At 68.0% G+C, this 110,406-nt stretch carries 117 protein-coding genes (1 of these 117 running past the window's edge); 87 read left to right on the top strand and 30 right to left on the bottom strand.

What is annotated here, in order from left to right:
- The first annotated feature begins 352 nt into the window (after positions 1-352).
- The 8 genes from rpmH to ACYVGI_RS13935 all read left to right on the top strand — a co-directional run bounded on the left by rpmH (position 353) and on the right by ACYVGI_RS13935 (position 6,511).
- Positions 353-490 carry a 50S ribosomal protein L34 gene (gene rpmH / locus ACYVGI_RS13900; protein WP_055897189.1) on the top strand — a complete coding sequence of 46 codons (138 nt, stop codon included), beginning with the start codon at positions 353-355 and terminating at the stop codon, positions 488-490.
- A 9-nt stretch (positions 491-499) separates the two neighbouring features.
- Positions 500-853 (top strand): ribonuclease P protein component, encoded by a 354-nt coding sequence (gene rnpA / locus ACYVGI_RS13905; RefSeq protein WP_460633199.1) that lies wholly within the window; start codon positions 500-502, stop codon positions 851-853.
- Positions 850-1,161, top strand: a complete 312-nt coding sequence (gene yidD, locus ACYVGI_RS13910; RefSeq protein WP_460633200.1) for a membrane protein insertion efficiency factor YidD — start codon at positions 850-852, stop codon at positions 1,159-1,161. The genes rnpA and yidD overlap by 4 nt, the downstream gene beginning before the upstream one ends.
- A 7-nt stretch (positions 1,162-1,168) precedes the next feature.
- Positions 1,169-2,131 (top strand): membrane protein insertase YidC, encoded by a 963-nt coding sequence (gene yidC, locus ACYVGI_RS13915; protein WP_460633201.1) that lies wholly within the window; start codon positions 1,169-1,171, stop codon positions 2,129-2,131.
- Positions 2,132-2,144: 13 nt separating this feature from the next.
- On the top strand, positions 2,145-2,762 hold the full coding sequence (locus tag ACYVGI_RS13920) for a Jag family protein (RefSeq protein ID WP_460633202.1): 618 nt from the start codon (positions 2,145-2,147) through the stop codon (positions 2,760-2,762).
- 27 nt (positions 2,763-2,789) lie between these two features.
- Positions 2,790-3,419 carry a 16S rRNA (guanine(527)-N(7))-methyltransferase RsmG gene (gene rsmG, locus ACYVGI_RS13925; RefSeq protein WP_460633203.1) on the top strand — a complete coding sequence of 210 codons (630 nt, stop codon included), beginning with the start codon at positions 2,790-2,792 and terminating at the stop codon, positions 3,417-3,419.
- A gap of 1,224 nt (positions 3,420-4,643) precedes the next feature.
- The gene (locus ACYVGI_RS13930; RefSeq protein ID WP_460633204.1) at positions 4,644-5,561 is read left to right on the top strand and encodes a ParA family protein; all 918 of its coding nucleotides are present in this window, start codon (positions 4,644-4,646) and stop codon (positions 5,559-5,561) included.
- A complete protein-coding gene (locus tag ACYVGI_RS13935; protein ID WP_460633205.1) occupies positions 5,561-6,511 on the top strand; it encodes a ParB/RepB/Spo0J family partition protein in 951 nt (316 codons plus the stop codon). The genes ACYVGI_RS13930 and ACYVGI_RS13935 overlap by 1 nt, the downstream gene beginning before the upstream one ends.
- Positions 6,512-6,625: 114 nt before the next feature.
- Here ACYVGI_RS13935 and ACYVGI_RS13940 read toward each other — a convergent pair whose 3' ends face one another.
- From ACYVGI_RS13940 to ACYVGI_RS13965, 6 genes are all read right to left on the bottom strand, one after another.
- Positions 6,626-7,582 carry a D-alanine--D-alanine ligase family protein gene (locus tag ACYVGI_RS13940; RefSeq protein ID WP_460633206.1) on the bottom strand — a complete coding sequence of 319 codons (957 nt, stop codon included), beginning with the start codon at positions 7,580-7,582 and terminating at the stop codon, positions 6,626-6,628.
- A 65-nt stretch (positions 7,583-7,647) separates the two neighbouring features.
- Entirely contained in the window at positions 7,648-8,970 is a 1,323-nt protein-coding gene (locus tag ACYVGI_RS13945; RefSeq protein WP_460633207.1) for an aminotransferase-like domain-containing protein, read from the bottom strand.
- Positions 8,971-9,117: 147 nt separating this feature from the next.
- On the bottom strand, positions 9,118-9,444 hold the full coding sequence (gene trxA, locus ACYVGI_RS13950; protein ID WP_055897216.1) for a thioredoxin: 327 nt from the start codon (positions 9,442-9,444) through the stop codon (positions 9,118-9,120).
- 14 nt (positions 9,445-9,458) lie between these two features.
- Positions 9,459-10,445 (bottom strand): thioredoxin-disulfide reductase, encoded by a 987-nt coding sequence (gene trxB / locus ACYVGI_RS13955; RefSeq protein ID WP_460633208.1) that lies wholly within the window; start codon positions 10,443-10,445, stop codon positions 9,459-9,461.
- A 75-nt stretch (positions 10,446-10,520) separates the two neighbouring features.
- Positions 10,521-12,137 carry a murein biosynthesis integral membrane protein MurJ gene (gene murJ / locus ACYVGI_RS13960; RefSeq protein ID WP_460633209.1) on the bottom strand — a complete coding sequence of 539 codons (1,617 nt, stop codon included), beginning with the start codon at positions 12,135-12,137 and terminating at the stop codon, positions 10,521-10,523.
- Positions 12,130-14,454, bottom strand: a complete 2,325-nt coding sequence (locus ACYVGI_RS13965; protein ID WP_460633210.1) for a DUF6049 family protein — start codon at positions 14,452-14,454, stop codon at positions 12,130-12,132. The genes murJ and ACYVGI_RS13965 overlap by 8 nt, the downstream gene beginning before the upstream one ends.
- A 143-nt stretch (positions 14,455-14,597) precedes the next feature.
- Between ACYVGI_RS13965 and ACYVGI_RS13970 the strand changes: the two genes are divergently transcribed.
- From ACYVGI_RS13970 to dnaB, 6 genes are all read left to right on the top strand, one after another.
- The gene (locus tag ACYVGI_RS13970; RefSeq protein ID WP_460633211.1) at positions 14,598-16,025 is read left to right on the top strand and encodes a CCA tRNA nucleotidyltransferase; all 1,428 of its coding nucleotides are present in this window, start codon (positions 14,598-14,600) and stop codon (positions 16,023-16,025) included.
- Positions 16,026-16,327: 302 nt separating this feature from the next.
- Positions 16,328-16,717 carry a 30S ribosomal protein S6 gene (gene rpsF / locus ACYVGI_RS13975; protein WP_055897225.1) on the top strand — a complete coding sequence of 130 codons (390 nt, stop codon included), beginning with the start codon at positions 16,328-16,330 and terminating at the stop codon, positions 16,715-16,717.
- Positions 16,718-16,721: 4 nt separating this feature from the next.
- Positions 16,722-17,231: a single-stranded DNA-binding protein gene (locus ACYVGI_RS13980; RefSeq protein WP_055897229.1), complete on the top strand. Its 510-nt coding sequence runs from the start codon at positions 16,722-16,724 to the stop codon at positions 17,229-17,231.
- A 60-nt stretch (positions 17,232-17,291) separates the two neighbouring features.
- Entirely contained in the window at positions 17,292-17,555 is a 264-nt protein-coding gene (gene rpsR / locus ACYVGI_RS13985) for a 30S ribosomal protein S18 (RefSeq protein WP_055897232.1), read from the top strand.
- A gap of 11 nt (positions 17,556-17,566) precedes the next feature.
- On the top strand, positions 17,567-18,019 hold the full coding sequence (rplI, locus tag ACYVGI_RS13990; protein WP_055897235.1) for a 50S ribosomal protein L9: 453 nt from the start codon (positions 17,567-17,569) through the stop codon (positions 18,017-18,019).
- Between the two features lie 502 nt (positions 18,020-18,521).
- Entirely contained in the window at positions 18,522-19,895 is a 1,374-nt protein-coding gene (gene dnaB, locus ACYVGI_RS13995) for a replicative DNA helicase (RefSeq protein WP_460633212.1), read from the top strand.
- Positions 19,896-19,983: 88 nt separating this feature from the next.
- On the opposite strand, the gene ACYVGI_RS14000 is transcribed toward dnaB, so the two are convergent.
- Positions 19,984-21,201 carry an STAS-like domain-containing protein gene (locus ACYVGI_RS14000; protein WP_460633213.1) on the bottom strand — a complete coding sequence of 406 codons (1,218 nt, stop codon included), beginning with the start codon at positions 21,199-21,201 and terminating at the stop codon, positions 19,984-19,986.
- A 565-nt stretch (positions 21,202-21,766) separates the two neighbouring features.
- Here ACYVGI_RS14000 and ACYVGI_RS14005 point away from each other — a divergent pair.
- Positions 21,767-22,063, top strand: a complete 297-nt coding sequence (locus ACYVGI_RS14005) for a hypothetical protein (RefSeq protein ID WP_460633214.1) — start codon at positions 21,767-21,769, stop codon at positions 22,061-22,063.
- Between the two features lie 112 nt (positions 22,064-22,175).
- Positions 22,176-22,646, top strand: a complete 471-nt coding sequence (locus tag ACYVGI_RS14010; RefSeq protein WP_460633215.1) for a 2'-5' RNA ligase family protein — start codon at positions 22,176-22,178, stop codon at positions 22,644-22,646.
- Positions 22,647-22,672: 26 nt separating this feature from the next.
- On the opposite strand, the gene ACYVGI_RS14015 is transcribed toward ACYVGI_RS14010, so the two are convergent.
- The 3 genes from ACYVGI_RS14015 to ACYVGI_RS14025 form a co-directional block, all read right to left on the bottom strand.
- Positions 22,673-23,221, bottom strand: a complete 549-nt coding sequence (locus tag ACYVGI_RS14015) for an adenylyl-sulfate kinase (RefSeq protein ID WP_460633216.1) — start codon at positions 23,219-23,221, stop codon at positions 22,673-22,675.
- A 146-nt stretch (positions 23,222-23,367) separates the two neighbouring features.
- Positions 23,368-23,805, bottom strand: a complete 438-nt coding sequence (arfB, locus tag ACYVGI_RS14020) for an alternative ribosome rescue aminoacyl-tRNA hydrolase ArfB (RefSeq protein ID WP_460633217.1) — start codon at positions 23,803-23,805, stop codon at positions 23,368-23,370.
- Between the two features lie 120 nt (positions 23,806-23,925).
- The gene (locus ACYVGI_RS14025; protein ID WP_460633218.1) at positions 23,926-25,551 is read right to left on the bottom strand and encodes a PucR family transcriptional regulator; all 1,626 of its coding nucleotides are present in this window, start codon (positions 25,549-25,551) and stop codon (positions 23,926-23,928) included.
- Positions 25,552-25,659: 108 nt separating this feature from the next.
- On the opposite strand from ACYVGI_RS14025, the gene ACYVGI_RS14030 reads away from it, so the two are divergent.
- The 5 genes from ACYVGI_RS14030 to ACYVGI_RS14050 are packed head-to-tail and all read left to right on the top strand — an operon-like array spanning position 25,660 to position 29,920.
- Positions 25,660-26,922 carry an alpha-hydroxy acid oxidase gene (locus tag ACYVGI_RS14030; protein ID WP_460633219.1) on the top strand — a complete coding sequence of 421 codons (1,263 nt, stop codon included), beginning with the start codon at positions 25,660-25,662 and terminating at the stop codon, positions 26,920-26,922.
- Positions 26,919-27,851: an ABC transporter substrate-binding protein gene (locus ACYVGI_RS14035; protein ID WP_460633220.1), complete on the top strand. Its 933-nt coding sequence runs from the start codon at positions 26,919-26,921 to the stop codon at positions 27,849-27,851. Before ACYVGI_RS14030 ends, ACYVGI_RS14035 begins: the two co-directional genes overlap by 4 nt.
- 1 nt (position 27,852) lies before the next feature.
- Complete coding sequence (locus ACYVGI_RS14040; RefSeq protein WP_460633221.1) at positions 27,853-28,785, top strand: amino acid ABC transporter permease; 933 nt, start codon at positions 27,853-27,855, stop codon at positions 28,783-28,785.
- A 14-nt stretch (positions 28,786-28,799) separates the two neighbouring features.
- On the top strand, positions 28,800-29,564 hold the full coding sequence (locus ACYVGI_RS14045; protein ID WP_460633410.1) for an amino acid ABC transporter ATP-binding protein: 765 nt from the start codon (positions 28,800-28,802) through the stop codon (positions 29,562-29,564).
- A complete protein-coding gene (locus ACYVGI_RS14050; RefSeq protein ID WP_460633222.1) occupies positions 29,564-29,920 on the top strand; it encodes a RidA family protein in 357 nt (118 codons plus the stop codon). The genes ACYVGI_RS14045 and ACYVGI_RS14050 overlap by 1 nt, the downstream gene beginning before the upstream one ends.
- On the opposite strand, the gene ACYVGI_RS14055 is transcribed toward ACYVGI_RS14050, so the two are convergent.
- Together ACYVGI_RS14055 and ACYVGI_RS14060 are read right to left on the bottom strand one after the other, a co-directional pair.
- The gene (locus ACYVGI_RS14055) at positions 29,896-30,438 is read right to left on the bottom strand and encodes a putative immunity protein (RefSeq protein WP_460633223.1); all 543 of its coding nucleotides are present in this window, start codon (positions 30,436-30,438) and stop codon (positions 29,896-29,898) included. The two genes, ACYVGI_RS14050 and ACYVGI_RS14055, sit on opposite strands and share 25 nt — an antisense overlap.
- Before the next feature lie 4 nt (positions 30,439-30,442).
- Positions 30,443-30,892: a DUF6194 family protein gene (locus ACYVGI_RS14060; protein ID WP_460633224.1), complete on the bottom strand. Its 450-nt coding sequence runs from the start codon at positions 30,890-30,892 to the stop codon at positions 30,443-30,445.
- Positions 30,893-30,929: 37 nt separating this feature from the next.
- Here ACYVGI_RS14060 and ACYVGI_RS14065 point away from each other — a divergent pair, with 37 nt between their 5' ends.
- A complete protein-coding gene (locus ACYVGI_RS14065; protein WP_460633225.1) occupies positions 30,930-31,724 on the top strand; it encodes a MerR family transcriptional regulator in 795 nt (264 codons plus the stop codon).
- Between the two features lie 16 nt (positions 31,725-31,740).
- A complete protein-coding gene (locus ACYVGI_RS14070) occupies positions 31,741-32,460 on the top strand; it encodes a GntR family transcriptional regulator (protein WP_460633226.1) in 720 nt (239 codons plus the stop codon).
- Positions 32,461-32,535: 75 nt separating this feature from the next.
- On the opposite strand, the gene ACYVGI_RS14075 is transcribed toward ACYVGI_RS14070, so the two are convergent.
- Together ACYVGI_RS14075 and ACYVGI_RS14080 are read right to left on the bottom strand one after the other, a co-directional pair.
- On the bottom strand, positions 32,536-33,888 hold the full coding sequence (locus tag ACYVGI_RS14075; RefSeq protein ID WP_460633227.1) for a family 4 glycosyl hydrolase: 1,353 nt from the start codon (positions 33,886-33,888) through the stop codon (positions 32,536-32,538).
- A 3-nt stretch (positions 33,889-33,891) separates the two neighbouring features.
- Positions 33,892-34,839: an N-acetylglucosamine kinase gene (locus ACYVGI_RS14080; RefSeq protein ID WP_460633228.1), complete on the bottom strand. Its 948-nt coding sequence runs from the start codon at positions 34,837-34,839 to the stop codon at positions 33,892-33,894.
- Positions 34,840-35,189: 350 nt separating this feature from the next.
- Between ACYVGI_RS14080 and ACYVGI_RS14085 the strand changes: the two genes are divergently transcribed.
- From ACYVGI_RS14085 to ACYVGI_RS14110, 6 genes are all read left to right on the top strand, one after another.
- Positions 35,190-36,542: an ABC transporter substrate-binding protein gene (locus tag ACYVGI_RS14085; RefSeq protein ID WP_460633229.1), complete on the top strand. Its 1,353-nt coding sequence runs from the start codon at positions 35,190-35,192 to the stop codon at positions 36,540-36,542.
- Between the two features lie 4 nt (positions 36,543-36,546).
- Positions 36,547-37,521 (top strand): carbohydrate ABC transporter permease, encoded by a 975-nt coding sequence (locus ACYVGI_RS14090; protein ID WP_460633230.1) that lies wholly within the window; start codon positions 36,547-36,549, stop codon positions 37,519-37,521.
- On the top strand, positions 37,518-38,330 hold the full coding sequence (locus ACYVGI_RS14095; protein ID WP_402853041.1) for a carbohydrate ABC transporter permease: 813 nt from the start codon (positions 37,518-37,520) through the stop codon (positions 38,328-38,330). The genes ACYVGI_RS14090 and ACYVGI_RS14095 overlap by 4 nt, the downstream gene beginning before the upstream one ends.
- Before the next feature lie 46 nt (positions 38,331-38,376).
- A complete protein-coding gene (locus ACYVGI_RS14100) occupies positions 38,377-39,204 on the top strand; it encodes a 6-phosphogluconolactonase (protein ID WP_460633231.1) in 828 nt (275 codons plus the stop codon).
- A 72-nt stretch (positions 39,205-39,276) separates the two neighbouring features.
- Entirely contained in the window at positions 39,277-41,637 is a 2,361-nt protein-coding gene (locus ACYVGI_RS14105; RefSeq protein WP_460633232.1) for a beta-glucosidase family protein, read from the top strand.
- Positions 41,638-41,708: 71 nt separating this feature from the next.
- Positions 41,709-42,209, top strand: a complete 501-nt coding sequence (locus tag ACYVGI_RS14110) for a hypothetical protein (protein ID WP_460633233.1) — start codon at positions 41,709-41,711, stop codon at positions 42,207-42,209.
- 3 nt (positions 42,210-42,212) lie between these two features.
- Here ACYVGI_RS14110 and ACYVGI_RS14115 read toward each other — a convergent pair whose 3' ends face one another.
- The gene (locus tag ACYVGI_RS14115; protein WP_460633234.1) at positions 42,213-42,905 is read right to left on the bottom strand and encodes a Pr6Pr family membrane protein; all 693 of its coding nucleotides are present in this window, start codon (positions 42,903-42,905) and stop codon (positions 42,213-42,215) included.
- A 134-nt stretch (positions 42,906-43,039) separates the two neighbouring features.
- Here ACYVGI_RS14115 and ACYVGI_RS14120 point away from each other — a divergent pair, with 134 nt between their 5' ends.
- Complete coding sequence (locus tag ACYVGI_RS14120; protein WP_460633235.1) at positions 43,040-43,627, top strand: HdeD family acid-resistance protein; 588 nt, start codon at positions 43,040-43,042, stop codon at positions 43,625-43,627.
- Positions 43,624-43,935: a hypothetical protein gene (locus tag ACYVGI_RS14125; protein ID WP_460633236.1), complete on the top strand. Its 312-nt coding sequence runs from the start codon at positions 43,624-43,626 to the stop codon at positions 43,933-43,935. Before ACYVGI_RS14120 ends, ACYVGI_RS14125 begins: the two co-directional genes overlap by 4 nt.
- Before the next feature lie 84 nt (positions 43,936-44,019).
- On the opposite strand, the gene purB is transcribed toward ACYVGI_RS14125, so the two are convergent.
- Positions 44,020-45,399: an adenylosuccinate lyase gene (gene purB / locus ACYVGI_RS14130; protein ID WP_460633237.1), complete on the bottom strand. Its 1,380-nt coding sequence runs from the start codon at positions 45,397-45,399 to the stop codon at positions 44,020-44,022.
- A 49-nt stretch (positions 45,400-45,448) separates the two neighbouring features.
- A complete protein-coding gene (locus ACYVGI_RS14135) occupies positions 45,449-45,835 on the bottom strand; it encodes a phage holin family protein (protein WP_055897295.1) in 387 nt (128 codons plus the stop codon).
- An 88-nt stretch (positions 45,836-45,923) separates the two neighbouring features.
- On the opposite strand from ACYVGI_RS14135, the gene ACYVGI_RS14140 reads away from it, so the two are divergent.
- The 14 genes from ACYVGI_RS14140 to ACYVGI_RS14205 all read left to right on the top strand — a co-directional run bounded on the left by ACYVGI_RS14140 (position 45,924) and on the right by ACYVGI_RS14205 (position 58,610).
- Positions 45,924-47,033, top strand: a complete 1,110-nt coding sequence (locus ACYVGI_RS14140) for a histidinol-phosphate transaminase (protein ID WP_460633238.1) — start codon at positions 45,924-45,926, stop codon at positions 47,031-47,033.
- A 4-nt stretch (positions 47,034-47,037) separates the two neighbouring features.
- Positions 47,038-48,177, top strand: coding sequence for a pyruvate dehydrogenase (acetyl-transferring) E1 component subunit alpha (gene pdhA, locus ACYVGI_RS14145; protein WP_460633239.1), 1,140 nt, complete (start codon positions 47,038-47,040; stop codon positions 48,175-48,177).
- A 437-nt stretch (positions 48,178-48,614) separates the two neighbouring features.
- A complete protein-coding gene (locus ACYVGI_RS14150) occupies positions 48,615-49,574 on the top strand; it encodes an alpha-ketoacid dehydrogenase subunit beta (protein WP_460633411.1) in 960 nt (319 codons plus the stop codon).
- Positions 49,575-49,632: 58 nt separating this feature from the next.
- The gene (locus tag ACYVGI_RS14155) at positions 49,633-51,129 is read left to right on the top strand and encodes a dihydrolipoamide acetyltransferase family protein (RefSeq protein ID WP_460633240.1); all 1,497 of its coding nucleotides are present in this window, start codon (positions 49,633-49,635) and stop codon (positions 51,127-51,129) included.
- Positions 51,130-51,193: 64 nt separating this feature from the next.
- Positions 51,194-51,736, top strand: a complete 543-nt coding sequence (locus ACYVGI_RS14160; protein WP_460633241.1) for a VOC family protein — start codon at positions 51,194-51,196, stop codon at positions 51,734-51,736.
- A gap of 161 nt (positions 51,737-51,897) precedes the next feature.
- Positions 51,898-52,812: a metal ABC transporter solute-binding protein, Zn/Mn family gene (locus ACYVGI_RS14165; protein ID WP_460633242.1), complete on the top strand. Its 915-nt coding sequence runs from the start codon at positions 51,898-51,900 to the stop codon at positions 52,810-52,812.
- Complete coding sequence (locus ACYVGI_RS14170; protein ID WP_460633243.1) at positions 52,809-53,681, top strand: metal ABC transporter ATP-binding protein; 873 nt, start codon at positions 52,809-52,811, stop codon at positions 53,679-53,681. The genes ACYVGI_RS14165 and ACYVGI_RS14170 overlap by 4 nt, the downstream gene beginning before the upstream one ends.
- Positions 53,678-54,559, top strand: a complete 882-nt coding sequence (locus tag ACYVGI_RS14175) for a metal ABC transporter permease (protein ID WP_460633244.1) — start codon at positions 53,678-53,680, stop codon at positions 54,557-54,559. Before ACYVGI_RS14170 ends, ACYVGI_RS14175 begins: the two co-directional genes overlap by 4 nt.
- Before the next feature lie 9 nt (positions 54,560-54,568).
- Positions 54,569-54,955, top strand: coding sequence for a Fur family transcriptional regulator (locus ACYVGI_RS14180; protein ID WP_055897318.1), 387 nt, complete (start codon positions 54,569-54,571; stop codon positions 54,953-54,955).
- A 240-nt stretch (positions 54,956-55,195) separates the two neighbouring features.
- Complete coding sequence (rpmB, locus tag ACYVGI_RS14185) at positions 55,196-55,432, top strand: 50S ribosomal protein L28 (RefSeq protein WP_018188988.1); 237 nt, start codon at positions 55,196-55,198, stop codon at positions 55,430-55,432.
- Positions 55,432-55,599 (top strand): 50S ribosomal protein L33, encoded by a 168-nt coding sequence (gene rpmG / locus ACYVGI_RS14190; protein WP_027692168.1) that lies wholly within the window; start codon positions 55,432-55,434, stop codon positions 55,597-55,599. Before rpmB ends, rpmG begins: the two co-directional genes overlap by 1 nt.
- A 4-nt stretch (positions 55,600-55,603) precedes the next feature.
- Positions 55,604-55,909 carry a 30S ribosomal protein S14 gene (gene rpsN / locus ACYVGI_RS14195; protein WP_055897321.1) on the top strand — a complete coding sequence of 102 codons (306 nt, stop codon included), beginning with the start codon at positions 55,604-55,606 and terminating at the stop codon, positions 55,907-55,909.
- Between the two features lie 255 nt (positions 55,910-56,164).
- On the top strand, positions 56,165-56,452 hold the full coding sequence (locus tag ACYVGI_RS14200) for an HU family DNA-binding protein (RefSeq protein WP_055897324.1): 288 nt from the start codon (positions 56,165-56,167) through the stop codon (positions 56,450-56,452).
- Positions 56,453-56,699: 247 nt separating this feature from the next.
- Positions 56,700-58,610, top strand: a complete 1,911-nt coding sequence (locus ACYVGI_RS14205) for a cytochrome c oxidase assembly protein (protein WP_460633412.1) — start codon at positions 56,700-56,702, stop codon at positions 58,608-58,610.
- A 60-nt stretch (positions 58,611-58,670) separates the two neighbouring features.
- On the opposite strand, the gene ACYVGI_RS14210 is transcribed toward ACYVGI_RS14205, so the two are convergent.
- Entirely contained in the window at positions 58,671-59,741 is a 1,071-nt protein-coding gene (locus ACYVGI_RS14210) for a hypothetical protein (RefSeq protein WP_460633245.1), read from the bottom strand.
- 91 nt (positions 59,742-59,832) lie between these two features.
- On the opposite strand from ACYVGI_RS14210, the gene ACYVGI_RS14215 reads away from it, so the two are divergent.
- Both ACYVGI_RS14215 and ACYVGI_RS14220 read left to right on the top strand, forming a co-directional pair.
- The gene (locus ACYVGI_RS14215; protein ID WP_460633246.1) at positions 59,833-61,122 is read left to right on the top strand and encodes an ATP-dependent DNA helicase; all 1,290 of its coding nucleotides are present in this window, start codon (positions 59,833-59,835) and stop codon (positions 61,120-61,122) included.
- A 39-nt stretch (positions 61,123-61,161) separates the two neighbouring features.
- A complete protein-coding gene (locus tag ACYVGI_RS14220; RefSeq protein ID WP_460633247.1) occupies positions 61,162-61,515 on the top strand; it encodes an FHA domain-containing protein in 354 nt (117 codons plus the stop codon).
- A gap of 226 nt (positions 61,516-61,741) precedes the next feature.
- Here the strand turns inward: ACYVGI_RS14220 and ACYVGI_RS14225 are convergent, their stop codons facing one another.
- The 4 genes from ACYVGI_RS14225 to ACYVGI_RS14240 all read right to left on the bottom strand — a co-directional run bounded on the left by ACYVGI_RS14225 (position 61,742) and on the right by ACYVGI_RS14240 (position 63,849).
- Complete coding sequence (locus ACYVGI_RS14225) at positions 61,742-62,389, bottom strand: biliverdin-producing heme oxygenase (protein ID WP_055897342.1); 648 nt, start codon at positions 62,387-62,389, stop codon at positions 61,742-61,744.
- A 96-nt stretch (positions 62,390-62,485) separates the two neighbouring features.
- Positions 62,486-63,028 (bottom strand): hypothetical protein, encoded by a 543-nt coding sequence (locus ACYVGI_RS14230; protein ID WP_460633248.1) that lies wholly within the window; start codon positions 63,026-63,028, stop codon positions 62,486-62,488.
- A gap of 22 nt (positions 63,029-63,050) precedes the next feature.
- Positions 63,051-63,464, bottom strand: a complete 414-nt coding sequence (locus ACYVGI_RS14235; protein ID WP_055897345.1) for a DUF4383 domain-containing protein — start codon at positions 63,462-63,464, stop codon at positions 63,051-63,053.
- Positions 63,465-63,546: 82 nt separating this feature from the next.
- Positions 63,547-63,849, bottom strand: coding sequence for a DUF2470 domain-containing protein (locus ACYVGI_RS14240; RefSeq protein WP_460633249.1), 303 nt, complete (start codon positions 63,847-63,849; stop codon positions 63,547-63,549).
- A gap of 85 nt (positions 63,850-63,934) precedes the next feature.
- Between ACYVGI_RS14240 and ACYVGI_RS14245 the strand changes: the two genes are divergently transcribed.
- Entirely contained in the window at positions 63,935-65,206 is a 1,272-nt protein-coding gene (locus ACYVGI_RS14245) for a serine hydrolase domain-containing protein (RefSeq protein ID WP_460633250.1), read from the top strand.
- 22 nt (positions 65,207-65,228) lie between these two features.
- Here the strand turns inward: ACYVGI_RS14245 and fliW are convergent, their stop codons facing one another.
- The 4 genes from fliW to flgN are packed head-to-tail and all read right to left on the bottom strand — an operon-like array spanning position 65,229 to position 68,427.
- Positions 65,229-65,612 (bottom strand): flagellar assembly protein FliW, encoded by a 384-nt coding sequence (fliW, locus tag ACYVGI_RS14250; RefSeq protein ID WP_460633251.1) that lies wholly within the window; start codon positions 65,610-65,612, stop codon positions 65,229-65,231.
- The gene (gene flgL, locus ACYVGI_RS14255; RefSeq protein ID WP_460633252.1) at positions 65,609-66,493 is read right to left on the bottom strand and encodes a flagellar hook-associated protein FlgL; all 885 of its coding nucleotides are present in this window, start codon (positions 66,491-66,493) and stop codon (positions 65,609-65,611) included. Before flgL ends, fliW begins: the two co-directional genes overlap by 4 nt.
- A 2-nt stretch (positions 66,494-66,495) precedes the next feature.
- Positions 66,496-67,920 (bottom strand): flagellar hook-associated protein FlgK, encoded by a 1,425-nt coding sequence (gene flgK / locus ACYVGI_RS14260; RefSeq protein WP_460633253.1) that lies wholly within the window; start codon positions 67,918-67,920, stop codon positions 66,496-66,498.
- Between the two features lie 12 nt (positions 67,921-67,932).
- On the bottom strand, positions 67,933-68,427 hold the full coding sequence (flgN, locus tag ACYVGI_RS14265; protein WP_460633254.1) for a flagellar export chaperone FlgN: 495 nt from the start codon (positions 68,425-68,427) through the stop codon (positions 67,933-67,935).
- A 385-nt stretch (positions 68,428-68,812) separates the two neighbouring features.
- Here flgN and ACYVGI_RS14270 point away from each other — a divergent pair, with 385 nt between their 5' ends.
- The 17 genes from ACYVGI_RS14270 to ACYVGI_RS14350 all read left to right on the top strand — a co-directional run bounded on the left by ACYVGI_RS14270 (position 68,813) and on the right by ACYVGI_RS14350 (position 83,736).
- A complete protein-coding gene (locus ACYVGI_RS14270) occupies positions 68,813-69,628 on the top strand; it encodes a sigma-70 family RNA polymerase sigma factor (RefSeq protein WP_460633255.1) in 816 nt (271 codons plus the stop codon).
- Positions 69,629-69,790: 162 nt separating this feature from the next.
- Positions 69,791-70,624, top strand: coding sequence for a flagellin N-terminal helical domain-containing protein (locus tag ACYVGI_RS14275; protein WP_460633256.1), 834 nt, complete (start codon positions 69,791-69,793; stop codon positions 70,622-70,624).
- A gap of 111 nt (positions 70,625-70,735) precedes the next feature.
- Entirely contained in the window at positions 70,736-72,121 is a 1,386-nt protein-coding gene (gene fliD, locus ACYVGI_RS14280) for a flagellar filament capping protein FliD (protein WP_460633257.1), read from the top strand.
- Positions 72,076-72,534 carry a flagellar export chaperone FliS gene (locus ACYVGI_RS14285; protein ID WP_460633258.1) on the top strand — a complete coding sequence of 153 codons (459 nt, stop codon included), beginning with the start codon at positions 72,076-72,078 and terminating at the stop codon, positions 72,532-72,534. Before fliD ends, ACYVGI_RS14285 begins: the two co-directional genes overlap by 46 nt.
- Positions 72,521-72,880, top strand: coding sequence for a hypothetical protein (locus ACYVGI_RS14290; RefSeq protein WP_460633259.1), 360 nt, complete (start codon positions 72,521-72,523; stop codon positions 72,878-72,880). Before ACYVGI_RS14285 ends, ACYVGI_RS14290 begins: the two co-directional genes overlap by 14 nt.
- Positions 72,881-73,334: 454 nt before the next feature.
- Positions 73,335-73,676, top strand: a complete 342-nt coding sequence (locus ACYVGI_RS14295; RefSeq protein WP_460633260.1) for a flagellar basal body rod protein FlgB — start codon at positions 73,335-73,337, stop codon at positions 73,674-73,676.
- Complete coding sequence (locus ACYVGI_RS14300) at positions 73,676-74,068, top strand: flagellar basal body rod protein FlgC (RefSeq protein WP_460633261.1); 393 nt, start codon at positions 73,676-73,678, stop codon at positions 74,066-74,068. The genes ACYVGI_RS14295 and ACYVGI_RS14300 overlap by 1 nt, the downstream gene beginning before the upstream one ends.
- Complete coding sequence (fliE, locus tag ACYVGI_RS14305) at positions 74,068-74,382, top strand: flagellar hook-basal body complex protein FliE (protein ID WP_055897384.1); 315 nt, start codon at positions 74,068-74,070, stop codon at positions 74,380-74,382. The genes ACYVGI_RS14300 and fliE overlap by 1 nt, the downstream gene beginning before the upstream one ends.
- Positions 74,382-75,977 (top strand): flagellar basal-body MS-ring/collar protein FliF, encoded by a 1,596-nt coding sequence (gene fliF / locus ACYVGI_RS14310; protein ID WP_460633262.1) that lies wholly within the window; start codon positions 74,382-74,384, stop codon positions 75,975-75,977. Before fliE ends, fliF begins: the two co-directional genes overlap by 1 nt.
- Positions 75,974-76,993 carry a flagellar motor switch protein FliG gene (gene fliG / locus ACYVGI_RS14315; RefSeq protein ID WP_460633263.1) on the top strand — a complete coding sequence of 340 codons (1,020 nt, stop codon included), beginning with the start codon at positions 75,974-75,976 and terminating at the stop codon, positions 76,991-76,993. Before fliF ends, fliG begins: the two co-directional genes overlap by 4 nt.
- Positions 76,983-77,579, top strand: coding sequence for a FliH/SctL family protein (locus tag ACYVGI_RS14320; RefSeq protein WP_460633264.1), 597 nt, complete (start codon positions 76,983-76,985; stop codon positions 77,577-77,579). The genes fliG and ACYVGI_RS14320 overlap by 11 nt, the downstream gene beginning before the upstream one ends.
- Positions 77,576-78,976, top strand: a complete 1,401-nt coding sequence (locus ACYVGI_RS14325) for a FliI/YscN family ATPase (protein ID WP_460633265.1) — start codon at positions 77,576-77,578, stop codon at positions 78,974-78,976. Before ACYVGI_RS14320 ends, ACYVGI_RS14325 begins: the two co-directional genes overlap by 4 nt.
- A complete protein-coding gene (locus ACYVGI_RS14330; RefSeq protein ID WP_055897399.1) occupies positions 78,976-79,410 on the top strand; it encodes a hypothetical protein in 435 nt (144 codons plus the stop codon). Before ACYVGI_RS14325 ends, ACYVGI_RS14330 begins: the two co-directional genes overlap by 1 nt.
- The gene (locus ACYVGI_RS14335) at positions 79,407-80,345 is read left to right on the top strand and encodes a C40 family peptidase (RefSeq protein ID WP_460633266.1); all 939 of its coding nucleotides are present in this window, start codon (positions 79,407-79,409) and stop codon (positions 80,343-80,345) included. The genes ACYVGI_RS14330 and ACYVGI_RS14335 overlap by 4 nt, the downstream gene beginning before the upstream one ends.
- Entirely contained in the window at positions 80,342-82,003 is a 1,662-nt protein-coding gene (locus ACYVGI_RS14340) for a flagellar hook-length control protein FliK (protein ID WP_460633267.1), read from the top strand. Before ACYVGI_RS14335 ends, ACYVGI_RS14340 begins: the two co-directional genes overlap by 4 nt.
- Positions 82,004-82,083: 80 nt before the next feature.
- Positions 82,084-82,536, top strand: coding sequence for a flagellar hook assembly protein FlgD (locus ACYVGI_RS14345; RefSeq protein ID WP_460633268.1), 453 nt, complete (start codon positions 82,084-82,086; stop codon positions 82,534-82,536).
- A 30-nt stretch (positions 82,537-82,566) separates the two neighbouring features.
- Positions 82,567-83,736: a flagellar hook protein FlgE gene (locus ACYVGI_RS14350; RefSeq protein ID WP_460633269.1), complete on the top strand. Its 1,170-nt coding sequence runs from the start codon at positions 82,567-82,569 to the stop codon at positions 83,734-83,736.
- Positions 83,737-83,841: 105 nt separating this feature from the next.
- On the opposite strand, the gene ACYVGI_RS14355 is transcribed toward ACYVGI_RS14350, so the two are convergent.
- Complete coding sequence (locus ACYVGI_RS14355) at positions 83,842-84,273, bottom strand: VOC family protein (RefSeq protein WP_460633270.1); 432 nt, start codon at positions 84,271-84,273, stop codon at positions 83,842-83,844.
- Positions 84,274-84,349: 76 nt separating this feature from the next.
- On the opposite strand from ACYVGI_RS14355, the gene ACYVGI_RS14360 reads away from it, so the two are divergent.
- On the top strand, positions 84,350-85,099 hold the full coding sequence (locus tag ACYVGI_RS14360) for an ABC transporter permease (RefSeq protein ID WP_460633271.1): 750 nt from the start codon (positions 84,350-84,352) through the stop codon (positions 85,097-85,099).
- 9 nt (positions 85,100-85,108) lie between these two features.
- Here ACYVGI_RS14360 and ACYVGI_RS14365 read toward each other — a convergent pair whose 3' ends face one another.
- Genes ACYVGI_RS14365 through ACYVGI_RS14375 form a run of 3 tightly spaced genes read right to left on the bottom strand, consistent with a single transcriptional unit; the run spans position 85,109 to position 87,110 of the window.
- Positions 85,109-85,921: a flagellar motor protein MotB gene (locus ACYVGI_RS14365; RefSeq protein WP_460633272.1), complete on the bottom strand. Its 813-nt coding sequence runs from the start codon at positions 85,919-85,921 to the stop codon at positions 85,109-85,111.
- 2 nt (positions 85,922-85,923) lie between these two features.
- Entirely contained in the window at positions 85,924-86,727 is an 804-nt protein-coding gene (locus ACYVGI_RS14370; protein WP_460633273.1) for a motility protein A, read from the bottom strand.
- The gene (locus ACYVGI_RS14375) at positions 86,727-87,110 is read right to left on the bottom strand and encodes a flagellar FlbD family protein (RefSeq protein ID WP_460633274.1); all 384 of its coding nucleotides are present in this window, start codon (positions 87,108-87,110) and stop codon (positions 86,727-86,729) included. The genes ACYVGI_RS14370 and ACYVGI_RS14375 overlap by 1 nt, the downstream gene beginning before the upstream one ends.
- Positions 87,111-87,301: 191 nt before the next feature.
- Between ACYVGI_RS14375 and ACYVGI_RS14380 the strand changes: the two genes are divergently transcribed.
- The 21 genes from ACYVGI_RS14380 to ACYVGI_RS14480 all read left to right on the top strand — a co-directional run.
- The gene (locus ACYVGI_RS14380; RefSeq protein ID WP_460633275.1) at positions 87,302-88,057 is read left to right on the top strand and encodes a hypothetical protein; all 756 of its coding nucleotides are present in this window, start codon (positions 87,302-87,304) and stop codon (positions 88,055-88,057) included.
- Complete coding sequence (locus ACYVGI_RS14385) at positions 88,057-94,245, top strand: RHS repeat-associated core domain-containing protein (protein ID WP_460633276.1); 6,189 nt, start codon at positions 88,057-88,059, stop codon at positions 94,243-94,245. Before ACYVGI_RS14380 ends, ACYVGI_RS14385 begins: the two co-directional genes overlap by 1 nt.
- A gap of 505 nt (positions 94,246-94,750) precedes the next feature.
- Positions 94,751-95,305, top strand: coding sequence for a hypothetical protein (locus ACYVGI_RS14390; protein ID WP_460633277.1), 555 nt, complete (start codon positions 94,751-94,753; stop codon positions 95,303-95,305).
- A gap of 5 nt (positions 95,306-95,310) precedes the next feature.
- Positions 95,311-95,760, top strand: a complete 450-nt coding sequence (locus ACYVGI_RS14395) for a LapA family protein (protein WP_460633278.1) — start codon at positions 95,311-95,313, stop codon at positions 95,758-95,760.
- Positions 95,757-96,428, top strand: a complete 672-nt coding sequence (locus ACYVGI_RS14400) for a hypothetical protein (RefSeq protein ID WP_460633279.1) — start codon at positions 95,757-95,759, stop codon at positions 96,426-96,428. The genes ACYVGI_RS14395 and ACYVGI_RS14400 overlap by 4 nt, the downstream gene beginning before the upstream one ends.
- A 732-nt stretch (positions 96,429-97,160) precedes the next feature.
- Positions 97,161-97,673, top strand: coding sequence for a hypothetical protein (locus ACYVGI_RS14405; protein WP_460633280.1), 513 nt, complete (start codon positions 97,161-97,163; stop codon positions 97,671-97,673).
- Between the two features lie 99 nt (positions 97,674-97,772).
- Positions 97,773-98,234, top strand: a complete 462-nt coding sequence (locus tag ACYVGI_RS14410; protein ID WP_460633281.1) for a hypothetical protein — start codon at positions 97,773-97,775, stop codon at positions 98,232-98,234.
- 32 nt (positions 98,235-98,266) lie between these two features.
- The gene (locus ACYVGI_RS14415; protein WP_460633282.1) at positions 98,267-99,148 is read left to right on the top strand and encodes a flagellar motor switch protein FliM; all 882 of its coding nucleotides are present in this window, start codon (positions 98,267-98,269) and stop codon (positions 99,146-99,148) included.
- Between the two features lie 12 nt (positions 99,149-99,160).
- Positions 99,161-99,877, top strand: coding sequence for a flagellar motor switch protein FliN (fliN, locus tag ACYVGI_RS14420; protein WP_460633283.1), 717 nt, complete (start codon positions 99,161-99,163; stop codon positions 99,875-99,877).
- A 6-nt stretch (positions 99,878-99,883) separates the two neighbouring features.
- Positions 99,884-100,516 carry a FliO/MopB family protein gene (locus tag ACYVGI_RS14425; protein WP_460633284.1) on the top strand — a complete coding sequence of 211 codons (633 nt, stop codon included), beginning with the start codon at positions 99,884-99,886 and terminating at the stop codon, positions 100,514-100,516.
- A gap of 77 nt (positions 100,517-100,593) precedes the next feature.
- Positions 100,594-101,370, top strand: coding sequence for a flagellar type III secretion system pore protein FliP (gene fliP, locus ACYVGI_RS14430; RefSeq protein ID WP_460633413.1), 777 nt, complete (start codon positions 100,594-100,596; stop codon positions 101,368-101,370).
- A complete protein-coding gene (locus tag ACYVGI_RS14435; RefSeq protein ID WP_460633285.1) occupies positions 101,367-101,642 on the top strand; it encodes a flagellar biosynthetic protein FliQ in 276 nt (91 codons plus the stop codon). The genes fliP and ACYVGI_RS14435 overlap by 4 nt, the downstream gene beginning before the upstream one ends.
- Complete coding sequence (locus ACYVGI_RS14440; RefSeq protein ID WP_460633286.1) at positions 101,642-102,403, top strand: flagellar biosynthetic protein FliR; 762 nt, start codon at positions 101,642-101,644, stop codon at positions 102,401-102,403. Before ACYVGI_RS14435 ends, ACYVGI_RS14440 begins: the two co-directional genes overlap by 1 nt.
- Positions 102,400-103,491, top strand: coding sequence for an EscU/YscU/HrcU family type III secretion system export apparatus switch protein (locus ACYVGI_RS14445; protein WP_460633287.1), 1,092 nt, complete (start codon positions 102,400-102,402; stop codon positions 103,489-103,491). Before ACYVGI_RS14440 ends, ACYVGI_RS14445 begins: the two co-directional genes overlap by 4 nt.
- A complete protein-coding gene (locus ACYVGI_RS14450) occupies positions 103,488-105,536 on the top strand; it encodes a flagellar biosynthesis protein FlhA (RefSeq protein WP_460633288.1) in 2,049 nt (682 codons plus the stop codon). Before ACYVGI_RS14445 ends, ACYVGI_RS14450 begins: the two co-directional genes overlap by 4 nt.
- A complete protein-coding gene (locus tag ACYVGI_RS14455; RefSeq protein WP_460633289.1) occupies positions 105,514-106,344 on the top strand; it encodes a hypothetical protein in 831 nt (276 codons plus the stop codon). The genes ACYVGI_RS14450 and ACYVGI_RS14455 overlap by 23 nt, the downstream gene beginning before the upstream one ends.
- A 9-nt stretch (positions 106,345-106,353) precedes the next feature.
- Positions 106,354-106,593 carry a carbon storage regulator CsrA gene (gene csrA / locus ACYVGI_RS14460; protein ID WP_055897444.1) on the top strand — a complete coding sequence of 80 codons (240 nt, stop codon included), beginning with the start codon at positions 106,354-106,356 and terminating at the stop codon, positions 106,591-106,593.
- Positions 106,594-106,686: 93 nt separating this feature from the next.
- Positions 106,687-108,276 carry an MFS transporter gene (locus ACYVGI_RS14465; protein WP_460633290.1) on the top strand — a complete coding sequence of 530 codons (1,590 nt, stop codon included), beginning with the start codon at positions 106,687-106,689 and terminating at the stop codon, positions 108,274-108,276.
- A gap of 2 nt (positions 108,277-108,278) precedes the next feature.
- Complete coding sequence (locus tag ACYVGI_RS14470) at positions 108,279-109,496, top strand: sensor histidine kinase (RefSeq protein WP_460633291.1); 1,218 nt, start codon at positions 108,279-108,281, stop codon at positions 109,494-109,496.
- On the top strand, positions 109,493-110,119 hold the full coding sequence (locus ACYVGI_RS14475) for a response regulator transcription factor (RefSeq protein WP_460633292.1): 627 nt from the start codon (positions 109,493-109,495) through the stop codon (positions 110,117-110,119). The genes ACYVGI_RS14470 and ACYVGI_RS14475 overlap by 4 nt, the downstream gene beginning before the upstream one ends.
- Before the next feature lie 16 nt (positions 110,120-110,135).
- Positions 110,136-110,406 carry the beginning of a TMEM175 family protein gene (locus ACYVGI_RS14480; RefSeq protein WP_460633293.1) on the top strand. It continues 362 nt past the right edge of the window, so 271 of the gene's 633 nt are visible here — the first part of the coding sequence; its start codon is at positions 110,136-110,138; the stop codon falls past the right edge of the window.

Here is a 110,406-nt window from a genome sequence, read left to right on the forward strand (position 1 = left end):
CTGCCGGAAAGGTATTCACAGGGTTATCCACCGCTGTGTGTCCAATACCGTAGCGATCTCCGGCCGATTTTGGGATGGGCTGGGGATAACTTTGGTCCTCACGGTAACTTGTCCACAGGTTGTGGATCAAATTCGTTTGCGGGCATACGGCGGCGCGTCGCTCCTCAGGTTCCTCCCATTCCTGTGCATAATCATTGGATTTGTCTCGTCTGGTTTGACCTCGTCCGCCTCAGGTCGTAGTTTTAATCAGTTGACTTCAGCCGTTTTGGCTGCCCAAAAACTTTTCACGGCCTCCCCGTGCTGGATCTTGCATCAGCACCGGCCTGTTAAGAGACCACACGGAGATAGAGATATGAGCAAGAGAACCTTCCAGCCGAACAACCGCAAGCGTGCGAAGACCCACGGCTTCCGTCTGCGTATGCGCACCCGTGCGGGTCGCGCGATCCTCGCTGCTCGCCGCAGCAAGGGCCGCACGAAGCTCTCGGCCTAGCCCTCACCGGTGCTCGCCAAAGCCAATCGCATCACGCGGGGGGCGGACTACAAGGCGACTGTGCGTCGCGGAGCTCGTTTCACTGGAGCGAACACCGTGACGTACATCCGTCGCAGTCCGAACCCGGATGTGGTGCGATTCGGCTTTATCGTGGGCAAAACCGTCGGGATCGCCGTGAGGCGCAATCTCGTGCGCAGAAGGCTCAAAGCCGTGGCTCACGAGGTACTCCCCCGGCTCCAGCCGGGGACCGACATCGTGGTCAGGGCTTTGCCAGCGTCCACTCAAGCGGAGTGGGCTACCCTGCACGAAGAGATCTCCGCCGCAATCAGCCGATTCACCAGTAGAGGCAACGTCCGTCGATGAACACCGCATTCACTGCAGTGCTCCTTCTTCCGCGGAACTGTGCCGTTTTACTGCTTCGGGCGTATCGGGCGGTCATCTCACCTCTGTACGGAGACGTCTGCCGGTATTACCCGTCCTGTTCCGCGTATGCGTTGCAGGCCATCCAGGAGCACGGAGTCGCGATCGGCACCGTGCTCGGTGTTCGCCGAATCGCCCGCTGCCATCCGTGGGCTGCTGGCGGGGTCGATGATGTCCCCCTCAAGAAGAAGCGTCGCTATCGGGTGACTCCGTTCGGATTCGTCGTCGCCACAAGCCAGGGAAAGGCCTAGTAACAACATGGACATCATCGGCACGATTCTGTGGCCCATCAAGTGGGTCGTGGAGCTCATCCTCGTTGCCTTCCACTGGCTTTTCACGCAGATCGGCCTCGACCCCGCTGCGGGTATCACCTGGGTCCTCTCGATCGTCGGACTGACGGTCGTCGTTCGCGCCGCGCTCATCCCGATCTTCGTCCGCCAGATCAAGAACCAGCGGCGGATGCTCGAGATCGCGCCGCAGTTGAAGAAGATCCAGGAGAAGTACAAGGGCAAGAAGGACCAGTTCTCGCGTGAGGCCATGTCCCGCGAGACCATGGACCTCTACAAGAAGACCGGCACCAACCCGCTGAGCTCCTGCCTTCCTCTCCTTCTCCAGATGCCCGTGTTCTTCAGCCTCTTCCAGGTGCTGAACGGGGCGCAGGGCGGCCACGCGGGTGTCGGCCCGCTGAACGCGGTGCTCGCCAAGCAGTTCGGTGGTGCGACGCTGTTCGGTGTCGCTCCCCTGCACCAGAGCTTCCAGGGCGCGATGAACGCGCACCCGCAGCAGGTGGCGGTCATGATCATCGCCGCGGTGATGGTCGTCCTGATGACCGGTTCGCAGTTCCTCACGCAGTTGCAGATCGTCTCCAAGAACATGTCGCCGGAGACTAAGGCGAGCCCCCAGTTCAAGCAGCAGCGCATCCTGCTGTACTTGCTCCCCTTCGTGTTCCTCTTCTCCGGCTTCGCCTTCCCGCTCGGCGTGATGTTCTACTGGCTGACCTCGAACCTGTGGACCATGGGCCAGCAGTTCCTCGTCATCCGCAACATGCCGACGCCCGGTTCCGACGCGGCTAAGGCTCGCGAGGCGCGCCTCGCCCGAAAGGGCAAGCTCGTGCAGGAGGACGGTGCCGTCGTCCTGACCGTTGAAGAGGCCCCCAAAAAGACCACGCAGCGAGTTCAGCCAGTGGGCAAGAACCGCGCTAAGAAGCAGGCCGGAAACTAGTAGGGATCCCAGAATGACCGATGTGCAGCAGACCGAGTCCGTCGTCGAGCCGGTGGTGATCGAGGATTCGGCTCCGGAGGCTTCGTTCACCGACGCGACCGAAGATTCGTCAGAAGCTCAGGCGCTCGAAGGCGGCGCATCCGAGGGCCGGGGCGAGTACGCTGAGCCGACGGCCGCGCAACTCGACCAGGAAGGCGACATCGCCGCCGACTACATCGAGGAACTGCTCGACATCGCCGACATCGACGGCGACATCGACATTGACGCCCGGAACGGCCGCTCGTACATCTCGGTGAACGCTGACGAGAACGCCAACCTCCGCCTCCTCTCGAAGCCGGACACGGTGACCGCCCTGCAGGAGCTCACGCGCCTCGCTGTGCAGAACAAGACGGGCTCGTTCTCGCGCCTGATCCTGGACATCGCCGGCTCGCGTGACGCTCGCCAAGCAGAGCTGGCAACACTTGTCGACCACGCTATTTCGCGCATCGAAGAGGGCGCCGCTCAGGCCGCCCTCCCGGCGATGTCTTCGTACGAGCGCAAGCTGGTCCACGACATCGTGTCGGAGCGCGGCTTTGTCTCGAACTCGCAGGGCGAGGGTCGCGACCGCCACACGGTCATCACCAAGGCTTAGGTTTCACGTGGAACGGTGGGGTTTTCGGTGACTGACGACCTCGAGGCCGAGCCGGGTGCTGCTGCCGCTCTTTTCACTGAGCAGATTGAGGTGGCTCGTCGGTTCACGGCGAACCTTGCCTCCCAGGGTGAAGAGCGTGGCCTCATCGGGCCGCTCGAACTCCCCCGCTTGTGGTCCCGCCACATCCTGAACAGTGCGATCGTCGCGCCCCTACTGCGCCCGGGACGTGTCGGCGATATCGGGAGTGGTGCCGGCCTTCCTGGCCTTGTCCTGGCGATTGCCCGCCCGGACGTCTCATTCGTGCTGATCGAGCCCATGGAGCGACGGGTCGCCTGGCTCAACGAACAGGTCGCCGAGCTGGGGTTGTCGAATGTCGAAGTAGTCAGAGCGCGAGCAGAGGACGTCCACTTGGATGTCCCACTCGACCAGGTGACCGCTCGCGCAGTGAGTGCCTTCCGAAAGCTTCTCCCCCTCACCGCTCCCCTGCTTCGTGACGGCGGTGAACTCGTTCTGATGAAGGGCGCCGCCGCGCAGGCCGAAGTGGATGCGGCTACGAAAGAGATTCGCAAGTACAAAGTCCATGAAATCGAGGTTTTGACCCTTGGTCAGGACGTCCTGGACGAGGTTACAAGGGTGATTCGCGCGACCGTGCGGTAACGGGGCGGGCTTAGGATCGTTCCTGTGGCGTTGAAGCAGGTGCATTTCGGGCGTATATGCCCTGAGTATGTGTTGCTTCTGTGGGGGCGAAGGCCGATGATCGATGCAGGCCGGGCGTTGGTGTGTTTCACGTGAAACGGGTTAGGTGGAGTAGTTCGAGCTTCCCCGACGGCCCTCGCACCTTGAGTACTCCTCGATGCCAGGCGGTCTACTCCGCACATCCCCCGGTCATGTATACCTCGGTAGGCGCGACCGTATCCGGTGCGTAGTCGTCGCACTTGGACGCCGATCGCGGCTAGGGTCGGCCACTGCGGGGTAAGTTGGCGCGAGTCTCCGCGCGTGCTTGCTGGTTGTTTGGGTATCAACGGCGCAACGGGGCTCCCCCAATTGGGCCAGCCAGCTGCCGCTTCGAAGACAATTCGATGGAGGGCTTGCGCGGGGCTGGTTTCCTGACGGTTGTGGTGTGCGCGACAGTGCCGCGGATCATTCGTGTGGTAGCAGTGGGCGGGCAATCAGGACACAGCGCATCGTGTGCGTTCGCGCTGGTTTCACGTGAAACGATCATTGGATGCGTGGTTTACACGCGCAGGGTCCCGCCCACCGGGCCGCATCCAACTAGCCCCCGGCTTGAAACGGTGAGCTGACGTCACCGCCGACCGCTGCGGGTCTGCGGAGGTGGATGCGGGCCCCGCCCGACATGCGCGCGACCATTCGCTGCTCGGCCTAGGGATGCTGTGATCACCTGTTTCGGAGCCTCGCGGGTTGGATGCACGCATCTACTCCGAGCTGCAATCGAGTTGCTGAATGGGAGCCGATATACACGTAGGTTGGTATCCGCATCGGCACAGTCGACCGATATTCACTGGGTAGAGCACAAGTCGGCGAATTGGCGGATGAGGGGGCTGGGTCATCGGCTAGCCGAGCGTGGGAGGGCCCCCGCCTCGTTTCACGTGAAACGTCGCTGGCGATCCGCGAACGATGGATGAACTTCCCTGCAAGATGGCGCTGGAACAGACGCCAGCCCGATCGCTGATCCCGACTCGCCTGGCGCCGGAAACTCCACAGTGCGTCGGCGGACGGAGATATCCACAGCGCGCCACGAAGCGGACCGAAGCGCGACGCATCCGAGATAGAGTTGAATGACGGCCGCGGAGCGCGCGGTCTCCCCCGCACTTACTCCAGACACCCGGTGCCGTGCACCATGATCGAGCGACAAGGTTTCACGTGAAACAACCGGACCAGGATGCCCAGGTCGGAACGAGTCCTGCGAGCTTCGACGCATCCACGCCGTTGGCGCAGGAGATTCATGAACTGACGAGGCGTCGTGAGGCTATTGCTTCCGAGACACTCCCCCTTCCGTCGCGGACGCGCATCTTCACGATCTCGAACCAGAAGGGCGGCGTCGGAAAGACGACGACCGTCGTGAATCTGTCGGCCGCGCTCGCAAAGTCGGGGGCGCGCGTCCTGGTGATCGACCTTGATCCGCAGGGGAACGCATCCACTGCCCTCAGCGTGGAGCACCGCGAGGGCACGCCGAGCGTGTACGACGTGATCGTGAACGACAAAGAGCTGGATGAGGTCATCCAGAAGTGCCCCGAGTTCGATGGTCTCTTCGTGGTGCCCGCCACGATCGACCTCGCGGGGGCTGAAATCGAGCTCGTCTCGATGGTGGCGCGCGAGCAGCGGCTCGGTCGGGCGCTGACCCGGTTCCTGGATGAGTACGACTTCGACTATGTCCTGATCGACTGCCCCCCTTCCCTTGGGCTGCTGACGATCAATGCCTTCGTTGCTGCCACCGAGGTTTTGATTCCCATTCAGTGCGAGTACTACGCACTTGAGGGACTGAGTCAGCTACTCAAGAACATTCAGCTCATCGAGCGACACCTCAATCCGAAGCTGCAGGTTTCGACGATTCTGCTCACGATGTACGACTCGCGCACCAACCTGGCCCACCAGGTAGCCGAGGATGTGCGGGATCACTTCCCCAAGGAAGTTCTCAAGACGATCATTCCGCGCTCCGTCCGTATTTCGGAGGCCCCCAGCTACGGGCAGAGCGTTATCAGTTACGACACGAACTCATCGGGCTCGCTCTCCTACCTGGAGGCGGCCGCCGAGATTGCACGCAGAGGAGCACCCCGCTAATGGCAGCGAAGCGCACAGGATTGGGCCGAGGAATCGGCGCGCTCATCCCCACCACCGACCAGTCGGCGCGCCCGGTCGACGTGTTCTTCCCCGAATCCTCCGGCACGGCGGTGAAGGAAGACCTCGTCGCGGTGCCGGGAGCGCGTCTCGCAAACCTCTCCCCCGCGGACATCGTGCCCAACGCCGTGCAGCCGCGCACCGAATTCGACCGCGAGGCGCTCGATGAGCTGGTGGCGAGCATCCGCGAGGTCGGTGTCCTGCAGCCGGTAGTGGTGCGGCCCATACCGGGCCAGCCGGACAAGTACGAGCTGATCATGGGTGAGCGCCGACTGCGCGCCACCAAAGAAATCGGGCTCGACACCATTCCGGCCGTCGTCAAGGACACTGCCGATGAGGACATGCTCCGGGATGCGCTTCTCGAGAACCTGCACCGGTCTCAGCTCAATCCTCTCGAAGAAGCATCCGCGTACCAGCAGTTGCTCGCGGACTTCGGCATCACGCAGGAAGAGCTCGCGTTCCGCATCGGGCGGTCGCGTCCCCAGATCACCAACACGCTGCGTCTCCTGAAACTGCCATCGGCCGTTCAGAGCAGGGTTGCGGCGGGCGTTCTGAGCGCTGGACACGCGCGAGCGATCCTGTCGGTCGGCGATGAGGAGGCGATGGCGCGGCTCGCGGACAAGATCGTCAACGAAGACCTGTCAGTGCGCGCAGCAGAGGCCGCGGCGAGCAAGAGCCCGAAGCCGGTGCGCACGAAAGCCACTGCAGGTAAGCACCGGGGACACCTGGACGAGATCGCCGAAAAGCTCGGCGACCGCCTGAATACGCGGGTGAAGATCTCGCTCGGGGCAAGAAAAGGCCAGATCGTGGTCGATTTTGCGACAATCCAGGATCTCAACCGCATCCTGGACGAAATCGGCCAGGAAAGCTTCAGCCGGCCGACCTTCCGCTAGCGAAAGCGGCGCGCATCAACGCCGCGCGCCAGCGTCAGCTAGCCGCCCCCGCTGTAGCCGACCCGCCCCTGGTCCCGTGCGCGTCCCCTACGCGCCCTGCGCGCCCTGCGCGCCCTACGCGCCCGCGATTGCCGCCAGCGCCAACGCCGCGTACACATCCCCGAGATCGCGGCCCGATGCAGCGATCGCCTGCGGCATGATCGACGTCTCGGTCAGCCCGGGGAGCACGTTGGCCTCCAGGAACCACGGCACTCCGTCCGCATCCACGATCAGGTCGATGCGCGACAGGTGGCGCAGACCGAGTGCGACGTGTGCCGTGGTCGCAGCGGCGGCGACCGCCGCGGCGGCGGCCTCGTCCAGGCGTGCGGGCGTGTAGAACCGCGTCTCGCCGGCGTTGTAGCGGGCATCGAACGTGTACGCGCCCGCCACAGGCTCGATCTCGACCGCGGGAAGCGCCTCAGGGCCCTCCCCCGCGTCCACGACCGCCACCGAGACTTCGGTGCCCGAGACCTTGCGCTCGATGAGGGCGACGTCGGCGTACGTGTACGCATCCACCATCGCGCGCGGCAGCTCGTCCGCCCGCTCGACGATCGTCACGCCCTGGGCAGAACCGCCCTGGGCGGGCTTCACCACCAGTGGGACGCCGAGGCCGTCGAGCACCGTCGCCAGCACACTGTTCGCGCCAAGCTCCCGGAACGTCTCCTTCGGCAGTACGACGGATGCCGGTGTCGCCACCCCCGCTCGAGCCACGACCGTCTTGGCGGCGGGCTTCGACCAGGCGAGACGCGAAGCATCCGTGCGGGAGCCGACGAACGGGATGCCCGTCAGTTCCAGCAGGGCACGCAGCGCGCCATCCTCACCGCTGGCACCGTGCAGAGCGGGCCACACCACATCCGGTCGGTTCTCGCTGAGGAAGCCCAGCAGTGACGCATCAGGGTCGCGGAAGGTCACGTGATGCCCCAGCGAGTTGAGCGCGTCGGCGACGCGGCGGCCGCTGCGCAGCGAGATGTCGCGTTCGTGCGAGATCCCACCGGCCAGCACAACGATGTCGAGAGCGGCTTTTTCTGCCATGATCAGCTCTTTTCTTGAGAACAAAGCGGGTACGACGTCAGCGGGCGGGTGCGCGCGGGCGGCGATCAGCGCAGGTCGGTGGGCGGGTTCGGGCTGTTCGTCTCACGACGGGAGGAGAACAGCGGGCCGGTTCCTGCGAAGGTGTCCAGCAGGTCCTGCTCGCCGTTGATCACGTTCGCCAGCCTGCGCACCCCGACCCGGATGCTCTCCGGCGTCGGATAGCAGAACGACAAACGGATGTTCTGGGCGCCGGAGCCGTCCGCGAAGAACGCCGTACCGGGTGTGTATGCGACCAGCTCTGTCACAGCGCGGGGCAGCATCGCCTTCGAGTTCAAGTGCGACGGGAGGGTCAGCCACACGTAGAAGCCGCCGTTCGGGTTCGTCCAGGTCAGCTCGGGCAGGTACTCCTCCAGCGCGGAGATCATCGTCTCCTTGCGCTCCCGGTAGACGCCGCGGAAGGTGTCGATCTGCCCCTTCCAGTCGGCGTCGCGCAGATACTCCGAGATCACGAGCTGACTGAACGAGCTCGGGCTCAGCACGGCCGCCTCGTTCGCCAGGATCAGCTTCTCGCGGATCGCGTGCGGCGCCAGCGCCCACCCGACCCGGAAACCGGGAGCGAGCGTCTTCGAAAACGTGCCCAGATACACGACGCCGTCCTGCTCGACGGAGCGCATCGCCTCCGGCGGACGCGAACCGAAGTAGAGCAGGCCGTACGGATTGTCCTCAAGCACGAGGATGTCGTTGGCCTTCGCGATCTCCAGGATCTCCAGGCGGCGCTCCCAGCTCAGCGTCACACCGGCCGGATTGTGGAACGTCGGCACCGTATACAAGAACTTCACCTTGCGGCCAGCGGTCTTCAAGCGCGCGATGTGCTCGCGCAGCGCCTCGGGGATGAGGCCGTGCTCGTCCATCGGCACGTGGTCGACCTCGGCCTGATACGAGCGGAAGATCACCATCGCGGTGACGTAGCTCGGGCCCTCGGCGAGCACCACATCCCCCGGATCGATGAAGAGCTTGCTGAACAGCTCCAGCGCGTGCTGCGACCCTGTGGTGACCACCACGTCGTCAGCGCTCGCCTTGATGCCCTCGAGCGCCATCACATCCAGAATCTGCTCGCGCAGCGCGGGAACGCCCTGGCCGGAGCCGTACTGCAGCGCCACGGGCCCCTGCTCTCGCATCACCCGGTCCATCGCTCCGACGACCAGATCCTCGGGGAGCGCCGCGACATAGGGCATACCGCCGGCCAGGGAGACCACCTCTGGCCTGCTGGCGACGGCGAACAGGGCTCGGACCTCACTGGCGGCCAGGCCGCTGGTGCGCTGCGCGTAGTGGTTGTACCACGGGTCCAGATTGTTGCCGCGTGAAAGCGGGCTGCCCTGTTCAGTCACTTGTCTTCCGTTTCTTACGCCGTTTGCCAATGCTATTTGGGTGGTGCGCCGAGCCCGAAATCGGGGGATGCGCGATGGGGCACGACCGAGTACAAAAAAAGACCCGCCCGGCGTGTGTGCCGGACGGGTCTGTGAAGAGCTGGTCGGCTACGCGAGGTAGGCGGCCAGGTCGGCTTCGAGGGCAGGCTTCGGCTTGGCGCCGATGACGGTCTTGACGACCTCTCCGCCCTGGTACACCTTCATCGCGGGGATGGAGGTGATCTGGTACTTCGCCGCGGTCTGCGGGTTCTCGTCGACGTTGAGCTTCACGATCTCGATCTTGTCGGAGTGCTCGGCGGCGATCTGGTCGAGGATCGGGCCCACGGCGCGACACGGGCCGCACCACTCTGCCCAGAAGTCGACGAGGATCGTCTTCTCGCTGTTGAGGACGTCGCTCTCGAAAGAGGCGTCCGTGACCGAACGTGCTGCAGACATTTCTTGGTTCTCCTTTATGCGGTGGTGGTGAGTTCGAGGTCGCCGGATTCGACCTCAGCGGTCTGGTCCAGCAGGTCTTTGGGGAGGGTTGCGAGGTACTGCTCGGCGTCGAGAGCGGCGACAGTTCCGGATGCGGCTGCCGTCACGGCCTGACGGTAGTGCGGGTCGATCACGTCACCGGCGGCGAACACACCGGCCACCTTGGTCTTCGACGAGCGGCCGGCGACAGCGATGGTCCCCTCCGGCGTCAGGTCGAGCTGACCGTGAACCAGGTGGACGCGCGGGTCGTTTCCGATCGCGATGAACAGGCCCTGAAGCTCAAGCGTGCTCTCCTCGCCGGACTGCACATCGCGAAGTGTGACGCTCTGCACAGTCTCCTCGCCGTTGATGGCGACGACCTCGGAGTTCCACACGAACTCGATCTTCTCGTTCGCGAAAGCGCGGTCCTGCATGATCTTGGATGCACGCAGCTCGCCCTTGCGGTGGATCACGTAGACCTTGTCGGCGAAACGGGTGAGGAAGTTGGCCTCCTCCATCGCAGAGTCACCGCCGCCGACGACCGCGATCGTGCGCTCCCGGAAGAAGAAGCCGTCGCAGGTGGCGCACCAGGACACACCGTGTCCGGACAGGCGCTCCTCGTCGTGAAGACCGAGCTTGCGGTACGCGGAACCCGTGGCGAAGATCACCGAGAGGGCCTCGTGCTTGACACCGGAACCCAGGGTGACGCTCTTCACGTCGCCGGTGAGGTCGACGGACACGACGTCGTCGAGGACGACCTCCGTGCCGAAACGCTCGGCCTGCGCCTGCATCTTGAACATGAGGTCGGGGCCCATGATGCCCTCGGGGAAACCAGGGAAGTTCTCGACCTCGGTGGTGTTCATGAGTTCGCCGCCGGCTTCGACGGAGGAAGCGATCAGCAGCGGCCGGAGGTTGGCACGTGCGGCGTAGATGGCCGCGGTGTAACCGGCTGGGCCGGAACCGATGATGATGATCTGCCGCACGGCGGGAGCTCCTTGCACTATCTGTGACGGTCCAGAACCGGGCCGCTGAGGTGTAGAACACATCCTAGGCGGATGCTATTCCGTTTCACGTGTGAGTTCGGAGCGGACACCCAAACGGTTCAGAACCGGCGCAAGACCGGCCTGCAGGTCGCGCGAACGCAGCAGGGTCAGGATGCCGATGTACACCACGAGCATCACCACTCCGACGACCGCGGAGGACACGACGGCGCCGACGATCCCGCTCACGGGGAAGGCGCCCGCATCCACCCCGCCCATGATCACGAGGAAGCCTCCGCCTGCGACCATCGCGGCCAGAGCGGCCACCAGGAAGCGCCACAGCCCGCTCAGGATGCGCCGGCCATCCACTCCCCCTGTGCGGCGGCGCAGCAGGGCGAACGCCAGGACGGCCTGCGCCACGCTCGCCAGTGACACCACCAGCGCGACGGATGCGGCGCGCACCTCGGCGGGCACGGAGAGGCACACGAGGACGCCGATCACGATCACGATCACCTGCGCCAGCGTGAAGAAGAACGGTGTGCGCGTGTTGCCGAGCGAATAGAAGGCACGCTGGGCCATGAACACGAGCGAGAACGGCACCAGGCCGACCAGGTAGGCGATCAGCACCCACCCGAACGCCTGGTAGTCGACCGTGAACACCCGCGCCACGGGGAAGGCGACCACGATCAGCGCGGCGGCGGAGAACGTGATCAGCAGCATGATCGAGCGGGTGGCGGAGGAGAAGTCGCTGCGGAAGGACGCGACGTCCCTCAGATGAGCGTGCTCGGCCATCCTGGTGTAGAAACTGGTCACGATCGAGACGGCGATGATGCCGTGCGGGAGCATGAAGATGAGCCACGCGTTGTTCATCACGAACGGTCCGGCGTTTCCCGTGCCGGCCGAGTTGGCGACGTTGGTCTCCACCAGACCGGCCACCTGCGTGGCGATCAGCATCGCGAACGTCCAGCCGGCCGCCTTGCCTGCGTGGCCGAGGTTCACACCGCGCCAGCCGAAGTCGAAGCGGAAACGCAGGCCGATGCGCCGCCAGAAGAAGAACAGGATGAGGGCTTGCACGGCCACGCCGAGCGTCGCGCCACCGGCGAGGAGCGCGATCATCCCCGCGGTCCAGTCGTGGCTTCTGGTGCCCCCAGGGTCCGCGCCGAACGTCACGATGAAGACGATGAGCATCCCGATCGCGATGATGTTGTTGACGACGGGCGCCCAGGTGAACGGACCGAACGACTTGCGGGCGTTGAGCACTTCGCCGAGCAGCGTGTACAGCCCGAGGAAGAAGATCTGCGGGAGCGACCAGTACGCGAACGCGGTCGCCAGGTCGGCTTTCGCGCCACGCAGACCGAACAGCGCGATCAGCACGGGCGACAGCAGGGTCGCGACGAGCGCGACGACGGCGAAGACGACGATGCCCAGCGTGACCAGCTTGTTGATGTAGGCCTTGCCGCCGTCCGCGTTGACCGATGCGCGCACGATCTGCGGCACGAGGATCGCGTTCAGGATGCCCTGAGCGATGATCGCGTAGATGCTGTTCGGGACGATGGTCGCGGTGGCGTACGCGTTGGAAGCGAACGCCACGGCCCCGATCGCCTGCAGCAGCAGCCACGCCTTCGCGAAGCCCAGGATGCGCGAGACGAGCGTCCCAGAGGCGAGCACGGCGCTGGCGCGGCCGATGCTAGCCACGGGCGCCTCCGTCCGGCGGGGTCGTGGGGTCGGCGGGTGGCTCGGCGGCGGCGTCCTCTGCGTCATCGGCGGCTGCGTCCTCTGCGTCCTCGGCGACGGCGTCCTCCGCGGCAGCCTCCTCCGTGTCCTCCGCGTCCTCGCCCGCGGCCGCATCCCCTGCCTGCTCCTTGCGGCGCTGGTCGCGGCGGCGCAGGATGTTGCGCACGATGCCGAACCCGAACAGCAGCACGAGGAGGATGCCGAAGATCAGCGCCCCGATGCCCTCCCAGTCGGCGTGCACATCCACGGTCACAGCGCTCGGGTCGCCGATCGGAACGCCGGTGGGGCTGTAGAGGCGCAGGGACAGCACCACCTGGCCGTTGCCGAGCTTGGCCTTGACCGGCACCAGCATGGTCGCGCGGGAGTCCTGCGGGATGCGCTTGGTCGCGTTCTGGTCGATCTCCAGCCTGCTGTTGGAGGGCGACGCGGTGAGCACCAGGTTCGCCGCCTCGTCCTTCAGCTCGTTGCTGACCGTGAACGGGATGGAGCCCTGCGCGCTCACGAGGTTGACGTTCTCGGTGGGCAGGATCTTGATCGAGTGCAGGGTGTCGACCGTCGACTTCCGTGAGGCCGCCACCGCGGCCGTCCAGTCGGTGCGCGGATTCTGCCAGGACACGGCGAGCAGGGTGAGCAACTGGGCGCGGGTGCGTCCGGTCATCGTCTCCGGCTTGTCGAGGACCGTGGCGAAGGCGTTGAGCGACTGCTCGTCTTGCACCAGAGCCTTGATGTTGTCGGTGCGGGTCTGCGGTTCGGGTGCGTCCGCCAGCGCCAGCCCGGAAGAAGAGGGCGCAGCCGAGGTGGACGGCAACGTGGATGGGGTCGACCACGGCGACGCGAACAACGACTCCAGGGTGCGGCGCAACTGGGTGCCGCTCGACGGCCAGGAACGGTCGAACGAGATGAGGAGCTGCTTGGACTGCGAGCCCTCCGCGCTGATCAGTTCGAGCTGGGCGTTGACCTTCGACATCGCCGTGTTCCAGGCGACGTCGCTCGGCGCGGACTCGGCCTGACGGATGGCGGTCGACAGGGCCTCGTCGGAGACCAGCATCTTGCCGCCGTCGAACGACAGCGGCGCGTTGGGGGTGCTCTCCAGGGTCTTCTGGTTGGTGTTCGAGCCGGAGACGATCACGCTGCGCAGGCCGGCGGCGGCGAGCGGGGCGAGATCCGCCGCGCGCACCGTGTTGTCGCCCGGCCAGCCGATGCCGGTGAGCGAGTACTTCCAGGCCACCAACTCGTCCAGCGTCGGCAGGGTGACATCGGTGCCGGAGGTGGGAGTGGGCGTCGGCGTCTCGGCCGGAGGGGTCGGCGTCGCGGTGGACGGCTCGCCGACCGGAGTGGGCGACGGGGTGAAGTTCTTCGGGTCGAGCGCGTAGGAGAGCGAGGTCGGCGCGAGCGGGGCGGGGATGCCCGCCTGGAGCTGGCCGGTGACATCGGCGTCGCCGAAGCCGAGGGAGAAGGTGTCGTTGGGGAGGCCGGCGAGGCGGTTCAGCCAGTCGCTCGCGCTCGGCGGCGCCGCGTTGCCGAGCGCTCGGATGGACGCGACGATCATCGGGTCGATGCCGACCGTGACCGTGCTGTGGCCGATCAGGCCGTCCAGGTCGCGGGTCAGGACGCCGTTCGGGGCAGTGTACGTGGTGAGGTCGGCGGCCGAGATGAGCCCATCGGACGTGGAAGGGCTGACGATCGGCATCACGACGCTGAGCTCGGAGCGGGTGCCTGCGACGCCGGGGTTCCAGGTGACGCTGCCCCGCGCATCCACTGTCTTGCCGCCGGCGGAGACCGTGGCGCCGATGCCGTAGACGGCGGAGGCCGGGTTGGTGCCGAACGGGACGGTCGCGGCGGGAACGGTGACCCGGACGACGGTGCTGGTGCCGGGCTCGAGGACCGTGAGGGGCGCCTCGCCGAGCGTCGTCGTGCTGGACACGGCCGTGGTGGAGGTGAGCCAGGAGTCGAGGGAGGCGCGCGACTTCTGAGCGGCGGGGTCGAGCCAGAGGGTGACGGAGCCCGCGGGATACGAGCTGTCGGTGGGGTTGGTGACGGTGACGGAGACGACGAGGTCTTGCGTCGGGGAGAGCACTCCGCCGTTGTCGGCGGCGAGGGAAGCGGAGATGTCGTCGGTCGTCGCGGCGGCGACAGTGGATGCGACGCCAGTGATGGCGCTGCTGCTCGCGGTGGCGCTGCTGCCCGCTCTCGCATCCCGCACGGCGGCGCTGGATGCACCGGCCGGTACAAGCGCGACGGCCACAGCCGCGCAGACGAGCGCGGCGAGGCCTCTCACCCCATGCAGTCGGGTGAATCGGGGTGCGCTCATGCGACGATGCACGATCCCGACTCGGCCTCCATGTCGACGATTCTAGAGGCCGCCCGCTGTGAGACCCCGACGAGCGCGCCAGGGGGGCACCCCTATTAAACTGGTGCACCATGCACAGCGTCGCCGATTCCCTCGCTCGCCTCGGCGACCTCGCCCGTTCGGCGACTGTCTCGACGCTGGCCTCCGCGTTCGCCGGAGCGGGGTACGAGCTCGCCCTGGTCGGCGGCCCCGTGCGGGATGCGCTGCTCGATCGGCCGGTGCACGATCTCGACTTCACGACCGATGCTCGGCCGGACGACATCCTCCGCGTCGTCGCCCCTCTGGCGGATGCGGTGTGGGACATCGGACGGCAGTTCGGCACGATCGGCGCCCGGTTCGGCGAGGACACGGTCGAGATCACGACCTACCGCACCGACAGCTACGACGGCACGACGAGGAAGCCGGACGTCGAGTTCGGCGACACGCTCGAAGGCGACCTCCTGCGCCGCGACTTCACCGTGAACGCCCTGGCCCTGCGCATCCCCGAGGTGAAGCTGGTCGACCCGTCCGGCGGGGTGGAGCATCTGCTGAGCCGCACGCTCACCACGCCGAGCACGCCGGCCATTTCGTTCGGCGACGACCCGCTGCGGATGATGCGGGCGGCGCGATTCACCTCGCAGCTCGGCTTCACCGTCGACGAGGAGACCAGGGATGCGATGGCCGAGCTGGCCGACCGCATCGAGATCGTCAGCGCTGAGCGCGTGCGCGACGAGCTCAGCAAACTGCTGTGCACCGACGACCCGCGGCCGGGCATCGAACTGCTGGTCTCCACGGGGCTCGCCGCGCTGGTCATCCCCGAGATCCCCGCGCTGCGGCTGGAGATCGACGAGCACCACCACCACAAAGACGTGTACCAGCACAGCCTCACGGTGCTCGATCAGGCGATCGGCTACGAGAAGGAGCGGCACCCGGGGGAGGCGCCCGACCTGGTGCTGCGGCTCGCCGCGATCCTGCACGACATCGGCAAGCCGGCCACGCGCAAACTGGAGCCGGGCGGCGTGGTCAGTTTCTACCATCACGACGTGGTCGGCGCGAAGCTCGCGAAGAAGCGACTGACGGCACTGCGGTTCGACAAGGCGACCATCGACTCGGTGTCCAGGCTGATCGAACTGCACCTGCGGTTCTTCGGCTACGCGGACGCCCACTGGACCGACTCTGCCGTGCGCCGCTACATCCGGGATGCGGGGCCGGAGCTCGAGCGGCTGCACATGCTCACGCGCGCCGACGTCACCACCCGCAACCGGCGCAAGGCCGACAGGCTCGGGTTCGCGTACGACGACCTCGAGGCGCGCATCAGCGAGCTGAAGGAGAAAGAGGAGCTGGATGCGGTGCGTCCCGACCTCGACGGCGAGCAGGTCATGCGCATCCTGGGCCTCACGCCGAGCAGGGAGGTGGGTCAGGCGATGAAATTCCTGCTGGAGTTGCGGCTCGACGACGGCCCGCTCGGCGAGGAGGAGGCGACCAGGCGGCTGCTGGCGTGGTGGGACGAGCAACACTGACGCTCGGTTCTCCACAGGGCGGCTCAGCGGTCTGGTTATCCACCGATCCCTGACCGACCGTGTCTGGATGCGCCATCCCCCGCGAGGGTGGATGCATGACCAACGCTCTCGTCGAAGCCCCGCCCATCGCCCCGCCCATCCCTGTGTCCACTACCGTGTCCGCCGCCGCCGACTGGCGCGACACGCCCGCGTCCGCTACGCTGGACAGGTTGTCTGGGCAGACGTATGCCCGCACGACAGATGTAGAACCCTCCTGCTACAGACCGTCTGTAGCCGCCAAGTCCAAAGGAGGTGGGTTAGTCATGCATCAGTACGAGTTGATGGTCATCCTCGATCCAGAGATCGACGAGCGCACCGTTGCTCCCAGCCTTGACAAGTTCCTCAACGTCGTTCGCGACGCGGGTGGATCCGTCGACAACGTCGACATCTGGGGCCGCCGCCGTCTCGCCTACGAGATCAACAAGAAGACCGAGGGCATCTACGCCGTCGTTCAGCTGACCTCGAACGGTGAGACCACCAAGGAGCTCGACCGCCAGCTCAAGCTGAGCGAGGCCGTCATGCGCACCAAGGTCCTCCGTGCAGAAGAGGCGATCGCTCAGGTCGCCGCCGCTGCGAAGCTCGCCGACGAGAAGGCCGCCCGCAAGGCTGCCGCTCCCGCCAAGGCTGCCGCCGCCGACAAGGCTGGCGCCTAGTCCCATGGCTGGCGAGACCGTCATCACCGTGGTGGGCAACCTCACCAGCGACCCGGAGCTGCGCTACACGCAGAACGGGCTCGCGGTTGCCAACTTCACCATCGCATCCACACCCCGCACGTTCGACCGTCAGGCGAACGAGTGGAAGGACGGTGAGGCTCTCTTCCTGCGCGCGAGCGTCTGGCGTGAATTCGCCGAGCACGTCGCCGGATCGCTGACGAAGGGCTCGCGCGTCATCGCGCAGGGCCGTCTGAAGCAGCGTTCCTACGAGACGAAGGAAGGTGAGAAGCGCACCTCGATCGAGCTCGAGATCGATGAGATCGGCCCGTCGCTGCGCTACGCCACCGCTTCGATCACGCGCGCGCAGTCGTCTGGCCGTGGCCCCGGAGGTTTCTCCTCCGGTGGCGGCGCCGTCGAAGAGCCGTGGGCGGCATCGGCGCCTGCAGACGCCTCCTCCTCAGGAGCAGACGTCTGGAACACGCCGGGCAGCTACAGCGACGAGACTCCCTTCTAAGGGTCACCAACATTCACCAGCTCCATCGGGCCTCGATGAGAGCGGAAAGCAAAGGAAATCATGGCTGGAAAGTCGAGCGGCGACCGCCGCAAGCCGATCCGCAAGGGCAAGGACGGCAAGAACGCCGCTCCCGCGAAGTCGATTCGCGTCGGCGTCATTGACTACAAAGACGTCGCGACCCTGCGGAAGTTCATCTCGGAGCGTGGAAAGATCCGCGCCCGCCGCATCACCGGTGTCTCCGTCCAGGAGCAGCGCCTCATCGCCCGTGCCGTCAAGAACGCACGCGAGATGGCACTCCTCCCCTACGCCGGCTCGGGCCGTTAGGAGATACGGATATGTCGAAACTCATTCTGACGCACGAGGTCACCGGCCTCGGCTCGGCCGGAGACGTCGTCGACGTCAAGAACGGCTATGCACGCAACTACCTCATCCCGCAGGGCTTCGCTATCGCGTGGACCCGCGGTGGTGAGAAGCAGGTGGAGCAGATCAAGGCGGCTCGCGTCGCTCGTGAACTCCACACCGTCGAGCAGGCGCAGGACCTCAAGGCGAAGCTCCAGGCCACCAAGGTCAAGCTGACCGTGAAGGCCGGCCGCGAAGGTCGCCTCTTCGGTTCCGTCAAGACGTCCGACATCGCGGAGGCCGTCAAGGCAGCCGGGATCGGCGAGCTGGACAAGCGCAAGATCGAGATCACGTCGCCCATCAAGGTCGTCGGTGACCACGAGGCCACGGTTCGTCTTCACGACGACCTGTCCGCCGTGATCACCCTCCAGGTGGTCGCTGCCAAGTAGGCACGATAAGCAGAAAGTGTAGCGGCGGGCGGATGCCCGCCGCTACGCCTGTTAACGGGCAATTTCCGCAGCTTTGTACACAGGGCGAAACGCCCGGGAAACCCGTTTTCCCACACAAATGGAACTGTTTTCTACACACAGGGTGTGGAGAGAAAAAGACCCGGTCAAGCGGCATATAGTCGCGAAGATTGATTTTTAGTCCACACCTTTCCGCACAGGTTGTGCACAAGCAGCGCGGCGTTTCGCGCAGATTCTCCCCAACGTTATCCACAGGCGGAGTTGTGGCCTGAGTTCGCGCTCCTTAGGGTGGAGCGAGGTCGGCGGAAGCCGGCCGTGGGGAACCCGGCGATGTCGGTGGTCACCCCCAAGATCCTGATAGCAGCGAGCCGTGCCACGCAGTGTGGCGTGAGCGAGGTTCACTGGAATCGGGCCGCTCGGGATGCGCGGGGCCGTGCGCCCCGTGTCCTCCGGGCACCGCGAGGAAACAAGAAGAGGAGAAATCGTGTCGATCGCCCATCTGGGTCTCGCTGACCAACGCGAACCGGGCGAAGCACGCACGTCGGAACGAACGCCTCCGCACGACCTCCTGGCGGAGCAGAGCGCACTCGGCGGAATGCTCCTCAGCAAGGATGCGGTCGCCGACGTGGTCGAGGTCGTCCGCGGCCCCGACTTCTACATCCCCAAGCACGAGATCATCTACGACGCGATCCTCTCCCTCTACTCGCACGGAGAGCCCACCGACGTCATCACCGTCACCGACGAGCTCACCAAGGTCGGCGAACTGTCGCGTGCAGGCGGCGCGGAATACCTGCACACGCTCACCAGCCTGGTTCCGACCGCAGCGAACGCCGGTTACTACGCCAACATCGTCGCCGAGAAGGCACTGCTGCGCCGTCTGGTCGAGGCGGGCACCCGCATCACGCAGATGGGCTACAAGGCGGAGGGCGAGGTGCTCGACCTCGTCAACAACGCCCAGGCCGAGATCTACTCCGTCACCGGCTCGCAGGAGACAGAGGACTACGTCCCCCTCACCGACGCGGTCACCGTCGCCATCGACGAGATCGAGGCGGCGAAGCACAAGGACGGCTCGATGACGGGTGTCCCCACCGGCTTCGCCGAGTTGGACGAGCTCACCAATGGTCTCCACCCCGGCCAGATGATCATCGTCGCGGCGCGACCCGCCCTCGGAAAGTCGACCCTCGCGCTCGACTTCGCCCGCGCGGCCGCCATCAAGCACGACATGGCCACGATCTTCTTCTCCCTCGAGATGGGTCGAAGCGAGATCGCGATGCGCCTCCTCTCCGCCGAGGCCTCCGTTCCCCTGCAGAGTATGCGTAAGGGAACGGTGGACAACCGCGACTGGACGACCATCGCATCCACTCGCGGCCGCATCAACGACGCTCCGCTGTACATCGACGACAGCCCCAACATGACCCTCGTCGAGATCCGCGCCAAGTGCCGCCGCCTCAAGCAGCGTGTCGGCCTCAAAATGGTCATCATCGACTACCTGCAGCTCATGACGAGCGGCAAGCGCGTCGAGAGCCGCCAGCAGGAGGTCAGCGAGTTCTCGCGAGCCCTCAAGCTCCTCGCGAAGGAGCTCCAGGTCCCCGTGATCGCCCTCTCCCAGCTCAACCGTGGCCCAGAGCAGCGCGCCGACAAGCTCCCAGCCCTGAGCGACCTCCGCGAGTCCGGCTCGATCGAGCAGGACGCCGACATGGTCATCCTCCTCCACCGCGAATCCGCCTACGAGAAGGACAACCCCCGCGCCGGCGAGGCCGACCTGATCGTGGCCAAGCACCGCAACGGCCCGACGCGCACCGTGACGGTCGCGTTCCAGGGCCACTTCTCGCGGTTCACGGATATGGCTCCGGTGTAGTCAATCCGCTGACATCGTCGCCCTTGCTTCGCGGCGCTGGTGTTTCGCTGAGCGACCGGCTTACGGGCAGTCGGAAGGCACGCGCCGATCATTCTCCGGACTTCAGACGGAGTTCAATCGCGCGCTCGATCAGGCCTCGATTAACGGGCGATGCGCCGTCGACGAATACCGTCCGTCGAAACTCCAATTCTCCCATCTCAAGTGCTAACTTGCCAAGTACCTCATCTGCAAAGCTGGACGATACAAGAGGTATCCCGCGAAGATCCAAGACGACCTGGCTCGCTCCAGCACTCACGTAGTTCCGAATACGCGTCCGCACTTCAGTGCCATGGTGACGAGATCCCACCATGGACTCGAGTTCGGAAGCATCCAAGCGGTAGTAGCCGTCTTCGGTAGCAATGGTGTTGAGAACGGAGCTCTCTTGCTCCGGTCGGCCGAGGGCCTCGTTGATGCTCACCGATCGGGCGCAATTTAGGCGCCAATCGACGGTGGTCGAATGTGAGGTATCTGCATCAAGAAGAGGACGGTTCTTATCCAAGCTTGAAATCACGTTGCCCTCGCGGTACTCCCATGATCCTCGACCAGATCGAACCGTCAATTGGCCACCATTAATTTCGACTGCCCGCCGAAGCCCGTGCAGGCCATTACCTTGATTGTTCTTACCCTTACTGGTCACGCCTTGTTCGAGAGCGTGGCTAATTGCGCTGTCCGCGGTTCGCACTCGCGCAGGATCCACTGAGCTACCTTGAGCCGCGTCGACCATTGCTCTGTGGATGCCGCGTCCAGCATCGGTTACACCGAGCACGCAGGTTCGGTTTCCCGTGTGCACCTGCATCATGACAAATCCGCGTTCCGCGTGTGAGTGTTGAAAGACGTTGTCGAGTACCTCGTAGATGCACCAATTTAGAGTGTCGATGACTCCCGATTCGCACACAACCAGGTCCGTCAGGCTCGCCATAAAGGCGTCAGCAAGTAGTTGAGCATCGTTTTCACTGTCGTACCTCCAGACGACGTTGGTTGGATACTCATCCTTCGACAGGTCGGTAATTGATCGGGGCGACTGGAGCCATGTCTTCGCCTGATTGGCGTGCAGGTGCTCGGCGTGAAACCTTAGGCGCCGAACGCGTTGCAAGTAGTCAAGTACGGCAGCAAAGCTCACTGTCGTATCTGGCCAGGTCGTCCATAGAGCCTGATAGTCGAGAATGACAGTGTCACCGTCCGCCCAACTCTTCGATGCGGCGATGATGCCGTCAACGGCGTCCATCGTGCTGAGGTTTTGAACCTTGTGGCGGACGATCCCCTTCATGGTCCGAGACTAGCGGGCACCACTGACCCGGCAGGACTTCTCCACCAACGGAATACCTGAATTGCCCGCCGGATGATCGACTAATGCGCGGCTCAGCGAGTGACGCTGTGGTCCTTTCGTGATGCTAGTGGGATGACGAATGAACCGGGCTCGCTGCACTACGTTGAACTTCAGGTATTGGATCTGCAACACGCGATCGGCAACTTCGGGCGGTTACTTCCGGCGCTGGGATACGCGACTTAGCAGCACTGGGACGGCGGACCAAGCTGGATTCATGGGGCGACCTACGTCGTCATCACACAGGGGTCGCTGCCCATCCACCACGAATCGAAGCGGTGCCGGGCTCCTTCCACGCTGGATCAGTAGAGGCCGCCGACCGTCTCTGGGCTGAGCGACTCACCACGGGTGGATGCAGCTGTGCTCGGATCGACACACATGGGCAGGCGGGGCCGGGCACGACGCAGCGTTCGTAGAGAATGGCGAACGGTTCAACGTCGAACTCGTTTCATCAATGGACGGTCAGGGAACTGCATACGAGCCGCCACTCGCATGCGATGATCTGCAGATGGAAGCGCCGAGCCTGAGCAATGTACAGGAGACGATCGCACGGGTTCTCGCGATCGAGCGCGGCACTCTCACTGAGGTGGAGCAGTCGCAGATCAAGGATCTTCGCGCGTTCGGCGGGCCGATCACGACGCTTGAACTCGATATCCCATCGGACTCGCCTGCCCTGCACGTGTCAGACGGCCTCGACCCAGAGCAGCGCAGCGGCGTCGACGTGGTCGACGGTGGCGGCAGCATCGTCGGAGGAATGATGCTGTGTGTCGCAGGCGGCCGGCTCTCAGATCTCGAGTACTACTAGCTCTCCGAACAGCCTCCAACTGAGCTACCTCCGATCGATCGGATTCAGCCGTCGCGCGCTGTTCGGTGATGGGTCTGCATTCGAGACGCGTCCCGTGCCATAGGGTCAGCTCATGGGGAGCTATGCCGTTGTCGCATTGTTCGATCCGCTCAAAATCGGCACCACCATCAGCCGCCGCGAATGGCCGGCACACGTCACCCTCGCCTCAAACTTCACCACTGCCGCGGCCCCCGATCGGCTCGTCGAGCTCGTCACAGAATCAGTCCCGGCTGAACCGCTGAAAGTTCGCATCGGTGAACAGGCGCTGTTCGGACCGAACCACGATGTGCGAGTCCGGCTCGTGCATTCGGAACAGGCGGCCAGCGTGCACATACGCCTCGCTGATCAGCTTCGATCCCTCCTCGGTTTCGCCGCGGAAGAACCGGCGTACTGGCGCGAGGGGTACCGGCCGCACGTGACCCTGGGCCCATCGGCAACTGCGACGGAGGGGGACCGCGAAACTGCGAACTCCGTTGCGGTCGTGGAGATTCTCGATAGCGACGCCAAGGTCCTGGCTCCGTTGCATCTGCGAGGCGCCCGCTGACCGTTCCCCCCCGCGTGCACTCGCCTTCAGTCAGCGCGACCTTGCGTATCAAGCCACCGAGTGAGTGAGACGAGATCGCGGGCAACCTCGTGCACCGTCCTGTCGTCGACGTTCACACGATGAACGGCGGGGCCGACGTCGGCCGCGAGTTTCCGGGCAGCAGCGGAGCTGCGCCGCAGGTGTTCCTCCAGCAGCGAACCGATTTCCCGCCGTGCAAGGTGGGACCGCGCCGTTTCGTCGCTCGCCGTCAGCAGGACACCCACGCTGCGAACCGTGCCGCCGATTGCGGCGATCAGCGGTCTCATGTGAAGGACGCTGACCGTGTTCGTGTAGATAAGCCGCCGATATCCCGCGTTGCGGTAGTTCCTCCACATCGCTGCCAGGTTCTGCTCGGCCAGATCCACCCCGTGGCGCCACGGCTCCGGGTACGCCTGATCGAGGTTGTCGCCCTCGATCAGCGCATGCTGAACCGTAGAGGATGCAAGCAGATGGGATACCTCTGCGGCCACCGTCGACTTCCCGACACCGGATCTGCCACCAATGAACAGTACTTCGGTCGGCATGTCGGCATCCATACCTCAAGCGTGACACGGTTCCAACGGCATCTGCGTGCCAACCGACTTCGACGCGGGACAGAAGCGCAAGAATTGGTCCGCTCTGCGCGCACCTTCCCAGCAGACTGTCCAAGTCCAGATCGACCTCACGAATAGCGATCGGCTGGTCAGTCGTGCGGAGGTCGTCGCAGGCGCTTGACGTCGGTGCGCCGCTTCTTCGCTTCCAAGCGTCGTTGCTTGGCACCGCGACTGGGCCTGGTCGGCCTTCGCGGGGCCGCCGGCGGCAGGAGTGCGTCGGCCAGGATGTCGGCCAGCCTGGCGCGCGCAGCTTCCCTGTTGCGCAGTTGCGCGCGATGCTCGGATGCCACGATTGTCAGTCTTCCGTCGACGACACGACCGCTCAGACGTTCGAGAAGCCGCTCCCGCTGCTCGGGCGAGAGCACGGCGGACCCTGCCACATCCCACACGAGTTCCGCGCGAGAGTCGGCCGTGTTCACACCCTGTCCTCCTGGACCGGATGAGCGCGAGAACCGCCAGGACAGCTCAGACTCGGGGATCGTGAGTCCGGAGTCGACCCGAAGGCCGGGACGGTGGGAAGCGGGCATGGGTCCATCATGCTCCGTCAGCCTGGCGGCTCTCGGCATCGTCGCTGGGATGCCCTTCGCTCGGGGACTTTCTGAAGGCGTGACGGCGAAGCTCGCGGTGAAGGCTTTCGCGTTCAATCCCTACCCGGCGGCCGCGAGGCGCAGCCACAGCCAGAGCCGCTCATCCGGATCGTCGAGTCTCAGGCCGAACTCGGTGCTGAGGCGACCGATCCGGTAGCGCGCCGTGTTGTTGTGGATGTGGAGCGCATCCGCGCTCGCCGCGACGTTGCCGTTCGCGCGGAGGTACGCGAGCAGCGTGCCGACGTACTCGGTCCCGGTGGTGCGATCGTGTTCGCGCAGACGATTCAGATCGCTATCGTCGTGCGATGGTGAGTCGGCGAGGAAGTCCCCGACCGCTTGAAGGCCGAGGCGCGCCTGATAGTCCTCGAAGAGCGCGACCACGGGGCGCTCGGCCGGGGAGAGGCCGGCCGTGAGGGTGAGCGTTCTGACGGCTGCGATCTTCGACGACGGCAGTTCACCGACCGTGCGCGCGGAGGGCCCGGCGGCGGACAGCACCGGATGGGCGCTGATCGCGCGCGCGGACCCGCAGATGTCTGCTGCGATACGGCTGAGAGCGCTCCGCGGGTCCGCCCCGGCCGCCGGGAACAGGGCGTACACGCGCGAGTCGACCAGGGCGCAGTTGGCGACCGCGAAGTGCAGGTTGCACGTGATGATGACCAGGTTGAGCAGGCGATGGAGCTCACGGACCGCATCCAGGCTGCCTCGGTCGGGTCGCACCAGATCGAACACGACGACGGCGAGTCCGGGGGCGGGGTCGATGCCGAGCTGCGCCCCGGCGAAGGCCGCGTGCGGTCCGCCATCGAGGACGGTGCGCATCAGGTCGCCGTTCCTGCCTTCGCCGAAGTCCGCGCCGGAACGGGCGTGGAGCAGGTGCAGTCCGGCGAGCGGCGCCAGCCGGTCGAGGGCTGAAAGCACGTCGGTATGCCGGTCCCCGCCCGGGTCGATGGTCCAGATCGTCGCCAGCAGCTCGTCCCCCGCCCGGACAGCGATCGCCAGCCGGCCCATTCCACCGACCGTGTCCGCCACCCGGATGGCGCGCTGGGCGGCGTAGACGGTGCCGAAATCGGGGTCGTACGCGGGCGGCGTGAGCTCCTGCAGAGCCAGCGTGGTCGCGCGACGGAGGTCGTCGATCGGCTGGCCGGACAGGGTGGAATAGCCCAGGATGCGTCCGACAGGGTCGACGATGCTCGTCGCCCCTCCGGTGATCGACGCGATCGCGTTCGCGAGCGCGTAGATGTCGCCGAGGCGGACGCCGGAGACGGAGTCGGTGCTCGTCCCCAGCGCGGATGAGCGCACGAGGGTCGCCAGGCGACCCCAATCGCTGTCGTCCCGGACGATGAGGACGGCGATGTGGAACGCCGAGACCGCCGCAGCGATCTCGGCGATGGTCGTTCCGCGCGTCTTCACGGCGACGCCCGCAGCGCCCGCATCCTGAGCGCGCCTGGCGAGCGCCGTGAGCTCCGGACCGCTCGGCGAGACGCCGACGGCGAGCACGATCTGATTGTGCCAGCCGTCGGAGGAGTCGAGACGGTCGTAAAGGGTGGCGCCGGTGACCGGGTGAGCGGTGTTCTCCCGCGTCGGGTTGAGCTGGACCAGCTCGGTCACCAGACGGAGGGTGTCGGAGAGGCGCGCGAGCGTCGGCCCGCCGTCGTAGGCCTCGGCACCCTCGTCCTCGACGGAGTTCATGGTTGGACATTATCACCAGCCAGCGCCTGCAGATTCGTGAACCTTCACATATCGATGCGATTTCTGTCTGGGGAAGATGGCCTCTACCCACTCCGATGGAGGACAGCAATGAGGCTTCGAGACATTCGCTCCCTGGCGACGATTCCGCGACCGGCACGGTCGGCGCGCGAACGTCTCGCCAGGTCGCTGCACAGCGTCGAGGACGTGCGGCTTCGCGCACGGCGACGCCTTCCGCGCAGCATCTTCGATTACATCGAGGGCGGCAGCGAAGACGAGACCTCGCTGCGTCGCAACCGTGCGTCGTTCGACGACTGGTCGTTCGTGCCGACTTGGGGGCCGATCGAGAACTTCTCCCTGAGAACCACCTTGCTGGGCGGACCGCTGTCGATGCCCCTGACGCTCTCCCCCACCGGCGGCACCCGGCTGTTCCACCCGGACGGCGAGATCGCCGCCGCGAGGGCCGCACTCGACGCCGGGGTCCCGTACGGGCTCGCGCACCTCAGTACGACGACGATGGAGAAGGTGACTGCCGCGACTCCCGGACTGCGTCGCTGGTTCAACCTGGAGCCGATCGCCGACAAGCGGGAGCTGCAGGCGGTGCTCGATCGCGTCTCGCGCGCCGGCTACGAGGCCATCATGGTCAACGTCGACGTGCGGGCCATCGGTCACCGTGAACGCGACTACCGCAACGGCTTCACCGCACCGCCGTCGATCAAGCCACGCACCGTGGTCGAGGGCGCCCTGCATCCGCGCTGGGCGCTCGGCTTCCTCGCGAACGAGGCCATCGCCTTCCCCAATCTCGACGCCATCGAGCCGACCGGCCCGCTCGCCAGCTCGCCGGACATGTGGCGCACTCTGCTCGAAGGCTCGTACGAGCCCACGGGATGGGACGACCTCGCCGACCTCCGCGCCCGCTGGCACGGGCCCATCGTCATCAAAGGCTGCGTGAGCGCCGCCGACGTCGTGACGGCCGCCGACCTCGGCATCGACGCGGTGCAGGTCAGCAACCACGGCGGACGCCAGCTCGACCACATGGCGTCTCCGATGGATGTCCTTCCGGAGATCGTCGCTGCCGCCGCCGGCCGCATCCAGATCATCGTCGACGGCGGCATCCGGCGCGGATCGGATGTGGTCAAGGCGCTCGCGCTCGGCGCGGACGCCTGCGCCATCGGTCGCCCGTACCTCTACGGACTCGCCGCTGCACGCCAGGCGGGCGTGAGGCACGTCCTGTCGCTGTTCGAGGCGGAGATGACCCGCACCATGATGCTGCTCGGCGTCTCGTCCGTCGAGCAGCTCCGCGCGGAGGGACCCTCCCTTCTCCGCCATCGCACGAACCTGTCCACCCACCACGAGAAGAGTCCTCAACGATGATTGCTCCCACCCGCATCGCACGGCCGGCCCGCAAACGGCGCGCCGCCCCCGCTGTTGTCGCAGCCGCCGCAGCCGTCCTCCTGGTCGCCACCGGGTGCTCGGCCCAGACGGCCTCGCCGGTCACGACCTCCACCGCCGATGTCCCGACCGTTCCCGTCGATTCCGCCGCCGCCAAGCTCCTTCCCGCGAGTGTCGCCTCCAGCGGAGTGCTCCGCGTCGCCATCCCGACCAACGAGCCGCCGACGCAGTACTACCAGGCAGGAACGCAGCACCTGACCGGCATCAATCCGGATATCGCTCGCCTCATCGGCGCCACCCTCGGTCTGAAGGTCGAGATCAGCGTCGCGAACTTCGACTCGATCATCCCGGGCATGGCCGCGAACCGTTACGACATGACCGTCTCCTCGATGACGCCGACGACCGAGCGCATGAAGGTCCTCGACTTCGTCGACTACATGCAGATCGGCAGCGCCATCGCCGCCCCGAAGGGCAACGCGCTGAAGCTCTCGCAGAAGACACTCTGCGGCCACAAGGTGGGCCTGCTGACCGGGTCGTACCAGCTCTCGGTCAACATTCCGGACTACGACAAGGCGTGCCTCGCCGCTGGGAAGCAGAAGATCGAGACCAACGAGTTCCAGGACACGCGCCAGGCCATCTCCGCACTGACCAGCGGACGGGTGGATGCGGTCTTCGCCGACTCCCCGATCGTCGCCTATGCCGCCAAGCAGAACCCGGGCATCGAGGTGGTCGACACGTTCGACGTCACCCCGGTCTCCGCCGGAGTGACCAAGGACCCGAAGCTGGTGACCGCCGTCGGCGCCGCCCTCGCGTCTCTCGTCACCACCGACGCGTACACGAAGACCCTCGAGAAGTACGGCCTGGGCAGCGGTGCCATCACCGATGCCCGCGTCAACGTCGCGCAGGATTGAGGTGAGCACTGTGACTTCCGCCCCTGCCATCGCCGATACCCCGGCGGCCGCGTCCCACGAGTCGGAGCCGGTGGTGCCCCTGCGGCATCCTGTCCGCTGGACCATCGCGATCTTGATCGTGATCGCCGCAGCGGGCGCCGCCTGGGACATGGCGATGAACCAGCGCTACCACTGGGAGGTCGTCTTCCAGTACCTGTTCGCCCCGCAAATCATCAACGGCGCACTGCTCACACTGGGCCTGACCGTGGTCGCTATGGCCATCGGTATCGTGTTCGGCACGGTGCTCGCCATCATGCGGCTGTCGGCGAACCCCATCCTGAGTGTCATCGCCCGCGCGTACATCTGGTTCTTCCGCGGGACCCCCGTGCTGGTGCAGTTGATCTTCTGGTACAACATCGCAGCGCTCTACCCGGTGATCGTCCTTGGCCTCCCCTTCGGCGGACCTGGCATCGTGATCGGGTCGGCGAACGTGTTGATCGCGCCGCTCACCGCGGCCTTGCTCGGGCTGTCGCTCAACGAGGCGGCGTACATGGCGGAGATCATCCGCAGCGGGATCGGCGCCGTCGACCGCGGGCAGTACGACGCGGCCAGGGCGCTCGGGATGAACGGCAGGCTCCTGATGAGCCGCATCGTTCTCCCGCAGGCGATGCGGGTGGTCGTGCCGCCGACAGGCAACGAGATCATCTCGATGCTCAAGGGCACATCACTGGTGAGTGTGCTCGCCATCTCCGACCTGCTCTACTCGGCGCAGATCATCTACGCCGCCAACTACCAGATCATCCCGCTGCTGATCGTGGCGAGCCTGTGGTATCTCGCGATGACCAGCGTGCTGACGTACTTCCAGGGCAAGCTCGAGCGCCGCTACGGGCGCGGATTCGACGCCGCGCGGGTGCGCAGCTTCCCGTGGCTGAGACGAGAGAGGAACGCAGCATGAACCAGACGGTCGAAGTGAACGTCTCGATGGTCGAAGCGATCGGCGTCCGCAAGACGTTCGGGTCGACCGAGATCCTCAAGGGGGTCGACCTTAAGGTGCGGCGCGGCTCGGTGACCTGCCTGATCGGGCCCTCCGGCTCGGGGAAGACGACCTTCCTGCGCTGCATCAATCACCTGGAGAAGGTCAGCGCCGGCAAGCTCTACGTCGACGGCAGCCTGGTCGGCTATGAGGAACGCAACGGCCGCCTGTTCGAGAAGAAGGAGTCGGAGACGGCCAGGGACCGGATGAAGGCCGGGATGGTCTTCCAGCGGTTCAACCTGTTCCCACACCTGACCGTGCTCGAGAACATCGTCGAGGCGCCGATCCGGGTCGCGGGACGGTCGAAGGCTGAGGTGATCCCGGAGGCGCAGGCGCTGCTCGACCCGGTCGGCCTCGGCGATCGAGGCTCCGCATACCCGCAGGAGTTGTCCGGCGGCCAGCAGCAGCGCATCGCGATCGCTCGCGCACTCGCGATGAAGCCGAAGCTGATGCTCTTCGACGAGCCGACGTCTGCGCTCGACCCTGAACTCGTCGGCGAAGTCCTCGACGTGATGAAGGACCTGGCCGAGACCGGCATGACGATGGTCGTGGTCACCCACGAGCTCGGGTTCGCCCGCCAGGTCAGCGACCACGTGGTGTTCATGGATGCGGGGGTGGTGGTCGAGAGCGGGCCGCCGTCCGCCGTGCTCGACGCCCCTCAGCACGAGAGGACGACATCGTTCCTCTCCAAGGTGCTCTGATGGCGCCCGCGTACTCGCCGCTCGTCGTGGCGAATGGGTTCGCCTTCACGGCCGGGCAGACCCCGCACCACCCGGAGACGGACGAGGTCGTCGGTGCCGGGATCGAGGAGCAGACCGACGCGGCGCTGCGCACCCTCGTCGCGCTGCTCGCTGCGCACGGGATGGCCGCGAGCGACGTCGTCAAGGCCACGGTGCACCTGAACGACATCGAGCGCGACTTCGCCGGCTTCGACGCGGCTTATCGGCGTTGGTTCGCCGAGCCGTTCCCGGCGCGAACGACCGTCGGGTCGCGCCTAGACGGGTTCCTGGTCGAGATCGACGTGGTCGCGGTCTACCCGGCACCCAGCCCCGCCTGAAGGGCGCGGATCAGCTCCCCGAGCTGCCCTGACGCGAGCAGGCCGGGGCCGAGCGGACCGGACGCATCCTGGCCGAGCGGTGGCAGGCGGCGGAGGGCCGCTCTGGCGGCCGGGGTGAGGCGCGCGAGCTGCCAGCGCTGCTCGGCCTCTGCCGCGTCGGGCTGGTCGGGCGCGGCCAGACCCACCGCGCGGGCCGCGTAGGCAGCCGCTCCGAGCGCGTGCGCTCCCATGTGGGCGACGCCAGCGGCCTGCGCGCACGCCCTGGCGGCCGCTACGGCTGCCGGGGACGTGACCGCGTGTGCCGCGCGGCCGGCGACGAAGCGGCGGCGGATCTCGCCGGCGGCGTCGAGCTCGCCGCGGGAGAACGCGCGCGCCCGCTCGATGGCGTCGCGCGGGCGGTCGTCGCCGGTCGCCTCCGCCTCCGCCTCGAACAGCGGCAGCACACGCTCGGCGCAGTCGGCGGCCCACGCCGCCACGAGACGCCGGTCCTGCTCGCTCAGAGACTGCGCGGACACCATGTCGTCACCGCCCGGCCGTGCGACGGGATGCGCGTGCCGCCGCCGCGTCGTGCGCCGCTCGCAGCAGGGTGGTCACCGCATCCACTGTCCGCTCCCCCGGCCTCACGACCGAGACCCACCCGGAGGCGCCGTACAGCGGATGCGCGAAGAACGCATCCGTCTCGGCCGGGTCGACGTCGGCGGGGCCGACGAGCTGTGCCGCCTCGTCCCGACCGACGTGGATGTTCAGCCGGAAGCGGCCAGGCGCGTCCAGCCGGGAGGCGTGGTCGTCCGGATATTCCTTCGTGATGATGGTCGCGTACGGCTGGGTGCGCTCAGGGATCAGCCCGTCGGGGGCGAAATAGAAGTACGCGTCTCCCCAGGACAGCTCGGGGAAGCCGCTGCGCTCATCCGGCAGCAGCACCAGCGACCCATCGAAGGACTGGACGATGTCGACGATCCCGTGAAACTCCATTCCTCAATCGTCGGCCTGACGTGCTTATGTGGACTTCGTGCACGAGAACACGGGGAACCGAGCGGCAAACCCTCAAGAGCGTTGGCAGACCACGGCGGCGGTCGGCCGCCTCGCGGGGTACTCGACGCAGCAGGTGCGCGACCTCGAACGGCTCGGTGTCATTCCTCCCGCCCGGCGCGGAGCGAACGGCTACCGCCGATACGACGACCGTCATGTCGTCGCGCTCCGCGCATACCGCGCGCTCGCCGCCGCTGTGGGGCCGGTGCTGGCCAGGCAGCTCATGCCCGTCCTGCTCACAGGAACGGTCGACGAGGCGGCGGAGCGGATCGATGAGCTCCACGCCGCCATCGCCAGGGGGCGGTCGCAGCTTCGCGAAGCGCGCAGCGGGCTCGACGCCGTGCTCGTGGAGACGACCGACGTGTTCGAGGAACGCGACACGATGACGATCGGTGAACTCTCCCAGGCGCTCGACGTGCGGCCGTCCGCGCTGCGGCACTGGGAGCGCGAGGGGCTCGTGCGCCCCGACCGCGGCTCCGACCGCGGCTCCGGGCTCGGCCCCCGCTCGCCGGTGCGGCGTTACGGCGCCCGTGCGATCGCCGAGGCGCGGATCGTCGCCGCGCTGCGGAGCGGCGGCTATCGCATCCCGTCGATATCGCGCATCCTGGATCAGCTCCGCCGCCAGGGGCTGACAGCGGAGGCCCGTGACCTGCTGGACCAGCGGCTGGCGGAGCTGACCAGGCGCAGCATCGCCCTCCTGGATGCGGCCGGTCACCTCCATGCGTTGCTCAACCAGTTGAACCAAACAGCGACGGAGGCGCATCCAATCGCCTGATTGGTATGGTGGGGCTGTGAAAACTCCCACGATCACCACCCGCGTCTCCCGGGAGCTCGGCATGGCCATCAACCACGGGATCTACCAGCCGGGAACCCGGCTGCCGGGCGAGCGGTTGCTGGCGGAGAGCATGCACGTGAGCCGCAGCACCATCCGGATGGCGCTGGAGGATCTGGAGCGTCAGGGCCGCGTCGCGCGCTCTCCGCAGCGCGGATGGTTCGTGCCGAGCCCGACCGTCGGCGAACCGCCGAGCACGCTGGAGAGCTTCACCGAGATGGCGCGGCAGCGCGGCCACACCCCCACCGCCGAGGTGCTGGAGAAGTCGGTGCGCTCTGCGACCCTGGACGAGGCGAACCGGCTCGGGATCGCGCCGGGGACCGAAGTGCTCGAACTGGTCCGGTTGCGCGGGATGAACTCGACGCCGATCTGCGTCGACAGGAACGTTCTGCCGCTCACCATCGCTCACGCCCTGCTCGACCTCGACCTCACTGACGCGTCGCTCTACGAGACGCTGCAGGCGCACTGCTCGGTGAGCATCTTCCGCAGCGCGTACAGCGTTCAGGCAGAGACGCCGACCGCGGAGCAGGCAACGCTGCTGCGCATCCCGGCGGGCAGCCCCGTGCTCGTCGGGCGCGAGATCGCGTACGACAGGGCGGGCACGCCGGTGCTCGTCGGGCTGAACACCTACCGCGGGGATGCATACCGCTTCCACGCGGACCTCTACCGGGCGGAGTAGCGGCCCGAGCAGCAGGAGCCCACGCACAGACGAGGCCCCCGACCCTGGATGGGTCGGAGGCCTCTGTCCGTCCGTTCAGTGCAGCGGAGGAAGGATGTCCTTCTGCAGTTCCAGGAACTCGTCGAGCATCGCCACAGCGCGGTTGTGCGAATCCACCACGGGGTCGAGCAGGATCGCCTGCAGCAGTTTCGCCTTCGACTGCTCCGCGTACGCCTGCACCAGCAGCTTGTGGATGCTCCCCTGCAGCCGCACCATGGCGAGCACGCCCTCGGGGAACTCCTCCAGCGGCACCGCCACGAGCTCGCCGTCCACGACGCGGCCTGGCACCTCGACGACCATGTCGTCGGGGAGGCCGGGGATCGCGCCGCGGTTCGGCAGGTTAACGGCGGGCAGGTCGCGCTCGACACCGCAGGCCACCCACTCGATGATCGGGATGGCGAGCTCCTCCGACGACACGACGGGACGGTTCTCGAGGGTGTCCTCCAGCGTCTTCTGCGCGTGCTTCGGCGGCTGATACGGCCGGTCGGTGTCCGCGAACCGGATCTCGTAGTACCACTCGGGCGTCGCAGCGCCCTCCTGCCAGGGCGAGCCGTCGGCCGGGTCGTGGAAGTACTGGAGCTGGGCAGGCACGTAGTCCTCTGCCCAGGACAGGTACTCGCCGATGTGGTTGGCGCTCGGTGACGGCCACAGCCCGAAACGGCGGAACAGGATGCGCGAGAGCCCGACCTCGTGCCAGTCGGACACCCAGTTCGCGTCGTGCTCCAGCTCGCGCAGGCGCGGGTACAGGTCTTCGCCCGTCTTCCTGTCCCTGATGCGCTGGAACCAGGCGAAGTGGTTGATCCCGCCCGCGGCGAGGTCGAGCTGGTCGAGCGGAGTGTCGAGCAGGGCGGAGATCTGGCGGGCGCCCTGGAAGTAGCCGTGGCACAGGCCGACGACCTTGACCGAGGTGAGGCGCGAGATGGCCTCGCAGACCTTGTGCTCCGGGTTCGAGAAGTTGAGGAACAGCGCATCCGGGGCCAGTCTTTCGATCGCGCGGGCGATCTCGAGCAGCGGACCGAACTGGCGGAGGGCGTGGAACAGCCCGCCGGGGCCGCCGTTCTCGCCGTAGACCTGGCGGAACCCGTACTTCCTCGGCACGGTGAAGTCCTGCGACCAGTAGTGGTAGCGGTTCACTTCGATGGCGGTCACCACGAAGTCGGCGCCTGCGACGGCCTCGTCGAGGTCGGTCGTCGTTGTGATGGTCGCCTCGTGGGCGAGCAGCTCGGTCAGGTGCCTGGCGTAGCCCTCCATCTCGGCGAGCGGAGCCGCCGCGATGTCCATGAGCGTGAGGTCGAGGCCCTTCTCGGCGATCGGTGCGCTCAGGAGGAGGTCGCGAATGATGGTTCCGGCGAACTCCCGGCTCCCTGCTCCAATGAGTGTTACTTTCATCTGCTACTTGTCTCCGATCTGGATGGTGTTGACGTTGTGGTCCCGTGCGATCCGGCGAGCCACCGTGACGGCTCCGAGCACAGGGGGTCTGTCGAGGATGGTGAGTGCGAGGTCGGGGTGGTCTCTCTGGAGTGCCGCACCGAACGCATCCTGGAGTCGTGGCTGACGCTGGATGACCGAGCCGCCCGCCACGACGCCGTCAGCGGGGATGCCGCGTTCGAGGAGCTGATGGACCAGCCAGGCGAGCTGTTCTCCGGCCTCGTCGATGACCGCGGCGGCGATGGCCGACCCCTCGTCGGCTGCGGCGAAGACCTCGGGGGCGTGCCTGCCCCACTCCTCCGCGGACGCGGCGTTCGTCACGGCGAGGGCGAGCCCGTCGCCGTCGCTCGCGGAGAACGAGGAGAGCAGCCGCCGTCCGAGCTGGTCGAACGACCCGCCTCGATCGAGGTCTCGGAGCACGGCCCTGGTGGCGTCGCGCACGAGTCCCGCCGCGCTTCCCTCGTCGCCGAGGAGCCAGCCCCAGCCGCCGGCGCTGACCAGTTCGCCGTTCGCATCCCTGGCGGTGGCGATCGCTCCGGTGCCGACCACGACGCCGATCGCGCGTTCGTGACCCATCGCGGGCGGGATGAGCTCTGAGTCGTTCAGGACGGCGACCCGGCCGCTGAACCTGGCTCGCAGGGCGCGTTCCAGCTCGCGGCACTGGGCTGTGTTCTCGCAGCCGTGCGCGCCGACGGCGAGCGGCGAGGTCAGTGCCTCCTGGCCGACGTGCTCCACCAGGAGGTCGTGAAGCCCGATGGCGTCGCCCTCGAAATCGCCCAGGCCACCGCGCCAGGAGGCGGACGGCACCACGATGTCGCGCCGTCCGGATGCGGTGTCCGCCTGCGGGTCGGCCGGAGCGACGACGATGTGCGTCTTCGTTCCGCCGATGTCGACCCCAACCACTCGGCTCATCAGTTCTTCCCTCACAGTCGGTCTCGTGGTGTGGTCCACCAGCGTCGGCGGCGCCTCCACGCTAATCACACGCAGCCCAGTTATGCCAGTTCGCGGGCGATTAACAACCAGATCGCAGACTGGTCCGGTTCCATCGGGCCCATTCAGGGGGCTGTCAGGTGAGGTGGCGGAGTGTTGATGCCTCGATTGAGCCAGCCTGCCACGGAATTGCGGCCCTGCTTTACCGGACCAGTAGCGGGAATGGTTGTTATTTCGTCCCCAAGTGGACTAACTGAGCTGGTTACGAATAGCGTTGCTCCCGCGCTGCATATCGGCGTGAACGACAGGGCGACGAGTTAAAGGAGACTCGCATGAAGAAGCGGCACCTCGCTGGAGCGATTGCTGTAGCTGCCGGATTGGCCTTGGGCCTGGCGGGCTGCGCACCGGGCGGATCCACGGCGGCGGACTCCTCCCGTCCCGTCTCGAAAGACGTGTCGGGCAAGGACGTCACGATCAAGATCCTCGACTTCTGGCAGAACGACGAAGGCAAGTGGATGGACGCCGTCGTCAAGGACTTCGAGAAGCAGCACCCGAACATCACCATCAAGCGCACCACCCAGGACTGGGGCCAGGTGATGAACACCCTCAACCTGCGCCTCGCCGACGCGAACGGCCCGGACATCGCGCTGGTCAACAACGGCTGGCAGTCGATGGGCACGCTGGCCAAGGGCGGCCGCATCCTGAACCTCGACGCCTACTCGAAGCTGTACGGCTGGGACAAGGAGATCCCCGACACCATCTCCCGTCAGCTCGAGTTCACCCCGGACGGCAAGCAGATGGGCACGGGCTCGCTGTTCGCCACCCCCGCAGCGCGTTCCTCGCTGATCGGGCTCTACTACAACAAGACGATGCTCGACCAGCTCGGCCTGCCGGTGCCGACCACGCTCGCCGAGTTCGAGAAGGACGCCGCGGCGATCAAGACGGCAGGCAAGACGCCGATCGCGTTCGGCTCGCAGGACAAGGGGTCGGCGACATCGATCCTGTTCGCCACCCAGAACCTCTACGCCCCCGCCGACAAGATCGGCGACTTCGTCTACTCCAGCGGAAACGTCCCGATCACCGACACCGGAATCGTCGACGCCGCCACCGACGTGAAGAAATGGGCGGACGACGGCTGGTTCACGCCGAACTACCCCGGCATCCAGTACGCGGATGCGCAGAACGACTTCCTGACGGGCAAGGCTGCCTTCCGCTTCGAGTACACCGGCTCGCTGGCGTTCTCCGAAGCGCAGAAGCAGACCTTCGGCTATGTTCAGCTTCCGCAGGTCGAGGGCGACAAGGTGGTCGGCACCGGAGCGTCCGCTGCCAACCTCGCCATCTCGTCGAAGTCGAAGAACCCGGATGCTGCCGCAGCGTTCCTCGACTTCATGGCCAGCAAGACGGCCGCTCAGGAGGCGGTCGACCACGGCTTCCTGCCGCTGCTGCACTCCGACCTGAGCATCCCGAGCGGCAACCCGGAGCTCGCCAGCGAGATCAAGGCGCAGCAGGCTCTCGACAAGGGCAACGGCTACGTGCCCTACTTCGACTGGTCGACCCCGACGATGCTCGACACGATCGGCGGCCAGCTCCAGCAGCTCTTCGCGGGTCAGGTCACTCCGCAGCAGCTCGGCGAGGCAGGACAGAAGGACTACGACGCCTTCCAGGCCCAGCGGGCGAAGGGCTGAGCCGATGACCTCGTCCGATCTGGTGCAGCGGCAGGAGACCCCCGCCGCTGCACCGGCGGCGTCGCGCACAGCACGCAGCGCATCGCCCAGGAGGCGCAGGCTGTCGCCGCTCGCACGCCGACGCCGCTGGCTCGGGCTGGCGTTCGCGGCTCCTGCGCTCCTGTTCTACGGGTTCGTCGTGCTCGTCCCCATCCTGCAGAGCGTGAACTACTCGCTCTATAGCTGGGATGGGGTGAGCGCGGCCCGCTGGGTGGGCTTCAGCAACTACGTGTCGTTCTTCACCGACCCCGAGCTGCTGGAGTCGCTCGGTCACGTCCTGGTGCTCGTGGTGTTCTTCTCGCTCATCCCGATCGCGCTCGGCCTGATCTCCGCCGCCCTGCTCGGACGCGGCAAGACGACGGGCAGCGGCGTCTACCGCTGGCTGCTCTTCCTCCCGCAGGTGCTCACCAGCGTGGTCGTCGCCGTGATCTGGAAACGCATCTACGGCCCGGACGGCCCGCTCAACTCCGCCCTGCGCGCCGTGGGCCTCGGAGACCTGGCCAAGAACTGGCTGGGCGACTTCACCTGGGCGCTTCCCGCCCTCGGCGTGATCGGCACCTGGACGGCGATGGGCCTCTGCATGGTCCTGTTCGTCGCGGGTGTCGCCGCCATCCCCGGCGAGCTCTACGAACAGGCGCGGATCGACGGGGCCGGGCCGATCCGCGAGTTCTTCTCGATCACGCTTCCGAGCCTGAAGGGTCAGGTCGCCGTCGCTCTGACGCTCACGGTCACCGGGGCGCTCAGAGCGTTCGACCTGGTCTGGGTGACCACACAGGGCGGGCCGGGCACGTCGACCACGACCCCGGCGCTCCTGCTCTACCGCAAGGCCTTCCTGAACCCCGACGTCGGGATGGCCGCGGCGATCGGCATCATCATCGCCGTCGTGTGCCTCCTGGTCGCCCTCGTCATCACCCGACTCTCCGAGGAGAAGAACGCATGATCTCCCGCTCCGAGCGCGTGCTCAACCACACTGTCCTCATTGCCGTGTCGGTGTTCGTCCTCTTCCCCGTGGTCTGGTTCCTGTTCACCGCGCTCAGCCCGTCGCGCAGTGGCCAGCTCGACCTCCTGCATCCGCAGTTCGGCAACTTCGTGACCGCCTGGAACGCCGGGGGCTTCGGGTCGGCGATGCTGGCCTCCGCCGTGATCACCATCGGCGCGGTGGTCGGCCAGACCGTGCTCGCCGTGCTCTCCGGCTTCGCCTTCGGCGTGCTCGGAGTCGCAGGCCAGAAGGTGATCTTCCCGCTGGTGCTGTTCGGCCTGATGATCTCGGCCGAGGTCTTCATCATCCCGCTGTACTACACGTTCCAGTCGATGGGCCTCACCAACTCGTGGCTCGGCCTCATCATCATCCAGATCGGGATGGGCGTCCCCTTCGGCGCATTCTGGATGCGGGCGACCTTCCGTGCCGTGCCCCCGTCGCTGATCGAGGCGGCCGAGATGGACGGCGCCCGCTCGTGGCGCATCCTGTGGCAGGTGCTCATGCCGATCGCCAGGCCGGCCGTGCTGACCCTCGCGCTGCTGTCGTTCATGTGGACCTGGAACGACTTCTTCCTCTCCCTGGTCTTCATCGCCGACCCGGCCATCCAGCCGGCCACCCTGGCGCTCGGCGTCTTCCAGGGGAAGAACACGCTCGACGTGAACCTGCTGGCAGCCGGCTCGCTGATCGTCGCCGTCCCCGTGCTCATCCTCTACGTGTTCTTCCAGCGCCACTTCATCAGCGGCGTGCTCAACGGCGCGATCAAGGAGTGAGCGGTTCCCGCTCAGCCTGATCCGTTCCCCAGACAAGGAGTCCCCCATGCGCATCGCGCCCGAAATCCTCGACACCCCCGACGACGTCGGCCGTGCCGCCGCCGAGCAGATCGCCGACGCCATCGCGGCCGCGAACGCGGAGGGCCGCACGTTCGTGCTCGGCTGCCCGACAGGGCGCAGCCCGCTCACCACCTACGAGCAGCTCGCCGCCATCGTCGCCGAGCGCGACCTCGACCTCAGCACCGTGGTCATCGCCCTGATGGACGAGTACGTGGAGCAAGCGGGCGGCGAGCGTGCCGCGGAGGACCGGGAGTTCAGGGCGGTCGACCCGGCACTCGCCCACAGTTGCGTCGGCTACGGGGAGCGCGACATCCTCGCCAGGCTGAACGCGGGAGCGCTGCCGGAGCACCGCATCCCGGAGCGGAACCTCTGGCATCCAGACCCCCGCGACCCGGACGGCGCGTACGACAGGAGGCTGGCGGAGGCGGGCGGCATCGACCTCTTCCTGCTCGCCTCCGGCGCGTCGGACGGCCACGTCGCGCTCAACCCGGTCGGTGCCGGAGCGGACACGGTGACCAGGGTCGTCGCGCTCGGCGACGACACGCGCCGCGACAACCTCGACACGTTCCCCACCCTGGGCAGCCTCGATGAGGCGCCTCGCTACGGAGTCACGGTGGGGATCTCGACCATCCGCGAGCTCTCCCGCTCCGTGATCATGGTGGTCACCGGCGAGCACAAGCAGCCGACCGTGCGCAGGCTCGCCGCGGCGGACGCCTACGAGCCGGAATGGCCGGCCACCGTGCTCACCCAGTGCGCCTCCCCGCGCTTCCTCGTGGATCGCAGCGCCGCCGCGCTCCTGCAGACCGCGCTCTGACCGTCGCGCCGAATCTCACGCGCCGACCGCGCCGACCCAGCCCCGCCGCCACTCTCCCGGAAGGTCCCCCCAATGCACGTCCCCCCGTTCGACGTCGACGACGTCCTCGCCGCGCTGACTCTGGAAGAGAAGGCGTCCATGCTCTCCGGCGTCGACGACTGGTTCACGCAGACCATCGACCGGCCGGGACTGCCAGCCGCCGTGCCCGCCATCGAAGTCGGCGACGGACCGCACGGGCTCCGCAAGGAGACCGGGGTCGACATGGTCTGGGTGCCGGCGACCGGGTTCCCGACGGCCTCGGCGATGGGCGCATCCTGGGACAGGGAACTGATGCGCAGAGTGGGCGCCGCGATCGGCGAAGAGGCCGGAGCCGAGGGGGTGCAGGTCGTGCTCGGGCCCGGCGTCAACATGAAGCGCTCGCCGCTCTGCGGACGCAACTTCGAGTACTTCTCGGAGGACCCGATGCACGCGGGCGAACTGGGCGCCGCGTACGTCGACGGCGTGCAGTCGACCGGCGTCGGAACATCCCTCAAGCACTTCGCCGCGAACAATCAGGAGATCGAGCGGACCAGGATCTCGGTCGTCGCCGACGAGCGCACCCTGCGCGAGACCTACCTGTCCGCGTTCGAGCGTGTCGTCCGTCGCGCGGAGCCGTGGACGGTCATGTGCTCCTACAACAGGCTGTTCGGCGTGCACGCGTCGCAGAACCACTGGCTGCTCACCGAGGTGCTGCGCGACGACTGGGGCTACCAGGGCGCTGTCGTCTCCGACTGGAACGCCGTGCACGACCGCGTCGCCGCCGTGCGCGCCGGACTCGACCTCGAAATGCCGGGAACCGGCGGGCAGACGGATGCGGAGATCGTGGCCGCTGTCCGCGCCGGCACGCTCGACGAGTCCATCGTCGACGCCGCCGCCCGCCGCGTGCTGACACTGGTCGCCCGCGCATACCCCGGCGCCGACCGGGTCGACGGTCCCGTGATGTCGCTCGGCCACAGCGCCGGCGACCGGCTCACACCGGAGCAGCTCGCCGTCCTGCGAGCCGACGAGCATCACGTGCTCGCCAGGGAGGCCGCGGCCGGGTGCATCACACTGTTGCGCAACGAGAACGCTCCCGGCTCCGCCGCACCCGTGCTGCCGCTCGCGGAGGACGGCGGCACCATCGCGGTGATCGGGGCGTTCGCCGAGCACGCGCGCATCCAGGGCGGCGGTTCCTCCGGCGTCGACCCCACCCGCATCGACGTGCCGCTGGACGCAATCCGCGCCATCGCCGGTCAGCGCGTCGTCTCCGCGCCCGGCTACGTGTACGCGACGAAGAACGCGTATCAGGACGACAACCTCGCCATCCTCGCCGCCCACGGCATCGGCCACGACGAGGACAAGCCGAAGGTCGCCAGACGGTCCGCGACGCTCGCCAAGGAGCTGCAGCTCGCGGAGGCGGTCCAGCACGCGGGCAGGGGGCCGCTCTCCGAGACCGCCGAGCGGCTGATCGACGAGGCCGCCGCGGTCGCGCAGCAGGCGGAGTCGATCGTCGTCTTCGCCGGCCTTCCCCTCTCCTACGAGCAGGAGGCGAACGACAGGGACTCGCTCGCCCTCCCGGCGGACCAGGTCGCGCTGCTCGCCAGGCTGGCCGACGTGCGCGAGCGGACAGGCGCATCCCTCACAGTCGTGCTCTCGAACGGCTCCCCGGTGTCGATGGACCCGTGGCACGACAGGGTCGACGCCATCGTGGAGGCGTGGCTGAGCGGCCAGGGCACCGGCCACGCGGTCGCGGATGCGCTGTTCGGGCGCGCCAACCCGTCCGGCAAGCTCGCCGAGACCTTCCCGCTCGCGGTCGAGGACACCCCTGGCTTCCCGAACTGGCTCGGCGAGCGGGGAACGGTGCTCTACGGCGAGGGCGTGTTCATCGGCTACCGCTGGTACGACGCGCTCCACCGCGCCGTGCGCTACCCGTTCGGGCACGGCCTGTCGTACACGCGGTTCGCCTACCGGGACCTCGACCTCGAGGTGATCGACGCCGACGCCGGCCGGGTGCGCGTGTCCTGCACGATCGCCAACGACGGCGACCGTGCAGGCGCCGAGATCGTGCAGCTCTACGTCGGCGATCCGGATGCGGAGGTGCAGCGCCCGGTGCGCGAGCTGCGCGGCTTCGAGAAGGTGCGGCTGGAGCCTGGCGAAGCCGCGCGGGTCGACTTCGAGCTCGAGAACCGCGACTTCGCGTACTGGGACTCCGCAGCGGAGCGGCCGGATGGCAAGCGCGGCCTCTGGCGGCGCGAAGGCGGCGAGTTCCGGATCGAGTTGGGCGCGTCGTCGCAGGACATCCGGCTGGCCACCACGATCGAGCTGCCGGATGACCCGTCGATCCCCGCCCTGATCCGGGATGCGGACCTCATCGACATCGAGGCGTCGCGCTTCGTCGACGGGCACGCAGGCTGAGCCGTTCCGCATCCCGTTTGTCATTCTCCGGAATGATGCGAACGCATCCGGGAACGGCGTTGAATAGATCCATGAACGTCAACCTGCTCCCGCTCGTCCAGGGCGCCGGCGCTGTCGCGCTGGCCGTCGTGGCGTTCTCGTTCGCGCTCACCTGGCCGTCGCTCATCGCCACGATCCAGGGATTCCGGTCGGAGCGCGCGAGACTCAGCGCCTTCGCCGGCCTCGGCATCGCGATGATCGCAGCGGCGAGCCTGCTCTACGTCGTTCCCGGCCTGCTGCTGCGCGACGAGCTCGCCCTGCTGATCTCGTTCCCGCTCGGCGCGACCTGGGTGATCGCCGCCGTCGCGCTGATCGTGCGGGGGATGCTCCTCGAAGGCGCATCCCGTGTCATCTCGTACTCGTTCGCCGTCGTGTCCGTGAGCGGGCTCGCCGCGGGCATCGTCTCCGCTCTGTGCGCCCAGCACCGGATCTCCGACACGATCACCCCGACCGGCGCGTTCCTGCTCGCGCTGACCGCCGTGGCCGGAGTGGTGTTCTGGTCGAACAGCGTCGACAGGATGGCGCGGGCGTAGCGCCTAGTCCCCGTCGGCGGGCAGCGGTCGCCCGCCGCGCCAGCGCCGAGACACCCACACGACCCCGTAGCCGACGCACAGGATGACCGCGGCGATCAGCAGCACGTAGAACGCCACGGAGAGGTAGCCGTTCGGCGATGTCTGCGGATTGAGGAACGGATACGGGTACCAGGGCTGCTTGCCGGTGATCGGGTCGGATCCGAACGGGGCCCGGATCAGGGTGTAGACGGCCCAGACGATCGGGAACGCGACGACCCACCACAGCACCCGGCGGCGGAGGGGAGCACGGCCGGGGGCGAACAGCCAGTCCACCAGCAGATACGCCGGACCGACGACATGCAGCACCTCGTTGGACCATTCGACGGTGAGCCCCTGCGGCAGCGGCACGTTGCGCAGCAACAGGTTGTAGACGATGCCGGTGGTCACCATGTACGTCGTGATCACTGCCCGGAGCGCCGTGAACCACTGAGGGTCGTCACCGCTCCTGGAGAACAGGAAATACGCGCCGATCGCCAGCACCACCACGTAGCCGACGTTCGAGTCGATGGTGAAGAAGCTGAAGAAGTTCACACCGTAGCCGCCGGGATTCCCCCCTTTGTCGGCGATGAAGTTCACGCTCGTCATGAACTGGACGATCATCGCCACGAGGGTGAGAGCCGCCATCGCCGCGCGGACGATTCCGAAACCGATCCGCATCCGGACCCCTTCGTCTGGTGGTGCGAGGACAGGAGACAGAGCGAGCATACCGACCGGACAGCCGCGCACGCGGCAAACGCGCAGGCGCACCGCGACTAAACTAGCGGGGAAACCCGTACGAGAGAGGTCGCCGAGTGGCACCCGCAGTTCCTGCACCGAAGTCCAACCGGTACTGGGTCGTCCCCGCCGTCCGTGCGGTCGTCGCACTGGCAGCCACCGCCGTCATCACGTTCACGCGGGATGCGCACACCGCCGAGTTCGGACTGATCGTCTTCGGTGTGTTCGCCATCCTGGACGGCCTCGCGACGTCGGTCCTCACCGCGACCTCCGGCCTCAGCGGCACCACGCGCACCCTGTTCATCGTGCAGGGTGCCATCGGCGTCGTCGCCGGGGTGCTCGCCCTCGCACTGATGAACAGCGGACTCGGCCTCTTCCTCTACCTCGTGACCGTGTGGGCGGCACTCACCGGCTTCCTCGAGCTCTACAGCGGCATCCGCAACAGAGGGCGGGATGCGGCTGCGCGCGACTGGCTGATCACCGGCGCGCTGACCGCCCTGCTCGCCGTCGCCTTCCTCCTCATTCCGTCGGACGCCCTGCTCTCGATCGGCCTGTTCGGCGCGTGGGCCGTGATCGTGGGCGTGTTCCAGGGCATCGGCGCGGTGTCGCTGCGGAGCGCATCCCGAGCGGTGGCCGCTGAGCAGAGCACGGGGAGCGGATCGTGACCAAGCGCGACAAGAAAGACCCTGGCGTGACCACTGACTCCCGTTCCAAGCTCCAGCCGAGCCGCAAAGACCGCTTCCTGCCCACCGAGCTGCTCGGTATCTCGGCGGCGCTCGCCGTGTTCGTCGGTCTCATCGTGCTGATCGCCACTCGCGAGTTCCTACTCGCCGGGGTGAGCTTCGGCATCGCGTTCATCGTCGCCCTGGTGCTGATGGCCCTGTTCGCGCTCGCGTTCAAGCCCAACGCCGCCGAGGTCCATGACCTCGAGGAACAGAACGGCGACTCCCCCGACAAGCCCGCCGCCCACTGACACCACGCAATCGAGCCCAGGCTTTCTCACCTTAAGAACGCGTCTTGCGGTGAAAAAGCCTGGGCTCGATTGCGAGGGACGGGGCTAGAGGCGGTCGACGAGGGCGGAGGCCAGGCCGGTGTATGTGTGGGGGGTGAGCGCGAGGAGGCGGTTCTTGGCGGCCTGGCCGATGTCGAGGCCGTTCACGAACTCCGCAAGGCCCTCGTGGTCGACGCGCTTGCCGCGGGTCAGCTCCTTGAGCAGGGCGTACGGGTCGGTGATCTGCGAGCGACCGGCGGAGACCTCCGCGCGGATGACCGTCTGGATCGCCTCGCCGAGGATCTCCCAGTTGGCGTCGAGGTCGGCGGCCAGCAGGTCGCGGTCGAGCGCGATCTGACCGAGTCCGCGCTGGATGTTGTCCAGTGCGAGCAGGGAGTGGCCGAGACCGACGCCGATGTTGCGCTGCGTGGTCGAGTCGGTGAGGTCGCGCTGCAGCCGGCTGGTCACCAGCGTGGCGGCCAGCGAGTCGAGCACGGCGGAGCTCAGCTCCAGGTTCGCCTCCGCGTTCTCGAACCGGATCGGGTTGACCTTGTGCGGCATGGTCGACGAGCCGGTCGCGCCGGGCTCCGGCGTCTGCCGGAAGTAGCCGAGCGAGATGTACGTCCAGATGTCCGTAGCCAGGTTGTGCAGCACCCGGTTGGCGTGAGACACCTTGCCGTACAGCTCAGCCTGCCAGTCGTGCGACTCGATCTGCGTGGTCAGCGGGTTCCAGTCGAGCCCCAGGCTGGTGACGAACTCGCGCGAGATGCGCGGCCAGTCGGCCTCGGCGTCTGCCACGACGTGCGCGGCGAAGGTGCCGGTCGCTCCGCTGAACTTGCCGAGGTAGTCGTTGTGCTCGATCTGCTTCTGGATGCGCTCCAGGCGGTAGACGAAGACCGCGAGCTCCTTGCCCATGGTCGTTGGCGTGGCGGGCTGGCCGTGGGTGCGCGCCAGCATCGCGTCGTCGCGGTACTCGATCGCCTGCGCGCGCAGCTCGGCGATGACGGAGCGGAACTTGGGCAGCCACACCTCGTTGATCGCGGCGCTGACCGTGAGCGCATACGACAGGTTGTTGATGTCTTCGCTGGTCGCGGCGAAGTGGGTGAGCTCGGCGATGCTGTCGAGGCCGAGAGCGTGCAGCCGCTCCCGCACCAGGTACTCGACCGCCTTGACGTCGTGCTTGGTGGTGGCCTCCAGCTCGGCGAGCCTGTCGATCTCCGGCTGACCGAACTCGGCCACCAGCGCGCGCAGCGCGTGCACCTGCTGCTCGGTGAGCGGAGTGGAACCGAACATCCGGTGGCTCGTCAGATAGATGAGCCATTCGACCTCGACCTGCACGCGCGCCCGGTTCAGACCGGCCTCCGACAGGTGATCGCCGAGACCGAGCACCGCCGGGCGGTAACGGCCGTCGAGTGGGCTCAGCGGCTGGGGAGGCAGCGCGGTCATGGGTCTCCTTGCGTGGTGGGGTCTGACCTATTCTCCCGCATCCACGCTGTCAGCGTCGCGTGAGCGGACGGAGGATGAGTCCCATCAGCCAGGCGATGATCGCCAGCACGAGCGCACCGAGAACGCCCCACCAGAATCCGGCGATGTAGAGACCGAAGCCCATCAGCCCGCTGATCCACGCCACGAGCAGCAGGAGCAGCCCGTTCACGATGAACGAGATGAGTCCGAGCGTGAGGATGTAGAGGGGGAACGCGACGATCCGGATGGCCGTGCCGACGATGGCGTTGACGACGCCGAAGATCAGCGCGATCAGCAGGTAGGTGAGGATCGTCGGCAGCTCGCCCTCCGCATACGGGCGGACGGTGACGCCGGACACGATCAGTGTCGTGAGCCAGAGCGCGAGAGCGTTGATGATGAGTCGTACGAGGAATCTCATGCGTCCATGTTCCCAGGTGGGGACCCCCGCGGCGAGGGGTCGCAGGAGAATTCCCGCCGAGGTATGCGGCCGCGGGTAAGTTAGGGGCGTGAGTACCGAACACACCCGTGGCGTGAGGCTGCGCCCCGAGATCGTCGCTGTTCCCGCATACAAGCAGGGGCGGGCCGCTCCCGCAGACGGCTTCAAGCTGTCCAGCAACGAGAACCCGTTCCCTCCGCTGCCCTCGGTGGTGGATGCGGTCGGCGCGGTCCTCAGCGACCTCAACCGCTACCCGAATGCGGGCGGCGCCGACCTGCGGCAGCGTCTCGCGGACCGCCACGGCGTCGACCTCGACCAGGTGCACCTGGGCAACGGCTCCGTCTCGCTGCTCGCGCAGCTCATTTCCGCAGCGGCGGGCGTCGGCGACGAGGTCGTGTACTCGTGGCGCTCGTTCGAGGCGTACCCCGGGCTGGTGACGGTCGCCGGAGCGACCAGCGTGCAGGTCCCCAACCGCGCGGACGGCAGCCACGACCTGGATGCGCTCGCCGCGGCCATCACGGATCGCACCCGCGCCGTCATCGTCTGCACGCCGAACAACCCGACAGGCACGATCGTGACCGCCGCCGACTTCGAGCGGTTCATGGCGGCCGTTCCGTCCGACCTGCTCGTGCTGCTCGACGAGGCCTATTACGAGTTCGTCACCGACGACGCCTCCGTCGACGGCATCCCGCTGCTCGGCCGCTACCCCAACCTCGTGGTGCTGCGCACCTTCTCCAAGGCGTACGGCCTCGCCGCTCTGCGGATCGGCTACGCGGTCGGTCCCGCGCACGTTCTGGACGCCGCGCGTTCCGCGGCCATCCCGCTGTCGGTGACCGACGCGGCCCGCGTCGCGGCGCTCGCCTCGATCGACGCCGAGGACGAGCTGATGGAGCGGGTCGCCCGCATCGCCATGCGGCGCGACCAGCTCCGCGACGCCCTGATCGCACAGGGCTGGGTGGTTCCGGAGGCGCAGGGCAACTTCGTCTGGCTGGCCACGGGCGAGCAGACCGCCGACGCCAACGACGCGTTCTTCGACGCGGGCCTGACCGTGCGTGCGTTCGCGCCCGAGGGCATCCGGATCAGCGTCGGAGAGCAGGAGTCTGTGGACAAACTCCTTGAGGTGACCGCGGATATTGTGCGGAACCTACCAAATGGGCACCCCGCCAAGCGGTTAGGTTAGACAGGTGGTTGCCACGAACGATACCCCGCGCCCGGCGAACACGGTCCAACTGCTGACAGCAGACGGCCGTTTCCAGCCGAGCGAGCTCGCAGCGGAATACCTGCCGTACCTCGAACGACTCGACGAGGACGACTACAGGCGGCTGTACCGCGACATGGTGAAGGTCCGCGCCTTCGACCACGAAGCCGCGAACCTGCAGCGTCAGGGTCAGCTCGGCCTCTGGGTGCCGAGCATGGGCCAGGAGGGCGCGCAGGTGGGCTCCGCCCACGCCGCCCGGCCGCAGGACCACCTCTTCCCGTCCTACCGCGAGCACGTGGTCGGCATGGTGCGCGGGATCGACCCCGTCGGCATCATGGGACTCCTGCGCGGCACGACGCACGGCGGCTGGGACCCGACGGACCCCGCCGTGCAGAACTTCCACCTCTACACGCTGGTGATCGGCTCGCACACGCTGCACGCCACCGGCTACGCCATGGGCATCACGTTCGACGGCAAGGTGGGCACCGGCAACCCGGACACGGATGAGGCCGCCATCGTCTACTTCGGAGACGGCGCCACCAGCCAGGGCGACGTGAGCGAGGCGTTCGTCTTCGCCGCCAGCTACCAGACTCCGCAGGTCTTCTTCCTGCAGAACAACCAGTGGGCCATTTCCGTGCCCGTCACGACGCAGTCGCGCTCGCCGCTGTATCTGCGCTCCAGCGGGTTCGGCATCCCCGGCGTGCAGATCGACGGCAACGATGTTCTCGCGTCGTATGCCGTGACCGCCAAGCACCTCGACGACGCCCGCAACGGCGAAGGCCCCAGCATGATCGAAGCGCTCACCTACCGGATGGGCGCCCACACGTCCAGCGACGACCCCACCAAGTACCGCACCGACGAAGAGACGGCGTACTGGGGCGAGCGCGACCCGATCCTGCGCTTCCGCACCTTCCTGGAGCAGCAGGGCGTGGGGCAGGCGTTCTTCGACAGCGCGGACGAGGAGGGGGCCGACCTGGCCGCCGACGTCCGCAAGCGCACGCTCGAACTCGAAGTGCCGCCCATCGCGTCGATGTTCGACAACGTCTACAGTGAGCCGCATCCGCTCATGGACGAGCAGAAGCAGTGGCTCACCGATTACGAAGCATCGTTCGGAGGTGACGCATGAGCGACGTGAGAAGCGAAGCGCCCGAGACAGAGACGGACGGCGAGATCGTCGAGGCCGAACTGGTGGATGCGCCGGAGCACGAGAGCGCAGACCAAGACAACGCCGACCGATCGGTCGGCGAGGACACGCAGGCCATCGACGTCGTCGAGATCATCGAGAGCGAACCGGGCTCGATCGTGCTCGAAGAGCACGTCGCGGAGCAGGAGTGGTCGCGCGAGTTCACGATCGAGGACGCGGCCCCGACCCCGACGCGGATCGACGCGCAGGAGGCGGCGGACGTGCATCCCGAGGCTGCGGCGGATGCGGATGCGGATGCGCACGGCTCAGAGGAGCCGGAAGGCGCGCAGAACGTAGAAGCAGAGCAGGACGCAGAGACCGCGGCGCCTGCCGCCCCCGCGGCGCCCGCCGAGCCGGAGCCGCGCATCCAGTCGCTGCCGATGGTGAAGGCCCTCAACGCCGGCCTGCGCAAAGCGCTCGCCGACAACGACCGCGTGCTCATCCTCGGCGAGGACGTCGGCCCGCTCGGCGGCGTCTTCCGTGTGACGGAGGGCCTGCAGAAGGAGTTCGGCGCGCAGCGCGTCATCGACACGCCTCTGGCGGAGGCGGGGATCGTCGGCACGGCCATCGGTCTCGCAATGCGCGGATACCGGCCCGTGGTCGAGATCCAGTTCAACGGGTTCATCTTCCCCGGCTTCGACCAGATCACCACGCAGTTGGCCAAGCTCACCAACCGGCACGACGGCAAGATCTCGATGCCGATCGTCATCCGGGTGCCGCACGGCGGTCACATCGGGGCCGTCGAGCACCACCAGGAGGCGCCGGAGGCGTACTTCGCGCACACCGCCGGCCTCCGTGTCGTCGCACCATCGACTCCGCACGACGCGTACTGGATGATCCAGGAGGCCATCACGTCGAACGACCCCGTGCTGTTCTTCGAGCCGATGAGCCGCTACTGGCCCAAGGGCGAGGTCGACCTGCTGGAGAACACGACGCCGCTGCACGCCAGCCGCGTCGTGCGCACCGGCACGGACGCGACGGTCGTCGCCTGGGCGGGCATGGTCAGCGTCGCTCTCCGCGCCGCTGAGCTCGCCGCCGAGGAGGGCCGCAGCATCGAGGTCATCGACGTGCGCTCCATCTCCCCCGTCGACTACACGCCCATCGTCGAGTCCGTGCGCAAGACCGGCAGGCTCGTCGTCGCGCAGGAGGCGCCTGGCAACGTCAGCGTCGGCTCCGAGATCGCGGCGACGGTGACGGAGAAGGCGTTCTACTCGCTCGAATCCCCCGTGCTGCGCGTCGCAGGGTTCGACACCCCGTTTCCTCCCGCGAAGCTCGAAGACATCTACCTCCCCGACGCCGACCGCATCCTCGAAGCCGTCGACAGGGCTCTCGCGTACTGAGGCCGGCGCTGGCTGGCGCCGTCTCGTCCCTGATCCCGCTTACCGAAAGAAGTCGCACATGAGCGAATCGAAATTCCTTCTTCCCGATGTCGGCGAGGGTCTCACCGAGGCCGAGATCGTCGCCTGGAAGGTCGCGCCGGGCGACACGGTCGCGGTCAACCAGGTCATCGTCGAGATCGAGACGGCGAAGTCGCTCGTGGAGCTGCCGTCGCCGTTCGAGGGCGTCGTCGGCGAACTGCTCGTGTCCGAGGGTCAGACCGTGGATGTCGGAACGCCGATCATCACGGTGTCCAGCGACAGCACCGGCCAGCCGCAGACGCAGGCCGAGCCCCCGAGCGAGGTCGCGGAAGCCGAGGCGGATGCGGCCGCGAGCGTGTCCCACGAAGTGGATGCGCCCGCCGAGAAGCCGGGTGCCGTGCTGGTCGGCTACGGCGCGGCCGGTCACGGCGCCAGCCGTCGCAGGAGGGTGACCCACCCGGGGACGTCGGCGATTCCGGTGGCGGCGAGTAGTGCATCCACTGTGGCTGCTGCTGCGTCTGCCGCCGCTGCCGCGCCTGCCGCGCCGAGCGCGCCCGCCGCGCCAAGTGCCGCCGTCGCGCCTGCCGCCCAGGCGGCACCGGCCGCTTCGGCCCCTGCGGCGAGTGCCCCCGCCGCCCCGCTCGCGGTGCACAGCGAGGCGCACGTGATGCCGAACGTTCCCGTCATCGCCAAGCCGCCCATCCGGAAGCTGGCGAAAGACCTCGGCGTCGACCTCACGCTGGTCACGCCGACCGGCGCCATCGGCGAGGTCACCCGCGAGGACGTGCTGCGCGAGGCGACGCAGGCGAGCGTGTTCCGCAACATCCAGACTCCGGAGTGGCCGAACGACCGCGAGGACCGCATCCCGGTCAAGGGCGTGCGCAAGACCATCGCGAACGCCATGGTGTCGAGTGCGTTCAGCGCCCCGCACGTGAGCCTGTTCGTCGACGTGGATGCGACCCGCACCATGGAGTTCGTCAAGCGCCTCAAGAACTCCCCCGACTTCATCGGCGTGAAGGTGTCCCCGCTGCTGATCATGGCGAAGGCGATCATCTGGGCCGTGCGCCGCAACCCCACCGTGAACTCGTCGTGGACCGACGAGGAGATCATCGTGCGCCACTACGTGAACCTCGGCATCGCCGCCGCCACCCCGCGCGGCCTCATCGTGCCGAACGTCAAGGAGGCGCAGGAGATGTCGCTGCTCGAACTCGCCACGGCGCTCGAACAGCTCACCCTCACGGCACGCGACGGCAAGACCACCCCGGCGGACATGGCGGGCGGCACCATCACCATCACGAACATCGGTGTGTTCGGGATGGACACCGGCACGCCGATCCTGAATCCGGGCGAGGTGGGCATCGTCGCCCTCGGCACGATCAAGCAGAAGCCCTGGGTCGTCGACGGCGAGGTGCGTCCGCGCTTCGTCACCACGCTGGGTGCGTCGTTCGACCACCGCGTGGTCGACGGAGATGTGGCGTCGCGCTTCCTGGCGGACGTCGCCTCGATCATCGAGGAGCCGGCTCTCCTGCTCGACTGACGATTGCGGCCCGAAACTGTCCGCTATCCCGCTTAGCGTGGAATGGGACAGAAGGAGAAGCCACATGACCGAGTCGAATGGATACACGAGCGTCGCCCCCTGGATCGTCACGGACCACACCGGAGCGCTGCTCGATTTCGTGACGACGGCGTTCGGCGGGGTCGAACTCGCGCGCGTGCTCGTGGAGGACGGGAGCGTCGGCCACGCGGAGATTCGGGTGGGCGACACGGTGCTGCTCGCCTTCGACCGCCGTGCGGGCTGGCCAGCGATGCCGTCGCTGCTGCGCGTCTTCGTGCCGGATGCGGATGCCGCGTTCGGGCGGGCGGTGGCGGCGGGCGCGCGCGTCGTGACGCCGTTGTCGGACAGTGCGTGGGGCGACAGGGGTGGCCGCGTCCGCGACCCGTTCGGGAACATCTGGTGGGTGATGGCGCACGTCGAGGACGTTCCGCAGGACGAGGTCTGGACCCGCATGGCCGAGCCGCGCTTCGCGGACGCGATGCGCGTGGCGCAGGAGACCCTGGACGCGGAGCTGTCCGGTAGGGAGCGCGGCACGGCGAGCGCGCCGGTGGCGCCGGCTGGCCCGGCCGTCGCGACGAGAAGCCAGTAATTGTCGCGAAACGCCCGGGATGCGGCGCAGATACTGGCATCTCGCCGCCAGGAACATCATCGCGCGTGGGATGGTTTTGACAATCATTATCAATAAGCGTTACGGTTTTGGGGTGCCGGAAGGCGGCGCATCCATTGGACAGCGAATTAGACAGGCCCTTTATGAAGTCGCGCACCATCGCCACGCTTCTCACCATCCCCATCGTCACCGCCATCGCCCTCACCGGATGCTCGGCGGGCGCCTCGGGAGACACCGCGGACTCCAGCGGAACGGTCTCCGTCGTCGCCAGCACCAACGTCTACGGCGACATCGCCAAGACCATCGCGGGAGACGCGGTCGACGTCACCTCGCTCATGGACAACCCCGCGCAGGACCCGCACTCGTTCGAGGCCAGCGCGCAGAACCAGCTCGCCGTCTCCAAAGCCGACATCATCATCGAGAACGGCGGAGGGTACGACGACTTCATGGACACCCTGCGGAAGTCTGCGGGCGACAAGGCCACCGTGCTCAACGTCGTCGACATCTCCGGCAAGAAGGCCACCGCCGGCGACCACCTCAACGAGCACGTCTGGTACGACTTCCCGACCATCCAGAAGTTCACAGGCAAGCTGGTGGATGCGCTGTCCAAGGCCGACCCGTCGCAGGCGTCCGCGTTCACCAAGAACGCCGCGGCCTTCACGGCAGACCTGACAGGGCTCGAGCAGCGCACGGCCGACCTCAAACAGAAGTACGCGGGAGAGGGGGCCGCCATCACCGAGCCCGTTCCGCTCTACCTGCTCGACGCGATCGGCCTCATCAACAAGACGCCGGAGGCGTTCAGCTCCGCGATCGAGGAGGGCACTGACGTCTCGCCCTCCGTCCTCAACGAGATGCTGCACCTGTTCAGCGACAACGCCGTGAAGGTGTTTGCCTACAATGAGCAGACGAGCGGACCGGAGACCGAGAAGGTCCTGGCCGCAGCGAAGAGCGCAGGCGTGCCCGTCGTCCCCGTGACGGAGACCCTGCCGGCAGGCAAGGACTACATGAGCTGGATGACGAGCAACGTCGACGCCGTGGCCAAGGCCCTCGGAGAATGACCGCGGACGCGGTCGAGCCGCTGGAGCGCGTCCCCTCCCCCGACCATCGGCCTGTCGTGCTGCGGCTCCGGGATGCGAACCTCGGCTTCGGCGACCGCACCCTGTGGAGCGGGCTCGACCTCGATGTGCACGCCGGTGAGTTCGTCGCCGTGCTCGGCCCGAACGGGTCGGGGAAGACCAGTCTGTTGAAGACGATCCTCGGCCAGCAGCAGCTCGACTCCGGCTCGATCGAGTTCGACGGGCATCCCGTGCGGCGCGGCGACCGGCGCATCGGCTACATCCCGCAGCAGAAGCTCATCGCTGCCGGCACCCCGATGCGCGCCCGCGACCTCGTCGCCCTCGGCGTCAACGGGCACCGCTGGGGCCTCCCGATCCCCACCAGGGCGGACACGGCGCAGGTCGAGCGGTTGATCGACTCCGTCGGGGCGCGACGCTACGCGAACGTGCCGGTCGGCAGCCTCTCCGGCGGCGAGCAGCAGCGACTTCGCGTCGCCCAGGCGCTCGCGGGAGACCCGGCCCTTCTGCTCTGCGACGAACCGCTCCTCTCCCTCGACCTGCAGCACCAGCGCGGCGTCAGCGAACTGATCGACAGGCGCAGGCGCGACCACGACAGTGCCGTGGTGTTCGTCACCCACGACGTGAACCCGGTGCTCGGGATGGTCGACAAAGTCCTCTACCTGGCCGGCGGCCGGTTCCGCGAGGGCACACCGGACGAGGTACTGCGCAGCGACGTGCTCACCGACCTCTACGGCACCCCGATCGACGTGATCCGCAGCCGAGGGCGCATCGTCGTGGTCGGCATCCCGGACGCCGAGACCCACGACCACCACCATCACGGGCACTCCGCGCATCCGGAGCCTGCGGCATGATCGCGCACCTCGCATCCAGCACCGACCTGTGGTCGCAGCTCTTCGACTTCGCCAATTACGGCGAGCTGCTCGCCCTGGTGAAGAACTCGATCTTCGCCGGGGCCGTGCTCGGCGTCGTCGGCGGCCTGATCGGCGTGTTCGTGATGCAGCGCGACATGGCGTTCGCCGTGCACGGAATCAGCGAGCTCTCGTTCGCCGGCGCTGCCGCGGCACTCCTGTTCGGCGCGAACGTGGTAGTCGGCTCGGTGGCGGGATCGCTCATCGCGGCCGTGTTGATCGGCCTGCTCGGGGCGAAAGCCAGGGACAGGAATTCGATCATCGCCGTGCTGATGCCGTTCGGCCTCGGCCTCGGCATCCTGTTCCTCGCGCTCTACCCGGGCAGGAGTGCCAACAAGTTCGGGCTGCTCACCGGGCAGATCGTGTCGGTGGACGACCCGCAGCTCGGCTGGCTGCTCGGCATCGGAGCCGTCGTGCTGATCGGGCTGCTCCTCATCTGGCGCCCGCTGAGCTTCGACAGCCTGGATGCGGACGTCGCCGCCTCCCGCGGGGTGCCCGTGCGGTTCGTCGCCCTGGCGTTCATGGTGCTGCTCGGCCTCGCCGTCGCCGTGTCCGTGCAGATCGTGGGCGCGCTGCTCGTGCTTTCGCTGCTGGTGACCCCGGCCGCCGCCGCGATGCGCATCTCGTCGTCTCCGCTCGCCGTGCCGCTGCTGAGCGTGGGCTTCGCGCTGGTCTCCGTCGTCGGCGGCATCATGCTCGCCCTCGGCAGCGCCCTGCCGATCAGCCCGTACGTGACCACCATCTCGTTCGTCATCTACGTGGTCTGCCGCCTCGTCGGCGGTCGTCAGGGTTCACGGCGACTCGTGAGCAGGAACGGCTAGCCTGGGTTCGTGAAGCGGAACACCTGGCAGCGCGAAGCCGTCCGAGAGGCACTGACCTCGACGGAGGGCTTCATCAGCGCGCAGGGACTCCACCTCAGCCTGCACGAGACGGGCTCCCCCATCGGCCTCGCCACCGTGTACCGCGCGCTCGCCGACCTCGCCTCAGAGGGCGAAGCCGACTCGCTGCAGTCGCCGGAGGGCGAAGCGCTGTACCGCGCGTGCACCACGGGGCACCATCACCACCTGATCTGCCGCAACTGCGGCCTCACCGTGGAGATCGAGGCAGACGCCGTCGAGCAGTGGGCTCAGGCGGCCGCCGCATCCCACGGCTTCACGCAACCGCAGCACGTCGTCGACATCTTCGGCCTCTGCGCCACCTGCTCGCGCGTCGCCTGACCGGGGCACGAGTCGTGCGGAACGCGCGGTCACACGCCTCGTCACCGCGCTTCGCGCACGAGGCGTCCCGCCGCGGATTGGCGGGATCGGCCCACGTCGCGTAGTATTGATGTTTGGCTGAGTGGGCCTCTCCCGCTCAGATCGTACGTAAACCCTCACATCCCCGGATTTCGAGGGTCAACCGTGCCGACAAGTGACCTTGGGCGGAGCATTCGGCTCCGCGGTATTGGAGAAAAGACAATGGCAGCAGTGTGCCAGGTGACTGGAGCCGTTCCCGGCTTCGGACACAACATCTCGCACTCGCACCGACGCACCAAGCGTCGTTTCGACCCGAACATTCAGAAGAAGACGTACTACGTGCCGTCGCTTCGCCGTAACGTCACGCTGACCCTGAGCGCCAAGGGCATCAAGGTCATCGACGCCCGTGGCATCGAGTCCGTGGTCAAGGACCTCCTGGCCCGTGGGGAGAAGATCTAATGGCAAAGCAGCAGGACGTTCGTCCGATCATCAAGCTTCGTTCGACGGCTGGAACCGGTTACACCTACGTGACCAAGAAGAACCGCCGCAACGACCCTGACCGTCTCGTGCTCAAGAAGTACGACCCCGTAGTGCGCAAGCACGTCGACTTCCGAGAGGAGCGCTAAACACATGGCTAAGAAGTCCAAGATCGCCAAGAACGAGCAGCGCAAGGTGATCGTTGACCGCTATGCGGCACGTCGTCTCGAGCTCAAGAAGGCCCTGATCGACCCCAACGGCACCGACGAGTCGCGCGAAGCGGCCCGCCAGGGTCTGCAGAGGATCCCGCGCGACGCATCGCCGATCCGCGTTCGCAACCGCGACGCCGTCGACGGCCGTCCCCGCGGAAACCTCAGCAAGTTCGGCATCTCGCGTGTCCGCTTCCGCGACATGGCGCACCGTGGCGAGCTGCCCGGCATCACCAAGTCGAGCTGGTAACCAGCGCGAAAGCATCCTCGAAGGGGTGTCCGGCTTCGGCCGGGCACCCCTTCGTCGTCCCTCCGGCACCTGGATGCGGTCCTCTCGGCTGCTCATCTGCTCCAGAGTTTGTGAAAAACGCCGAGAATCCGCGTGTTTCCGCGGGTTTCTGATACATTCGAGGCGGTCAACCGACCAAACGTAACGGCCAGGCTTGGCCTCAACCGTTCCATAAAGAAGCTGTATATCCAGCACAAGGTCCGAGGAGGACACTCAATGGCTGACAAGTCGCTGAACAAGACCGAGCTCGTTGCCGCCGTCGCCGCATCGTCGGGTCAGAGCCAGGCTGCCGTCGGTGGCGTGCTCGACGCATTCTTCGCCACCATCGCGGAGACCGTCGCCAACGGTGGCAAGGTCACCATCCCGGGCTGGCTCGCTGCAGAGCGCACCGAGACCGCTGCTCGCACGGGCCGCAACCCGCAGACCGGCGCCGAGATCAACATCCCGGCCGGCCACCGCGTCAAGCTGACCGCTGGCTCGAAGCTCAAGGCTGCCGTCAAGTAGTCTCACCGGCTTGATCGAGGGCGGTGCCGCGTTGCGGCGCCGCCCTCGTCGCGTTAACCCTCACCGAATGGTCCCGAATTGCCGCGGCGACGGATGCGGGCACGGCACGTCGGGACCACTCGATGAGCGGGGCCGCGCATCCACTGCTGTGTGCGGCCTTTCAGCGGGCGGGACGTAGGCTTGTCCGGTGCCCCGAATCGCCCGCATCATCGGCCCCGCCGTCCTGCTGATCGCCGCGATCATCTCGATGATCGCGGCTCTCGCGTTCGGCGGAGGCGCTGCTGCGCCCCTCCTGGCCGACCCGGGCGCGCTCGTGCGCTGGGGCCTGCCGGCGTCGACCCTGATCGTGAACCTGAGCGCCGCCGGCACGATCGGCGCCCTCGTTCTCGCCTGCTTCGCGTTCAGCCCGCAGAAGGACGAGTTCGGCAAGTCCCTCGACTTCGCCGCCGGTTCGGCCGCCGTCATGACGGTGGCGAGCGCGGCCACAGGGCTGTTCACCTTCGTCAGCGTCTCGAACGTGCCGTGGTCGTTCGACGAGGCGTTCAGCAACGGGCTCAGCTCGTTCGTCACCAGCGTCTCCATCGGCCAGGCCTGGCTGGGCATCACCCTGATCGCCGCGGCCGTCACGGTGCTCTGCTTCGCCGTGCGCAACCACACGGCGCTCGTGTTCGTCACCGCGCTGGCGATCGCATCCATCATCCCGATGGCGCAGCAGGGCCACAGTGCGGATGCGGCCGGTCACGACGCTGCGGTCACCTCGTTCGGTCTGCACGTGCTGTTCGCGGCGATCTGGCTCGGCGGGCTGGTGGCCCTGATCGTCGCACGGCGCAGCCTCGAAGGCGGACGCCTCGTTCCCGTCCTCGAGCGGTACTCGTCGCTCGCGCTGATCGCGTTCATCGTCGTGGCGGCCTCCGGCTACGTGAACGCCGAGCTCCGCGTCGGCACCCTCGCGCAGCTCGCGACGCCGTACGGCATCCTCGTGCTGGTCAAGGTGGCCGCCCTCGGAGCGCTGGGCGTCTTCGGCGTGATGCAGCGGCGCATCCTGATCGGCAAGCTGAAAGCGGGAGGCAAGCGCAGCACGTTCTGGTGGATCGTGACGGCCGAGCTCGCGTTCATGGGCATCGCGTCCGGCGTCGCCGCCGCGCTCGCCCGCACCGCGACGCCCGTGGCTGAGAAGCTCGGAGCCGCGCCGACGCCCGCCCAGATCCTCACCGGGGAGAAGCTGCCGCCCGAGCTCACCTGGGGCCGCCTGTTCACGATGTGGAACTTCGACCTGCTCTGGGTGCTCGCCTGCGGCTTCGCGATCTTCTTCTACCTCGCCGGCGTGTGGCGGATGCGCAAGCGCGGCGACACGTGGCCCATCCACCGCACGGTGTTCTGGATCCTCGGCATCGCGCTGCTGTTCTACATCACCTCCGGTGGTGTGAACGTGTACGAGAAGTACCTCTTCTCCACGCACATGCTCGCCCACATGGTGCTCACGATGATGGTGCCGCTGCTGCTCGTCCCCGGCGCGCCGGTGACCCTGGCGCTGCGCTCCATCCGCAAGCGCACGGACGGCTCGCGCGGTGGCCGTGAGTGGATCCTGCTGGCGGTGCACTCCCGCTTCGCGAACGTCATCTCCAACCCGCTGGTCGCCGCCGCGCTGTTCGCCGGGTCGCTCTGGGCGTTCTACTACACGCCGCTGTTCCGCTGGGCGACCACCGACCACATCGGCCACGAGTGGATGATCATCCACTTCCTCATCACCGGCTACCTCTTCGTGCAGTCCCTCATCGGCATCGACCCGGTCAAATACCGCCTGCCGTACCCGTTCCGCCTCCTGCTGCTGCTCGGCACCATGGCCTTCCACGCCTTCTTCGGCCTCTCGATCATGCAGAGCACCGGCCTCCTCCTCGCCGACTGGTTCGGCTCGATGGGCCGCACCTGGGGCGACAGTCCCCTCGTCGACCAGCAGACGGGCGGCGGCATCGCCTGGAGCGTCGGCGAGATCCCCACCGTGATCCTGGCCATCGTGGTGGCCATCCAGTGGAGCCGCAGCGACGACCGCGAGACCAAACGCCGCGACCGCAACGCCGACCGGACGGGCGAGGCAGAGCTCAACGCATACAACGAGCGCCTGCAGAAGCTGGCGTCGCGGGACGGGGTTGCGCGGTAAGGGCGCTCAGAGTTCCTTCGCGAGCCCGCTCACGAGAGTCGGATCGCCGAGGGTGCTCTCCTACTCCGCCACCACCAGGTCGATCCCGCCGTTCTCGCGCAGGGTGATCTTAGACACCGAGAGCGCGAACGGCTCGTCCGTCTCCCTCTGGGACACCGTGCCGTCGAACAGCGACTGCACCGTCACGGAGAGGTGCGCAACGCCGGCGGCGCGCGGCACCACCCAGCCGGTCTCGCCCGCCTGGATGCTCACGTCCGGGTAGTTCGCGATCGCCCAGGCAGGCAGGCCCTGCACCCTGTCGTCGATGACCGCGCCGAACGGGCAGCCTGCCGGTTGCAGCACCTGCTGCTTGGCGCAGTCGTCGAGGAAGTCGTGGAGTTGCTTCGTCACGACGCTGACGAATGCGGCGTCGGGTTGCGCATCCACTGCCACCTGCACCCGCTGGCCGGCCGCAGCGGCGAACGTCACCGGCGTGGTCGTGAGGTAGCGCGAGCTGTGGCCGAGCGTGTAGTCGGACGGCGCGAACATCAGATAGTCGGCGGAGACGGAGAACGCGTCTGCCGGCTGCTTCTCGGCCGCCCGCGGTTCGAGGGTGTGGCCGGCGAGCGTGAACGTGTCCGCGTGCTGCACCTGGATGCGCGCGACGGTCAGGGGCGTCTTCGCGAACTCCCAGAGCGGCAGCACGCCGAGCACGGAACCGGTCTGGCGGACGGTGAACTTCGCGGTCACCGGGCGCCCGTTGGAGAGAGCGGCGACCTCGACCAGGTGGTCTCCGGACGCCAGGAGGTCGTCGCCGACGACCCGGATGCCGGTGAGGTGGGGGAGCACATCCGGTCGGAGCAGCTCGCGCGACGGATTGCCGGGCAGCCCCTGCTTCACGAGGGATGCGGGGGTCGGGTTCGCGCCCGGCATCGCCAGCGCGGCGCGCACGTCCTTGGACGCGAGCGACTGCACGTACGACGTGGCGAAACCGGCCGGGCTGTAGAAGGCGCGCTGCACAGCTCCGACCGCCGCGACGAACGCGAGCACGAGCAGAACGGCGACGCCCGACCAGAGCAGCACCACGCGCATCCGGGGGCTGAGTGCGGCGAGCGGGTGCGACGGTGCGCTGCCCGAATCATCCCCACTCATGCCGCCATCCTATGGGCCTGTGGAGAACCGTCGCCCGAGCCCACAGCCGCGTTAGAGTAGTTCGGCAGGTCGCGCGACGGAAGGGATTCGGATGGGCCGACTCTCCCTCACGCCCGAACAACAGCGAGTGTTCGAGCTGATCGAGCACACCCGCGAGCACGTCTTCGTCACCGGCCGCGCCGGCACGGGCAAGTCGACGCTGCTCAACCATCTGTCGTGGAACACCGAGAAGTCGCTGGTCATCTCCGCGCCGACCGGGGTCGCTGCACTGAACGTCGGCGGGCAGACCATCCACTCGCTGTTCCGGCTGCCGATCGGGGTCATCGCCGACCACGACATCGAGCAGAGCGCCGAACTGCGCAAGCTGCTGAACAGCATCGATACGCTCGTGATCGACGAGGTCTCGATGGTCAACGCCGACCTGATGGATGCGGTCGACCGCAGCCTGCGCCAGGCCAGGCAACGCAACAAGGAGCCGTTCGGCGGCGTTCAGGTGGTGCTGTTCGGCGACCCGTACCAGCTCGCGCCGGTGCCAGGTGACCCGGAGGAGCGCGCATACTTCGGCGACACCTACCGGTCGATGTGGTTCTTCGACGCCAAGGTGTGGGAGGAAGCAGACCTCAAGATCGTGGAGCTGGTCGAGGTTCACCGCCAGCACGAGTCCGACTTCAAATACATGCTCAACGCCGTGCGCCACGGCCAGGTGACCAAGGAGATCGCCGACCGGCTCAACGAGATGGGCGCGCGGCCCGCGCCGGATGACGGCACGATCACGCTGGCCACCCGAAACGACGCGGTCAACCGCATCAACGCGGAGGCGCTGCGCCGGCTGCCCGGCCGGGCGCTCACCGCGAAGGCGGAGGTCAGCGGCGACTTCGGCGGGCGCACATACCCGGCGGACGAGACGCTGGAACTGAAGGTCGGCGCGCAAGTGATGTTCCTCCGCAACGATGCCGGCCAGGGCGGGGAGGGCCCGCGCTGGGTCAACGGCACCATCGGCACGGTCACCCGCATCGACTCCAACGTCTACGTGGAGGTGGACGGCGAGATCCACGAGGTCGAACCGGCGATCTGGGAGAAGTTCAAGTACTCGTACTCCCCCGCCACCAAGAAGCTCACCAAAGACGTCGTGGCCGAGTTCACGCAGTTCCCGCTGCGGCTGGCGTGGGCGGTCACCATCCACAAGTCGCAGGGCAAGACGTACGACTCCGCGGTGGTCGATCTCGGGCAGCGGGCGTTCAGCCCCGGTCAGACCTACGTGGCGCTCAGCCGCATCACGTCTCTGGACGGCCTGTACCTGTCGCGACCGTTGCGGCCGAGCGACATCATGGTGGATGCGGACGTCGAACGTTTCATGCGCACGCGGCCCAGGGAGGGCTGAGGCGCGCATCCGGTGGAACTCACGCGACAGGAGACTGACATGGCGGTGACCTTCGTGCTCGACTTCAGTGACGGGCAGCATGTGGAGACGAGCGGGAACGGTGTGATCGGGCGCAACCCTGCCGCCCACACGCCGGGGACCGAACTGGACGACCCCGCGCACGCAGAGCTGATCACGGTGGAGGACGACGCCAAGTCGATCTCGCGGGCGCATCTGGCGTTCGGGCAGTACGACGGGATCTTCTGGGTGCTCGACCTCGGCTCGGCGAACGGCACCACGATCGTCTACCCCGGCGACGGGGCGTACGCCTGCGACCCGAACACGCGGCACGAGGTCGACCCCGGGTCGACGGTGCGCTTCGGCACCGGCTCGTTCAAGCTGACGCGCCGCTGACGCGCCGCTGACGCGCCGCGCATCGGCCGCACGACTCGTGCGAAACGTGCGCCTTCGTGCACGAATCCGCGCGGAAGGCACGAGTCGTCGCGCGGAGGTGGGGTAACGGTTCGTGCGAAACGCGCGCTTTCGTGCGGTTTCGCGCACGAATCGGCGCGGATGGCACGAGTCGTGCCCTGGCGACGGGTGGCGGCGACGGGGCGGAGCGGCGGGCGCGGCGCGCGGGTCAGGCGGCGAGCTTGGCGGCGGCCAGGTCCTCGAAGAGGGCCGTGTTGAAGGCGTAGGCGCGGATGACCTCGTCGATGACGCGGTCGCGTTCGGCGTCGTCCCAGTCGACAGCGTCGAGCTGGGCACGGTAGACGTCCTTGAACTCGCGCGGCTTCGCGATCTCGGCGAACAGGTAGAAGCCGACGCCGTTCGTCTCGAAGCCGAACTGGCGCTGCATCAGCGTGCGGATGATCTGCCCGCCGGACAGGTCACCGAGGTAGCGCGTGTAGTGGTGTGCGATGAAACCGCCCGGCCAGTCCTGACCGACCTCGTGGATGCGCGCAACGTACCGGATCGTCGTCGGCAGCGGGGCGATCTGGTCGCGCCAGTCGTCGCCGAGCAGGAACGCCAGGTCGGCCTCGATGGCCGGCAGGCGCGTCAGCTTCGGCGTGATGAACGCCGCGGCGACCGGATCGGCGGCCATCCGCGCCGCGACCGCCTCCAGGGCGTCGTAGATGAAGTAGTGCTGGGCGACGAGCGCGATGTAGTCGTCGCGGCTGCCCTTCCCCGACATCAGGTCCTGCATGAAGCCGGCGCCCTCGCTGGAGCCGTGATCGGTCCTGGTCCGCTCACGGAGTGCCTGGGAGAAGGGGATGATTGCTGCCACGATGCTCCAGCCGGTCGGGTGATCGTTAGGAGTTAGGGTTACCTAACGAAGGGTGCCCTAAGTGTATGGCAGCGACCAGGGGGAACGCCACCCGGATCAGTGATGGCCCGCGTGCTGGAGATGCACATCCACTGCGGCGACACCCGCATCCGTGAGCCCGAGGGCGGGAATGGTGACCGCGCAGACGGCCGCAGCGCTCAACAGCAGGGCCAGCACGAAGCGCAGCGCACCTGCGTTGGCGGCGACGGGCCTGGCGCGGCGCAGCACCACGGCGATCGTGCCGGCGACCGCCACGTCGAGCAGCGCGGCCACCCCGAGCGGCAACGGAGACAGCGCCAGGATCGTCCCGGCCTCCGAGGTCGCCCCGACGGTCGCGACGACCGCCCACGCCCCCACAGGCACGAGCGCGGCGACAAGTGCCGCGCGGAAGAAGGGCGGACGGTCGCGGAGGAAGACCGCGACCGCCCACCCGAGCTCCGCGGCCGCGAACGTCGCGAGGACGATCGCGGCCGGGAGGGGTGCACTGGCGGCCAGCGCTGCGTGCAGCAGCCCGGCCCCCAGCGCCGCCACGGCGAGCCAGGCGCGGGTGACCGCCGAAACGGGCACACCCGTGGCCTCCCCCACAGCTACCCCGGTCATGGTGCTCACCGTGACGCGTCGGTCAGGCGACGGCCGAGGATGAGCGCACGGTCTTCTCGGCGCCGAGACCGACACCGAGGAGCACGATCGCGCTCACGAGGTGGAGGAAGTGGTCCGGCGTGTTCAGAGCGAGGATGTTCGCCCCGGTGCCGACCAGGAAGAAGCCGACGATGCCGAGCAGCAGGTACACCGCGCCGACCGTCGTGTTCACAGCTTTCGCGGCCGCCACCCTGGTGAGTCCGGCGATGAGCAGTGCAGCGCCGATCAGCAGGTGGGCGATGTTGTGCAGCGGGTTGACCTCGAAGATGCCGAGGATGAGCCCGCCCTTGGTGGCGACGAAACCGACGCCTCCGGTGTAAGCGAAGCCGAGCAGGCCGACGACGAGATAGACAGCGCCGAAGATCGTCGCGACCAGGCGGTTGGGTGATGTGCGCATTTCGTTCCTCCTAGTGGGCGGCGCGGCTGTGGCTGCGCCTCATCCACGTGTTCGGAGGGTGCGGAGGAACGGATTGGTCGCCCTATTCGGAGCGCGGCTCGATGCCGAGCGCGCGACACGCCGAACGGTAGAGCAGGACGACGGCTTTCCGGATGTCCGCGCGCTCCGCCACGGGGATCGGCCACGGGATGCGCAGCTCGCTCTCCTGGGCGGAATCGGCCGTGCCGACGCTCCACACCCCGCCGTCCGCATCCAGGGTCGTCATCGTGGCGGCCGCGGCGTCCGGCGCGCCGTTGGCGCGAACGATCACGAGGTTGTCGTCCGTGTGGTCGCTGTTCATGTGGCGGAGGACGGCGTCGACGACCTCAGGCGGAAAGCTCTGCATCCCTCGATCGTATGCTGCACGGACCCTCCCCCATCAGCGGTTAGAATCCTTGGACCAGGGACAACGATCCATCGGGGGATGGCAGATGCGGCGACGAGCGAGCGGGGCGAGACGGTTCACCGTCGTCGCTGTGGCGAGCGCTCTGGCCCTCATCCTCACGGCGTGCACGCCCAACGCGGGCGCGACCTCCGACCTTCCGCAGCAGGTGTCCGGCGGCTTCTCGTCCGACGTCTCCGGCAAGCTCAAGGCGGCCCTGACGGACGCGATGAAGCAGGCGGGCGCATCCGGTGCGATGGTCGGTGTCTGGGCGCCGTGGGCGGGCAGTTGGACGGCGGGCCTGGGAACCACGACGCTGAAGGGCTCGACCCCGGTCACCGCCGACATGACGTTCCGTGTCGCGCAGAACACGATGCCGATGACGTGCAGCGTGCTGCTCTCGCTGGTCGACGCCGGCAAGGTCGAGCTGGATGACGCGCTCACCAAGTGGCTTCCTGGCATGGTCGGGGTCGACGGCGTCACTCTGCGCGAACTGTGCCAGAACACCTCCGGCATCGGCGACTACCAGGGCCAGCTCAACGCGATCTTCCTCAACAACCCCACCAGGCAGTGGCCGGCGCTCGAACTCGCCAGCGACGGCCTCGCCACCCAGCCGTTCGGCAAACCGGGCGAAAAGCTCGGGGTCTCGTCGACCAACTTCGTCCTGCTCGGCATGGCCCTCGAGAACGCCACGGGCAAGAGCTGGCAGGACCTCTACTCCAGCTACATCTTCTCCAAGCTCGGGATGCAGTCCAGCTCTTACCCCGGCCCGTCGCAGCTCACCGTGCCCGGCGCCCATCCGGCCGGCTATTCCGTGGGCATCGACGCGGCAGGGGCTGTGGTGTGCGACCCGATGCGGGATGTGACGCAGCTTTCGAACTCGATGGGCTGGACCGCATCCGGTGTGGTCTCGAACGTTCCAGACCTGAAGGCGTACGTGCAGGCGCTCGCGACGGGCTCCCTGCTGTCGGAGAAGTCGGCGAAGGCGCAGGCCGCCGCCGTCCCGAACGGCTCCGACTGGCAGAAGTACGGGCTCGGGATGCAGATCCTGGGTCCCCTGCGCGGCAGCGCGGGTGCGATGCCCGGCTACCTGTCGGCGATGTACAGCGACCCGTCGTCCGGGCTCACGATCGTCGTCGCCCTCAACAACTCGACGCCAGGGCCGGCGTTCGCGCAATATCTGGCGCAGCGGCTCGCGTCGATCGCCTCCAAGGCGCCAGCGAAGGCGAAGGGCGCGAAGGTCGTCGCAGGTCTCCCCTGGTCGGAGGCGCAGATGACAGAGGCGATGGGCAAGACCGTGCCCTGCCCACCCGCCAAGTAGCGGGGAGCGCGCTGGGGAGGGCTCAGGCGCCCGCGAGGGCCGCGAGTTCGGCCTGCACGGGGAACACATCGTCGTCGAGCACGAGCTGCAGCCCGGCGCCCGTCGCGCGGTTGACCAGCACGGGAGCCGCGAGGTTCACCGTGCTGCCGTCGCGCGACGGCGTGACGACGACGAGCGCCAGCACCTCCTCGGCCGTGGTGACGCCGAGGTCGGCCGCCCTGTCGTCCGGCAGCTCCGGCGAGTACCCGGGCAGGTGCCTGGCCGCGTCGATCGTGAACAGGCGGATCTCCGGGCGTTCCGACGCCTGAAGCGTGTACAGGCCCTCCGCGCCGGCGACGGCGGTGAGCTCGAAGTCGACGAGCGGCTCCAGACCGGGAGGCGGTGCGATGAAGCTGACGGCGCTCATCGGAGGAAGTCCATCAGCGTCGGCTGCAGCACGCGGGCCGTGACGGCGATCGCGGTCTGGTAGTTCACATCCTGCGTCTTCAGGTCGAGGAGAACCTTGCTGAGGTCGACGTCCTCGATGCTGGAGCGCTGGCTCTCAAGCGAGGTGGAGCTGAGGGCGAGCGTGTCCTTCGCCTTGTCGATGCGGGTCTGGCGCCCGCCGATCTCCGCGTGTTCTCCCACGATGGCCTTCATCCGATCGTCGATCTCCCCGAGCCGCGGTCCCGTGTTCACTCCCGTGCGCAGATCGCTCACGGTGTTGTCGATGAGTGCGAACACCGAGGATGCGCCGACGCCGAACACCGCGGACCCGTCAGAGTCGACGCGGACGGTCGTGTCCGGGCCGACTCTGCGATCGACTGTACTCCCGGCGACGCCGGTGAACGAGTAGTCGGGCTGGAAGGCGACACCGGCGTTCGAGTTGCCTGCGAACACATTCCGTCCGAGGTATGTAGTGTTCGCCAGTGACAGCAAGCTCTTCTTCAGGCCGTCGAGTTCGGTGGCGACGGACTCCTTCGCCTCGGGCGACAGCGCGCCGTCGTTGGAGCCCTGCACCGTGAGGTCGCGCACCCTGCGCATGATCGCCTCGACGGAGGTGAGGGTGGAGTCGGCCGTGCTGAGCCAGGCGTCGCCGTTGTCGGCGTTGCGGGCGTACTGCGCGTTGGCCGCCTGGTCGGAGCGCACGCTGAGAGCACTCGCCGTGGCCGTCGGGTCGTCCGACGGCTTGGTGATGAGACGCCTGCTGGTCGCCTGATCGTAGAGCGCTGCCTGCCGCTGCAGGCTCGCCTGCAGGTTGTTCTGCGCGTTGAGCGTCTGGGTCGCGTTCGTCACACGGGTGAACACGGTTACCTCCCGACCAGTCCGGTGTGGTTGATGAGCACGTCGAGCGCTTCGTCGACCGCGGTCATCACGCGGGCGGCGCCCTGATACGCATGTTGGAACGCCAACATGTTCATGTTCTCTTCGTCGAGGTCGACGGACGAGTTGGAGAGCTGCGCGTTGACGGCGCCCTTCGACGCGAGGTCGGCCAGCGAGGCCTGCTGCTGTTCCGACTTGCTCGCGACGCCGACGCGCACGACGAACGCCGACCACTGCTTGTCGACGGCGTTCGGTCCCGTTCCGAGCTGGGCGATGGCGTCGGCGAGGCTGCCGTCGCTCCCACCCGCGCCGGGCATCCCCGTGGCGATCTGGCCAACGGTGGTCGGAACGACGGAGAGTCCGAGTGCTGCAGGCTTGGTCGCGTCGATCGCGAAGAAGTCGAGGCCGGTCGCGCCGGTGGAGGTGGTGCCGGTGCGGTGCAGGTCGTTGACCCGCTGCGCCAAGGTGACCGCGAACGCGTTGTAGCTGGCGGCGGCCTCGGCGAGCACTCCCCCTGTGCCGGATGCGTCTGCCGGCGCGAGCGTGGAGATCGCGCCGGAGATCGCCCCGCCCTCCATCGCGATCGCCTGGCCAGGCCGGTGCGCCCACTCGAGGCGCACGGGGTCGGCGGTCGCGTCGCCCATGACTCTGGCACCTGCGGCCTGCACAGCGTTGAATGTGGTGCCGGAGACGATCGCGTTGCCGCCGATCAGCACATCCACTGTGCCGTCGTCGAGCGGACGGACGACGCCGCCAGCGAGGTTGGCGATCTGTGCGGTGAGCACGTCGCGGCGGTCCATCAGCTCGTTCGCCGAGCCGCCAGCGGCGAGCGTCGACCGGATGCGGCCGTTCAGGTCGGCGACCTGACTCGCTGCCTGGTTGAGGTCGGTGACCATGCCGTCGACGTTGGTGCGGAGGGCGCTCCACTGGCTGTCGACCGCGGCGTAGCCCTGCGAGATCTGCGTGACCAGGCTGCCGGCCTGGCCGAGCAGCACGCCGGCGGGCGCCTGCTCGCCCGCCTGGTTGGCCACATCGCCCCACGCCGACCAGAACTTCTGCAACTGCGTGGAGATTCCGTTCGTGCCCGGTTCGTTGAGCGAGCCTTCGAGGGTGGCCAGCGCTGACGCCCTGGTGCTCGAATATCCGGAGAGGGCCGTGGTGGTGCGGACGCGCGCATCCAGGGTCGCGTCGTCGAGGCGCTGGATGCCGTTGATGCTGACGCCCTGCCCTGGGCGGACTCCCCCGGTGAACAGTCCGGCCTGGTTGAGGGCGGGAACGCCGGAGGTCGAGATGCGCTGCCGCGTGTACCCCTGCGTGTTGGCGTTGACCAGGTTCTGGCCGACGACGTCGAGGCCCGCCTTGGCGGCGACGAGGCCGGTGTACGCGGTGTTGAGTCCGCTGAAGGTGCTCATCCTGGTGTCGTCCTACGCTTCCGTGTCGAAGAGCCTGGCAGTGGATGCACCGGGCCGGCTCTCCCCGCCCGCGCCGTACACGCCGGGGTCTCCCCCGGCGCCGGCCAGGCCGTTGATGGTCTCCTGGGTCGAGCGGGCCGCTTCGCGCAGCAGGCGCTCGTTGGTGTCGCGCACCTCGGCGATCTGACCGGTCAGTTCGGTCATCGCCGCGAGGTGCGACGAGAAGATGTCCGACCAGATCCCGTCCGGCGCGGCGACGGCGAGCTCGCGGAGGCTGGAGTCCGGGCTGATGCCCCACTCCTCGGCGAGCGTAGCGACCTCGACCGTTCGTGCGAGACCGACGGAGCGCATCCGCTCCATCACCTGCTCGACCTCCCGGGTCGCGTGCGAGATCCAGCGCGACTTGCCCGCGGTGAGCAGCAGTTGCTCTTCCTCGAGCTTGAAGAGCAGCAGCTCGAGCAGTTCGCGTTCTTTCCAGAGCTGTGCTGAGAGTTCGCTTGCCGCCATGTCGCCAACCTCCTCGTGAGTCGTCGTGCGCACATGGTCCCCTCGGGTCGTCGGCGCACGGTCTGCGCCGTCAACAGGGACCATCGGCAGGGTTGGCCTCGATGTTAGGGGCGTCGAGCAATGAGTTCGCTGTGATCCCTAGCGCTCTTCACATGAATTTCAATATTCCCCGTACTGGGGGTATGCCCTGCCCCGTAGTGGGGGCGCGACACACGCGTGCGGAGTTACTTGCAATTGTTACCGTGAACAACGAACGACCCCTAGCGCCTGTTCGGCACCCGAAGTAAGTCCGGACATCCACAGCACCGCCCGAGCACCACCCGCACCGAACCCCGACGAAACGTCGGCCGCGGGCGCTCGGCAAACCAAGACAGGGGTCGCCCGCGTGAACCGGACAGAACGCAACACGCTCGTCGTCGAGAACCTGCCGCTCGTCGGCTACCTCGTCTCCGACCTGTGTTCGCGCGCGACGCACCTGTCACGCGACGACCTGGCCTCGGCCGGCGCGCTCGCCCTCGTCCAGGCGGCGGGCGCCTTCGACCCCACGCTCGGCATCCCCTTCGGTGCATACGCCCGCACCCGCATCGTCGGTGCGTTCGCCGACGAGATGCGCGCGAGCGACTGGGCCACCCGCTCCGCGCGCAAGCGCATCAAGGAGACGATGGCAGTGCAGGAGAGCCTCACCGCGGGGCTCGGCCGCACGCCGACGGTCGAAGAGCTCGCGAACGCGCTCGGCGTCGACCGCGAGACGGTGTCCGCGGCGCTCGCAGACGCATCCCGGGTCGTCACCACCATCGACGAGACCGTCGAGACGATCCTCGTCTCCGATGCCGCCACCCCGGAGGACTCGCTGCTCGCCGGAGAGCAGACCGCATACGTGCGGGCCGCCGTCTCCGCCCTCCCCGACCGGATGCGGTACGTGGTCGAGGCCATCTACTTCGACGACCGCACGGTCACCGAGGTGGCGGAAGAGCTCGGGATCACCCACTCCGCCGTGTCCCAGCAGCGCTCGGAGGCCATCCGCCTCATGCGCGAAGGCATGGCGACGCACTACGCGGACGAGGGCGACCCGGAGGTCATCGAGGCCAAGACCTCGCAGGCCCGCCGCAGCGCGTACCTCGCCAGGCTCGCCCAGCACGCCGTGGCCAACGTCGCGCGCCTGTCGCCGCCCCCCTCGTCCACGTCCGCACGCGCATCCTGAGCCGCGTAGCCATCGAGCCCAGCCTTTGTCCCCTTAAGCGGCGCGACAAAGGTGAGAAAACCTGGGCTCGATTGCCGCTAACGGGATGCACGGAGCGGCCGATAGAAGAAGTTGCGGCCCACGGATGGGCAGCACGAACCCAGTCATGGAGGAAAAGCAATCATGGGTATGCAGATCAACACCAACATCTCGGCACTCAACGCCTACCGCAACCTGAACAACACGCAGAGCGACCTGTCGAAGTCGCTCGAGAAGCTGTCCAGCGGCCTCCGCATCAACCGTGCGGCGGACGACGCGGCCGGCCTGGCCATCTCGGAGGGCCTGAAGTCGCAGGTCGGAGGCCTCACGGTCGCCGCCCGCAACGCTCAGGACGGCATCAGCGTCGTGCAGACCGCTGAAGGCCAGCTCACCGAGGTCCACTCGATCTTGCAGCGCGTGCGCGACCTGGCTGTCCAGGCCGGTAGCGACTCGAACAACGCCGACTCGCGCGGCGCGATCAAGACCGAGGTCGACCAGCTGACCAAGGAGCTCACGCGCATCTCCGGATCCGCGAACTTCAATGGCATCAACCTGCTCGACGGCTCGAACGCAAAGCTGACCTTCCAGATCGGCGCGGGCTCTGTTGCCGCGAACGACCAGATCGACGTGGACCTCACCGGGGCCAACGTCGCGACGGTCGCGACCGCAGTGGGTGCCCTGACGTTCGACAGCGCTGCGAACGCGCTCACCTCGATCGCTGCGCTCGACACGCAGATCAAGAGCGTCTCCACCGCGCGCGCCAACCTCGGTGCGGTCCAGAACCGCTTCGAGAGCACCATCCGCAGCCTCAACGTCTCCAAGGAGAACCTGTCGGCTGCGAACTCGCGCATCACCGACACCGACATGGCGGAGGAGATGGTGAAGTACACCCGCTCCAACATCCTGTCGCAGGCCGGTACCGCGATGCTCGCGCAGGCCAACCAGTCCGGCCAGGGCGTTCTGCAGCTGCTCCGCTAGTAGGGCTGCGGCCGGGATGCGCAACCCCAAAGCGCATCCCGGCCGCACCACTGGCTGACCACCGCATCGCCGCGGAGGCCGGCCGACACGACGACAGAAAGGGAGTCCAGCATGGGCATGGCCGTCGACGGACTCATCAGTGGCCTCAACACCACCCAGCTCATCGACCAGTTGATGCAGGCGGAAGCGATCCCGCAGACCCTGCTGAAGAACAAGGTCACCGACTCCACCACGTACATCAGCGCGATGCAGGCGCTCAACACAAAGGTCGCGGCCCTCGCAGACTCGGCGACCAAGGCGTCGAAGCCGACAGGCACCGACCTGCACCTCGCCACCAGCAGTTCCACCTCGGTCACCGTCACCGCCGGAACCGGCGCCGTGGACGGCACCATCGACTTCACGGTCGACAAGGTCGCGCAGTCCCAGGTCATCGTCACCGGCCCGCTCACCGAGTGGCCTGACCAGCCGCCGGTGCTCACCTTCGTTGCGGCGGACGGCACGGCCAAGCAGGTCACGGCCGCCAGCTCTTCGCTCGCCGATGTGGCCGCCGCGATCAACAAGGCGGGCGTCGGCGTCAGTGCCACCCGCGTCGCTGCCGGACTCGACCCGGTCAGCGGCCAGCCGACCTACCGGCTGCAGCTCAGCTCGACGGCCACCGGCGCCGCAGCGTCGTTCACCGCATACCGCGGCAGCCCGGCCGATGTCACGGCCGGAACCGCCACGAACCTTCTCACCGAACCGGGCGCGGCCCAGGTGCGCGCTGCCCAGGATGCGCAGCTCACCCTGTGGAGCGGCACGGGAGCAGCGCAGTCGGTCACCTCGTCCAGCAACTCGTTCACCGACGTGCTCCCCGGTGTCTCGATCACGGTGAGCGCCGCATCCACCACTCCGGTGACGTTGACGATCGCCCGCGACGACAAGTCGATCACCGACCTCGCGAACTCCCTGGTCACCAGCCTGAACGACATCTTCTCGTACATCAGCGCCAAGCAGGCGGTGGCGACGAGCACGGACGCCGCCGGCGGAACGGTCGTCACGGCAGGATCGTTCACCGGCGACTCGACGGTGCGGGATGCGAACCAGAAACTGATCGACGCCGCATCCGCCCCCGTCAACGGTGTGTCGCCGTCCACCTACGGCATCAGCATCACCCGCGACGGCACGCTCACCTTCGACAAGGACATCTTCGGCGCAGCGCTCGCCGCCGACCCGGAGAAGGTGAAGGCGGTCGTCCAGACGATCGCCGGCCGCGTGGCGGACGCCGCGACCGCGGCCAGCGACAAGTACGACGGCACGATCACCACGAAGATCACCGGCGAGCAGGCCACAGTGAAAGGCCTCAACGATCAGATCACCGACTGGGACTCCCGGCTCGCCGACCGCCGCTCGACCCTGGAGAAGACCTACGCGAACCTCGAAGTGCAACTGCAGCAACTGCAGTCGCAGTCCTCATGGCTGACCGGCCAGCTCGCTTCGCTCTCATCGAGCTCCTCGTGAGCCTGCTGAGCGGCACGGCCGCGAAACTCAACGCATACAACAGGGATGCGATCCTCTCGGCCTCGCCGGTGCGCCTCCTGACGATGCTGTACGACAGGCTGGTCCTCGACCTGACCCGCGCCGAGACAGCGCAGAAGGACGGCAACTGGCCGGTGGCGTGGGAGAACCTGCGCCACGCCGACCAGATCGTCGCCGAGCTCGCCTCCTCCCTCCGCCTCGACGCCTGGGACGGCGCGGACGGCCTGCTGCAGCTCTACACCTACGTGGCCGACCTGATCGTCTTCGGCAACATCGAACGAGACCCGGAGAAGGTCCGCGAGGCCATCGACCTCATCGAGCCCCTCCGCCAGACCTGGCACGAGGCCGCGGCTCTGCTGCCGTCGGAGACGGGCGGAACCCTTGGCACAGCCTGACGACTTCGACCAGTGGGAGGCGGACGCGGGAGCGGTCGAGGCGCCCGCGGCTGTGGGCGAGGCCCACTCCCCCACCGGCTGGGACGACGCGCTGACGCAGATGGAGCACGACCTCCAGGGCGCGCTCGCCACCATCGACCCTGTGCCGTGGCGCCCCCCGATCGCCCTCGGCCCCATCCCGCCGGAGCTGATGGAACGCGCTGCGCGCATCCTCGAGGCCCAGATGCACACCATCCGCTACCTGGAAGACGTGCGCCAGACCACCGCGAAGCACCTCGCGGCCGTCCGCGCCGTCCCCGCGGCCGAGCCCGGCCCGCATCCCGTGTACTTCGACCTCATCGGCTGACGGCCACGAGATGCCAGTAACTGTCGCGCGCCAGCGCTGTGGCGACGCAGTTACTGGCATCTCGTCGTCGCGGGAGCACATCCAGTTCCCCACCTGTGGATAACTCTGTGCAAAACAGGTGGATGAGGGGGCAAAACGTGTGGAGGACACGCGCGAGATGTGTGGACTCTCAGATCCCTTCAAGCTTCAAAACCTGCTCTGATCAGGCTTTCTGAACGTCAGTCTCCAGTTTCGAACGCGCGTTCGAAACTACCACCGTGTAATTCCAGGGGTGTGCAGAGCTGTGGATGAAGCTGTGCACGAAGACGGTTACAGGTGAGTTCTCCACAACCGATTCGACGAACCGCTAACGTCCGGCGCGAGGCTGCCGATAGCAGAGAGTGAGCACGGATCGCTCGCAGATCAGGCCACGGATCGGCCGCCACTCCAGATGATTTTCCGATGGGATGCAGCCGTGCTCGAATCCGTGACCAGTGCCGCGCTGGCGAGCGCCCTCGACGGCCTCGCCGCCCGGCAGCGCGCAATCGCCAACAACATCGCCAACGTGAACACGCCCGGCTACACGGCGGAGCGCGTGTCGTTCGAGGATGCGCTGTCCCGCTCCGTCGCGCAGGGGGACGGCCACGCCGCATCCACTGTCGCCCGCTCGCTCGAGCCGACCAGGCTCGACGGCAACAACGTCAACCTCGACACAGAGACCCTGTCCAACGTGGACACCGTGCTGCGCTTCCAGTTCGCCTCGCAGGCGGCAGGCGGCCAGTTCTCGTCCATCCGAGCCGCCCTGAGGACGAGCTGATGACATTCGACGCGATCGGCATCGCGGGCACGGGGCTGACCCTGCACCGCAAGTGGCTCGACGCCATCTCCGACAACCTCGCCAACATCAACACGGCGAAGCCGACGGATGGAGCCGCCTTCCAGGCGCGCTACATCGTTGCGCAGGAGGGGGAGGGCACCACGGGCGTGTACGTCGCCGGCGCCGCATACGGCAGCGCCGAGGGGCGGATGGTCTACGAGCCGGACAACCCCGTCGCCGACGAGAAGGGCTACGTGCGCTACCCGGACATCGACCTGTCGTCGCAGATGGGCGCCCTGATCATGGCGCAGCGCGGCTACCAGGCCAACGCGGCGGTCGTCGACCGCGCCAAAGAGTCGTACCAGGCAGCACTCGAGATCGGACGCAACTGATGCCCATCCCCGCCATCGGCGCCGTCAGCGCTGTCGACACCACCGGCGCCACCAGCGCGCTGTCCGCCGCCTCCGGGGTCACCGGCACCGGGGGAGCGGCGTTCGGCAACTCCCTCACGGGCGCCATCGACAACCTGCAGCAACTGCAGGGCACCAGTGACAAGCTCGCGATCCAGGCCGTCACAGGCAACCTTTCCGACATCCACGACGCCACCATCGCCTCGTCGCGCGCCCAGGTCACCCTCGAACTCGTCGCCGGTGTTCGCAACAAGGCCGTGGATGCGTTCAACGAGATCATGCGGATGCAGGCCTGATGCCACAGCAGGTCACGAGCTTCTTCCGGCGGATCGGCGACACGATCCGCGGGTTCTCGATCGCGCAGCGCGTCATCGCCATCATCGGCGTCGCCGTGGTCGCCCTCGGCGTCACCGGGCTCGCGATGTGGGCGTCCCAGCCCGCGTACACGCCGCTGTTCTCCGGGCTGCAGGCGACGGATGCGTCCAGCATCGTCGACCAGCTCCGCACCGATGGCGTGCCGTACCAGCTCACCGACGGCGGCGGCACGATCCTCGTGCCGCAGCAGAAGGTCTACGACGAGCGCCTCAAAGCGGCGTCGGCAGGACTCCCGACCGCGAGCACGGGCGGATACTCCCTGCTCGACAAGATGGGCGTCACCTCGTCGGAGTTCCAGCAGTCGGTCACGTACAAGCGGGCCATGGAGGGTGAGCTCGGGTCGACGATCAGCGCCATGAAGGGCGTCAAAACCGCATCCGTTCGCCTGGCGATCCCGGAGGACACGGTGTTCGTGTCCGAGAAGAAGGACCCGACCGCGTCCGTGTTCGTGGAGACGCAGAACGGCGTGACGCTCTCCGCCGACCAGGTGCAGGCGATCGTGCACCTCACCAGCGCGGCCATCACCGGGATGCAGCCGACCGACGTCGCCGTGATCGACGCATCCGGCACCGTGCTCAGCGCGGTCGGCACCGGCGCCGTCGGGGGAGCGGACAAGCAGGCGAGCGACTACGAGACCCGCGTGAAGACGGCCGTGCAGGCGATGCTCGACAAGGTCGTCGGCCCTGGCAACGCGACCGTGGCCGTCGCCGCGGACGTGAGCACGGAGTCCGCGCAGCGCACGGAGGAGTCGTACACGACCCCGACGAACGCGCCGTCGCTCAGCGAGACGACGCAGTCGGAGACGTACACGGGCTCCGGCGGCTCTGCCGCCGGTGTGCTCGGCCCGGACAACATCGCCGTCCCGAACGGCACGAACGGCAACGGCACGTTCAACTCCCAGTCGTCGACGAAGGACAACGCGGTCGACAAGGTAACAGAGCAGCGCACCATCCCGGCCGGCGCCGTCAACAGGCAGACCGTGTCGGTCGCCCTCAACAAGGACGCGGTCGGCGGCGACGTGAGCACCAACGAGATCCGCAACCTCGTCAACGCGGCAGCCGGGATCGACGTGAAGCGCGGCGACTCGGTGAGCGTGGAGATGGTCAACTTCAGCAAGGCGAGCGCGACGGACGCGGCCAAGGCGATCCAGGAGGCCAAGGACGCCGCGGCGGCCGACCAGCTCACCGGGATCATCCGCAGCTCGATCATCGGAGCGGCCATCGTCGCCGCCGTGATCATCGTGTTCGCGCTGTACCGCCGCAGCCGCAAGCGCGCGGAGGAGGCCGCGGCCGTCGACGGCGTCGACACGGTGGAACTGGACGCAGCAGCGTTCCCGATCGCCCTCGAACAGGCTCCGCCGACCGTGCCGATGCAGCTCGATCCTCTGCCGGACCCGAGCGCGCCGGAGCTGGAGGCCGAGCGCCGCCGCGCCGAGATCGAGGCGCTCGCCGAGCGCGACCCGCAGAAGACGGCGGAGTTCCTCCGCAGCCTGATGGATGAGCGGCAGGGCGTATGAACGAGCTCAAGGCGCCGCTGACCGGCGCGCAGAAGGCCGCCATCGTGCTGATGAACATGGATCAGCAGCGCGCGGCCCAGGTGATGAAGCAGTTCTCAGAGGAAGAGGCCGACGAGATCACCGCGGAGATCCTGCGGCTGCGCAGGGTCGACCCGGCCATCGCAGAAAAGGCGATCAGCGAGTTCCACGACATCACCGTGCGCGGCGGGATGAGCACCCGCGGCGGCAGGGACATCGCCGTCGGCCTGCTCGAAGCGTCGTTCGGCGCCGAGAAGGCCACAGGCGTGCTCAACAGGGTCGCGTCCAGCATGGCGGGCAAGCAGTTCGAGTTCCTGGATGCGGTCGAGCCAGGCCAGGTGCAGATGCTGCTGACCGGCGAGCTGCCGCAGACCAGCGCACTTGTGCTCGCCCACCTGCGCCCCGACCACGCATCCCGGATCCTCGCCGGCCTCGACGAGACCGCCAGAGCAGACGTCGCACACGCCATCGCGACGATGGGCAGCGCGAGTCCGGATGCCGTTCGCGTCGTCGCCGACACGCTCAAGCAGCGCGCGAGCGCGGTCGTCGGTTCGCGCGACTCGTCCGACGTGGTCGGGGGAGTGCAGCCCCTCGTCGACATCATCAACCGCGCGGACGCGAGCACGGAGAAGGCGCTTCTCGAAGCGCTCGAACGCAGGAACCCCGAGCTGGCGGAGGAGGTCCGCTCCCGGATGCTCACCTTCGCCGACATCGTCAAGCTGGAGGACCGCGACGTGCAGCAGGTGCTGCGCGGAATCGACGCCGCCATGCTGGCCGTGGCGATGAAGGGCGCGACCGATCAGGTCATCGAGACCATCACGAGCAACCTGTCCGAGCGCAACCGGGAGATCCTCGCGGACGAGATCCGCGTGCTCGGCCCCGTGCGCCTGTCGCAGGTGGAGGACGCCCGCGCCGAGATCGTGCGCGCCATCCGCGACCTGGAGGCGACCGGCGCGATCACCGTGCAGCGGAACGACGAGGACGCGTATGTCGAGTGACGCCGTGTTCTCTCCCGTCGCGATCCCGGTGATCGCGGAGACCGCAGAGGCGGTCGCGCAGGTCGATGCCGCGCGCTCGCGCGGCTACGCGGCCGGGTATGCGGACGGGCTGCGCGCGGCAGCGGACGAGCAGCGGGCGTGGCGTGCGGCGGCGGACGCCGACCGCGAAGCGGAGGACGCGGCGGCCGCGGAACGGCTGGCCGTGCTCGCCGCGTCGCTGAGGAACGCGGCGATCGAGCTGCGCGAGGCGACGGTGCCGGTGCTGGCCGAAGCAGAGAACTCCCTGGTCGACGCGGCCTTCTCGCTGGCGCAGGCCGTGGTGGGGGATGCGCTGGCCGACCGGGTCGCCGCCGCAAACGCTGCCGTCGCCCGCGTGCTCGACGGCGACGTCGCCGGTGCAGTGAGCGTCGTCCGGCTGAACCCGGAGGACCTCGCCGCGATCGGCGCCGGTGCGGCGGGCGACGCCGTGCGTCTCGTGGCCGACCCGACGCTCGCGCCGGGGGATGCGGTCGGCGACCTTCCGGACGGCTGGCTGGATGCGCGCATCCACTCGGCTCTGGACAGGGCGAGGGAGGCGCTGGGATGAGCGGACTCGCGGAGACCGGAACAGGAACGGGCGCAGGAACAGCCACCACCACCGTGGCACCCGCCTGCGAAGCCACCGCCGCACCCACCGCCGCGCTCCCGCGCATCGCGGACGCCGTGCGCGCCGCTCGCGTGGAGAAGGTGGGCCGAGTGGTCGGCATCGTCGGGCTCGGTGCGGAGGTGGAGGGTGTGCCCGCCGCGATCGGGGACATCGTGGTCGTGGGGGAGCGGCCAGGCGTGCACGCCGAGGTCGTCGCGACCTCGGCGGAGCGCATCCGGGTCATGCCGTTCGGTCGCCTCACCGGCATCGGCGCCGGCGCGCCGGTCCGTGCGCTCGGCGCCCCCCTGCTCGTGCCGACCGGTCGCGGGATGCTCGGCCGCGTCATCGACTCCCTCGGCCGCCCGGTCGACGGCAAGGGCCCGATCGAGCCGGACGGCTTCGTGCCCATCGACAATCGTGCGCCGGAGGCGATGCGGAGGGCGCGCATCCAGAGCCCGCTCGGACTGGGGGTGCGCGTACTGGACACGCTCGTCACGGTCGGTCGGGGACAGCGGCTCGGCCTGTTCGCGGGCTCCGGTGTGGGCAAGTCGTCGCTGCTGTCGATGATCGCCCGCGGCACGGAGGCCGAGATCTCGGTGATCGCGCTGGTGGGGGAGCGCGGCCGCGAGGTGCGCGAATTCCTCGAGGACGACCTCGGGCCGGAGGGTCTCGCCCGTTCCATCGTGGTCGTCGCCACCTCGGACGAGCCCGCCGTCATGCGACTGCGCGCCGCGTTCACCGCCACCCGCATCGCCGAGTCGTTCCGCGACGCTGGGGCGCACGTCGTGCTGATGATGGACTCGCTGACCCGCGTCGCGATGGCACAGCGCGAGATCGGCCTCTCGGTGGGCGAACCGCCGGCGACCCGCGGCTACCCGCCGTCGACGTTCTCCCTGCTCGCCCAGCTCCTCGAACGCGCAGGCACAGGCGAGGTCGGCTCGATCACCGGCCTCTACACCGTGCTCGTCGACGGCGACGACCACAACGAGCCGATCGCGGACGCCGCCCGCTCGATCCTCGACGGCCACGTGGTGATGGACCGCCGCCTCGCGGTGGTCGGGCACTTCCCCTCCGTCGACGTCCTCGGCTCCATCTCCCGTCTCGCCTCCCGCGTCACCACGCCGGAGCAGCGCGCCGCCGCCGTCGCCCTGCGCAGCGTGCTCGCCGCCAAGGTCGCGGCCCAGGACCTCCTCGACGTCGGCGCATACAAGACGGGCACCAACCCCCGGGTGGATGCGGCCGTCGCGCACGAAGACGCCATCAACGCCTTCCTGCGCCAGAACCTCGGCGAGAACGCCGAACCGGCCGAAGCGTGGCAGCGCCTCGGCCACCTCGTGAACCTGCTCGGAGGTGTCTGATGGCGCGGGCGTTCCAGTTGGCCGGTCTGCTGCGGCTGCGGCAGATCGAGAAGGATCACGCCGCGAGCGACCTCGCTGCGGCGAACGCGTTCCGGCGGGATGCGGGGGAGCGGCAGGCGCGCGCCATCGCCGCCCTGCACGCGGTGCCGGTCGAGGCGACGGATGCGAGCACGCTGTTCGCGATGGCTGCGGCACGCGCATCCAGTCGCAGTATGCTCGCCGACCTCGCCGCCCTCGCTGAGCGCGCGGACGCCGACGTCGCCGAGGCGCAGACCGCATTCGGCGAGGCGAAAGCACGAGCCGTCGGGCTGGAGAAGCTCGAAGCGCGGCACAACGCCAGCGTGATCGCGGGAGAACTCAGCGCGGAGCAGGCCGCGATCGACGAAATCGCCACCGGCGCCTGGGTGCGCGAACGGGAAGGGAACGACGCATGACCGTCACCGACGCACTCACCAGGATCGCCCAGATCCAGGCCACGCTGGTGCAGATCGACAATCCGACAGCCGCGACGTCGACGGGGTCGTCGTCCGGCTCGTCCAGCACCTCCGCGACCGACTTCGCGAACGCGCTCGCCGGGGCGGTCGGAGAGACCTCCGGCGTGGGGGCGACCGCGGGAGGCGGGTCGGTGACCGGCGGGGACGTGGTCGCCGACGCGAAGAAGTACCTCGGCGTCCCGTACGTCTTCGGCGGAACCACCTCCAGCGGCCTCGACTGCTCCGGCCTGGTGCAGCGCGTCTTCAAAGACCTCGGCATCGACGTGCCCCGCCTGGTCTCCGGCCAGTCCACCCTCGGCACGGAGGTGCCGTCGCTCGCGCAGGCGAAGCCCGGCGACCTGATCGTCACCAACGGCGGCGACCACATCGTCATCTACGCGGGAGACGGCAAAGTCATCCACGCGCCGAGCGAGGGCCGCAACGTGAGCCTGGTGAACAACTGGATGGACGACTCCGACATCGTCACCATCCGCCGCGTGGTGCCGGAAGCGAGCACGGCGAGCACGGCGCTGGCGAGCGCGCCCGCGGCGTTCAACGCGGCGGGCGGGCTGTCGGCGGCGGGGCTCAGCGGGGTGTCTGGGTTGAGCGGGGTGTCTGGGTTGGCTGGGGTGTCTGGATTGGCGGGGTTGTCTGGGCTGTCTGGCTCGGCTGGGCTCTCCGGGCTCTCTGGCTTGGCTGGGCTCTCTGGGCTCTCTGGGCTCTCTGGGCTCTCTGGGCTCTCTGGGCTCTCTGGGCTCTCTGGGCTCTCTGGGCTCTCTGGGCTCTCTGGGCTCTCCGCTCTGTCCGGGCAGTCGTCGTCCGGGTCCTCTGCCGCGGCACAGGCCGTGCAACTGCAGGCCCTTCTCGCCTCGATGCTCGGCGGAGGTTCCGAATGAGCCCGACCATCGCCCCCGTGACCCAAGCCCCAGCGGTCCCCGCCCGCGCCGGCAAGCCCACCACGACGGGAGACGCGTTCCAGCAGTTCCTCACCGGCGCCTCCCCGGCAACGCCCTCGCGCTCCGATGCGCGGGATGCGCGGGATGCGCGGGATGCACGGGATGCACGCCCCGCCGCCCGCGACGAGCCTTCCTCGTCGGCCGACTCGCGCCCGCGCAAGCCAGCGAAGTCCAGTTCGCCCGACGCGGCCTCCGCCCCCGATCCCGCCAAGCCGTCGGCCCGTTCCGCCTCCGCGGAGAGTGCGGATGCTGCCACCCCCGCACCCGGCTCCGCCGCGCTCGGAGCTGGTGCCTCCACCGCCGCGGACGGCGCGACATCACAGGCCGCGCTCGCCGACGCTGCGACCACCGTGGCGGCGTCGGGATCGGCATCGGCCGCGTCGGCCGGATCGGCCACGGCCGGTCTCGCTCGCACGGCGAGTGGAGACCCTGAGGCAGGCGGGGCGAGCGTGACCGTCAGCGGGCACGGTGTCGCGGCTGGTCAGAGCGCGCTCGCCGCCGCTCCCGCAGGGAGCGACACGGGCGCGGGACGTGGCGGCTCGGCCGGTACGCCCGCGCAGGCGCAGGCGCAGGCGCAGGCCCAGGCCCCGGCCGCGTCTGCGTCCGCCGCCGATTCGGCGTCCTCGCCGATCGCGGCAGCGGGCTCAGTGACCGGCTCGGCGGCCGGGTCCGGCTCCGCGTCCGCTGGTTCGGCAGCGGCCTCAGCGGCGGCCTCGGCAGCGACGCCCGTATCCGCCGCCGCCGCGACCTCAGCGGCAGCGTCCGCAGCCGCCGGCCCTGTCGCCTCTGCTCCGCCCGGCGTGCCCGCGTCGTCCGCGACCAGGCCGTCCGCGTCGTCGTCGTCCGGGACCCCGGCCACCGCATCCGCAGCCGCTGCCGCCGCAGCCGCTGCCGCCGCAGCCGCCGCTGCCACTGCAGCCGCCGTCGCCCCATCCGCGTCCAACGCCCCCACCGCCGCCTCCGTGGCGTCCGCATCCATCGCCGCCGCATCCACCGCCGCATCCACCCCCGGCGCCCCGCACCCCGCCGACGACGCCGCCGCGTCCGCCGCGCCCGCCGCATCCACCCCCGGCGTCGTCGCAGCACCGGCTGTAGCCTCCGTCGCTTCGACCGCCCCCACCACCGCGAGCTCCGCCTCGCACGCCCCCGCCCAGACGACGCAGCCCGCCCTGCCCCAGCAGCTCGCGCGCCCGATCTTCACGCTCGCGTCCGCTGGGCGCGGCGACCACGTGATGACCGTGCACGTCACCCCGGACACACTCGGTCCCGTGACTGTCCGCGCGCACGTGGGAGCCGAGGGCGTGCGGGTCGAACTGTTCGCCCCGACAGACGGCGGCAGGGACGCGCTTCGTGCGATCCTGCCCGACCTGCGCCGCGACCTCAACGGTGCGGGGCTCTCCGGCAGCCTCGACCTGTCGAGCCAGAACCAGCCGCAGGCCGACGACCAGCGCGACGCTGGCCAGCAGGGGAGCGGCACCACCGCATCCAGAGCCGAGAAGCCGGCAGCCGACGCCCGCGCCGACCGCAGCACCGCCGATCAGCAGCGGGTCGCGGCTCGCTACGGCGGCGGCGGTCACACCATCGACCTCGTCGTCTGATCCGCCGGCCCCCACTCCTCGAACACCGTCCACCCATCCACCGACCCAACCGATCAGCCTCACCACAGAAGGGAGCCACCGTGGCCGTCGACCCCGTCACCGGAGCGAACGACACCGCCGCCACAGGCGGCATCTACTCCACCCTGCCCACCCGGCAGCCCAAGCAGTCCCTCGACAGTGAGGCGTTCATGCAGCTCCTGGTCACCCAGTTGCGCAACCAGGACCCGAGCTCGCCCATGGACACCAACCAGATGATCTCCCAGACCACGCAGCTCGCGACCATGGAGAAGCTCACCAACCTGGACACCACCAGCCAGGAGGGCTTCGCCCTGCAGATGCGCACGGCGGCGGCCGCCCTCGTCGGGCACACCGTCAGCTACATCGACAAAGACGGCGCCACGAAGACCGGCGTCGCCTCCTCCGTGTCGTACGCCGGGTCTGTCCCTGTCGTCACCGTCGGCGACCAGAAGATCAACCTCGACGCGATCTCCGGCGTGGTCACCCCCACACCGGCTCCAGCGCCGACCGCCTGACCTCACCGAACCTCACAGAAAGGCAGCATCGTGCTCCGTTCCCTCTACTCCGGAATCTCCGGCCTCCGTTCGCACCAGACCATGCTGGACGTGACGGGAAACAACATCGCCAACGTCAACACCACCGGCTTCAAATCCTCGGCCGTTCAGTTCGAGGACACCCTCTCGCAGCTCGTGCGCGGAGCGGGCGGAGGCCAGGGCGAGACCGGCGGCACCAACCCCGCCCAGATCGGCCTCGGCGTGCTCGTGGCCGGCATCAACACCAACTTCACCCAGGGCGCAGCGCAGGCGACCGGCCGCGCCACCGACATGATGATCAACGGAGACGGCTTCTTCGTCACCAAGGTCGGCGGCGAAACGCTCTACACCCGCGCCGGCTCGTTCGACCCGGATGCGCAGGGTCGCCTGGTCGGTCCGGGAGGCGCGATCCTGCAGGGCTGGAACGCGGTCAACGGCGTCATCCAGCAGGGTGGCGCGCTCGGCGACGTGACCATCCCGCTGAAGGCGGTGGCGCCCGCATCCGCCACCACCACGGGCACCGTGTCCGGCAACCTGCCGTCCGGCGCGGCGGTCGGCGACCAGCTCGTGCGCGATGTGAAGGTCTACGACTCCACCGGTGTCGCCCGCACCCTGTCGCTCACCTTCACCAAGACCGGCACGGGCTGGGATGTGGCAGGCACAGACGGCGCGGCCACCGGAAACGGGGCGCTCGCCTTCACCAACGGCGTGCTCACCTCGGGCGGCAGCATCACGGTCGGCGGGGTCGCGGTCGACCTCAGCTCGGTCACCGGGTACGCCGACCTCACCACGGTCGCTTTCAAGGAGCAGAACGGCCGCCAGGCCGGAACGCTCGAATCGTTCAGCCTCTCCCAGGACGGCACGCTCATCGGCCTGTTCTCGAACGGCGACAAGCAGGCGGTCGGCCGCATCGCGCTCGCCACGTTCGTCAACCCCGGCGGCCTCGAGAAGGCGGGCGGCTCCGGCTACCGCGCCTCCGTCAACTCCGGCAACCCGCAGCTCGGCGGCCCAGGCGACGCCGGCCTCGGCTCGATCCAGGGCGGCTCGCTCGAAATGTCCAACGTGGACCTCTCGCAGGAGTTCACCAACCTGATCGTCGCTCAGCGCGGCTTCCAGGCGAACGCCCGCATCATCACCACCTCCGACGAGGTGCTCCAGGAACTCACCAACCTGAAGCGCTAGCCGGAACCCCGCCCCGCAGCGGTTCGGCGCGGAACGCATCCCCTGTCCCAGGACGGCCCTGCGTTCCGCGCCGTTCGCGTTCCTGGGTGGGGATGCGCATCCCGCTCACTGCAGGCAGAACTCGTTGCCCTCCGGGTCGCGCATCATGATCGCGAACTCCTCGTACGGACCCCAGGCCCCGGTGAGCGTCTTCTCCTCGGTCGCACCGAGCGCGACCAGCCTGTCGCGCTCCGCCTCCAGCTCCTCCCTGGATGCGTGGCGGTCCTCGAACGGCGTGATGTCGATGTGCATCCGGTTCCGCTGCCTGCGCTCGTGCGTATAGCGGGTGAAGTAGAAGCGCTGGTGGTGCGGGTTCTCGTCCCAGGCCTCGGCGCGGGAGCTGATCGCGTCGTCGTCCAGCCCCGCCGCTTTCAGCTCGGCGATCTCGTCGTCCGCCCAGCCCGCCGGTGCCGGATAGCCCATGGCCGCGCTCCAGAAGCGGGCGAGGGCGGCCGGGTCCTCCGCGTGGATGGTCACGTTTGCGATGCGCGCTGTCATGCGTCGAGGATACGACCATCGCATCCTCCGACGGTGGATGCGCGGCGCCGCCAAGCGCCGCCCGTACACTCGTCCCGTGCCCATCATCACCGAGCTCGGACCCACGCTCCTCGGCGTCCTGCTGCTCGCGGCACTGGCCACCGTCGTGCTCACGGTCTACCGGGTGCCGCGCCGGTGGGCTCCGCTGCTCGCCATCCTCCGCGGCGCGGTGCAGCTCGCGGTCATCAGCGTGATCCTCGCCGGGGTCATCACCAACCCGGTGTGGGTGGCGCTGGCGCTGCTCGTCATGTTCTCCGTCGCCGCCGCGACCGCGACGAGGAGGGTCGGCTGGTCGGTCGAGCACGCGACCATGATGGGCGTCGCCATGGCGACGGGGATCGTCGTGACCCTCGCTGTGGTCTTCCTCACCGGCGCCATCGAGTTCTCGGCCAGGTACGCGCTGGCGATCGGCGGCATCGTCATCGGCAACGCGATGAGCATCGCCACCCTCACCGGGCGGCGCTTCACCGAGGCGACCATCGACCACTGGGATGAGGTCGAAGGCTGGCTCGCGCTCGGCGCGACCCCGAGGCGGTCGACTCTGGAGCTCGCGCGCGGCGCGGTCTACTCCGCGCTCATCCCCTCGGTCGACCAGACCAAGACGACCGGCCTCGTCACCCTGCCTGGCGCGTTCGTAGGCGCGATCTTCGGCGGCGTCTCGCCCCTGGAGGCCGGGCGGTTCCAGGTGGTGGTCCTCGCGGCGATCATGGCGGCAGGCTCGATCACGGCGGTCATCGTTTCCGCGTGGCTTGCGCCGGTGCGGACCCGCCCGGTCCCGCTGGACTGAGCGCAGCGGCTACCCGGACGCCGTCGTCGTCGGCCCGAGCGCCTGCGGGATGAGCTTGCGGATGGCGTCCGGCTGGTTCGACAGCACCACCACATCCACTCGCCGGTTGAGAGCGAGATCGGCGTCCGTCGTCCCCGTTGCGCTGGCGAGCGGACGTGCGGAGCCGTAGCTGAGCGCGACGATGCGTTCCTGCGGGAACCCGTCGGTCTCCACCAGGTGGCGCAGCACGCTGGTGGCGCGGCCGGCGGACAGCTCCCAGTTGGTCGGGTACGGAGCCCCGGGCTGGCGCATGTCGGCGTGGCCCTCGACCGACACCTGGTACGGCGTCGGCGCGAGCACCGGCCCGATGTCGTTGAGCACCTGGGTCGCCTGCACGCTCAGCTCCGCCCGGTTGGATGCGAAGAACGTCTCGTTGCCGACCAGCCCGATGGTGAGCCCGCGCTCGTCGATGCGCAACTGGACAGCATCCTGCAGCCCGTCCTTCGTCAGCGACGCCAGGATGCGCTCCTTCAGCTCTTTGAGGTTCTGCGCCTCCTGCTGGGCGAGCGCGAGGTCGGTGTTCTTGCCGTTCTGGTCGACCTGCGACGGCGGCACGATCACGCCGGTCGCCGTGTCGATCTTCTGCGATTTCACCTGGCCGAAACCGGTGGCGAGCGAGTCTTTCAGTTCCGCGAACTTCTTCTGATCCACCGTCGACATGGCGAAGAGCACGATGAACATGCACATGAGCACGGTGACCATGTCCATGTAGGAGGCCATCCAGCGCTCCTCGTTCTCGTGCTCCTCCTCTGGCTCGTGTTTGCGACGGCGGCGTGCGGACATCGCTACGCTGCTTCCTTGAGCTTCTCGGGCTTGGAGTCCTTGGCGTCCTTCTTGCTGCTGCCGGCATCCGGGACCATCGCGCGCAGGCGCTCGCCGAGGAGGCGGGGCTGGCTGCCGGACTGCACGGCGAGCACGCCCTCCATGAGCAGCGTCATGCGCTCCACATCCAGCTCGGACAGGCGGCGGAGGCGCGCGCCGAGCGGCAGCCAGAGGAAGTTGGCCGACAGCAGACCCCACAGTGTCGCCACGAACGCGCTGGCGATCATCGGCCCGAGCTCGCCGGGCTCCGCCAGGTTCTCGAGCACGTGCGTGAGCGAGACGACGGTTCCGATGATGCCGATGGTCGGCGCGTAACCGCCCATGCCGCTGAAGAACTTGGCAGCGACCCTGTCCTTCTTCGACTTGGTGGCGATCTCGTCCTCCAGCAGGATGCGCAGCTCGTCGCCGTCCGTGCCGTCCGCGATGTTCTGCAGTGCACGTTTGAGGAACGGGTCGTCGACGTTGTCCGCCTCCTGCTCCATCGCGAGCAGGCCGTTGGCGCGGGCCTTCTCAGCGAGGTCGACGACCTGGTCGATGACCTGCTGCGGCGGCTCGATCTTGCCCCGCAGCGCGCGCGGCACGGACTTCATGGCGACCATGAAGTCCTTGAGCGTTCCACTGGCGATGCCGACGGCGAACGTCGCGCCGAAGACGAGCACCATGGGCGCAGGCAGCACGAGCGCGCTGAGGTGCGCGCCCTCCATCGTCACCATGGCGACGACGGCGCCGAACGCCAGGACGATGCCGATTATGGTTGCGGGATCCATCACTTCTTCCTTGCACGGAGGGGAACGGTCCGAGCTTCGGGGTGCTCGCGCTGGTCGCGGTGGTCTGGGCGCTCGCGGCGATCGGGGTGCTCGCGGCGCGCATCCGGTGTCTCGTCGTCCCCGTCGGAGTCGGCAGGGGGCACGAGGCCGAGCTGCGGGACGCCGGCCGGCCGCGCGGTGGCGGAGGGCAGGTCGTGGGCGAGCGCGATGACCCGAGCCCGGTATGCGGCGATCTTCTCGATGACCTCGGGCATGCTCTCGGTCACGATGAACTTCGCCCCGTCGACCATCACAAGGGTGGTGTCCGGGCTCGCGTGGATGCGCTCGATGAGGTCCGGGTTGACCGCGAACTGGCTGTCGTTCAATCGGGTGACGACGATCATGGGCGGCGAATCCTGGTCTCGGCTCCGGGTGAGCCGTCACAGGGTCACTATCGGCCGGAGGGGGCCGGGCGTAAGGGTGCGGCGGCCAATGGATGCGGGAATGCTGGTATCTTCTCGCCGCTAGACATGCAACATGCGAAGTTTTACACGTAACATGGACGATCTGATTCCGGTTCGGGGGAGGTTCGGCTATGGGCGTGCGCGCGATGGTGGCGACGGTGATGATCGTGGGGCTTGCCATCAGCGGGAATGCCGCGGGAGGAAGCGCGGGGGCGGTCGCTGCTCCGGCGTCTGCTGCTTCTGCAGTGGTGGCCGCTGAGGTCGCGGTGGCCGCTGAGGTCGCGGCGGCCGCTGAGGTCGCGGCGGTCGCGGCGGTCGCGAGGGACTGCGCATCCACGTCGTCTGCGACGGATTGCGATGTCGACGGCGACCGCATCCCGGACTGGGTGGAGCGCGAGGTCTGCGGTTCGTTCACGTGTGCGACCGGTGCGGAGGACACTGACGGCGACGGCGTCGCGGACTGGGTGGAGGTCACGTCGTGCGGCACCACGCGCTGCGCCGACCCGGCGAAAGACCGGGATGGGGACGGCATCCCGGACTATGCAGAGCGGCTGGTGTGCGACTCGGACACCTGCTCCAACTCGACAGAGGACGCGGACGGCGACGGCGTGGCCGACTGGATCGAGTTCGTCATCTGCGGCGACCGAGAGTGCGCAACCGGTCGGGAGGACTACAACGGGAACGGCATTTCGGACGCCGACGAGCTCGCCGCGTGCGTTGTGCGGGTCGACGACCTCGCGAGCACGGGATCGAAGCTCGCGATCGGGCTCATCGTCGCGCTCGCTCTCGGTCTGGTCGCCGTCGGCCTGTGGATGCGCCGCCGCCGCGGTCTCTTCGCCGCCGGCACGGCTGCCGAGCGCGCCGCGCTGACGGGGACAGCCCTCTGATGCGCCGCGGATCGGCGATCGTCGCGGGAATCGCGGTGGTCGCGCTCAGCGTCGTCGGCTCGGCCGTCCCCGCGGAGGCTTCGCCGCAGCAGTTGGCGCGCGAGCGCGCAGCAGCCACCCTCGCCGAGGTGCGGAAGGCGGCAGAGCCCCGGCCGGAGCTGCTCGACGAGGCCGCCCAGGTGGCTACGGAAGCACCGGACGCGACGATCGACCTCTCGCCGGGGACGAAGGCGACGGTCGCCTCGGAGAAGCTCGGCGCATCGGCGACGTTCAGCGGGCACGAGGTCGACCATGAGCTCTCGGTGAGCATCGCCCAGGCGCCGGAGGCCGCATCCAGGGTCGCGCGCGCCGAGACGGCAGGTGTCGTCGTATCGAAGGTCGTGCAGGTCGATGCGGTCACGTCGGACGGCGCCGCGGTCACGTCCTTCCCGGCCAAACGGACGAAGACACGCGGAGGCGACGACGGAAGTCCGGCGGTCAGCGATGTCGTACCAGGGGTCGCGCTCGAACTGAGCGTCGACCAATCGACCGTGAAGAAGTCCGAGCTCGACCCCGCGTCGCTCGCGATCTACACCAGGGAGAAACCGGGCGAGGCGTGGACCCGCATCCCGTCGTACTATGACGCGAAGACGAAGACCGTGAAGGGTGAGTCCGACCACCTGTCGCAGTTCGTCGTGATCGGAGTCCCGTTCACCGCGCCGCCAGGGCCGTCGATCGTGCTCGACCCCGACGACGACGAGGGCCACTCCAACTCTCCGGCCACGGTCTCGGAACTTCCGTACAACATGGCGCTCACCAACGGGCTCGCCGCCCTGTTCCAGCAGCAGTGCCTGGCCAACGTCACGATCACCCGCACCGGCGACATGCCGTACGTGTCCCGGCAGACCAGGGCGGGCATCGCGGCCGCTGCCAACCCGGCGCTCACGCTGGGGATCGGCTTCAACACCTGGCTCGGCCACGCCTGGGGCTCGGACGGGTCGGACGGTGGAAGCCAGCTCTACTCCCGCGGTGGGCCGCTCGACGAGGCGGTGACCGCATCCCTGATCGCGGAACTTCCCGCATACACAGGGCGTCCGGCCAAGCAGATGCCTGCGAGCGCGGACTTCCCGCATCCCGAGTTCGGCTGGGTGCCCGGCGCGATGACGCACCTCGAGGCGCTGTTCCTCGACCACAACTTCGACTGGTCGGTCATCGCCAACGGGTTCCAGTCCGTCGTCAACGGCGCCTTCACCGGGTCGGGGAAATACCTGGAGTCGCAGGGCTTCGACTGCACCGACCCGGCGACGGGCGGCTGGCCGGCGAAACCGTCGGCCGCGGACCTCTCCCGCTGGCGCGACCTCGGCCATCAGAACTACCTCACCTACGGCGCTGAGCCCATCTCGTTCTCCACGGGCAACCTCATCGAGGACTTCTCGCTGTTCACGCTTCCCGGTCTGGGCAGCCAGGAACTCGATCTGACCCTGACCTACAACTCGCAGGACGGCCGGCTGTCCCGCGTCGGCGCCGGATGGTCGTTCGGGCTGGGTGCGCGGGCGCAGCGGTTCAGCGACGGATCGGTGCTGGTGGTGCGCGGGGATGGCGCGTCGTACGTCTTCGCGCCCGACGGGGCAGGCGGCTATCTGGCCGAGCCAGGACTACGGCAGACGCTCGCCGAGGCGGGAGATGGCAACCTCCGCCTGACGGCCGTCGACGGCGAGACGTGGATGTTCGCGGCGGGCGACATCGAGGGCATCGGGGAACTCGTCTCCCACACCGACCGGCGCGGAAACACGATCACACTGCAGTACGGTGCCGCCGATCCGGCGTCACAGAGCTTCGTTCCGCTCGTGTCGGTGACCGACGAGGCGGGGCAGACCATCGCCGTCGAGAACGACGGCGATGGCCGAATCGTCGCGATGACGCTTCCGGATGGACGCCGCTGGGGCTTCGGTTACGATGCCGCCGGCGATCTGGTCACCATCGGGTATCCGGATGCGCGCACCCGCACCTTCACCTACGACGACCGTCACCAGCTCCTCACCGCAACGGACCCGCTCGGTGTCACGTACCTCAGCAACTCGTACGACGCAGCGGGACGTGTCGTCAAGCAGATCGATCCGGACGGCAACGTCCGCCTGCTCGACTACTCCGTCGCGGGCCAGACGTCGTACACCGACAACGAGGGGCGCGTGAGCGTCTTCCACTTCGACGACAGGCGACGCATCACGAAGATCGTCGATGCGTCCGGCGCCGAGGTCGCGTATGCGTTCGACGACGAGTACCAGGTCACCAAGCACGTCGACGAGAACGGCGGCGTGACCACCTACGGCTATGACGAGCGCGGGAACGTCACCAGCGTCTCGCATCCGGACGGGTCGGTCGTGAAGTACACGTACACGCCCCTCGGCGATCTCGCGTCGCGCACCGACGCGGGCGGTGCGAAGGGTGCAGAGCGCACGGTCGCGTACGACCGGAACGCCGCCGGACTCGTCACGGTGGAGCACCGTCCGGACGGAACGGCGGTCGCGACCCGCTACGACGACGCCGGCGATCCGATCGCTGTCGTGCAGCCGTCCGGTGCCACGACCACCTACGAGTACGACCTCCGGGGGAACGCGGTGGCCGTGACGGACGCGGACGGCAACACCACCCGCTACGGCTACGACCTGTCCAATCGCGTCGTCAGCGCGACCGACCCGCGCGGTGGGGTGACCGCATACGGATGGGACGCGGGCGGAAGGCTGGCGGCCGTCACGGATGCGCTCGGCGGTGTCACCCGCTACGAGTACGACGGCAACGATCACCTCGTCTCGGCGACCGACGCATCCGGAGCTGTCACCGCGTACGCGTGGAACGCGATGTTCGACCTCGTCCGGGTCACCGCGCCGGACGGCGGCGTGACGACTTACGAGTACAACACAGAGAACGCGCTCACCAGGTCCACCGATCCGACGGGGTCGGTCACCGAGTACCGACGGGATGCGCTCGACCGCCTCACGCAGACCGTCGACCCCAACGGCGGCGTGTGGGCGACGGAGTACGACAGTGCGGGCAATGCCACGTCGGGGTCCGATCCGCTCGGCGCGACCAGCACCACCGCGTTCGACGCGATGGGGAGGGTCACCTCCACGAAGGGTCCGACGGGTGCCGCGCGGACGATCGTCTACGACGCTGTCGGGAGGGCGACGAGCGAGAAGGACGCGTCGGGTGCCGTGACCGCATACGAGTACGACCTCCTCGACCGGGTGGTCGTGGTCACGGACCCGCTCGGCAAGCGCACCAGGCTCGTCTACGACGAGGACGGCAACCTCACCGGCACATTCGACCGGCTCGGCAACGCGACCGCGTTCGCGTACACGCCCGCCGGTGTGCTCACCTCGATGACCGACAGCGCCGGCGGGACGACCACGTTCGAGACGGACGCGGGAGGCAACGTCACGGCAGTGTCGGATGCCCTCGGGCGCACCTCGCGCTTTGCATACGACGCCATCGGCCGCGCCGTCTCGGCGACCGATCCGACGGGCGCGACCACCGCCACCACGTACGACGCTCTCGGCCGGGCGGTCTCGGCGACGGATGCACTCGGCAACATGTCGACGACGGCATACGATCGGGCGGGTCGCGTCGTCTCGGTGACGGACCCCGTCGGCGCTGTGACCGGCTACGGCTACGACAAGGCCGGGCGACAGACCTCCATGACCGACGGGAACGGGAACGTGACGCGGTACGCGTACGATCCGGCCGGTCAACTCCTGGAGGTGATCGAGGGCTTCACGAAGGAGGCGAAGAAGGCAAGCGCCGGAGTCTCCGACGTCAACGTCACCACCTCGTACGGTTACGACGCCGTGGGCAATCTGACGTCGATCACCGATCCGAACGGGAACGCCACGACGTTCACGTTCGACCCCGCCGGGCTAACCCTCTCTGAGACGAACGCGGCAGGGAATCGCTGGCAGTACAACTACGACAAGGCCGGGCGGCTCACGGCTCAGAAAGACGCGAACGGCGCGACGACCCGCTTCGAGTACACGGACCGGGGCGACCTGTCGCGCATCCGGTATCCGGCGGCGACGGTCGGGTATGAGTACGACGCGGAGCAGCATCTGATCGCGATGACAGACCCCACCGGGGTCACCGGCTGGACCTACGACACGACCGGCCGCATGACGAAGCAGATCGACGGCAACGGCACGCGGGTGTCGTATGAGTACGACGCGGTCGGCTCGCTCAACGGTCTGACCCTGCCGACCGGGGAGGTGGTCGGCTACCGGTACGACGACGCCTCCCGCGTCATCGAGCAGACGTCCCCGTGGGGCGGCATCGCCTACGAGTGGGATGCAGCATCGAACCTGGTGAAGCAGACCCGCTCGACGGGTGTGACCTCCGCGTTCGAGTACGACGCGGCGAGCCGCGTCACCGGGATCGTGCACGGCACGCCCGCCCCCGCGGAGCCGCCAGCGACCGACCCCGCGAAGCCGTCGATGCTCCCCGAGGTGAAGCGTGGCGCCCAGCAGTGCAGCAACGGAGCGACGCAGTACCTCTCCGGGCGCACCGTCCCTGCGGCGATCGACTGCATCAAGACCGGCGAGTACCTCGCCGATCGTTCCGTGCCGACGGCGCCGAACCCGGTGGCGGATGGAGGCGCTCTGCGGTTCGAGTACGGCTACGACAAGGCGGGCAATGTCTCGTCCGCCTCCCGCACCGTCGGGTCGGGTTCCCCGGTGTCGCGTGATTTCACGTATGACGCGCTGAACCGACTGACCGGCTCGACCGCATCCACTGGCGAGAAGAACACGTACCGTTACGACGCGGTGGGCAACCGCACCGGCTGGGATCGCACCGGTTCATCGGCGGACTTCGCGGCGACGGCGACGTTCAACGAGGTCAATCAGCTGACCGAAACGTCCCGCACGGGTGCGGAGGGTGCTCAGGATGCGTCGTACTCCTACGACCGTGCGGGCAACCGTACCGGCCAGGTCGTCGGCGGCGCCCGCACGTCGTTCGATTACGACCCGTCGGGTCGTGTGACCTCTGTCTCTCGTGATGGGCGTGCGACGTCGTACGCGTACGACGGCCTCGGCCGCCAGGTCAGTTCGACCGACACGACCGACCGGGGCGGCTCGCAGACCACGACGCAGGCGTGGTCGGGCACGAGTGTGGTGCAGCGTTCGAACTCGGCGCACGGTGTGACGTCGCTGGTGCGGGATGCGGCGGGCGAGCTGGCTCTGCAGGCGTCCGGTTCGTCGGAGGTTGCGTGGGCGCTGGTGGACCGTCTGGGTTCGACCGCCGCGCAGTCGGTCGGTGGTTCGATCACGCAGTTGGCCGATTACGCGGACTTCGGTGAGGCATCGTTCGAGACGTCCGGCTGGTCGTCGCCGCTGGGCTTCACCGGCGAAACCGTCGACGCGGGTTATGGCCTGAACCAGTACTTCGCGCGCACCTACGACCCGGCGTCGGGTTCGTGGCTGTCGCAAGACCCGTACCGCGGCCTGCTGACGCAGCCGCAGACGCTGCACCGGTACGCGTACGTGGGGAGTAATCCGGTCACGTTCTGGGACCTGCTCGGCTTCCGAGCGGCGCCGTTCAACGGAACTGACTCCATCCCCCTGGGCACGGGAATGACGAAGCAGCAGATGGCCGATGCGATGAGCGGCCCACTCGGCACACAGGTCACCCCGGTGAGCCTGCGCGACGGTCTCACGGTCAACGACCCGAAGCACAAGTCCGTCCAATGGGAGAAGCCACGCCATGTCGACGGCAAGCCTGCATCCGCGATCAGCTATGGCGACAGCGTGGCAAAGCACTGGGAAGACACCTGGGCGAACGCGGGCAAACACTGGGACGAGACGTGGGCCAACTTCTTCAACAACGACACTTCGAGAAGGTGGGCAGACGTATGGCGTTGGATTGACGAGCAGCTCAACGGGTCTTTTCAGGGGTCATTCTGCGCGGCATTTCTTTGTGGGGTAGGCGGTAACGGCTCGGTTGGGATAGGTGTGGGCATCGGTGCGGGAGGGTCGGCAATGGTGGGGGCAACTCACGGCGATACAGAAGGGCTTGGTGTCACACTCTCGTGCACCGGTTCGCTCGCAGGCATTGGAATTTACGCCGAATACTCACGCGATATTTTCGGACGGCAGTCGATGGGGACCGGAGTAGCCAACGGCATCCAAGCGAGTTGCTCGGCCGCGATTGTTTGGATGTGGTGATGCAGAAGGAAGACATCGATTCGCTGGTGATGCTCATAGGGGGGCTCCTTGGAGGAGGGGTCGGGACTGTGTTCATTGTGCGGCGAAAACGAATCGCAGAGTGGTTCACAAACGAATTCCGATCAGGCTACGGCCGCATTGGTCCCACCCTAGAAAGGTCGATGTCGTCGACCTGGATGGCATTTGTCGGATTCGCCTGGCTCGCTATCGCGGTTTTCAACTTGGTTCGAGGCGTTATCGGTGTCGTGCATTGGTTGCAGTAGCCATCCGCTTGGTCACGCGAACTTACGATCCGGCCACCGCCGTCCTAGGAATCGTTCGAGGAAGATCCCTGAAGCTGTCCCGCGATCGAACTATTTCGGGCTATGGAAGTAACTGACCTGCGTGCTCATCGAGCGCGCCAAAAGGAGTCGAGCGACGGGTGACTAACGCATTTCAACCGACGCCCGTTCCCACAAGCCTGATCCTCTGTTCCGTCTTTTCTTTGAGCGGAGCAGGGTCCGCTGTGGTCGGACTCGTCCAAAGCGCCGAAGCGTTGCCCGGTGGCTTTGGCCTGGGTGCTGTTCTCGCCCTGCTCGCATTCGGGGCGTTCTTTGCCTGGTTGCCGACGATCGCTGCCGCCTTCGTTTGTCGTGGCAGGCAGTGGCCGAAGTATGTGCTCGCGGTGGTCATGTTGGGCAATATCGCTACCTTTTCGACGGAGCCGATCGTCGTTGTCGGCACAGTGGCGGCGACGGGCGCGGCGATCCTTGCGTGGCTTCCGGGGGCGCTTCGTTTCGCCATCCGGAGCCGGACTGCAGCTACGGGGGCGTCTCTCACCCGCCGGTGGCCAGAAACTACCGCAGACGCATACCTCTGGTGGATGGTGGCGGGGCCCGTCGGCGGTCACCTCTTCTACCTGGGTCGCTCCTGGCAGGGCGTTCTCTACTGTGTTCTCGCGCTCCTCGCGATCATCAGCATCCCGACGGTCATGGCCATTCTGTTCGCAGCGGTCGTGGGACTTGCGCTTCTTCTCGACGCCGGCCGAATTCCTGGCTGGGTCTCCTCCGCCGCGTGGTGAATGGGGTGAAGGAGCTGGGCTGGGAGCAGCGCGATCTGTTGCCGGGGTTAAGTGGAAACGCCTGGGCCGGGAAATCGCTGTGGTGTTTTGGCGTATGGGCGCTGAGCGCGGTCATGACGTTGTTTGGAGTGCTTGCGTCCAGAGGCAGGTATCAGTACTTCGACCCATTTTCCCTGGTATGCCTTGCGTTCTTCACGGTCTCCCTCGGCCTCGGATTTCTCTTCTCATGGGTCAGCACCCACAAAATCCGCAAGGAGATTGCGGCGGGTTACACCACAAGCACGACGGGCGACAACCACGTCGAGCGCAGGCATTCGCCGACCGGCGTCGTGATGCGTGCGGCTGGTGAGCCGAACCTCACTAAGCCGCAGTGGGAGGCCGCGATGCGCCGTGTCCGAGCATTCGAAGAGCACCAGAAGCGCGAGCGCGCCAGAACTGAAAAGAGGTCGGCATGAGCACCCAGAACCCGTGGCGAGCGTCCCAGCAGAGCACCCGCCCGCGATGGCACCGAGAATGGCCCCTCCTACTGTTCTTCCCCGCGGGTCTCGCTTTCGCTTTCATCTTGTGGCGGCCCAGCAATGCGCTGTCATTCGGTGAGGTTCTTGCCCTGGTGTTCGGCATCCTGGGTGCCCTCGTGCTCGGGATGGGCGGCTTCCGACTCATGATTGCGGCGCGCTTCGCTCGCGCACGCGAGCTCCATCCGGACGGAATCGTGTTCGAGGTGATCAGGGCGACAGCGACCGATGCGATGCTTCGCGGGATGAGCGAGACCGGTCTACGACCCGCGTACTGGTCTGTCGTCGCGGTGGACGCGTCCGGGTTGTACTGCTACCTGCGCGATCCGTCGGATACCGAGTGCGTCTTCATCCCTGCTTCGCACATTGTGGGCGTGGAGATGGGGGAGACATCGGTTCGTGATGGCTACGGCTCGCGCACGGTGCCAGCGATCATGGTCCACCTGAACGCGACCGCACCGGTGGCGCTCCCACTGGCGCCACGATCCGAGCGGTGGAACGCGACGTTCCGCTATGCCGCTTCTTACGCGGATCGCGACCTCCTCCTGGGAATGATCCGGGAGACGCTGCCCGCCAGATCCGGCGACCGGAATACGACCGGCCAATGACAATGAAGCCGAGAACGCGTGTCGGGCCAGTTGATTCAGACAAGCGGCCACGCACTAGGGGAACGGGGTGGGAGTGGCGCCTCAAACGGGGAACGCGATTCGTTGGACGGGCCGTTTGATGCTTTCGGCGGGTGTGTTCGTGCTCGTCAGTGGCGGAACGGCTTCTCTCGTTGTCGGGATCGTGTCCGAGGGAATCACTCCACGCGCTCGGGGGTATCTGATCGGGCTGGGTGTCTTTCCTTTCTGCCTTGTGGTGGTTTCGATCGTGTTCCGGGAGTGCGTGAGGGTTGCGCGTGATCGTGTACGAGAGGGATCGGGCGACGACGACGTGTACATGCTGCTGTGGTCTGGCAGTTGTGAGAGAGCCTTTCGCGCATTGGGCATCTTGCCGCTGTGGCGAGTGCGATTGTTCGCGGTCTCCATTGGTCCGACCGGCCTGAGATTCTGGTCAGGAATGAGGCGGCCCTTCCTCTTTGCGACGATTCGCGGCAGCGATATCGCGCTACCACGATCGGGCGACGAGCCGGGTGGAATGCGCGGAAAGGGGCCGCACCGCGCAGTGATACAGGTGGGCGAGCTCGGTGGAAATCAGGCCGTCCTTGAGCTTGAGCCGCTTGCGATCAGAGGACTGCTCGTTTCGCAAGGCGACCCCGGCGAAACGAGACGTATGCGCGACGCGCTGACTCGAGCGTTCGGTTCCGCCACACGTCAATGCGCGAGGAGAAGGCCTGCATGAGTGAGATGAGCGTTGAGACAGGGATGCGGAATCCGGGCACACGAGGGCCGCGCCTGGCCTGCACTGTTGCGTTCGTCGCTGCGCTCGCCGCCACCACGAGCGGGTGCAGTGCGCGAAGCGAAACACCCCAGCACGCCGCCGACCGTTGGGCGGAGCGCGCTGCGAGCGTCGTCGAGCCGCCGCTCGCTGTTGGCCCGTTTGAACGGGAGGCGATCGCCTGCGAGACCGGCGGAGTATCCCTGAGTACGAGGTTCGATGTCGCAGTACAGAGCCCCAGGATGGACACCCTGGTCGACGACATGAAGGACGCGTTCCGGGCGCACGGGTGGGATGACCTCGTCGACAAACCCGTGGGGCTCCTGGGTGGCACAGAGCACGACGGGCGGGGTGTGTGGTTGTACCCGCCCATCCCGCGCAGTGACGATGGGCCTGGCGTGTTCCTCGACTGGAACGTCGAGACCGAGATACTGACGGTGGTCGCCGCGTCCGACTGTGTCGTGGGCTGGTAGGACGTGGGCGTTCGGATCTCTTGCGGAGGAGGTGGGCTCGGCCGACGTGTTGTCGGCTTCGCTCTCGCGACCGCCGTCTGCACGATGCTGACAAGCTGCGTGCTCTTTCGGCCCGTTGCCGCGGACAGGGTCGTTGGCGTATGGGAGGTCGACCCTCGCGCGACTTCTTCCGCGTATCTCAGCGAGTTCGGCGGCGAGGACGGGACCATCGATTTTCTTCCGGATGGGACATTCGTCGCGCAAGCCGTGCGCTTTCCCGCGGGCATCCAGTCGGGGACGGAACCATCCGAGCTGTGCGAACAACGTGGTCAGTGGGAGCTCAAGGGACGCAATGAACTGCACCTGGATGTGCATGGGAAGGAGGGCAGGTTCGGTTTCACCGGCGACGTCGAGCGCACGTTGGCGGGTTCGATCCGAATCGTTTTCTGGGTCCACGTAGACCTGCCCGACCGTTACGTGCTCACCCCGCGCGTCACGGACAGAGACCAGACGTCACCGCTGCAAGCACCCGCCGCAGCCGACCCTGACACCCCGATCCGCGACTTCGCCCCGCACCCCTAACGCATCCCCGCCCCCTGCCGATAGTCGGCACCGTGACCACCCTGCACGCCCCCGAGACCGCGCCCGAGGCGCCGGTGTATGACTTCCGGCGGCCGACCACGCTCGCCAGGGAGCACTCTCGGGTGCTCGAGCTCGCGTTCGAGACGTTTGCGCGGCAGTGGGCGACGCAGTTGACCGCGAAGGTGCGCGTGCTCAGCCAGGTCGAGTGCGAGTCGGTCGCCATGCAGACTTACGACGAGTACGCCGCTTCGCTGCCCGCCACCACCGCCATGGTGCTGTGCGAGCTCGACGGGGTCGCGCCGAAGGGCGTCATCCAGTTTCCGACCGTCGCCGCCCTGTCGTGGGTGAACGCGATGCTCGGCGGCACCGGGAACCCCGTCGACACCGAGCGGACGTTCACGCAGATCGAGCACGCCCTCGTGCGGCGGCTGATGGACGACGCGCTCGAAGACCTGCGGTACTCGCTCGGCGCCCTGCTGGTCACCCCCATCTCCGTCGACGCCATCCAGTACAACTCGCAGTTCGCGCAGGCAGCGGCGACCGCCGAGCTGATGATCGTGGCGACCTTCGAGCTGCGGGTGGGGGAGAACGTCGCGGAGGCGACCCTCGCGCTGCCCGCCATCGTGCTGCTTCCGCAGCTCGGCGAGACCAACCCGACGAGCAGCGCCGACGACGCACGCGAGCTGCTGGATGCGCAGCTCGCCCACGTGCCCGTCGACGTCTCCCTGCGGCTCACTCCGGCGCGGGTGAAGCCGAGCGTCGTGCTCGGGCTCGCCGTCGGCGACCTGCTTCCGATTCCGCATCCGCAACACCGACCGTTCGATCTCGCCGTCGGGGGACACCCCGTCGCCGGTGCAGCGCTGGGCTCCAGCGGCTCGCGACTGGCGTGCGTGATCGTGAACACAGAGGACTGAGACAGCATGAGCATGACCAGCACAGGTACGGCGTCGGCACTGAGCGCGTCCGACGCGCTCGCCGCAGCCAACGCCCTCGTCGGCGTCCTGCCGACAGGGACGCCGCTCACCCCGCGCCTGCACACGCTCGGCGCGTTCGCCGGGGCGACAGGTGACGCCGTGGTCGCGACCTTCGTCGGCAACGTGTCTGCCGACCTCGCCGTCGTGCTGCTGGATGCGCCGAGCCTCGTCGACGACGCGGCGGACGGTTCGCCGGTCGTCGCGCTGCAGGACGTGCTGCAGCCGGCCATCGAGGCCGCGAGCGACACCCTCGGCGCCGGCGTGCTCGACGACGCGCGGGTCGAGGATGCGACGCTGCTGTTCGAGGACGTGGACACCACCGTGTTCGAGCTGGCGGGCGCATCCGGGATCGTCGGCTGGTTCGCCATCCGGGGACGCACGAGCAGCGCGGGACGCGACCTCGGCAGCGGCGCGATGGCCGGGAAGCTGGGGCGCATCAGCAACGTCGAGATGGCGCTCACCGTGGAGATCGGCCGCACCAGGATGCCCGTGCGCGACGTGCTCGCGATGGAGCCGGGCGCTGTGATCGAGCTCGACCGCTCGGCAGGGTCGCCCGCCGACGTGCTGCTCAACGGACGGCTGATCGCGCACGGCGAGATCGTCGTCATCGACCAGGACTACGCGGTGCGCATCACCAAGATCCTCGACGCCTCGGAAGACCTGGACTGACTTTTCGTGGATACCGTGTTCGTCGCTCTGCGAGTGCTCGTCGTGCTCGCGGTGATCGTTGGGCTGCTCTGGTATGTGCAGCGCCGCGTCACCAAGGGCAAGCGCGGCGGCGTGCGCCGCGGGAACGCGGTGACCGTCGTCGGCCGTCAGGGCGTGGGCTCGAAGGCGTCCGTCGTGGTGGTGGACGTGGACGGAACACGGTTCGTGCTCGGCGTCACAGAGCGGAACGTCAACGTGCTCGCCTCCGGTGACCGCCCGGCCGACGTGGATGCGGAGATCACCCCGATCTCGCGCGTGCGACAGACGTTCGCCAAACCTATCGACAGACAGAGCCCTCTCGACCGGCAGAGCCCTCTCGACCGGCAGAGCCCTGCCGACCGACAGAGCCCCGTCGAGTCCGGCGAAGCCGCGACAGCAGACCCCATCTCAACCGCCAAGGACGCCGCGCAGGATGCGCTCCCGTCCGCGACAGCAGCACGGCAGACGGGCGCCGCGAAGCCCGTGAAGAACACCAGGCAGGATGCCGATTACCTGACGGCGCAGGGACGCGCCTCCGTATTCGACGAGGCCCTCAAGGGCTCGATCCTGTCACCGGCAACGTGGAGGCAGGCGAGCTCGGCGGTGCGGCCCAAGAAGTGATCGCGGCGGCTGGGCGGCTGATCCGCTCCCCACGGTTCGTGGTCGCGATCGTGCTCGCCGTCATCACGGCGGTCGCCATGGTGCTCCTCACCGCGAACGTCGCGCACGCGGCTCCGCTGCCGATGGTGCCGGAGCCCGTCCCCACGCCGACCGGCCCGGCTGGCCCGAGCGGCGGCGGCACAGGCGGCGTCACCATCGACATCAACGGGCCGAACGGCACGCCGTCCGCGGCCATCCTGACCCTGCTCGGCATCACCCTGCTGTCGGTCGCGCCTGCGCTGCTGCTGATGATGTCGTCGTTCACCAAGATCTTCGTCGTGCTCGCACTCACCAGGAACGCCCTCGCGCTGCCGTCGATCCCGCCGAACCAGGTGCTCGCAGGTCTCGCCCTGTTTCTCAGCCTGTTCATCATGAGCCCGGTGCTGGTCGACATCAACAACCACGCCGTTCAGCCGTACCTGAACGGGCACATCGACTTCACCGCCGCTGTCCATCTCGCCGAGGGTCCGCTCAGGAACTTCATGCTCGCGCACGTCCGCGAGGAGGACATCGCGCTGATGACCAGGGCTGCCGGGCGTCCCAACCCGGCGAACCCGTCCGCCGTTCCGATGCTCACGCTCATCCCGGCGTTCATGATCTCGGAGCTGCGGGCGGCGTTCATCATCGGCTTCGTGATCTTCGTGCCGTTCCTGGTGATCGACATGGTCGTTTCCGCGGCGCTGATGTCGATGGGCATGATGATGCTCCCGCCCGTGATGATCTCGCTGCCGTTCAAGATCCTGCTGTTCATCCTGGTGGACGGCTGGGGCCTCGTGATCACCAGCCTCATCACGAGCTATCGGGGCGGCGGATGAACGCGAACGCGGTCCTCGACATCGCCATGCAGGGCCTGATGATCACGGCCAAGCTGGCCGCTCCGATCGTGGTGACGGCGCTGGTCGTCGGCTTCGCGATCTCGCTCGTGCAGTCGATCACCCAGATCCAGGAGGTGACGCTGTCGTTCGTGCCCAAGGCGGCGGCCGTCGGGGTGGCGCTGATCGTCTGCGGGCACTGGATGATCTCCGAGCTGATCACGTTCACCCACGTCCTGTTCGAGAAGATCCCGTCGCTGCTGGGCGGCGGCTGATGTACATCCCCATCGACCTGTCCACCATCGAGGCCATCGCGCTGGCGTCGCTGCGCATGGTCGCGTTCCTGGTGATCGCGCCGCCGTTCTCGTACAACGGCATCCCCGCCCAGATCAAGGGGATGCTCGCGATCGGCCTGGCCGTGGCCGTCGCGCCGCGCGTGGCCGAGGGCTACCACTCCGCCGACATCGGGATGTTCCTGATCGACCTGCTGCGGGAGCTCGCGGTCGGGGCGACGCTCGGCTTCCTCGTCTACCTGGTGTTCGCCGCCGTGCAGTCGGCGGGCAACCTGGTCGACCTGTTCGGCGGCTTCCAGCTCGCGCAGGCGTTCGACCCGCAGTCGATGGTCAACGGCGCCCAGTTCACCCGGCTGTTCCAGATGACGTCGCTGGCGCTGCTGTTCGCATCCGGTGCGTACCAGCTCATCATCGGCGGCCTCGTGCGCTCCTACGACGCCATCCCGCTCGCGGCGGGCATCGACCTCGCCGAGCCGGTGAAGCAGATGGTCGTGGGTGTGACACAGATGTTCGTGGCGGCCGTGCAGATCGCCGGCCCGCTGATCGTGGTGCTGTTCCTGGCGGATGTGGGGCTCGGCCTGCTGACCCGTGTCGCCCCGGCGCTCAACGCCTTCGCCCTCGGCTTCCCGCTGAAGATCATGCTCACTGTCGTTCTCGCCGCTGTGCTGTTCGTGGCGCTGCCCGGCGTGGTCGAGGGGCTCACCGGCACGGCCGTCAAGACGATGCTGGGGGTGGGCCGGTGAGCGACGCGCAGGAACGCACAGAGCAGGCGACCGACAAACGGATGAAGGAGGCCCGCGAGAAGGGCCGCCTCAGCAAGTCGATGGACCTCACCGCGTGGGTCGGCGTGGGGGCCGCCGCCGTGATGCTGCCGTTCACCATCGACCTGGGCACCCGCGCAGGAGTCGACCAGGTGTTCACCGTCCGCTCCATCATCGAGAACCCGGACCCGGCCGCCGCCCTCCAGGCGCTCGGCGACGGTCTCGGCAGCATCCTGGCCACCATCGGCCCGTTGCTCGCCGTCGCCGCCATCGCGATCATCGGCGCTGCGGCAGCGCAGGGCGGCGTGCACCTCAAGAAGCTCGAGGGCAAGTACGAGCAGTTCAACATCGTCAAGGGCGTCGGCCGGGTGTTCGGGATGCGCGCACTCTGGGAGGGGGCGAAGACCCTGCTCAAGTCCGCGGTCGTCGCTGTCGGGCTGTACCTGGTGATCCAGGGGCTGATGCCCGTGCTGCTCACGGCGGGCAGCCTGTCGCTCACCGCGCTGCTCGGCGCGGCGACCAGCGGCGCCACCGGGCTGCTGCAGGCCGCGGTCGGGGCCGGGCTGGTCCTCGCCGGACTGGACGTCCTGGTCGTGATGCGCCGCAACCGCAAGCAGACCCGCATGACCAAGCGCGAGGTGCGCGACGAGCAGAAGAACAGCGACGGCGACCCGCTGATCCGGTCGCAGCGCCGCTCCCGTCAGCTCGCGATGAGCCGCAACCGCATGATCGCGGCCATCGGGTCGTCGGATGTGGTGCTCGTCAACCCGACGCACATCGCCATCGCCATCAAGTACGAGCCGGGCAAGTCCGCCCCGCGCGTGGTCGCGAAGGGCTCCGGCACCATCGCCCAGCGCATCCGCGAGAAGGCGGAGGAGGAGCGGGTGCCGATCGTGAAGGACATCCCGCTCGCCCGCGCGCTGCACGCCGGGTGCCAGCTCGGCGACGAGATCCCGGTCGACCTCTACAACCAGGTCGCCAGGGTGCTCGCGTTCGTCATGTCCCTCAAAGCCCGCGGCTCCGCATACGGAACCCACACCATGACCCCGATTCTGGGAGGCATCTCATGAGATCGACCACCGCCAAGGTCGCCGTCCCCATCGGGGTCGTCGGCATCATCATGCTGCTGGTGGTGCCGGTGCCCGCCTGGCTGCTGGACACGCTCATCATCGTCAACATCATGCTGGCGCTGGTCATCCTGCTCACCACGATGTTCGTCAAGAAGCCCCTCGACTTCTCGGTGTTCCCGTCGCTGCTGCTCGTGGCGACGCTGTTCCGGCTCGGCCTCAACGTCGCATCCACCCGCCTGGTGCTGGGCGACGGGTACGCCGGTCAGGTCATCCAGGCGTTCGGGCACGTCGCCGTCGGCGGGTCGATCATCATCGGCGCGGTGGTGTTCCTCATCCTCATCGTCATCCAGTTCATCGTGGTCACCAAGGGTGCGGAGCGCGTCGCGGAGGTCGGAGCGCGATTCACCCTCGACGCCATGCCTGGCAAGCAGATGGCGATCGACGCCGACCTGAACGCCGGACTCATCACCGAGGAGCAGGCACGCACCCGCCGCGCGGAGGTGTCTGCGGAGGCGGACTTCTACGGCGCGATGGACGGCGCATCCAAGTTCGTCAAGGGCGACGCCATCGCCGGCATCCTGATCATCGTCATCAACGTGGTCGGCGGCATCGCGATCGGCATGATCCAGCGCGGCATGGAGATCGGCGACGCGGTCAACGCATACACGCTGCTGACCATCGGCGACGGTCTGGTCACCCAGATCCCCGCCCTGCTGATGGCGGTCTCCACCGGCATGATCGTCACGCGCTCGAACGCGGAGACCGACATCGGCACCACGGCGAGCGGCCAGCTCAGCCAGTCCCGCAACGCCCTGACCATCGCGGGATGCGCCGCCATCGTCATGGCGCTCATCCCCGGGATGCCGCCCATCCCGTTCGTGCTGGTCGGCGCGTTCCTGATCCTCGCGGCGCAGCGTCTGAAGAACTCGCAGGCCGCGGCGAAGAAGGCGCAGGCAGCGCAGGCGGCCGTCGCCAACGCCGGCAAGGGTGAGACGACGGACGACCTGCTCGAGCAGATGCGGGTGCACGCGCTCGAGATCACGCTCGCGCCCGACCTCGTCGACATCGTCAGCGGCGCATCCGACGACCTGCTCGCCAGGGTGCGTGCGCTGCGCCGCAAGATCGCACTGGAGCTCGGCATCATCGTGCCGCCCGTGCGCACCAGGGACAGCGCCGACCTGCCGCCCTCGACATACGTCATCAAGATCGCGGGCGTCGAGGCCGGTCGAGGGCAGGCGCCGAGCGGGCGGGTGCTCGCGCTCGGCGACGCACTGGATGCGCTGCCCGGCACCCCGACGGTCGAACCGGTCTTCGGCCTCGGCGCCAAGTGGATCCCGAGCGAGATGCGGCACAGCGCCGAGCTCGGCGGTGCGACCGTGATCGACCGCGTCTCCGTGCTGATCACGCACCTCTCGTCGATCATCACGGCGAACGCGGCGCGGCTGCTCACCAGGGAGGACGTGCGCCAGCTCACCGAGGGGGTCAAGCAGGTGAGCCCGTCCGCCGTCGACGAGCTGGTGCCGAACCTCCTCACGCTGGCGGAGGTGCAGCGCGTGCTGCAGGGGCTGCTGGCGGAGCAGGTCGCGATCAACGACCTGCCGCGCATCCTGGAGGCGCTGGCGCTTCGCGCGAAGACGTCGAACGATCCGGAGGGTCTGGTCGAGGCGGCGCGAAGCGCGCTCGGCCCTGCCGTGGTGGCGCCGCACCTGGACGGGGCGACGCTGCGGGTCATCATGATCGATCCCGGCCTGGAGCAGGCGATGCTCGAAGGCTTGCGGCCCTCGGAGTTCGGCACGCAGGTCGTGCTCGATCCCGCGCGGCTCGAAGCGGTGCTCGGCTCGCTCAGGCAGACAGCGGCGCAGCTCGACGACCAGGGGGTGTCGGCGGTGCTGGTCTGCGCTCCCGCGCTGCGGCCGGCGATCCGGCGGCTCGTGGCCGGGCAGTTGAGCGGGCTGGCGGTGCTGTCGTATCAGGAGGTCACGGCGGTGCAGGCGGAGATCGAGACGGTCGGGGTGGTGAGAGTTGCGGAACCGATCGCGGCCTGAGTGGGTGGATGCGGCCGGGCTGGCCGACGTCGACGAGGACTCCGCGGAGGACGTGCTGCCCGCGGTGTCGACGTCGTCGGCAGCGTTCGCGGCGATCCTGGACGATCTCGTGCGGGTGGTGGGGGAGACGGAGTCGAAGCCCGTGGCGGCGGAGCCGGCGGCCGAGCGGGCGGCGGAGCCGGCGGCCGAGCGGGCGGCCCAGCCGCTGGATGAGCGCATCGTGCGCGCTGCGGCAGAGCGGGCCGAGAGCGACGCATCCCCTGTGCTTGTCGCATCCACTGTGCCTGTCGCATCCCCCGTGCCCGACGCATCCCCCGTTGCGGCCGCCCCGACGCAGCCGCCCGCACGGCTGCGCGGACGCGGCGACCTCACGCTCGTCGTCGGCCTCGGCACGGACGCCGTGACCGCATCCCGTGTCCTCGCGGCGTCCGTCGATGGCGCGGAGGTGCGCCCGGGTGGGAGCGCCCGCGCCTCCGCACCGCGCGTCGACGACCGCCGCGGCGCTCTCCAGGCCCGCGCGGACGGTGTGCGCCGCGAACGTTCGATCATCGCGGCCTTCGGCCTGGAGCACGGGGCCGCCGACATCCCGGCGCTCGCAGAATCGCTGGCCGGCATCGCGCCCGATCAGGTCTGGGTGGCCGTCGACGCCTCCCGCAAGACCGAGGACACTGCCGCCTGGGTGGGCGCAGTGGATGCGGTGCTCGCCGTCGACGGGGTCGCGGCCTCCGGCGCCGCCTTCACCTCCATGCCCGGCTCGGTGGCCGCGCTCGGCTTCCCCGTCCTGTGGCTGGACGATGCGCCCCGCTAGGCTGAAGCAATGCTGGTATTAACGCGCAAGGTCGGGGAGCGGGTGCTCATCGGCGACGACATCGTCGTGACGATCCTGGATGCGCGCGGAGACGGCATCCGCATCGGCATCGACGCGCCGCGCGGCGTCCGCATCCAGCGCGACGAGGTCATCCGCGCGATCACCGAGGCCAACCAGCAGGCCACAGAGTCCGCCGCGACCACCGACGACCCCGAGTCGCTGATCAAGAAGTCGCTCGGCCTGTCCTGACCCGCGTCGCATCCCCGTGTCCACCGATCGGCTGACACGGATGACAGCCGCCGGACGGTGCCGCGCGCGAGCCGCCCCGGCGAGGCTGGAACCATGAAAACCTCCAGCGCGTCGAGGCTCGCGCTCATCGGCCTCATCCTCGCCGTCTCCATGACGACCATCGACCAGACGATCGTCGCCCTCTCCGCCCCCACCATCCAGCAGAACCTCGGTCTCAGCCACGACGGGATGCAGTGGGCGGTCAACGTCTACCTGCTCACCACCGCCGCGTTCTTCCTCCTCGGCGGCCGCGTCGCCGACGTGTTCGGGCACAAGCGCATGGCGCTCATCGGCATCGCCGGGTTCGGCATCACCTCGCTGCTCTGCGGGCTCGCGCCCGCCGGAGACGGAGCTGAGGCATGGCTCGTCGCTGCCCGCGCACTGCAGGGCGTGAGCGGAGCGATCATGTTCCCGGCCGCCATCGGCATCGTGGTCGAGGGCTTCGCCCGCGCCTCCCGCGGAAGGGCCATGGCGATCTTCTTCGCGATCACCGGTGCGATGACCGCGCTCGGCCCGATCGCCGGCGGCTACCTCACCGTGTGGACCTGGCGCGCGATCTTCTGGGTGAACGTGCCGATCGCGATCGCCGCGTTCGTCATCGTGGCCGTCGCCGCGCGGCCGTCCTCCCGTCGCAGGGAGCGCATCGACTGGCTGGGCGCGGCGATCGTGGCGTTGGGGATGAGCGCCATCGTCTTCGGCCTGCAGCAGGCGAGCCCGTGGGGCTGGGACGACCCGTCCGTGTACGGCAGCCTCATCGCCGGTGTGCTGCTGATCGGCCTCTTCATCGTGCGCCAGCGCCGCGTGGCTCAGCCGCTCGTGCAGCTCGCGGCGTTCCGCGACCGCGGGTTCACGCTCTCGACGCTGGCCACGCTGTTCTCATCCATCGCGTTCATCTCGACGTTCTTCTTCCTCAGCGTCTACGGCCAGGTGTCGCTGCAGCTCTCGGCGCTCGACACCGGGCTGCTGTTCCTCAAGTTCTTCATCGGGTTCGTCATCGCCAGCCGCATCGGCTCCGTCCGGTTCGACAAGCACGGCGCCCGCGGTGTCGTCATCCTCGGCGGTCTGGTCGGAGCGGCAGGCTTCGCCTGGCTCGCCGCCTCTGTCACGAACCTCAGCATCCACGCCGGTTCGTTCTTCAACGCGCAGACCATGCCCATCGTGGTGGCGGGCGCCGGCATCGGCCTCATGTTCAGCGCGGTGTCGACGGATGCGGTCAACCGGGCCATCGGCGCCAGCTACGGCGAGGTCACGGCCATCTCGCAGACCATGAAGAACTTCGGCGGAGCGCTCGGCCTCGCGGTGTTCACCACCATCGTCACCTCGCGGCTGACCGACCTCCTCACCGCATCGTTCGCCAAGCTCGGCGCTGGACCTGCGGATGCGCAACGCGCGGTCGACCAGATCTCCGGCGCATCCGGTGGCGGCAGCTCCCTCTCCGCGCTGCCGCAGACCGTGCGCGACCAGATCATGCACGCCGTGCAATCCGACTACGCGTCGAGCGTGCAGTGGGCGTTCATCGGCATGGCCGTCGCCATGGCCGTCGTAGCGGTGCTCGGGTTCTTCTACCCGGCAGGGCGCTCCTCCGCCGAGCCGGTGGAAGCAGCGGACGCCGCCGCCGACAGCGACCGAGCCGCTACAGTCTGAGCGTGGAGACCGTGACCGGGCAGCGCATCACCGACAGAGCCCTCAGCGACTGGCTGTGGTTCTCCGGTGTCGCGACGGCGGCAACGGTGGTGATGATCCTGGCGAACCCGGCCGGCGGGTTCGCCAGTGCCGCGCTCGCGGCCGCCATCGTTCTTGCCCTCGCCCCGGTCTACTGGTTCCTGGCCAGGCCGAGCCTGGCCGGCCTGCGCAGCGACTCGCCGCGCGCCTGGGCGTACGTCGCCATCGCGATCGTCGCCTACCTGATCGCGCTGGGCCTGAACGACTGGACCAACGTCGCGCTGTTCGTGCTCTCACCGCAGTTCTTCCTCCTGCTGCGGCCGTGGTTCGCGGGGGCGGCGATCGTCGCGCTCAACGCCGGAGGCCTGCTCGTGCGGGTCGGGCTCGGGCAGGTCGCGCCCTCCGACCTCGTCGAGCTGATCGGCTGGACCGTCCTGATCATCGCCGTCTCCATCTACTTCAGCAACCGGATGACCACCGTGACCCAGCAGAGCGAGGCCCGGGCGGCCCTCATCGAGCAGTTGCGGGAGCAGCAGACGGAGATCGCCGCCCTCTCCGGGCAGCAGGGCGCCGCCGCCGAACGCGAGCGCATCGCCCGCGAGATGCACGACACCCTCGCTCAGGGCTTCACGAGCATCGTCACACTCGGCCACGCGGTGCAGGGAGAGCTGAGCACCGACCCGGACGCCGCGCGCAGGCACGTCGAGCTCATCACCGAGACCGCGCAGGAGAACCTGCAGGAGTCGCGCCGCATCATCGCCGCGATGACGCCGGGCAGGCTCTCCGAGGGCTCGCTCGCGCAGGCCGTCGAGCGGGTCACTCGCCGCTTCGCCGACGAGACAGGGGTGGATGCGCGGTTCAGCTCCACCGGCACGCCCCGCCCTGCGCCGCCCACCGCCGAGGTGGTCGTGCTGCGGGTGGCCCAGGAAGCGCTGGCGAACGTGCGCAAGCACGCCGCGGCGGCGAACGTGAGCGTGGAGCTGGCGTACATCGACAGCGGCGACCATCCCGCTGCCATCTCGCTCGCCGTCTCCGACGACGGCCGCGGCTTCGACGGGGACGCGCCGCGCGTCGGCTACGGGATCGACGGGATGGCCTCGCGTGTGCGGGAGGTGGGTGGCGCGTTCGAACTGGACGCGCATCCCGGTGCTGGAACGACGGTGCGCGTCACCGTCCCCGCCGAGGAGGAGGAGCGCGCGTGATCCGCATCGTCCTCGCCGACGACCACCCGATGGTGCGCGAAGGCATCCGCGGGATGCTGCAGAGCTACGACGACATCGACGTGGTCGGCCAGGCATCCAGCGGGCCGGAGGCGGTGTCGCTCGTCGCAGCCCTGCATCCGGAGCTGGTGCTGATGGACCTGCGGATGCCGGGCGGCGACGGTGTCGACGCGACGAAGGCGATCGTCTCCGCGCATCCGGGAACCAGGGTGGTGGTGCTGACGACCTACGAGACGGACCAGGACATCCTGCGCGCCATCGAGGCGGGGGCCAGCGGCTACCTGCTCAAAGACATCGCCCCTGCCGAGCTGGCCAGGTCGGTGCGCGCTGCTGCGGCGGGCGAGACGGTGCTCGCCGGATCGGCGGCCACGGCGCTGCTCAGCAGGGTGCAGGGAGGACAGGCGGTGCCGCCTGCGCTCTCTGCGCAGGAGCTCAACGTGCTGCGGCTCGCGGCGGACGGGCGCACCAATGCGGCGATCGGCGCAGAGCTGTTCATCGGCGAGGCGACGGTGAAGACCTACCTGAGCCGCGCGTACGAGAAGCTCGGCGTCTCCGACCGCACCTCGGCCGTGCGGCGCGCCCTGGAGCTGGGACTGCTGGACTGACCGGCAGAATACCCGCATGGCACTGATCAGAACGGAGCGCGGGCTCGACCGGCTCGTCAACTTCTCCGATGCGGCGGTCGCCATCGCGATCACCCTGCTGATCCTGCCGCTCGTCGATGTCGCGGGCGACATCGAGCACCAGTCGGTCGGAACGTTCGTGTCCGCGCACCAGGGCGAACTGCTCGGCTTCGCCATCTCGTTCGTCGTGATCGGCCGGTTCTGGATCATCCACCACCGCGTCTTCGAGCTGGTGCTCGACTACTCCCCGGCGATGATCTGGTACAACT

Source organism: Leifsonia lichenia (genome assembly GCF_054780215.1).

What these genes read in the sequence shown, in the direction of transcription:
- ACYVGI_RS13970 (WP_460633211.1), top strand. Translation starts at nt 14,598, where the DNA reads ATGCACAGCGTCGCCGATTCCCTCGCTCGCCTCGGCGACCTCGCCCGT.
- ACYVGI_RS14095 (WP_402853041.1), top strand. Translation starts at nt 37,518, where the DNA reads ATGATCTCCCGCTCCGAGCGCGTGCTCAACCACACTGTCCTCATTGCC.
- csrA (WP_055897444.1), top strand. Translation starts at nt 106,354, where the DNA reads ATGCTGGTATTAACGCGCAAGGTCGGGGAGCGGGTGCTCATCGGCGAC.
- ACYVGI_RS14285 (WP_460633258.1), top strand. Translation starts at nt 72,076, where the DNA reads ATGGCTGACCGGCCAGCTCGCTTCGCTCTCATCGAGCTCCTCGTGAGC.
- ACYVGI_RS14365 (WP_460633272.1), bottom strand. Translation starts at nt 85,921, where the DNA reads ATGTCCGCACGCCGCCGTCGCAAACACGAGCCAGAGGAGGAGCACGAG.
- ACYVGI_RS14135 (WP_055897295.1), bottom strand. Translation starts at nt 45,835, where the DNA reads ATGAGATTCCTCGTACGACTCATCATCAACGCTCTCGCGCTCTGGCTC.
- ACYVGI_RS14005 (WP_460633214.1), top strand. Translation starts at nt 21,767, where the DNA reads ATGGAAGCGCCGAGCCTGAGCAATGTACAGGAGACGATCGCACGGGTT.
- ACYVGI_RS14340 (WP_460633267.1), top strand. Translation starts at nt 80,342, where the DNA reads ATGAGCCCGACCATCGCCCCCGTGACCCAAGCCCCAGCGGTCCCCGCC.
- rpsN (WP_055897321.1), top strand. Translation starts at nt 55,604, where the DNA reads ATGGCTAAGAAGTCCAAGATCGCCAAGAACGAGCAGCGCAAGGTGATC.
- ACYVGI_RS14030 (WP_460633219.1), top strand. Translation starts at nt 25,660, where the DNA reads ATGAGGCTTCGAGACATTCGCTCCCTGGCGACGATTCCGCGACCGGCA.
- ACYVGI_RS14025 (WP_460633218.1), bottom strand. Translation starts at nt 25,551, where the DNA reads ATGAACTCCGTCGAGGACGAGGGTGCCGAGGCCTACGACGGCGGGCCG.
- ACYVGI_RS14375 (WP_460633274.1), bottom strand. Translation starts at nt 87,110, where the DNA reads ATGATCGTCGTCACCCGATTGAACGACAGCCAGTTCGCGGTCAACCCG.
- ACYVGI_RS14215 (WP_460633246.1), top strand. Translation starts at nt 59,833, where the DNA reads ATGGGCCGACTCTCCCTCACGCCCGAACAACAGCGAGTGTTCGAGCTG.
- ACYVGI_RS14440 (WP_460633286.1), top strand. Translation starts at nt 101,642, where the DNA reads ATGTACATCCCCATCGACCTGTCCACCATCGAGGCCATCGCGCTGGCG.
- ACYVGI_RS14210 (WP_460633245.1), bottom strand. Translation starts at nt 59,741, where the DNA reads ATGAGTGGGGATGATTCGGGCAGCGCACCGTCGCACCCGCTCGCCGCA.
- ACYVGI_RS14090 (WP_460633230.1), top strand. Translation starts at nt 36,547, where the DNA reads ATGACCTCGTCCGATCTGGTGCAGCGGCAGGAGACCCCCGCCGCTGCA.
- ACYVGI_RS14015 (WP_460633216.1), bottom strand. Translation starts at nt 23,221, where the DNA reads ATGGATGCCGACATGCCGACCGAAGTACTGTTCATTGGTGGCAGATCC.
- ACYVGI_RS14165 (WP_460633242.1), top strand. Translation starts at nt 51,898, where the DNA reads ATGAAGTCGCGCACCATCGCCACGCTTCTCACCATCCCCATCGTCACC.
- ACYVGI_RS14085 (WP_460633229.1), top strand. Translation starts at nt 35,190, where the DNA reads ATGAAGAAGCGGCACCTCGCTGGAGCGATTGCTGTAGCTGCCGGATTG.
- rpmG (WP_027692168.1), top strand. Translation starts at nt 55,432, where the DNA reads ATGGCAAAGCAGCAGGACGTTCGTCCGATCATCAAGCTTCGTTCGACG.
- rplI (WP_055897235.1), top strand. Translation starts at nt 17,567, where the DNA reads ATGTCGAAACTCATTCTGACGCACGAGGTCACCGGCCTCGGCTCGGCC.
- ACYVGI_RS14110 (WP_460633233.1), top strand. Translation starts at nt 41,709, where the DNA reads ATGAACGTCAACCTGCTCCCGCTCGTCCAGGGCGCCGGCGCTGTCGCG.
- yidD (WP_460633200.1), top strand. Translation starts at nt 850, where the DNA reads ATGAACACCGCATTCACTGCAGTGCTCCTTCTTCCGCGGAACTGTGCC.
- ACYVGI_RS14010 (WP_460633215.1), top strand. Translation starts at nt 22,176, where the DNA reads ATGGGGAGCTATGCCGTTGTCGCATTGTTCGATCCGCTCAAAATCGGC.
- ACYVGI_RS14355 (WP_460633270.1), bottom strand. Translation starts at nt 84,273, where the DNA reads ATGACAGCGCGCATCGCAAACGTGACCATCCACGCGGAGGACCCGGCC.
- ACYVGI_RS14235 (WP_055897345.1), bottom strand. Translation starts at nt 63,464, where the DNA reads ATGCGCACATCACCCAACCGCCTGGTCGCGACGATCTTCGGCGCTGTC.
- ACYVGI_RS14200 (WP_055897324.1), top strand. Translation starts at nt 56,165, where the DNA reads ATGGCTGACAAGTCGCTGAACAAGACCGAGCTCGTTGCCGCCGTCGCC.
- ACYVGI_RS14435 (WP_460633285.1), top strand. Translation starts at nt 101,367, where the DNA reads ATGAACGCGAACGCGGTCCTCGACATCGCCATGCAGGGCCTGATGATC.
- ACYVGI_RS14160 (WP_460633241.1), top strand. Translation starts at nt 51,194, where the DNA reads ATGACCGAGTCGAATGGATACACGAGCGTCGCCCCCTGGATCGTCACG.
- ACYVGI_RS14450 (WP_460633288.1), top strand. Translation starts at nt 103,488, where the DNA reads ATGAGATCGACCACCGCCAAGGTCGCCGTCCCCATCGGGGTCGTCGGC.
- yidC (WP_460633201.1), top strand. Translation starts at nt 1,169, where the DNA reads ATGGACATCATCGGCACGATTCTGTGGCCCATCAAGTGGGTCGTGGAG.
- ACYVGI_RS14465 (WP_460633290.1), top strand. Translation starts at nt 106,687, where the DNA reads ATGAAAACCTCCAGCGCGTCGAGGCTCGCGCTCATCGGCCTCATCCTC.
- fliE (WP_055897384.1), top strand. Translation starts at nt 74,068, where the DNA reads ATGCCCATCCCCGCCATCGGCGCCGTCAGCGCTGTCGACACCACCGGC.
- ACYVGI_RS14170 (WP_460633243.1), top strand. Translation starts at nt 52,809, where the DNA reads ATGACCGCGGACGCGGTCGAGCCGCTGGAGCGCGTCCCCTCCCCCGAC.
- ACYVGI_RS14050 (WP_460633222.1), top strand. Translation starts at nt 29,564, where the DNA reads ATGGCGCCCGCGTACTCGCCGCTCGTCGTGGCGAATGGGTTCGCCTTC.
- trxA (WP_055897216.1), bottom strand. Translation starts at nt 9,444, where the DNA reads ATGTCTGCAGCACGTTCGGTCACGGACGCCTCTTTCGAGAGCGACGTC.
- ACYVGI_RS14300 (WP_460633261.1), top strand. Translation starts at nt 73,676, where the DNA reads ATGACATTCGACGCGATCGGCATCGCGGGCACGGGGCTGACCCTGCAC.
- ACYVGI_RS13980 (WP_055897229.1), top strand. Translation starts at nt 16,722, where the DNA reads ATGGCTGGCGAGACCGTCATCACCGTGGTGGGCAACCTCACCAGCGAC.
- ACYVGI_RS14035 (WP_460633220.1), top strand. Translation starts at nt 26,919, where the DNA reads ATGATTGCTCCCACCCGCATCGCACGGCCGGCCCGCAAACGGCGCGCC.
- ACYVGI_RS14405 (WP_460633280.1), top strand. Translation starts at nt 97,161, where the DNA reads ATGAGTGAGATGAGCGTTGAGACAGGGATGCGGAATCCGGGCACACGA.
- ACYVGI_RS14115 (WP_460633234.1), bottom strand. Translation starts at nt 42,905, where the DNA reads ATGCGGATCGGTTTCGGAATCGTCCGCGCGGCGATGGCGGCTCTCACC.
- ACYVGI_RS14320 (WP_460633264.1), top strand. Translation starts at nt 76,983, where the DNA reads ATGTCGAGTGACGCCGTGTTCTCTCCCGTCGCGATCCCGGTGATCGCG.
- ACYVGI_RS14385 (WP_460633276.1), top strand. Translation starts at nt 88,057, where the DNA reads ATGCGCCGCGGATCGGCGATCGTCGCGGGAATCGCGGTGGTCGCGCTC.
- ACYVGI_RS13920 (WP_460633202.1), top strand. Translation starts at nt 2,145, where the DNA reads ATGACCGATGTGCAGCAGACCGAGTCCGTCGTCGAGCCGGTGGTGATC.
- ACYVGI_RS13940 (WP_460633206.1), bottom strand. Translation starts at nt 7,582, where the DNA reads ATGGCAGAAAAAGCCGCTCTCGACATCGTTGTGCTGGCCGGTGGGATC.
- ACYVGI_RS14080 (WP_460633228.1), bottom strand. Translation starts at nt 34,839, where the DNA reads ATGAGCCGAGTGGTTGGGGTCGACATCGGCGGAACGAAGACGCACATC.
- ACYVGI_RS14245 (WP_460633250.1), top strand. Translation starts at nt 63,935, where the DNA reads ATGCGGCGACGAGCGAGCGGGGCGAGACGGTTCACCGTCGTCGCTGTG.
- ACYVGI_RS14325 (WP_460633265.1), top strand. Translation starts at nt 77,576, where the DNA reads ATGAGCGGACTCGCGGAGACCGGAACAGGAACGGGCGCAGGAACAGCC.
- ACYVGI_RS14105 (WP_460633232.1), top strand. Translation starts at nt 39,277, where the DNA reads ATGCACGTCCCCCCGTTCGACGTCGACGACGTCCTCGCCGCGCTGACT.
- ACYVGI_RS14175 (WP_460633244.1), top strand. Translation starts at nt 53,678, where the DNA reads ATGATCGCGCACCTCGCATCCAGCACCGACCTGTGGTCGCAGCTCTTC.
- arfB (WP_460633217.1), bottom strand. Translation starts at nt 23,805, where the DNA reads ATGCCCGCTTCCCACCGTCCCGGCCTTCGGGTCGACTCCGGACTCACG.
- ACYVGI_RS14330 (WP_055897399.1), top strand. Translation starts at nt 78,976, where the DNA reads ATGGCGCGGGCGTTCCAGTTGGCCGGTCTGCTGCGGCTGCGGCAGATC.
- ACYVGI_RS14335 (WP_460633266.1), top strand. Translation starts at nt 79,407, where the DNA reads ATGACCGTCACCGACGCACTCACCAGGATCGCCCAGATCCAGGCCACG.
- flgN (WP_460633254.1), bottom strand. Translation starts at nt 68,427, where the DNA reads ATGGCGGCAAGCGAACTCTCAGCACAGCTCTGGAAAGAACGCGAACTG.
- flgK (WP_460633253.1), bottom strand. Translation starts at nt 67,920, where the DNA reads ATGAGCACCTTCAGCGGACTCAACACCGCGTACACCGGCCTCGTCGCC.
- fliF (WP_460633262.1), top strand. Translation starts at nt 74,382, where the DNA reads ATGCCACAGCAGGTCACGAGCTTCTTCCGGCGGATCGGCGACACGATC.
- ACYVGI_RS13935 (WP_460633205.1), top strand. Translation starts at nt 5,561, where the DNA reads ATGGCAGCGAAGCGCACAGGATTGGGCCGAGGAATCGGCGCGCTCATC.
- ACYVGI_RS14205 (WP_460633412.1), top strand. Translation starts at nt 56,700, where the DNA reads ATGATCGCGGCTCTCGCGTTCGGCGGAGGCGCTGCTGCGCCCCTCCTG.
- rpmH (WP_055897189.1), top strand. Translation starts at nt 353, where the DNA reads ATGAGCAAGAGAACCTTCCAGCCGAACAACCGCAAGCGTGCGAAGACC.
- ACYVGI_RS14400 (WP_460633279.1), top strand. Translation starts at nt 95,757, where the DNA reads ATGAGCACCCAGAACCCGTGGCGAGCGTCCCAGCAGAGCACCCGCCCG.
- fliW (WP_460633251.1), bottom strand. Translation starts at nt 65,612, where the DNA reads ATGAGCGCCGTCAGCTTCATCGCACCGCCTCCCGGTCTGGAGCCGCTC.
- fliN (WP_460633283.1), top strand. Translation starts at nt 99,161, where the DNA reads ATGACCAGCACAGGTACGGCGTCGGCACTGAGCGCGTCCGACGCGCTC.
- rpmB (WP_018188988.1), top strand. Translation starts at nt 55,196, where the DNA reads ATGGCAGCAGTGTGCCAGGTGACTGGAGCCGTTCCCGGCTTCGGACAC.
- ACYVGI_RS14155 (WP_460633240.1), top strand. Translation starts at nt 49,633, where the DNA reads ATGAGCGAATCGAAATTCCTTCTTCCCGATGTCGGCGAGGGTCTCACC.
- ACYVGI_RS14075 (WP_460633227.1), bottom strand. Translation starts at nt 33,888, where the DNA reads ATGAAAGTAACACTCATTGGAGCAGGGAGCCGGGAGTTCGCCGGAACC.
- ACYVGI_RS14060 (WP_460633224.1), bottom strand. Translation starts at nt 30,892, where the DNA reads ATGGAGTTTCACGGGATCGTCGACATCGTCCAGTCCTTCGATGGGTCG.
- ACYVGI_RS14220 (WP_460633247.1), top strand. Translation starts at nt 61,162, where the DNA reads ATGGCGGTGACCTTCGTGCTCGACTTCAGTGACGGGCAGCATGTGGAG.
- ACYVGI_RS14370 (WP_460633273.1), bottom strand. Translation starts at nt 86,727, where the DNA reads ATGGATCCCGCAACCATAATCGGCATCGTCCTGGCGTTCGGCGCCGTC.
- ACYVGI_RS14380 (WP_460633275.1), top strand. Translation starts at nt 87,302, where the DNA reads ATGGGCGTGCGCGCGATGGTGGCGACGGTGATGATCGTGGGGCTTGCC.
- fliG (WP_460633263.1), top strand. Translation starts at nt 75,974, where the DNA reads ATGAACGAGCTCAAGGCGCCGCTGACCGGCGCGCAGAAGGCCGCCATC.
- ACYVGI_RS14000 (WP_460633213.1), bottom strand. Translation starts at nt 21,201, where the DNA reads ATGAAGGGGATCGTCCGCCACAAGGTTCAAAACCTCAGCACGATGGAC.
- rpsF (WP_055897225.1), top strand. Translation starts at nt 16,328, where the DNA reads ATGCATCAGTACGAGTTGATGGTCATCCTCGATCCAGAGATCGACGAG.
- ACYVGI_RS14100 (WP_460633231.1), top strand. Translation starts at nt 38,377, where the DNA reads ATGCGCATCGCGCCCGAAATCCTCGACACCCCCGACGACGTCGGCCGT.
- purB (WP_460633237.1), bottom strand. Translation starts at nt 45,399, where the DNA reads ATGACCGCGCTGCCTCCCCAGCCGCTGAGCCCACTCGACGGCCGTTAC.
- ACYVGI_RS14150 (WP_460633411.1), top strand. Translation starts at nt 48,615, where the DNA reads ATGGTGAAGGCCCTCAACGCCGGCCTGCGCAAAGCGCTCGCCGACAAC.
- ACYVGI_RS14230 (WP_460633248.1), bottom strand. Translation starts at nt 63,028, where the DNA reads ATGACCGGGGTAGCTGTGGGGGAGGCCACGGGTGTGCCCGTTTCGGCG.
- ACYVGI_RS14240 (WP_460633249.1), bottom strand. Translation starts at nt 63,849, where the DNA reads ATGCAGAGCTTTCCGCCTGAGGTCGTCGACGCCGTCCTCCGCCACATG.
- ACYVGI_RS14055 (WP_460633223.1), bottom strand. Translation starts at nt 30,438, where the DNA reads ATGGTGTCCGCGCAGTCTCTGAGCGAGCAGGACCGGCGTCTCGTGGCG.
- ACYVGI_RS14275 (WP_460633256.1), top strand. Translation starts at nt 69,791, where the DNA reads ATGGGTATGCAGATCAACACCAACATCTCGGCACTCAACGCCTACCGC.
- rpsR (WP_055897232.1), top strand. Translation starts at nt 17,292, where the DNA reads ATGGCTGGAAAGTCGAGCGGCGACCGCCGCAAGCCGATCCGCAAGGGC.
- fliD (WP_460633257.1), top strand. Translation starts at nt 70,736, where the DNA reads ATGGGCATGGCCGTCGACGGACTCATCAGTGGCCTCAACACCACCCAG.
- fliP (WP_460633413.1), top strand. Translation starts at nt 100,594, where the DNA reads ATGGTGCTCCTCACCGCGAACGTCGCGCACGCGGCTCCGCTGCCGATG.